Source organism: Pseudomonas sp. PDM16 (assembly GCF_014851865.1).
Lineage (GTDB): Bacteria > Pseudomonadota > Gammaproteobacteria > Pseudomonadales > Pseudomonadaceae > Aquipseudomonas.
In genome coordinates this window covers 1-111,236 of sequence record NZ_JACVAM010000005.1, presented here as the reverse complement: position 1 = coordinate 111,236, position 111,236 = coordinate 1, and the positions used below count along the sequence as shown (strand labels likewise).

Annotated in this window: 106 protein-coding genes, 1 other RNA gene and 3 pseudogenes (1 of these 110 running past the window's edge); 53 read left to right on the top strand and 57 right to left on the bottom strand. The window is 64.1% G+C overall.

Annotated features, from left to right (window positions below; translation table 11 throughout):
- Together IB234_RS17610 and IB234_RS17605 are read right to left on the bottom strand one after the other, a co-directional pair.
- Positions 1-207 carry the 5' portion of an ATP-binding protein gene (locus IB234_RS17610; protein WP_192320312.1) on the bottom strand. 1,428 nt of this gene lie to the left of the window's left edge, so only the first 207 of its 1,635 coding nucleotides appear in the window; its start codon is at positions 205-207; the stop codon falls past the left edge of the window.
- Positions 204-929 carry a response regulator gene (locus IB234_RS17605; RefSeq protein WP_192320310.1) on the bottom strand — a complete coding sequence of 242 codons (726 nt, stop codon included), beginning with the start codon at positions 927-929 and terminating at the stop codon, positions 204-206. Before IB234_RS17605 ends, IB234_RS17610 begins: the two co-directional genes overlap by 4 nt.
- Before the next feature lie 669 nt (positions 930-1,598).
- Between IB234_RS17605 and IB234_RS17600 the strand changes: the two genes are divergently transcribed.
- The 3 genes and pseudogenes from IB234_RS17600 (at position 1,599) to IB234_RS17590 (ending at position 8,642) form a co-directional block, all read left to right on the top strand.
- The gene (locus IB234_RS17600; protein ID WP_192320308.1) at positions 1,599-4,481 is read left to right on the top strand and encodes a ribonucleoside-diphosphate reductase subunit alpha; all 2,883 of its coding nucleotides are present in this window, start codon (positions 1,599-1,601) and stop codon (positions 4,479-4,481) included.
- Positions 4,482-4,856: 375 nt separating this feature from the next.
- A complete protein-coding gene (locus tag IB234_RS17595) occupies positions 4,857-6,101 on the top strand; it encodes a ribonucleotide-diphosphate reductase subunit beta (RefSeq protein ID WP_192321004.1) in 1,245 nt (414 codons plus the stop codon).
- A gap of 2,029 nt (positions 6,102-8,130) precedes the next feature.
- Positions 8,131-8,642, top strand: a pseudogene (locus IB234_RS17590) (REP-associated tyrosine transposase).
- A gap of 145 nt (positions 8,643-8,787) precedes the next feature.
- Here the strand turns inward: IB234_RS17590 and IB234_RS17585 are convergent.
- On the bottom strand, positions 8,788-8,979 hold the full coding sequence (locus IB234_RS17585; RefSeq protein ID WP_192320306.1) for a CsbD family protein: 192 nt from the start codon (positions 8,977-8,979) through the stop codon (positions 8,788-8,790).
- 298 nt (positions 8,980-9,277) lie between these two features.
- On the opposite strand from IB234_RS17585, the gene IB234_RS17580 reads away from it, so the two are divergent.
- From IB234_RS17580 to IB234_RS17550, 7 genes are all read left to right on the top strand, one after another.
- On the top strand, positions 9,278-9,586 hold the full coding sequence (locus IB234_RS17580; RefSeq protein WP_192320304.1) for a hypothetical protein: 309 nt from the start codon (positions 9,278-9,280) through the stop codon (positions 9,584-9,586).
- Between the two features lie 169 nt (positions 9,587-9,755).
- Positions 9,756-10,172: a hypothetical protein gene (locus IB234_RS17575; RefSeq protein ID WP_192320302.1), complete on the top strand. Its 417-nt coding sequence runs from the start codon at positions 9,756-9,758 to the stop codon at positions 10,170-10,172.
- A gap of 95 nt (positions 10,173-10,267) precedes the next feature.
- The gene (locus IB234_RS17570; RefSeq protein WP_192320300.1) at positions 10,268-10,789 is read left to right on the top strand and encodes a hypothetical protein; all 522 of its coding nucleotides are present in this window, start codon (positions 10,268-10,270) and stop codon (positions 10,787-10,789) included.
- A 113-nt stretch (positions 10,790-10,902) separates the two neighbouring features.
- Positions 10,903-11,598 (top strand): GNAT family N-acetyltransferase, encoded by a 696-nt coding sequence (locus IB234_RS17565; protein WP_192320298.1) that lies wholly within the window; start codon positions 10,903-10,905, stop codon positions 11,596-11,598.
- A gap of 63 nt (positions 11,599-11,661) precedes the next feature.
- The gene (locus IB234_RS17560; RefSeq protein WP_192320296.1) at positions 11,662-12,105 is read left to right on the top strand and encodes a hypothetical protein; all 444 of its coding nucleotides are present in this window, start codon (positions 11,662-11,664) and stop codon (positions 12,103-12,105) included.
- A gap of 481 nt (positions 12,106-12,586) precedes the next feature.
- On the top strand, positions 12,587-13,030 hold the full coding sequence (locus IB234_RS17555; RefSeq protein WP_192320294.1) for a DUF2846 domain-containing protein: 444 nt from the start codon (positions 12,587-12,589) through the stop codon (positions 13,028-13,030).
- 192 nt (positions 13,031-13,222) lie between these two features.
- Complete coding sequence (locus IB234_RS17550) at positions 13,223-15,235, top strand: peptidase U32 family protein (protein ID WP_192320291.1); 2,013 nt, start codon at positions 13,223-13,225, stop codon at positions 15,233-15,235.
- A gap of 71 nt (positions 15,236-15,306) precedes the next feature.
- Here the strand turns inward: IB234_RS17550 and IB234_RS17545 are convergent, their stop codons facing one another.
- Positions 15,307-15,795: a DUF2938 domain-containing protein gene (locus IB234_RS17545; RefSeq protein ID WP_192320289.1), complete on the bottom strand. Its 489-nt coding sequence runs from the start codon at positions 15,793-15,795 to the stop codon at positions 15,307-15,309.
- Between the two features lie 73 nt (positions 15,796-15,868).
- On the opposite strand from IB234_RS17545, the gene IB234_RS17540 reads away from it, so the two are divergent.
- Complete coding sequence (locus tag IB234_RS17540) at positions 15,869-16,288, top strand: helix-turn-helix domain-containing protein (RefSeq protein ID WP_192320286.1); 420 nt, start codon at positions 15,869-15,871, stop codon at positions 16,286-16,288.
- A gap of 179 nt (positions 16,289-16,467) precedes the next feature.
- On the opposite strand, the gene IB234_RS17535 is transcribed toward IB234_RS17540, so the two are convergent.
- Both IB234_RS17535 and IB234_RS17530 read right to left on the bottom strand, forming a co-directional pair.
- Entirely contained in the window at positions 16,468-17,250 is a 783-nt protein-coding gene (locus IB234_RS17535; RefSeq protein WP_192320284.1) for a MetQ/NlpA family ABC transporter substrate-binding protein, read from the bottom strand.
- A 164-nt stretch (positions 17,251-17,414) separates the two neighbouring features.
- Complete coding sequence (locus IB234_RS17530; protein ID WP_192320282.1) at positions 17,415-17,627, bottom strand: hypothetical protein; 213 nt, start codon at positions 17,625-17,627, stop codon at positions 17,415-17,417.
- A gap of 272 nt (positions 17,628-17,899) precedes the next feature.
- Here IB234_RS17530 and IB234_RS24455 point away from each other — a divergent pair.
- Positions 17,900-18,568: pseudogene (locus IB234_RS24455) on the top strand (methyl-accepting chemotaxis protein); the annotation flags it as partial.
- Positions 18,557-19,030 (top strand): CZB domain-containing protein, encoded by a 474-nt coding sequence (locus tag IB234_RS24450; RefSeq protein ID WP_412547929.1) that lies wholly within the window; start codon positions 18,557-18,559, stop codon positions 19,028-19,030. The pseudogene IB234_RS24455 and the gene IB234_RS24450, both read left to right, overlap by 12 nt.
- A gap of 10 nt (positions 19,031-19,040) precedes the next feature.
- Here the strand turns inward: IB234_RS24450 and IB234_RS17520 are convergent, their stop codons facing one another.
- Positions 19,041-19,331 carry a putative quinol monooxygenase gene (locus IB234_RS17520; protein ID WP_192320278.1) on the bottom strand — a complete coding sequence of 97 codons (291 nt, stop codon included), beginning with the start codon at positions 19,329-19,331 and terminating at the stop codon, positions 19,041-19,043.
- Positions 19,332-19,488: 157 nt separating this feature from the next.
- On the opposite strand from IB234_RS17520, the gene IB234_RS17515 reads away from it, so the two are divergent.
- The gene (locus IB234_RS17515) at positions 19,489-20,076 is read left to right on the top strand and encodes an NAD(P)H-dependent oxidoreductase (RefSeq protein WP_192320276.1); all 588 of its coding nucleotides are present in this window, start codon (positions 19,489-19,491) and stop codon (positions 20,074-20,076) included.
- 27 nt (positions 20,077-20,103) lie between these two features.
- On the opposite strand, the gene IB234_RS17510 is transcribed toward IB234_RS17515, so the two are convergent.
- Positions 20,104-20,955: a CAP domain-containing protein gene (locus IB234_RS17510; protein WP_192320274.1), complete on the bottom strand. Its 852-nt coding sequence runs from the start codon at positions 20,953-20,955 to the stop codon at positions 20,104-20,106.
- Between the two features lie 123 nt (positions 20,956-21,078).
- On the opposite strand from IB234_RS17510, the gene IB234_RS17505 reads away from it, so the two are divergent.
- Positions 21,079-21,936: a class I SAM-dependent methyltransferase gene (locus IB234_RS17505; protein ID WP_192320271.1), complete on the top strand. Its 858-nt coding sequence runs from the start codon at positions 21,079-21,081 to the stop codon at positions 21,934-21,936.
- 117 nt (positions 21,937-22,053) lie between these two features.
- On the opposite strand, the gene IB234_RS17500 is transcribed toward IB234_RS17505, so the two are convergent.
- From IB234_RS17500 to IB234_RS17490, 3 genes are all read right to left on the bottom strand, one after another.
- The gene (locus IB234_RS17500) at positions 22,054-22,515 is read right to left on the bottom strand and encodes a hypothetical protein (RefSeq protein ID WP_192320269.1); all 462 of its coding nucleotides are present in this window, start codon (positions 22,513-22,515) and stop codon (positions 22,054-22,056) included.
- 147 nt (positions 22,516-22,662) lie between these two features.
- A complete protein-coding gene (locus IB234_RS17495) occupies positions 22,663-23,847 on the bottom strand; it encodes an NnrS family protein (protein WP_192320267.1) in 1,185 nt (394 codons plus the stop codon).
- On the bottom strand, positions 23,834-24,091 hold the full coding sequence (locus IB234_RS17490) for a transmembrane sensor/regulator PpyR (protein ID WP_192320265.1): 258 nt from the start codon (positions 24,089-24,091) through the stop codon (positions 23,834-23,836). The genes IB234_RS17495 and IB234_RS17490 overlap by 14 nt, the downstream gene beginning before the upstream one ends.
- Positions 24,092-24,319: 228 nt before the next feature.
- On the opposite strand from IB234_RS17490, the gene IB234_RS17485 reads away from it, so the two are divergent.
- The 3 genes from IB234_RS17485 (at position 24,320) to IB234_RS17475 (ending at position 27,604) form a co-directional block, all read left to right on the top strand.
- Positions 24,320-24,907, top strand: coding sequence for a GNAT family N-acetyltransferase (locus IB234_RS17485; RefSeq protein ID WP_192320263.1), 588 nt, complete (start codon positions 24,320-24,322; stop codon positions 24,905-24,907).
- 367 nt (positions 24,908-25,274) lie between these two features.
- Positions 25,275-27,227: an AAA family ATPase gene (locus IB234_RS17480; RefSeq protein ID WP_192320261.1), complete on the top strand. Its 1,953-nt coding sequence runs from the start codon at positions 25,275-25,277 to the stop codon at positions 27,225-27,227.
- Positions 27,228-27,322: 95 nt separating this feature from the next.
- A complete protein-coding gene (locus IB234_RS17475; protein ID WP_192320259.1) occupies positions 27,323-27,604 on the top strand; it encodes a peptidylprolyl isomerase in 282 nt (93 codons plus the stop codon).
- A gap of 18 nt (positions 27,605-27,622) precedes the next feature.
- Here the strand turns inward: IB234_RS17475 and IB234_RS17470 are convergent, their stop codons facing one another.
- Positions 27,623-28,672 (bottom strand): DUF1176 domain-containing protein, encoded by a 1,050-nt coding sequence (locus IB234_RS17470; RefSeq protein ID WP_192320257.1) that lies wholly within the window; start codon positions 28,670-28,672, stop codon positions 27,623-27,625.
- A 120-nt stretch (positions 28,673-28,792) separates the two neighbouring features.
- On the opposite strand from IB234_RS17470, the gene IB234_RS17465 reads away from it, so the two are divergent.
- Positions 28,793-29,641, top strand: a complete 849-nt coding sequence (locus IB234_RS17465) for a class I SAM-dependent methyltransferase (protein ID WP_192320255.1) — start codon at positions 28,793-28,795, stop codon at positions 29,639-29,641.
- 3 nt (positions 29,642-29,644) lie between these two features.
- On the opposite strand, the gene IB234_RS17460 is transcribed toward IB234_RS17465, so the two are convergent.
- Positions 29,645-30,568, bottom strand: coding sequence for a LysR family transcriptional regulator (locus IB234_RS17460; protein WP_192320253.1), 924 nt, complete (start codon positions 30,566-30,568; stop codon positions 29,645-29,647).
- A gap of 131 nt (positions 30,569-30,699) precedes the next feature.
- On the opposite strand from IB234_RS17460, the gene IB234_RS17455 reads away from it, so the two are divergent.
- From IB234_RS17455 to IB234_RS17435, 5 genes are all read left to right on the top strand, one after another.
- Complete coding sequence (locus tag IB234_RS17455; RefSeq protein ID WP_192320250.1) at positions 30,700-31,449, top strand: 3-oxoacyl-ACP reductase family protein; 750 nt, start codon at positions 30,700-30,702, stop codon at positions 31,447-31,449.
- A 92-nt stretch (positions 31,450-31,541) separates the two neighbouring features.
- Complete coding sequence (locus IB234_RS17450) at positions 31,542-31,904, top strand: hypothetical protein (RefSeq protein ID WP_192320248.1); 363 nt, start codon at positions 31,542-31,544, stop codon at positions 31,902-31,904.
- Between the two features lie 82 nt (positions 31,905-31,986).
- Positions 31,987-32,688 carry a YebC/PmpR family DNA-binding transcriptional regulator gene (locus tag IB234_RS17445; protein ID WP_192320246.1) on the top strand — a complete coding sequence of 234 codons (702 nt, stop codon included), beginning with the start codon at positions 31,987-31,989 and terminating at the stop codon, positions 32,686-32,688.
- Positions 32,688-32,876: a hypothetical protein gene (locus IB234_RS17440; protein WP_192320243.1), complete on the top strand. Its 189-nt coding sequence runs from the start codon at positions 32,688-32,690 to the stop codon at positions 32,874-32,876. Before IB234_RS17445 ends, IB234_RS17440 begins: the two co-directional genes overlap by 1 nt.
- A gap of 129 nt (positions 32,877-33,005) precedes the next feature.
- Positions 33,006-33,545 carry a hypothetical protein gene (locus IB234_RS17435; RefSeq protein ID WP_192320241.1) on the top strand — a complete coding sequence of 180 codons (540 nt, stop codon included), beginning with the start codon at positions 33,006-33,008 and terminating at the stop codon, positions 33,543-33,545.
- Between the two features lie 34 nt (positions 33,546-33,579).
- On the opposite strand, the gene IB234_RS17430 is transcribed toward IB234_RS17435, so the two are convergent.
- Both IB234_RS17430 and IB234_RS17425 read right to left on the bottom strand, forming a co-directional pair.
- Positions 33,580-33,873, bottom strand: a complete 294-nt coding sequence (locus IB234_RS17430; protein WP_192320239.1) for a DUF1883 domain-containing protein — start codon at positions 33,871-33,873, stop codon at positions 33,580-33,582.
- Positions 33,874-33,914: 41 nt separating this feature from the next.
- The gene (locus tag IB234_RS17425; RefSeq protein ID WP_192320237.1) at positions 33,915-34,934 is read right to left on the bottom strand and encodes an AraC family transcriptional regulator; all 1,020 of its coding nucleotides are present in this window, start codon (positions 34,932-34,934) and stop codon (positions 33,915-33,917) included.
- A gap of 111 nt (positions 34,935-35,045) precedes the next feature.
- Between IB234_RS17425 and IB234_RS17420 the strand changes: the two genes are divergently transcribed.
- The 7 genes from IB234_RS17420 (at position 35,046) to IB234_RS17390 (ending at position 41,838) form a co-directional block, all read left to right on the top strand.
- Positions 35,046-36,785 (top strand): N-acyl-D-amino-acid deacylase family protein, encoded by a 1,740-nt coding sequence (locus IB234_RS17420; RefSeq protein WP_192320234.1) that lies wholly within the window; start codon positions 35,046-35,048, stop codon positions 36,783-36,785.
- 76 nt (positions 36,786-36,861) lie between these two features.
- Entirely contained in the window at positions 36,862-37,185 is a 324-nt protein-coding gene (locus IB234_RS17415; RefSeq protein ID WP_192320232.1) for a cupin domain-containing protein, read from the top strand.
- A 101-nt stretch (positions 37,186-37,286) separates the two neighbouring features.
- Positions 37,287-37,766, top strand: a complete 480-nt coding sequence (locus IB234_RS17410) for a DUF2846 domain-containing protein (RefSeq protein WP_192320230.1) — start codon at positions 37,287-37,289, stop codon at positions 37,764-37,766.
- Between the two features lie 16 nt (positions 37,767-37,782).
- Entirely contained in the window at positions 37,783-38,385 is a 603-nt protein-coding gene (locus tag IB234_RS17405) for a hypothetical protein (RefSeq protein WP_192320228.1), read from the top strand.
- Positions 38,386-38,511: 126 nt separating this feature from the next.
- Positions 38,512-39,549, top strand: a complete 1,038-nt coding sequence (locus IB234_RS17400) for an RNA methyltransferase (RefSeq protein WP_192320226.1) — start codon at positions 38,512-38,514, stop codon at positions 39,547-39,549.
- Positions 39,542-40,843, top strand: coding sequence for a leucine-rich repeat-containing protein kinase family protein (locus tag IB234_RS17395; protein WP_192320224.1), 1,302 nt, complete (start codon positions 39,542-39,544; stop codon positions 40,841-40,843). The genes IB234_RS17400 and IB234_RS17395 overlap by 8 nt, the downstream gene beginning before the upstream one ends.
- A 26-nt stretch (positions 40,844-40,869) precedes the next feature.
- Positions 40,870-41,838 carry an endonuclease/exonuclease/phosphatase family protein gene (locus IB234_RS17390; protein ID WP_192320222.1) on the top strand — a complete coding sequence of 323 codons (969 nt, stop codon included), beginning with the start codon at positions 40,870-40,872 and terminating at the stop codon, positions 41,836-41,838.
- A 211-nt stretch (positions 41,839-42,049) separates the two neighbouring features.
- On the opposite strand, the gene IB234_RS17385 is transcribed toward IB234_RS17390, so the two are convergent.
- From IB234_RS17385 to katE, 5 genes are all read right to left on the bottom strand, one after another.
- A complete protein-coding gene (locus IB234_RS17385; RefSeq protein WP_192320220.1) occupies positions 42,050-42,907 on the bottom strand; it encodes an SDR family oxidoreductase in 858 nt (285 codons plus the stop codon).
- A gap of 20 nt (positions 42,908-42,927) precedes the next feature.
- Positions 42,928-45,465, bottom strand: a complete 2,538-nt coding sequence (ligD, locus tag IB234_RS17380) for a DNA ligase D (protein ID WP_192320218.1) — start codon at positions 45,463-45,465, stop codon at positions 42,928-42,930.
- Positions 45,466-45,480: 15 nt separating this feature from the next.
- Positions 45,481-46,347, bottom strand: coding sequence for a Ku protein (locus IB234_RS17375; RefSeq protein WP_192320216.1), 867 nt, complete (start codon positions 46,345-46,347; stop codon positions 45,481-45,483).
- A 22-nt stretch (positions 46,348-46,369) separates the two neighbouring features.
- Positions 46,370-46,498: a PSPA7_2676 family Cys-rich small protein gene (locus IB234_RS24165; RefSeq protein WP_263864198.1), complete on the bottom strand. Its 129-nt coding sequence runs from the start codon at positions 46,496-46,498 to the stop codon at positions 46,370-46,372.
- A 138-nt stretch (positions 46,499-46,636) separates the two neighbouring features.
- Positions 46,637-48,772 carry a catalase HPII gene (katE, locus tag IB234_RS17370; RefSeq protein WP_192320214.1) on the bottom strand — a complete coding sequence of 712 codons (2,136 nt, stop codon included), beginning with the start codon at positions 48,770-48,772 and terminating at the stop codon, positions 46,637-46,639.
- A gap of 210 nt (positions 48,773-48,982) precedes the next feature.
- Here katE and IB234_RS17365 point away from each other — a divergent pair, with 210 nt between their 5' ends.
- Positions 48,983-50,149: a zinc-dependent alcohol dehydrogenase gene (locus tag IB234_RS17365; RefSeq protein WP_192320212.1), complete on the top strand. Its 1,167-nt coding sequence runs from the start codon at positions 48,983-48,985 to the stop codon at positions 50,147-50,149.
- Positions 50,150-50,156: 7 nt separating this feature from the next.
- On the opposite strand, the gene IB234_RS17360 is transcribed toward IB234_RS17365, so the two are convergent.
- Positions 50,157-50,381 carry a PLD nuclease N-terminal domain-containing protein gene (locus tag IB234_RS17360; RefSeq protein WP_192320210.1) on the bottom strand — a complete coding sequence of 75 codons (225 nt, stop codon included), beginning with the start codon at positions 50,379-50,381 and terminating at the stop codon, positions 50,157-50,159.
- 117 nt (positions 50,382-50,498) lie between these two features.
- Between IB234_RS17360 and IB234_RS17355 the strand changes: the two genes are divergently transcribed.
- Positions 50,499-51,839: an erythromycin esterase family protein gene (locus tag IB234_RS17355; protein ID WP_192320208.1), complete on the top strand. Its 1,341-nt coding sequence runs from the start codon at positions 50,499-50,501 to the stop codon at positions 51,837-51,839.
- Between the two features lies 1 nt (position 51,840).
- Complete coding sequence (locus IB234_RS17350) at positions 51,841-52,494, top strand: phosphoribosyltransferase (RefSeq protein WP_192320206.1); 654 nt, start codon at positions 51,841-51,843, stop codon at positions 52,492-52,494.
- Between the two features lie 61 nt (positions 52,495-52,555).
- Here the strand turns inward: IB234_RS17350 and IB234_RS17345 are convergent, their stop codons facing one another.
- Entirely contained in the window at positions 52,556-54,169 is a 1,614-nt protein-coding gene (locus IB234_RS17345) for an ATP-binding cassette domain-containing protein (protein WP_192320204.1), read from the bottom strand.
- A gap of 251 nt (positions 54,170-54,420) precedes the next feature.
- Here IB234_RS17345 and IB234_RS17340 point away from each other — a divergent pair, with 251 nt between their 5' ends.
- On the top strand, positions 54,421-54,564 hold the full coding sequence (locus IB234_RS17340) for a hypothetical protein (RefSeq protein WP_192320202.1): 144 nt from the start codon (positions 54,421-54,423) through the stop codon (positions 54,562-54,564).
- Positions 54,565-54,855: 291 nt separating this feature from the next.
- Here IB234_RS17340 and IB234_RS17335 read toward each other — a convergent pair whose 3' ends face one another.
- The 3 genes from IB234_RS17335 to IB234_RS17325 all read right to left on the bottom strand — a co-directional run bounded on the left by IB234_RS17335 (position 54,856) and on the right by IB234_RS17325 (position 57,663).
- On the bottom strand, positions 54,856-56,190 hold the full coding sequence (locus tag IB234_RS17335) for an OprD family porin (RefSeq protein ID WP_192321002.1): 1,335 nt from the start codon (positions 56,188-56,190) through the stop codon (positions 54,856-54,858).
- Between the two features lie 106 nt (positions 56,191-56,296).
- Positions 56,297-57,205 carry an EamA family transporter gene (locus IB234_RS17330; RefSeq protein WP_192320200.1) on the bottom strand — a complete coding sequence of 303 codons (909 nt, stop codon included), beginning with the start codon at positions 57,203-57,205 and terminating at the stop codon, positions 56,297-56,299.
- 56 nt (positions 57,206-57,261) lie between these two features.
- Complete coding sequence (locus tag IB234_RS17325; protein WP_192320197.1) at positions 57,262-57,663, bottom strand: NUDIX hydrolase; 402 nt, start codon at positions 57,661-57,663, stop codon at positions 57,262-57,264.
- 1,070 nt (positions 57,664-58,733) lie between these two features.
- Here IB234_RS17325 and IB234_RS17320 point away from each other — a divergent pair.
- The 3 genes from IB234_RS17320 (at position 58,734) to IB234_RS17310 (ending at position 61,179) form a co-directional block, all read left to right on the top strand.
- On the top strand, positions 58,734-59,030 hold the full coding sequence (locus IB234_RS17320; RefSeq protein ID WP_192320195.1) for a hypothetical protein: 297 nt from the start codon (positions 58,734-58,736) through the stop codon (positions 59,028-59,030).
- 149 nt (positions 59,031-59,179) lie between these two features.
- The gene (nhaA, locus tag IB234_RS17315; RefSeq protein ID WP_192320193.1) at positions 59,180-60,367 is read left to right on the top strand and encodes a Na+/H+ antiporter NhaA; all 1,188 of its coding nucleotides are present in this window, start codon (positions 59,180-59,182) and stop codon (positions 60,365-60,367) included.
- Between the two features lie 17 nt (positions 60,368-60,384).
- The gene (locus tag IB234_RS17310) at positions 60,385-61,179 is read left to right on the top strand and encodes an aminoglycoside adenylyltransferase family protein (RefSeq protein WP_192320191.1); all 795 of its coding nucleotides are present in this window, start codon (positions 60,385-60,387) and stop codon (positions 61,177-61,179) included.
- A gap of 4 nt (positions 61,180-61,183) precedes the next feature.
- Here the strand turns inward: IB234_RS17310 and IB234_RS17305 are convergent, their stop codons facing one another.
- Complete coding sequence (locus IB234_RS17305) at positions 61,184-63,388, bottom strand: ATP-binding protein (RefSeq protein ID WP_192320189.1); 2,205 nt, start codon at positions 63,386-63,388, stop codon at positions 61,184-61,186.
- Positions 63,389-63,700: 312 nt separating this feature from the next.
- Between IB234_RS17305 and IB234_RS17300 the strand changes: the two genes are divergently transcribed.
- On the top strand, positions 63,701-63,910 hold the full coding sequence (locus tag IB234_RS17300; protein ID WP_192320186.1) for a cold-shock protein: 210 nt from the start codon (positions 63,701-63,703) through the stop codon (positions 63,908-63,910).
- Positions 63,911-64,010: 100 nt separating this feature from the next.
- Positions 64,011-64,175, top strand: coding sequence for a hypothetical protein (locus tag IB234_RS17295; protein ID WP_192320184.1), 165 nt, complete (start codon positions 64,011-64,013; stop codon positions 64,173-64,175).
- A 58-nt stretch (positions 64,176-64,233) separates the two neighbouring features.
- On the opposite strand, the gene IB234_RS17290 is transcribed toward IB234_RS17295, so the two are convergent.
- Complete coding sequence (locus IB234_RS17290) at positions 64,234-65,268, bottom strand: GGDEF domain-containing protein (protein WP_192320182.1); 1,035 nt, start codon at positions 65,266-65,268, stop codon at positions 64,234-64,236.
- A gap of 181 nt (positions 65,269-65,449) precedes the next feature.
- Complete coding sequence (locus IB234_RS17285) at positions 65,450-66,505, bottom strand: DMT family transporter (protein ID WP_192321000.1); 1,056 nt, start codon at positions 66,503-66,505, stop codon at positions 65,450-65,452.
- Positions 66,506-66,607: 102 nt separating this feature from the next.
- Here IB234_RS17285 and IB234_RS17280 point away from each other — a divergent pair, with 102 nt between their 5' ends.
- The 5 genes from IB234_RS17280 to IB234_RS17260 all read left to right on the top strand — a co-directional run bounded on the left by IB234_RS17280 (position 66,608) and on the right by IB234_RS17260 (position 70,464).
- The gene (locus IB234_RS17280; RefSeq protein WP_192320180.1) at positions 66,608-67,492 is read left to right on the top strand and encodes a LysR family transcriptional regulator; all 885 of its coding nucleotides are present in this window, start codon (positions 66,608-66,610) and stop codon (positions 67,490-67,492) included.
- Positions 67,493-67,655: 163 nt separating this feature from the next.
- Complete coding sequence (locus IB234_RS17275; RefSeq protein ID WP_192320178.1) at positions 67,656-68,108, top strand: hypothetical protein; 453 nt, start codon at positions 67,656-67,658, stop codon at positions 68,106-68,108.
- A gap of 87 nt (positions 68,109-68,195) precedes the next feature.
- Complete coding sequence (gene htpX / locus IB234_RS17270) at positions 68,196-69,071, top strand: protease HtpX (RefSeq protein WP_192320176.1); 876 nt, start codon at positions 68,196-68,198, stop codon at positions 69,069-69,071.
- Between the two features lie 122 nt (positions 69,072-69,193).
- A complete protein-coding gene (locus IB234_RS17265; RefSeq protein WP_192320174.1) occupies positions 69,194-69,595 on the top strand; it encodes a transcriptional regulator in 402 nt (133 codons plus the stop codon).
- Positions 69,596-69,693: 98 nt separating this feature from the next.
- Complete coding sequence (locus IB234_RS17260; protein ID WP_192320171.1) at positions 69,694-70,464, top strand: DODA-type extradiol aromatic ring-opening family dioxygenase; 771 nt, start codon at positions 69,694-69,696, stop codon at positions 70,462-70,464.
- A gap of 26 nt (positions 70,465-70,490) precedes the next feature.
- Here the strand turns inward: IB234_RS17260 and IB234_RS17255 are convergent, their stop codons facing one another.
- Entirely contained in the window at positions 70,491-70,730 is a 240-nt protein-coding gene (locus tag IB234_RS17255; protein ID WP_192320169.1) for a sulfurtransferase TusA family protein, read from the bottom strand.
- 95 nt (positions 70,731-70,825) lie between these two features.
- Here IB234_RS17255 and IB234_RS17250 point away from each other — a divergent pair, with 95 nt between their 5' ends.
- A complete protein-coding gene (locus IB234_RS17250) occupies positions 70,826-72,262 on the top strand; it encodes a M48 family metalloprotease (RefSeq protein WP_192320166.1) in 1,437 nt (478 codons plus the stop codon).
- Between the two features lie 46 nt (positions 72,263-72,308).
- Here IB234_RS17250 and IB234_RS17245 read toward each other — a convergent pair whose 3' ends face one another.
- From IB234_RS17245 to IB234_RS17230, 4 genes are read right to left on the bottom strand one after another with little or no spacing between them, the layout of a single operon-like run.
- Positions 72,309-72,701 (bottom strand): DUF488 domain-containing protein, encoded by a 393-nt coding sequence (locus IB234_RS17245; protein ID WP_192320164.1) that lies wholly within the window; start codon positions 72,699-72,701, stop codon positions 72,309-72,311.
- Positions 72,698-72,997: a DUF5629 family protein gene (locus IB234_RS17240; protein ID WP_192320162.1), complete on the bottom strand. Its 300-nt coding sequence runs from the start codon at positions 72,995-72,997 to the stop codon at positions 72,698-72,700. The genes IB234_RS17245 and IB234_RS17240 overlap by 4 nt, the downstream gene beginning before the upstream one ends.
- Positions 72,994-73,641, bottom strand: coding sequence for a DUF480 domain-containing protein (locus IB234_RS17235; protein ID WP_192320160.1), 648 nt, complete (start codon positions 73,639-73,641; stop codon positions 72,994-72,996). The genes IB234_RS17240 and IB234_RS17235 overlap by 4 nt, the downstream gene beginning before the upstream one ends.
- 54 nt (positions 73,642-73,695) lie before the next feature.
- Positions 73,696-74,778, bottom strand: a complete 1,083-nt coding sequence (locus IB234_RS17230; RefSeq protein WP_192320157.1) for a diguanylate cyclase — start codon at positions 74,776-74,778, stop codon at positions 73,696-73,698.
- A 131-nt stretch (positions 74,779-74,909) separates the two neighbouring features.
- On the opposite strand from IB234_RS17230, the gene IB234_RS17225 reads away from it, so the two are divergent.
- Positions 74,910-75,584, top strand: a complete 675-nt coding sequence (locus tag IB234_RS17225; protein ID WP_192320155.1) for a COG3650 family protein — start codon at positions 74,910-74,912, stop codon at positions 75,582-75,584.
- A 111-nt stretch (positions 75,585-75,695) separates the two neighbouring features.
- Positions 75,696-76,703: a type I glyceraldehyde-3-phosphate dehydrogenase gene (gene gap, locus IB234_RS17220; RefSeq protein WP_192320153.1), complete on the top strand. Its 1,008-nt coding sequence runs from the start codon at positions 75,696-75,698 to the stop codon at positions 76,701-76,703.
- 15 nt (positions 76,704-76,718) lie between these two features.
- Here gap and IB234_RS17215 read toward each other — a convergent pair whose 3' ends face one another.
- The 11 genes from IB234_RS17215 to IB234_RS17165 all read right to left on the bottom strand — a co-directional run bounded on the left by IB234_RS17215 (position 76,719) and on the right by IB234_RS17165 (position 87,006).
- The gene (locus IB234_RS17215; RefSeq protein ID WP_192320151.1) at positions 76,719-77,231 is read right to left on the bottom strand and encodes a GNAT family N-acetyltransferase; all 513 of its coding nucleotides are present in this window, start codon (positions 77,229-77,231) and stop codon (positions 76,719-76,721) included.
- The gene (locus IB234_RS17210) at positions 77,228-78,319 is read right to left on the bottom strand and encodes a PLP-dependent cysteine synthase family protein (RefSeq protein WP_192320149.1); all 1,092 of its coding nucleotides are present in this window, start codon (positions 78,317-78,319) and stop codon (positions 77,228-77,230) included. Before IB234_RS17210 ends, IB234_RS17215 begins: the two co-directional genes overlap by 4 nt.
- 10 nt (positions 78,320-78,329) lie before the next feature.
- The gene (locus tag IB234_RS17205; protein ID WP_412547927.1) at positions 78,330-79,208 is read right to left on the bottom strand and encodes a DMT family transporter; all 879 of its coding nucleotides are present in this window, start codon (positions 79,206-79,208) and stop codon (positions 78,330-78,332) included.
- A gap of 112 nt (positions 79,209-79,320) precedes the next feature.
- The gene (locus IB234_RS17200) at positions 79,321-79,653 is read right to left on the bottom strand and encodes a Na+/H+ antiporter subunit G (RefSeq protein WP_192320145.1); all 333 of its coding nucleotides are present in this window, start codon (positions 79,651-79,653) and stop codon (positions 79,321-79,323) included.
- Entirely contained in the window at positions 79,650-79,919 is a 270-nt protein-coding gene (locus IB234_RS17195) for a K+/H+ antiporter subunit F (RefSeq protein WP_192320143.1), read from the bottom strand. The genes IB234_RS17200 and IB234_RS17195 overlap by 4 nt, the downstream gene beginning before the upstream one ends.
- Positions 79,904-80,401, bottom strand: a complete 498-nt coding sequence (locus tag IB234_RS17190; RefSeq protein ID WP_192320141.1) for a Na+/H+ antiporter subunit E — start codon at positions 80,399-80,401, stop codon at positions 79,904-79,906. Before IB234_RS17190 ends, IB234_RS17195 begins: the two co-directional genes overlap by 16 nt.
- Complete coding sequence (locus tag IB234_RS17185) at positions 80,398-81,885, bottom strand: monovalent cation/H+ antiporter subunit D (protein WP_192320138.1); 1,488 nt, start codon at positions 81,883-81,885, stop codon at positions 80,398-80,400. Before IB234_RS17185 ends, IB234_RS17190 begins: the two co-directional genes overlap by 4 nt.
- Positions 81,882-82,232, bottom strand: a complete 351-nt coding sequence (locus IB234_RS17180) for a Na+/H+ antiporter subunit C (protein WP_192320136.1) — start codon at positions 82,230-82,232, stop codon at positions 81,882-81,884. Before IB234_RS17180 ends, IB234_RS17185 begins: the two co-directional genes overlap by 4 nt.
- A complete protein-coding gene (locus IB234_RS17175; protein WP_192320134.1) occupies positions 82,232-85,033 on the bottom strand; it encodes a monovalent cation/H+ antiporter subunit A in 2,802 nt (933 codons plus the stop codon). The genes IB234_RS17180 and IB234_RS17175 overlap by 1 nt, the downstream gene beginning before the upstream one ends.
- 274 nt (positions 85,034-85,307) lie before the next feature.
- Positions 85,308-86,456, bottom strand: coding sequence for an acyl-CoA dehydrogenase family protein (locus IB234_RS17170; RefSeq protein ID WP_192320132.1), 1,149 nt, complete (start codon positions 86,454-86,456; stop codon positions 85,308-85,310).
- 58 nt (positions 86,457-86,514) lie between these two features.
- Positions 86,515-87,006, bottom strand: coding sequence for a DUF4157 domain-containing protein (locus tag IB234_RS17165; RefSeq protein WP_192320130.1), 492 nt, complete (start codon positions 87,004-87,006; stop codon positions 86,515-86,517).
- A 210-nt stretch (positions 87,007-87,216) separates the two neighbouring features.
- Here IB234_RS17165 and IB234_RS17160 point away from each other — a divergent pair, with 210 nt between their 5' ends.
- Complete coding sequence (locus IB234_RS17160) at positions 87,217-87,639, top strand: hypothetical protein (RefSeq protein ID WP_192320128.1); 423 nt, start codon at positions 87,217-87,219, stop codon at positions 87,637-87,639.
- Between the two features lie 10 nt (positions 87,640-87,649).
- Here the strand turns inward: IB234_RS17160 and IB234_RS17155 are convergent, their stop codons facing one another.
- From IB234_RS17155 to dnaX, 7 genes are all read right to left on the bottom strand, one after another.
- Positions 87,650-88,813 (bottom strand): PepSY-associated TM helix domain-containing protein, encoded by a 1,164-nt coding sequence (locus IB234_RS17155; protein ID WP_192320126.1) that lies wholly within the window; start codon positions 88,811-88,813, stop codon positions 87,650-87,652.
- A gap of 68 nt (positions 88,814-88,881) precedes the next feature.
- Positions 88,882-91,365, bottom strand: a complete 2,484-nt coding sequence (locus IB234_RS17150) for a TonB-dependent siderophore receptor (protein WP_192320124.1) — start codon at positions 91,363-91,365, stop codon at positions 88,882-88,884.
- Positions 91,366-91,475: 110 nt separating this feature from the next.
- Entirely contained in the window at positions 91,476-92,429 is a 954-nt protein-coding gene (locus IB234_RS17145; RefSeq protein WP_318652034.1) for a FecR domain-containing protein, read from the bottom strand.
- 3 nt (positions 92,430-92,432) lie between these two features.
- The gene (locus tag IB234_RS17140) at positions 92,433-92,945 is read right to left on the bottom strand and encodes a sigma-70 family RNA polymerase sigma factor (protein WP_192320121.1); all 513 of its coding nucleotides are present in this window, start codon (positions 92,943-92,945) and stop codon (positions 92,433-92,435) included.
- A 119-nt stretch (positions 92,946-93,064) separates the two neighbouring features.
- Entirely contained in the window at positions 93,065-93,664 is a 600-nt protein-coding gene (gene recR / locus IB234_RS17135; RefSeq protein ID WP_192320119.1) for a recombination mediator RecR, read from the bottom strand.
- Positions 93,665-93,834: 170 nt separating this feature from the next.
- Positions 93,835-94,161 carry a YbaB/EbfC family nucleoid-associated protein gene (locus IB234_RS17130; protein ID WP_074940389.1) on the bottom strand — a complete coding sequence of 109 codons (327 nt, stop codon included), beginning with the start codon at positions 94,159-94,161 and terminating at the stop codon, positions 93,835-93,837.
- Positions 94,162-94,185: 24 nt separating this feature from the next.
- The gene (gene dnaX, locus IB234_RS17125; protein ID WP_192320117.1) at positions 94,186-96,315 is read right to left on the bottom strand and encodes a DNA polymerase III subunit gamma/tau; all 2,130 of its coding nucleotides are present in this window, start codon (positions 96,313-96,315) and stop codon (positions 94,186-94,188) included.
- A 206-nt stretch (positions 96,316-96,521) separates the two neighbouring features.
- Between dnaX and imuA the strand changes: the two genes are divergently transcribed.
- From imuA to IB234_RS17110, 3 genes are read left to right on the top strand one after another with little or no spacing between them, the layout of a single operon-like run.
- The gene (gene imuA, locus IB234_RS17120) at positions 96,522-97,127 is read left to right on the top strand and encodes a translesion DNA synthesis-associated protein ImuA (protein WP_192320114.1); all 606 of its coding nucleotides are present in this window, start codon (positions 96,522-96,524) and stop codon (positions 97,125-97,127) included.
- 7 nt (positions 97,128-97,134) lie between these two features.
- Positions 97,135-98,541, top strand: coding sequence for a Y-family DNA polymerase (locus IB234_RS17115; protein WP_192320112.1), 1,407 nt, complete (start codon positions 97,135-97,137; stop codon positions 98,539-98,541).
- Positions 98,538-101,609: an error-prone DNA polymerase gene (locus IB234_RS17110; RefSeq protein ID WP_192320109.1), complete on the top strand. Its 3,072-nt coding sequence runs from the start codon at positions 98,538-98,540 to the stop codon at positions 101,607-101,609. Before IB234_RS17115 ends, IB234_RS17110 begins: the two co-directional genes overlap by 4 nt.
- Positions 101,610-101,670: 61 nt before the next feature.
- Here IB234_RS17110 and ffs read toward each other — a convergent pair.
- The 3 genes and pseudogenes from ffs to IB234_RS24440 all read right to left on the bottom strand — a co-directional run.
- Positions 101,671-101,767, bottom strand: an RNA gene (gene ffs, locus IB234_RS17105) — signal recognition particle sRNA small type.
- Between the two features lie 94 nt (positions 101,768-101,861).
- Positions 101,862-102,641 carry a methyl-accepting chemotaxis protein gene (locus IB234_RS24445; protein ID WP_412547928.1) on the bottom strand — a complete coding sequence of 260 codons (780 nt, stop codon included), beginning with the start codon at positions 102,639-102,641 and terminating at the stop codon, positions 101,862-101,864.
- Between the two features lie 78 nt (positions 102,642-102,719).
- Positions 102,720-103,496, bottom strand: a pseudogene (locus tag IB234_RS24440) (MCP four helix bundle domain-containing protein); the annotation flags it as partial.
- A gap of 128 nt (positions 103,497-103,624) precedes the next feature.
- Between IB234_RS24440 and IB234_RS17095 the strand changes: the two are divergent.
- The gene (locus IB234_RS17095) at positions 103,625-103,903 is read left to right on the top strand and encodes an HU family DNA-binding protein (protein WP_192320105.1); all 279 of its coding nucleotides are present in this window, start codon (positions 103,625-103,627) and stop codon (positions 103,901-103,903) included.
- Between the two features lie 36 nt (positions 103,904-103,939).
- On the opposite strand, the gene ligA is transcribed toward IB234_RS17095, so the two are convergent.
- From ligA to smc, 3 genes are all read right to left on the bottom strand, one after another.
- Positions 103,940-106,315, bottom strand: coding sequence for an NAD-dependent DNA ligase LigA (gene ligA / locus IB234_RS17090; protein WP_192320103.1), 2,376 nt, complete (start codon positions 106,313-106,315; stop codon positions 103,940-103,942).
- Between the two features lie 68 nt (positions 106,316-106,383).
- Positions 106,384-107,190: a cell division protein ZipA gene (gene zipA, locus IB234_RS17085; protein WP_192320101.1), complete on the bottom strand. Its 807-nt coding sequence runs from the start codon at positions 107,188-107,190 to the stop codon at positions 106,384-106,386.
- Positions 107,191-107,364: 174 nt separating this feature from the next.
- Positions 107,365-110,853 carry a chromosome segregation protein SMC gene (gene smc, locus IB234_RS17080; protein WP_192320099.1) on the bottom strand — a complete coding sequence of 1,163 codons (3,489 nt, stop codon included), beginning with the start codon at positions 110,851-110,853 and terminating at the stop codon, positions 107,365-107,367.
- Between the last annotated feature and the right edge of the window lie 383 nt (positions 110,854-111,236).

The following is a 111,236-nucleotide window of genomic DNA, read 5'->3' as shown; positions in this document are numbered from 1 at the left end:
CCAGGTAGTCAACGCCCGACGGCGATCCAGCGGTGCCATCGGCTGCAGGTTGTCCGCCATCAGGCGGAATGTGCCGCGTGCCAGTTGCTCGCGGTACAGGTCACTGCGCACCTCGTTGGTCAGCTGCAGGGCACCGACCCCAAGCAGTGCGACCAGCACCAGAGAGGCGATGATCCCGCCGTAGATGCGCAGGAAGATGGTGTTCATTGCAGGGCGCTGGCGGCCTCGGCGACGAACAGGTAGCCCTTGCTGCGCACGGTCTTGATCAACCGCGGATGCATGGGGTCGTCACCGATCTTCGGACGAATGCGCGAGATGCGTACATCGATGGAGCGATCCTGGCCGTCGTACTCGATGCCGCGCAGGGCGGTGAATATCTCTTCGCGGGAGAGAATGCGTCCGGCGTTGGCCGCCAGCAGCCAGAGCAGGTCGAACTCGGCACTGGTCAGCTCGATGCCCGCGTCGCGCAGCCAGGCCTCGCGCAGAGCACTGTCGATGACCAGCGGGCCGAACTCCAGGCGGCGCAGGTTCTCCACCGGCGGCACCTCCGCCCCCCCCTCGCTGCGTCTCAGCAAGGCGCGGATGCGCGCCAGCAACACGCGCGGGCGCACCGGCTTGCACACATAGTCGTCGGCGCCCATCTCCAGGCCGAGCACCTCGTCCATATCATCGGTACGGGCGGTGAGCATCAGGATCGGGCCGTTGTACTGGCCACGCACCTTGCGACAGATGGAAAGCCCATCCTCGCCCGGCAGCATCAGGTCGAGTACCACCAGGTCCGGCTGCTCCTTGAGGATGCGCGCCGCCGCTCGTGCACCATCGGACTCGATCGCCACCTGCAGACCATTGCCCTGCAGGTATTCCTGGGTCAGCTCCGCCAACCGCTGATCATCCTCGACGATCAGGATCTGCCAGGCTTCTTGCTCCACGAACTCTCTCCAGCGGATACGCCATAAGTGGCGGCATTGTAACAACCGAAACCGGTTAGCACAGCGCATGCCAGAAACACTACATATTGTGTTAGGGTCCGCAAGGTTTCAGGGCATTTCACATGCCGAAAAAACAGCCCGCCAGGGGCGACGAACGGTACAGCCCAGCGTTCGCGGGGCCTGCCGCCCGAACAGGCGAAACGACCCACAACTCACCCACAAGTTATCCACAGAAAGCTCACCCTCGCCTCCCTTGCAAAGCCCCCGATAGCGCATTATCTTGTATCCCCATCGCGCCTCGACCCAACATATAGTGGTCAGCCGAGGCCAGGGACACTAAGAAGAAAGAATGCAGAGGGGCTCGATTCGCGCGCTACCGTTAGCATTTCCGCTCAGTCGCCACCGCTGCGGCTGGTCAGCACGGACCGCGTAGAACACTCCCCCTGTATTCACTAAACGACCACGAAGTCGCGCAGCGTCGATCACTACAGATAGTGGTCATGCCAAACGCCTTCAATGGTGGTCCGCAGCCAGGACGGCATCCGAGTCAGCCTGTACTGCCGCAAGTTTCTCGATGTCTGGCCGGAATGCCGGGCGTCGCGACGTTTTATCAAGGGAATGAACACAAGACACCTTGCGTGTCCAAACCAATTAGAAGTGGAGAACCTCATGCACACCGACACAACTCGCGAGAACCCGCAGGCCGTGGCGCCGCAGGCAGCCGAATCCAGTCAGGATCTGGCCGCCACCGCCCCGGGCCAGCTGCGCGTGATCAAGCGCAACGGTACTGTCGTGCCCTACACCGACGACAAGATCACCGTGGCCATCACCAAGGCGTTCCTCGCAGTTGAAGGTGGCAATGCCGCCGCCTCGTCGCGTATCCATGAGACCGTCGCGCGCCTGACCGAGCAGGTCACCGCCACCTTCAAGCGCCGTATGCCGTCCGGCGGCACCATCCACATCGAAGAGATCCAGGACCAGGTCGAACTGTCCCTGATGCGCGCCGGCGAACAGAAAGTCGCCCGCGACTACGTGATCTACCGCGAAGCACAGGCCTCCAAGCGCAAGAGCGCCAGCGACGACGTCGCCCAGCCGCACCCGAGCATCCGCGTCACCAAGGCCGACGGCAGTGTGCAGCCGCTGGACATGGGCCGCCTGCAGACCATCATCCGCGAGGCCTGCGAAGGCCTGGCCGAGGTTAACGGCGCGCTGATCGAGTCCGAGACCCTGAAGAACCTGTACGACGGCGTGGCCGAGAAGGATGTCAACACCGCCCTGGTGATGACCGCCCGTACCCTGGTCGAGCGTGAGCCGAACTACTCCTACGTCACCGCCCGCCTGCTGATGGACAACATCCGCGCCGAGGCCCTGGGCTTCCTCGACATCGCCAGCAGCGCCACTCACCACGAGATGGCCGACCTCTACGCCAAGGCCCTGCCGGCTTACGTGGAAAAAGGCAGCGAGTTCGAGCTGATCGACGCCAAACTGAAAGAGTACGACCTGGAGAAACTGGGCCGCGCCATCAACCACGAGCGCGACCAGCAGTTCACCTACCTGGGCCTGCAGACCCTGTACGACCGCTACTTCATCCACAAGGACGGCATCCGCTTCGAACTGCCGCAGGTGTTCTTCATGCGCGTGGCCATGGGCCTGGCCATCGAAGAGCCGAAGAACCGTGAAGAACGCGCTATCGAGTTCTACAACCTGCTGTCCTCGTTCGATTACATGGCGTCGACCCCGACCCTGTTCAACGCCGGCACCCTGCGCCCGCAGCTGTCCTCCTGCTACCTGACCACCGTGCCGGACGACCTGTCGGGCATCTACGGCGCCATCCACGACAACGCCATGCTGTCGAAATTCGCCGGCGGCCTGGGCAACGACTGGACGCCGGTGCGCGCGCTGGGCTCCTACATCAAGGGCACCAACGGCAAATCCCAGGGCGTCGTACCCTTCCTCAAAGTGGTCAACGACACCGCCGTGGCCGTGAACCAGGGTGGCAAGCGCAAAGGCGCCGTCTGCGCCTACCTGGAAACCTGGCACCTGGACATCGAGGAATTCCTCGAACTGCGCAAGAACACCGGTGACGACCGCCGCCGTACCCACGACATGAACACCGCGAACTGGATTCCGGACCTGTTCATGAAGCGCGTGTTCGACGACGGCCAGTGGACCCTGTTCTCCCCGTCCGAAGTGCCGGACCTGCACGACCTGACCGGCAAGGCCTTCGAAGAGCGCTACGAGTACTACGAAGCCCTGACCCAGTACGGCAAGATCAAGGTCTTCAAGACCATCGCCGCCAAAGACCTGTGGCGCAAGATGCTGTCCATGCTGTTCGAAACCGGCCACCCGTGGCTGACCTTCAAGGACCCGTGCAACCTGCGCAGCCCGCAACAGCACGTGGGCGTGGTCCACAGCTCGAACCTGTGCACCGAGATCACCTTGAACACCAACAAGGACGAGATCGCAGTCTGCAACCTGGGCTCGATCAACATGGTCAACCACATCGTCGACGGCAAGCTGGACACCGAGAAACTCGGCCGCACCGTGAAGACCGCTGTGCGCATGCTCGATAACGTCATCGACATCAACTACTACTCGGTACCGCAGGCACGTAACTCCAACCTCAAGCACCGTCCGGTCGGCCTCGGCCTGATGGGCTTCCAGGACGCCCTGTACCTGCAGCACATCGCCTACGGCTCCGACGCGGCCATCGAGTTCGCCGACAAGTCCATGGAAGCGATCAGCTACTACGCGATCCAGGCTTCCTGTGACCTGGCCGACGAGCGCGGCAGCTACTCCACCTTCGACGGCTCCCTGTGGTCCAAAGGCATCCTGCCGCTGGACTCCCAGCAGATCCTGATCGAGGCCCGTGGCCAGAAGTACATCGACGTCGACCTGTCCGAATCGCTGGACTGGGCGCCGATCCGCGAGCGCGTGAAGAAAGGCATCCGTAACTCCAACATCATGGCCATCGCGCCGACCGCGACCATCTCCAACATCATTGGCGTGTCGCAGTCGATCGAACCGACCTACCAGAACCTGTACGTGAAATCGAACCTCTCCGGCGAATTCACAGTGATCAACCCCTACCTGGTACGCGACCTGAAGAACCGCGGCCTGTGGGACCCGGTCATGGTCAACGACCTGAAGTACTACGACGGCTCCGTACAGCAGATCGAGCGCATCCCGCAGGATCTGAAAGACCTGTACGCCACCGCGTTCGAAGTCGACACCAAGTGGATCGTCGATGCCGCCAGCCGTCGCCAGAAATGGATCGACCAGGCTCAGTCGCTGAACCTGTACATCGCCGGCGCCTCGGGCAAGAAGCTGGACGTGACCTACCGCATGGCCTGGTACCGTGGTCTGAAAACCACCTATTACCTCCGTGCCCTGGCCGCGACCAGCACCGAGAAGTCCACCATCAACACCGGCAAGCTCAACGCCGTGTCCAGTGGTGCGATCGACGAAGGCAACTTCGCCGCCCTGGCCGGTCCGGCTCCGGTACCGAAGGCTTGCGCCATCGACCAGCCTGACTGCGAAGCGTGCCAATAAGCGCACGAATCCGAGCGACGCCCGCGTTATTGCCCGGCAGGTCCGCCCCCATCACGTGCACTAGCACGCTCAGGGGCTCGGACCAGCCAGGCGCCTAGCGCTCACTCAGCTTCGCGCTTGCACCGAGTTGCCGAGGTAAAAGCCAAAAGCGACCCGGACCGTTTGTTTCCCCTCTCCCCTCGGGAGAGGGGCCAGGGGTGAGGGAAACCAGCCCCAAGAACATCTCCCCTCGCCCGCCCTGCGGACCTGGGCGCCACCAGTCGGGTGGCACGGCTCAAACCCTTGCGTGCAGATCGCAACGGAACATAATCAGAATTACTGGATACTCATACAGGCCGTACAGAACCCGGCCCGATGACCAAGCAGGAGACCACCATGCTCAGCTGGGACGAATTCGATAAGGAAGACGGCGCAGAAGCCGCCACCAAAGGCACCGCTCCGGTAGTAGGCGCCGCTATCGACAAACTGGACAACGATGCCGCCGGCTCCGTGGAAGACGCCCGCGCCGTCTCCGCCGACGACTCCGACGCCGTCGCTCGCGCCAAGAAGGCCCTGAACGACCTGGACATCCAGGAAGGCCTGGACGATCTGGAAGGCTCGGCCGCCCGCGTACAGGTCGGCGACAAGCAGATGATCAACGCCCGCGCCGACCTCAACCAGCTCGTACCCTTCAAGTACGACTGGGCCTGGCAGAAGTATCTGGATGGTTGCGCCAACCACTGGATGCCGCAGGAAGTGAACATGAACGCCGACATCGCTCTGTGGAAGAGCAAGGATGGCCTCAGCGAAGACGAGCGCCGCATCGTCAAGCGCAACCTCGGCTTCTTCTCCACCGCCGACAGCCTGGTTGCCAACAACCTAGTGCTGGCCGTGTACCGCCTGATCACCAACCCCGAGTGCCGCCAGTACATCCTGCGCCAGGCCTTCGAGGAAGCGATCCACACCCACGCCTACCAGTACTGCATCGAGTCGCTGGGCATGGATGAAGGCGAGATCTTCAACATGTACCACGAGATCCCGAGCGTGGCGAAGAAGGCCTCCTGGGGCCTCAAGTACACCCGCTCGATCTCCGATCCGAAGTTCGAAACCGGCACCCCGGAAACCGACCGCCAGTTCCTGCGCAACCTGATCGCCTACTACTGCGTTCTGGAAGGCATCTTCTTCTACTGCGGCTTCACCCAGATCCTCTCCATGGGCCGCCGCAACAAGATGACCGGCACCGCCGAGCAGTTCCAGTACATCCTGCGCGACGAATCCATGCACCTGAACTTCGGTATCGACGTGATCAACCAGATCAAGATCGAGAACCCGCATCTGTGGGACGCCCAGATGAAGGACGAAGCGACCCAGATGATCCTGCAGGGCACCCAGCTGGAGATCGAATACGCGCGTGACACCATGCCTCGCGGCGTACTGGGCATGAACGCGGCCATGATGGAGGACTACCTCAAGTTCATCGCCAACCGCCGCCTGACTCAGATCGGCCTGAAAGAGGAATATCCGGGTACCAACAACCCGTTCCCGTGGATGAGCGAGATCATGGACCTGAAGAAGGAGAAGAACTTCTTCGAGACTCGCGTGATCGAGTATCAGACTGGTGGTGCGTTGAGCTGGGACTGATTCCTGGGTCTAGACCGTTAGGACAGATTACAAGCGCTTTACCTGAGTACGGATGTTCGGGGTAGCGAGAGAAACTAAAAGCCCCGCCTAGTGCGGGGCTTTTTTATTAAGCGAAGATTATGAACCAACAAATACCAGAATTAATTAAACTTTCATTCAAAACCAAAGAAGCAATCATCCAGAAGATACATGAGCTCTCTGGAAAAATCGAAAAATCCTCTGCAAATTCTTTTCTTAATGAAATAAAAAATGTTGCGGACGACTATTCAAAGAGCTCCTACTCCACCACTGACAAACTAGGATTCGCAGAATCCATTTCAAAAATCGGAAAAGAGCTTTGCGTATACCTAGAAGAAACCAGCTTATAAAAAATCAACACTCAAGAAATATTTAGCAACTGCGAAAAAATACAAATAATTCTTATAAAAAATAGACATCGAAACCCCAGCCACAAAAGCAACAATTCGCTTAGTGAAATCAACGAAACTTCAGTTAGAAAAATACGAGAGTCAATTGCCTTAATCGAAGGCGAAATTGACAAAAATCGCTCAAACCAAAACCATCAAACATTAAAAATTTCAACTAAAATATCTGAGCTTGAAGAAACCATTAGCGATCTCGAAAAAAGAGCATCACTAGAAATACAAAAAATACAAAATATTTACAAAGAAACAGAGATTCAATTAGAAAACAAAAAGAGCGAAGTTAATGAATTAATAGGACATATATCAGGCGACGTAGTATCAGGCAGCTATGAAAGCAATGCCGCGGCTGAGAAAAAGACAGCTGACAGACTTAGGAACGCCTCTTTATTCTGCATGATCCTAATTGCCATTCTCATGGGGTATGCTTTTTGGGAAACCACTACCGCCTCGACTCTTGACTGGGCAAAATCAATGTCACGACTCGCACTAGCCCTAATCCTATCAGTACCGTCTGCATACCTAGCTAGAGAGTCTTCAAAACATAGGGAGCAACAATATAGCCACCTACAAACCTCGCTCGACCTAAAAGCAATAACACCTTTTATCGCATCCCTCCCCATCGACCAGCAAAATATTCTCAAGTCAGAAATAGCTAGTAGGGTTTTCGCCTCCAAACCCTCGTCGAAAATCACAGCAGACTCTTACCCAATAAATGCTCACGAATTATTTATGGCATTAATCCAAAAATTAAGCCCTCCTGAAAAATCTAAAGAGCAACCCTCCAATACCTCAAGCAAATAACCTCGACATCCGAAGCTATAGGAAATGGGTTCACTTACGAACCACTACACATATCAAATTCTCCCCTTTTCGCCCTTATGGCGAGTCACTTTCTCTTGCGTGCCCAAGAGAAAGTAACCAAAGAGAAGGGCACCCCGACATCCGGGTCTGACCTGCGGCCAGACTTCCCTCGCTCCGGCGCTGCTCCGGGGGCCGTCACGAAGGGGCGTCCCTGCCCCATCGTTCCTCGCTCGGCGTCCTGCCTCGCGCCCCCCCTGCGCAACACCTCCACTCGGCCTACTGACGGGGACTCCGGCTCCGAGTTGCCTAGTGGCTTTTTCTTGCGCTTCACGGGTTGATCGCCGCCACGCTTCGCGTTTTGTTCTGCCGAACTTTTAGGCAACTCCCCCGCCCCCTTCAGGAGGCCGAATGGAATCGTTGTGGAAGGGAGCGAGCCGCATGGATTTTGATCGTTCCCACGCTCCGCGTGGGAACACAGCCATCGACGCTCCAGCGTCCACCTGCAAGCAACTACGTGCCAGCAGACATGTCGCGACGCAGAGCGTCGCGGGCTTGCTACCACGCTGGAGCGTGGGAGCTATCGGGGATTAAAGGCCGCACGCTGCGCTGATCGTTCCCACGCTCCGCGTGGGAATGCAGCCCTCGACGCTCCAGCGTCCACCTTCCAGCAACCACGCGCAGGACCACATGGAGACGCAGAGCGTCGCAAGCTAGGCTCCCACGCGGAGCGTGGGGGCCATCGGGGATAGGAGGCAGCCTCTCTCCAACCCACACCCCAACCCGCCGATTCAAGGAAGAATCCAATGGGCCGCAGCCGCTACGTCATCACCGAACCTGAAAAGCCGCATTTCCTCACCTGTACCGTGCTGGAGTGGTTGCCGTTGTTCACCAGCCCCGCGCGGGTAGAAGTTCTGCTCGATTGCTGGCGCTATCAGCAGGCCAATCAAGGCCTGCGTCTCTACGGCTACGTCGTGCTGGAAAACCATCTGCACTTCGTTGCCCAGGCACCGGACTTGGGCAAATGCGTCAGCAGCTTCAAGTCATTCACAGCGCGCCGAATCATCGATCAGCTGCCAGAGCGAGGAGCAGAGCGCTTACTGCAGCGGCTGCGCTTCGCCAAGTGCGGACACAAGAACGACCGGGTGTATCAGCTTTGGCAGGAGGGTTCGCATGCGGAGCTGGTGTACAGCGCCGAGGTGATGCGGGAGGAGCTCGATTACATCCATCACAACCCGCTCAAACGCGGCTATATTCCAGTGCCAGAAACTATGCGGGGCAGACGGGATTGATTGAGGTGGACCGGTGGGATTCGTGACGCGGAGCGTCACGGGCTGTATTCCCACGCGGAGCGTGGGAACGATCACCATCACCAGATCACCAATCACCTGGCAGCCGACCACTTTCGCCGGCGCATAAAAAACCCGGCGCTGAGGGCCGGGTTTTATGTAACGGGGATGCTATCAGGCCTTGTCGATGCCTTTCTTGATCGCGTCCTTGACGTCACCCTTGAGTTGTTGGGCTTTGCCCTTTACCTGCTGAGCATCCCCTTCGCCCTCAAGACGGGGATTATCGGTAGCCTTACCGATACCCTCTTTGACTTTACCGATGGCTTCGTTGGCATTGCCTTTGATCTTGTCTGTCGTGCTGCTCATGTAACACCTCATTTTCAATGGCTTACGGAGAATGGAGCCCTGCCGGCCTCAATCGTTTCGTATTTTTTTAACTGCTCGCACGCTCCGCATGGGAAGAATGAATAGGGCCGGCAAGCGAGAGATCCCCTCTAGTGCGGGGTTGGCCTGGCTCCAGCAAGTAGTTCGGATATGCACGATGGACACGCTTTGTGGATTTCCACCCACGCAAGTCGCCTGTCACGATTTTGCGCGGGCGATCACCCGCACTGGCGAGCACATGCCCTACCCTGGCCCCAAACCACTTCGAAGCCACCCCACGATGAGCGACAGCAGCAACCTGATCCTCTTCCTCGTCACCCAGCTCGTGCTGCCATTCGGCCTGGGCTACCTGTATTGCCGGCGCAAGGGCATCCCCACCAACTCCTGGCAAGCCGGTGGCATCTACCTCGTCGCCCTGTTGGCCGCAATGCTTCTCTTCACTGGCCTGATAGGCCTGCCGACTCATGTGAAGAATGTCGGCTTCGTGACCAACCGCCCCATGGGCCTGACCTGTGGTGCCATCGGTATCGCGGTAGGCATCCTGATGGGGATGCTCGCCCGGCGCTTCGAGGGAGGGGCGGAGAAGTAGAGCCGGGATTCGTGAATTCATGCCATTCGGGCATCGACGGGGCAACGTGCCAGGCGGCTACCCAGCGGCCGTCACAGGTAGGCGGCGAGCCAGGTACTTGCCGAGCGCCGTGCAGCTCCTGTATTCAGGGCGCTGCCCGGACCGACGCGACCAATGAAAGGAGTCTCTCATGCGCCACCTCGCCCCTCTCCTCTGCGCCGCACTGCTGCTGACGCACAGCGCCGCTCTGCTGGCCGACGAGTTGATCGGTCCGGGAGAAATACCCAAGCACTATTTCGCCCTCTGGGCCGAGCAGAGCAAGTGCGAGGGGCAGAACGCGCCCTTCTACCCTGACGCCATGCTGATCGGCAGAAAGGCCATCGGCCTGGAAAAACTCGCCTGCCCGGTGAGTGAAGTGCTGGCCGACAACGGCAAGGACCGCTTCAAGGCCACGTTCAACTGCATCAGCATCGGCGAGAACAGGATGCACACCCAGCCCATCGAACTCCGCCTGGAAGACGACCAGCTCTATTTCTCCCTGGACGGCGGTGCCGAGCAAGGGCCCTACATCGATTGCCGCATCCCCACCATCGAATCCCGACACTAAGCCATCGAGCACAAACCCCCGCGGCATCTGCAGGCGGCGCCAACGTGAAGCCACCTGCCGCAGACCCACCGCAACAGACCGATAACGGAGCAGCCATGGATGCGCGTTTACTGCCGCAAACCGAATTCGACAGCGTGCATTTCTTCCGGGCCATCACACTCGCCATTCTGCTCGTGATCAGCGGGATGGCCGTGGCCGGAGTGGCCGACGGCGAGATCGGCCCGATCTCCGCACTACCCCTCGTGATACTGGTCCTGGCGATACGCTTCGCAATGGAATGGCGGCGCGTCACCCGGTGCATGCCGGCATTCATCCACGATGATGAGCTGGTTCTGTGCGGGGTTGGCAGCCACCGACGGATCGAGCTGTCCAAGGTCAGTTCGGTCCGCTCCAGGCACAGCATCTTCATGGTGCGACGGTATCGCTCCTGGTCGGAGCACGTGGCATTCCTGGAAGTCACCCTGAATGACGGCGAGCGCGTCCATACGCTGGCCGAAAGCGCCGTGCTCGAATGCCCTCCTGCCAAGCACGCGGTAAAAGCCATCGAAGCGGCTGTGCTCTCGGCCAAGATGAGGGATATCGCCAAGCGCCAGCAGGGTGCCAGTGACAACAGATAACCGGCGCACCGGTAGCACGTATCTGTGGCTACTTGTGAGGAGGTTCGAGCGGCCGGGCGGTACAATGGCCCATCTCGACTTTCAGCCGGCATGCCCCGGAGCACACCCTTTCGATGTTTACCCTCACCCACCTCGCAACCCCGCCGCCCGAGTCCCTGAAGAGCCAGGTCCTGCAGATGGTGGTCGACTACTTCAGCGACATCAGCCCCGCACCATTGGCGCCAAGCAATCCGCTCTACCAGCTGTACCAGTACGTCATCGGCTTCGAGGTGCATCTGTATCTGCAGGCCATGGGCAGCGAGCCCGGCAGCAGCGCCCGCTTGATCCTTGCCCTCGACAATGAAGACCCAGCGCAGGTACTGGGCTTCGCCCTCTATCTGCCCAGCCCCGACGATCCCGACGCCTGCACCCTGGCGTACCTGGCCGTGCGGGCCGGCCACCGCCGCCGGGGCATCGCCCGCGCCATGTTGCAGCAGATGCTGATACTGCACCCGCATGCCGCGCTGGCCTGCGTCGCCAGCCGGGTGCCAACCTTCGAGGCCATGGGCTTCCAGGTGCTGGCCGCACGCGGGCCGCAGGTGCTGATGAATACTCGCGGCACCGCCTCGGATGGCTGGATAGCGGTGCAGGACATAGAGCCGATCTTCCAGTCCAAGGAGGTCCGGCAGATCCACACCTACCTGGTCAAGCAACATGGCGAGAAGGCCATGCGCGACGCCGAGAAGCAGCGCGACCGTCTGCTCGACCAGTTGGGCCGACAGGCCGAGACGCTAGCCCAGCAGCGCTGCGCCGCAAACCGCCTGCATTGACGGCGCCAGCGGCCAGCCGTGGCACTAAACTCCTTTCGCCAAGACTGCCAAAGGAGTTTCACCATGCGCATGATCGTCGCGTCGACAATGCTTCTGCTGGCCCTCAGCGGCTGTACCAGCGGCGGAGGCACCTCCGGCGAGCACGTTCTGGTCAAGCTCACAGGCACTTCGAAGAACTCTGGAAGAATCGGCCAGGCGACACTCTCACCGCGTGGCGACGTGACCGATGTATCGGCCTTCGTCAGCGGCGTGCCTTTCGGCGTGACGCTGCCGGTGCGCCTGTATGCCTTCATCTATCCAGGCAGTTGCCAGCAACTGGGCCAGCAACCGGCCTACGAGCTCAACAGCACGGTGCTCACCGACCACAAGGGCATGGCCGATGGCTGGCGACTATCGCGCACCGCGCAGGTGCCGCTGGCCACACTGCGCTCCGCTCCTCACGCACTGGTGCTGCGCACTCCGCCCTCCGATGGAGGTCAGGACATCTTCTGCGGCGATCTACCCTGAGTCTTTCGCTCATTGATCAATACTTGGTGTCTCGGGCCTGCTCCCGCCCACGCTGCTTCACCTGCTTCTTGCCCTGACGGCACTCGGAATTGCTCTGCTGGTCGGCGGCTCTGCAATCCTGCTTGATCTGACGAGCATGGTGCCGATTCTCCTGACGCAGCTCGCGTGCGGCGCGGCGCTGCTGCCCCTGCGCCGTAGCCCACGAGAGGTCAGCCAGGAACAGGGCAAGTACAGCCGACTCCAGGCCCTGCCACAGAGAAGCTGCTGAGTGGCGCCCCGCACAGATCACCAGCCGACATGCTGATAACGACTGAATCGAGCCTTGTACATTCGCCGAAACACCAACAAAAGCCCGTAAAAATCATGGAAGCGTGGTGATCTCAGGCAAAAAGCTTGATTTATCAATCTGCCTCGTTAAGGTAGCCGACGCTGGCACAGTGATATCGCGCCAGTCATACCCAAACTCAGGAACGAGTAATTCATGTTCAAGAAATCAATGATGTGTGCAGCAGCGCTGAGTGTCGCCCTGCTGTCAGGTTGTGCATCTGTCCCGATGGAATCCAGCGAGAAAGATCAGGAGCTCAAGACGTTCCCCGCACCACCCCAGAATCAGGCCGGTCTTTATATCTTCCGAGACTCCGCCATGGGCCCGGCTCTCAAGAAGACAGTCAAGCTCAATGATCAGGTGATCGGCGAGACTGCGATCAATACTTACTTCTACCGTCCGATCGCGCCGGGTCAGCATGTGCTGGCTACGGAGTCGGAGTTCAGTGACAACACGCTGAACCTGAGCGCCGAGGCGGGCAAAAACTACTACGTACGCCAGTACATCAAGATCGGCGTCTTCGTCGGTGGTGCCAACCTGGAACAGGTACCCGAAGCCGAAGGGCAGAAGGCTGTCATCAGCACCAAGCTGGCCCGCTAAGCAGATCTGGCTGACCATGCCGGCCGCGATGCCGGCATGGTCATAACCCACCACAACGCATTACGTAATCGGCCTTGTCCGACACCAATTCCCGCCGCCAGGGGCAGCCGCCCGGCACCTAAAGGTGCCACCCTCACCCGCCCTCGCTACAATGCGCGCCTTGCCGTGCCACGCCTATAAAGAAGAAACACCATGTCCCTGCCCAAGAACCATCTGGAACTGCTCAGCCCTGCCCGCGACGTGGCCATCGCGCGGGAGGCCATCCTGCATGGAGCCGATGCCATCTATATCGGCGGGCCGAGCTTCGGCGCGCGGCACAACGCCTGCAACGAGGTGAGCGATATCGCCGAGCTGGTGAAGTTCGCCAGCCGCTACCACGCGCGGGTATTCACCACCCTCAATACCATCTTCCACGACGACGAGCTGGAGCAGGTCCGCACGCTGATCCACCAGCTCTACGACGCCGGCGTCGATGCGCTGATCGTGCAGGACATGGGCGTGATGGAGCTGGATATTCCGCCCATCGAGCTGCATGCCAGCACCCAGACCGATATCCGCACCCTGGACCGGGCCAAGTTCCTCGACCAGGCCGGCTTCTCCCAACTGGTACTGGCGCGCGAGCTGAACCTGCAGGAAATCCGCAGCATCGCCGATGCCACCGAGGCCTCCATCGAGTTCTTCATCCATGGCGCGCTGTGCGTGGCCTTCTCCGGCCAGTGCAACATCTCCCACGCGCAGACCGGGCGTAGCGCCAACCGCGGCGACTGCTCGCAGGCCTGCCGCCTGCCCTACACCCTGAAGGACGATCAGGGCCGCGTGGTGGCCTTCGAGAAGCACCTGCTGTCGATGAAGGACAACAACCAGAGCGCCAACCTGCGCGCGCTGGTCGAGGCCGGCGTGCGCTCGTTCAAGATCGAGGGACGCTACAAGGACATGGGCTACGTGAAGAACATCACCGCCCACTACCGCAAGGAACTCGACGCCATCCTCGAAGACCGCCCGGACCTGGCCCGCGCCTCCAGCGGCCGCACCGCGCACTTCTTCCTGCCCGATCCGGACAAGACCTTCCACCGCGGTAGCACCGACTACTTCGTCACCGACCGCAAGGTCGACATCGGCGCCTTCGACTCGCCGACCTTCACCGGCCTGGCCGTGGGTAACGTGGAGAAGGTCAACAAGCGCGACCTGATCGCCGTCACCCATGAGCCGCTGTCCAACGGCGACGGCCTCAACGTGCTGGTCAAGCGCGAGGTGGTGGGCTTCCGCGCCAACATCGCCGAGCTGAAAAACGAATTCGAGGAAGACGGCGAGAAGCGCTACCGCTACCGCGTCGAACCCAACGAGATGCCCGAGGGCCTGTTCCGCCTGCGTCCCAACCATCCGCTGTCGCGCAACCTGGATCACAACTGGCAGCAGGCGCTGCTCAAGACCAGCGCCGAGCGCCGTATCGGCGTGAACTGGAAGGCCGAACTGCGCGAAGAACAGCTCAAGCTGACCGCCACCAGCGAGGAAGGCATCGCCGTGGAGGCCGCCCTACCCGGCCCGTTCGGCGTGGCCAACAAGCCGGAACAGGCACTGGACGGCCTGCGCGACCTGCTGACCCAACTCGGCACCACCGAGTACCACGCGCTGGACGTAGCCCTGGATGCGCCGCAGGCGTTCTTCGTGCCCAACTCGCAGCTCAAGGCGCTGCGCCGCGAGGCCGTCGAGAAGCTGACCGAGGCCCGCGTCGCCGCTCACCCGCGCGGCAAGCGCAAAGCCGAGACCACCCCGCCGCCGGTGTACCCGGAGTCGCACCTGAGCTTCCTGGCCAACGTGTACAACCAGAAGGCCCGCGACTTCTACCACCGCCACGGCGTGCAGCTGATCGACGCGGCCTACGAGGCCCACGAGGAAGAAGGCGAGGTGCCCGTGATGATCACCAAGCACTGCCTGCGCTTCTCCTTCAACCTATGCCCCAAGCAGGCCAAGGGCGTCACCGGCGTGCGCACCAAGGTGCAGCCGATGCAGCTGATCCACGGCGACGAGGTGCTGACCCTGAAGTTCGACTGCAAGCCGTGCGAGATGCACATCATCGGCAAGATGAAGGGGCATATCCTCAACCAGCCGCAGCCGGGTAGCGCGGCCCACAGCAAGATGGTCGCCAGCATCAGCCCGGAAGACCTGCTGAAGACCATCCGCAACAAGCCCGGCTACAGCCACTAACGCGCCGCCGCCGTAGGGTGGATCACGCTCCATCGATCCACCAGGCGGAGTTCCAGGCTTTCCACATCCCGCTAGAACAGCACCAGCAGCAAGCCCACCAGGTAAAGGCCCAGGCCGAACACCAGATGGGTGAGCAGCGCCCGTGAGCGCACCTGCCAGGGCTTCGCCGTGCGCGAGGCAGCGATACCCATGCCGAACGCCGGCTGCATCAGCAGCAACGGAGCGACCACGGTAGCAGCGCCAAACGCCAGCGCCGGCCACAACATCGGCCGCTGCAGCCATCCCTCGCCCATCAACGCCAGAAACGCCACGGCGAACGCCAGCCCCGTCAGGTAGTGAAAGGCCCAGCCCAGTGGCCGCTCGCCACCCACCGGAGGCGCCTTGCCGATCGCCGCATGACGGAAGCGGCCCTGACGCATATGCCCCAACCAGCGCCCGACCAGCCCGTAGTCCAGCGCCGGCACACCGAACAGGTGCTTGCGCACCAGCGCCCACAGGTCCATCACCAAGGTTGCACCAGTTCCCAGAACGATTGCCTGCACGATCATCTCGACTGCCATACCTACCTCCCTCTAACCTGTCTGAAAGCCTTCGAAACAAGGCTGCCAGTTCAAGTCGACTTGAGGTCAAGCGATGAAAGAGATGGATATCGGCAAGGTCGCGCGCTGGTCCGGTCTGCCGACCTCGACCCTGCGCTACTACGAGGAGAAGGGGCTGATCCGCTCCATCGGCCGCAACGGCCTGAAGCGGGTATTCGGCGAGTCGGTGCTGCAACGCCTGTCGCTGATCGCCCTGGGTCGTACGGCAGGCTTCTCGCTAGACGATATCGCCGAGATGCTGGCCGCCGAGGGCGGCCCGACCATCGACCGGCAACAGCTGGAGCACAAGGCAGACCAGCTGGACCTGACCATCAGGCGCCTGTCGGCCATCCGCGACGGCCTGCGCCATGCGGCGGTCTGCTCCGCCGAGAATCACCTGGCCTGCCCCAAGTTCCAACGGTTGATGGGTCTAGCGGCCAGGCAAGCGGCGCGCAGCAGGCGCGGTGACGATTGAGTCGCCGGCCAATGACCATTCGCCTGTCGAGCGGAGTCGCCAGCACAAGCAGGGTATCTCGTTCACCTGCCGCATAAAAAAACGCCGCCCCGCGCGAGCGGACCGGCGTCAAGGAGGAAAGGCGATCAGCCTTCACCACCGTGGCTTTCGGGTGCTCCGGTGAAGGAGCAGGTATGTGTTCAGAATGCGGGAACCACTGCTCCCGAGTAACGCTTCTCGATGAAGGCCTTCACCTCGGGGCTGGTCAGCGCGGCGGACAACTTCCGGATGGCATCTGCGCTCTGGTTGTCGGGGCGGGACACCAGATAGTTCACGTAGGGCGAATCACTACCCTCGATGACCAATGCATCCTTCGCCGGATTCAGCTTGGCCTCCAGCGCATAGTTGGTATTGATCAGCGCCAGATCGACCTGATTGAGCACGCGCGGCAGGACGGCGGCTTCCAGTTCCTTGAACTGGAGCTTGTGCGGGTTCTCGGCGATGTCCTTGGGAGCGGCCAGCGCGCTGGATGGATCCTTCAGCTTCAACAGCCCCGCCTTCTGCAGCAGGAGCAGGGCCCGGCCGGCATTGCTGGCGTCGTTGGGGATGGCGACAGTCGCGCCATCCGGCAGATCTTTCAGTGATTTGTGTTTCAGCGAGTAGGCGCCGAAGGGCTCGACATGCACGCCCTTGACGATCACCAGATCAGTACCCCGATCCTTGTTGAAGGTATCCAGGTAGGGTTTGGTCTGGAAGTAGTTGGCGTCCAGCTGTTTCTGGCTTACCTGCAGGTTGGGCTGCACGTAGTCGGTGAAGACTTTGACATCCAGATCGATCCCTTCCTTGGCCAGCTGCGGCTTCACCAGCTCGAGGATTTCTGCATGAGGCACCGGCGTGGCAGCCACGGTCAGTTTCTCACCGGCATGAGCCAGGGTGGCAGAGAGGGCAGCCGCGAGGGCGGTCAACAACAGCGTCTTCTTCATGTCCATTCTTCTCGCTTGAGTCGCCAAGGCTGGATCTTCAGCCATCAGCAGATAGGTTGACCCGTGGGTACCGGGTAGCGAGACAGTACGGACTTTCTTTTATTCCATAAAAATATTATTTAATCATTTGTATATTTCTTTTTGAAATATATATCAAATCCGGATCAGGCGCGGCGCAACTCCTCGTCACTCATGAGTGCGCGTGCCGCGCGAAGGTCGGCTGCATCCTGATTGAGCAGATGGACCACATTGAGCAACTGCTGGCGTAACAGCTGGTCACCGGTACGCTCAGCGGCTCGCATCACGGCCAGGGCGGCATCTTCGTTATGGCCTGCCACCAGGTCCAGGGTCTTGCGGATCGATCGTGTCATGCGCATGGAGAACGGTTCCTGCCTGTAAACGAGCAGGCACCCTACTCCGCCCTCGTTGCCTTTTTGTTGCAGCCGCCCGATCCGGAGGAGAAACAATTTTTCCAATCGTTACGCACACCGCAAAGATCGCAAGATCGAGTCATAACGACAGCTTCAATGTCAATCAGACTCCATGTCATATTGACATCATCGGCCTGAAACACCCGCTCGAAGCGACAGAGATGCTGGCACGAAAACTGAAATGGTAGAGCGGACCTCAATGACCCCACGGTGATTCCATGCTCGTTGTCAGCGCCAGCCGCCACCGCACACTTCAAGCCGAACACAACGCCCTGTTTGATCGACTCGCCTTCAGCGAGCGAGACAACCTAAGGCTTCGCGAAGAGCTGAAGCAGCACCAACAGGACACCCGCCTGCAGACCGATCTGGCGTTCTACAAGGGGCTGGCAGAGAACCTGTTGAAGTTTGGCCACTCCATCGGCCACATCGGCGAATCGTTCGGCTACCTGAACGCGCGCCTGGACGAAAACAATCAACGGGCCCAGGACGTCGCCGGCGCGGCGATTCAGAACAAGCTCAAGTTCGGCCAGTTGCAGGAAGAGTCGCAGCGCATGGAGAACGGCCTGGCCAGTCTCAATCAGCGCATTTCGGAGCTGGTGGCCCGAGCCGCCGAGATCGACCGCATCGTCGGCCTGATCGGCAGCATCGCCAGCCAGACCAATCTGCTGGCCCTGAATGCGGCCATCGAAGCGGCACGCGCGGGGGAATCCGGTCGCGGCTTCGCCGTGGTGGCGGGAGAGATACGCGACCTGGCCGAGAAGACGGCCAGTGCCACCAAGGACATCGTCCGCGAGACGGCGGACATTCAGAACGTCATCCACGCCGCCCAGCAGGAGATCCAGGACCACGCGAGCAGCGCCAATCACTTCCACGCCATGACTACCGAGGCCAGTAGCGCGATGCTCAATGTGCACGGTCAGGCCCAGCGCATGCACCATGAGATCGGTCAGTCGTTCTTCCGCTCGGGCATCGAGTTGGCCAACCTTGCCGAGCTGTCGCTCAAGGCCTCGGTGTACGAGGCGATCCTTGAGCACGGCGGCGACGCCCGGCAGCTACCGAGCGAAGAGGAATGCCTGTTCGGCCGCTGGTACTACGGAGACGGCAACGATGCGCTGCGCGGCAATCGCGAGTTCCGCCTGATCGAACGGCCTCACCAGCAGGTCCACCAGTGCGGCGCCGAGGCCATAGAGGCCTTCGCCAGCCAACGCCTGGACATCGCCCTGCAGCGTCTCGCCACCATGGAAGACGCCAACATCGAGGTCATGCGCATCGTCAACAGGGTGCTCGCCGAACACGAGAAGGGGCTCGCGGCGCCGACTGCCCAGCGACCGATGCTGCGCGCTGTGTGAGCGCGCCAGCTCAGGCGCTGAGCATCTCGACCTCGCGAATCTCGAAGTCACGCCGTAGGTAATCCATGCGCCGGGCGTTGAACTCGAGCATGTGCGGCAGGCTGCTGTGTACCGCCAGATGCTCCTTCGAGGCCCATATCTCGAAGAAGATGAACAGAGTGGGATCCTGCACATCGCGCAGCATGTGGTACTGAATGCAGCCAGGCTCGGCTCGACTGGGTTCGACGTAGGCACGGAACAGCTGCTCGAAGGCCTCGGCCTGCTCGGGCCGGGTGTGGGCGTGAAGAATGAAACCGTACATGAACGCACTCCGGTGCTTGAGGATGAGTGCACACCCTAGCGCAACAGCAAGCACTACATTCATGACTAATGAGCAACAATCATTTGCCTGCGGACGACTGTTTCCGGAGAGAGCGCCTGCGTAATCTGCCGGCCATTCGATATCTCCGGAGGTTCCCATGAAAAACATCCTGCTCCTCAATGGTGGCAAGCAGTTCGCCCATTCCGACGGCCGCTACAACGCCACCCTGCATGACGCCGCAGTAGCCTTCCTCGACCGCGCCGGCTTCGACGTAAAGACCACCTTCATCGACGGTGGCTACGACGCCGAAGACGAAGTGCAGAAGATCCTCTGGGCCGACCTGGTGATCTACCAGATGCCCGGCTGGTGGATGGGCGCCCCCTGGACCGTCAAGAAGTACCTCGACGAAGTGTTCACCGCCGGCCACGGCAGCCTCTACGCCAATGACGGCCGCACCCGCTCCGACGCCTCGCAGAAGTACGGCAGCGGTGGCCTGATCCAGGGCAAGCAGTACATGCTTTCACTGACCTGGAACGCCCCGCAGCAGGCCTTCGACGACCCTACCGACTTCTTCGAGGCCAAGGGCGTGGACGCGGTGTATTTCCCCTTCCACAAGGCCAACCAGTTCCTCGGCATGAGTGCCCTGCCGACCTTCCTGTGCACCGACGTGATGAAGATGCCGGACATCGAGCGCGACGTCGCACGCTACGAGCAGCACCTGGCCGCGGTAGTGAAGGCACGCTGAGCACCGGGCCGGTAGCGAGTCGAAGGTTCAGGGCGAACCGAACAGCGCCGTCCAGTAGATGCCGGCGTCGCTCTTCGGATCGACGGCATAGGCCGCCCCTACTTCGCTGAATTCGGCGCTCATCAGGTTCGAGCAATGGCCAGGGCTGGCCAGCCAGCCTTCAACCACCTTGGTGGCCGTATCCAGGCCGGCGGCAATGTTTTCGCCGATGCGTTGGCCGCCATAGCCAGCCAGCTCCGCGCGGTCCCCGGGGGTGCGCCCGTCTCGATCACGATGATCGAAGAAATTACCATTGGCCATGGCCCGGCTATGAGACTCCGAAGTAGCGCCCAGCGTGGCATTCCAGGCCAACGGGGCTGCCGCAGGAACAGGCTTGCCACCACAGTTGCGCGCCTGGCTGCGAGCCAGGTTGATCTGCTCCAGCAGCTTGTGCCCTTCGGCCTGCCAGTCACCCAGGCGGCCGCCGAGCAGCGGCCTGGCCAGCACGATGCGCCAGTCGCGATCCTGGCGACTCACGCCGACATCGACGAACTGCGGGTCCAGCACCACCTTGCAGAAGCTCTCGCGCAGCGCCTGCATGGCCGACGCAGCATCACGGGGGCCGGACAGGGTGATCGCCTGCACATTGACCATGGGGTAGCCGGCGCGCGCCAGAGAATCCTGCAGATCGGCGCTGCCGGTAGCCGGCAACACCAGACGGATATCGGCCGTCAGCGGCGGCAGCTCCGGCGAGGCCTGCTCTGCACAGCGCTGCACCTGGTTGCGATAGCTGTTGATCTCCTGGATCAGCTGGGCCTCGTCGACCGCCAGGGCGCTCGTAGCGGCAGACACCCCGAGCGAAAGGACGGCGATACGCAGAACGGATGACATGACGCGCATGGAAATCTCCCTTGACCAGATGGTGCCCATGATGCGCGATTAAGCCGCCGACATGAAATGCCGAGCTTGTCCGGCTGTTGCAGCGACGTTACCGTCGGCCTCCCCAGAGCAAGGAACGCCACCATGAACGACTCGCTCGACCTCAACCAGGCCAACTGGAACGACCGTGCCGGCCTGCACGCTGCCTCGCCGGATTACCAGGTAGACACCTTCATTGCCGATCCGAATCACCTTTCTGCCGTGGTGCGCTTCGACCTGCCGCGTCTGGGTGACATTACCGGCCTGCGCGCCGTACACCTGCAATGCCACATCGGCACAGATACCCTGTCCCTCGCTCGGCTCGGCGCCCACATGAGCGGCCTGGACTTCTCCGTGGCCTCGCTGGAGCAGGCGCGCCTGCTGGCGGAGCGCTGCGGAACGCCGATCGACTACGTAGAGGCCCCGGTGTACGAGGCCGCCGAAGTGCTGGAGCCAGGCGGTTTCGACCTGATCTACACCGGTATCGGTGCGCTGTGCTGGCTACCCCGCATCGACGACTGGGCACGCAACGTCGCCGCGCTGCTCAAGCCTGGCGGCCGCCTTTTCCTGCGCGAAGGGCATCCGATGCTGTGGGCGCTCGACGAGGATTGCCGGGATCAACTCGTGATCCGCCACCCCTATTTCGAGCGCCAGGAGCCGTTGGTGTGGGAGGAGGAAACCACCTACGTGCAGAGCGATGGCACGCTGACTGCGAAGGTGAGCCACGAATGGAACCACGGGCTTGGCGAGATCGTCTCTGCCCTGCTGCGTCATGGCCTGGAGATTCGCGGACTGGAGGAGCACGACAGCGTCCCTTGGGAAGCACTGCCCGGGCAGATGGAGCTGGGCACGGATGGCGAGTGGCGACTGCTGCGCGACCGCTGGCGCCTGCCTCTCAGCTACACCCTTCAAGCGATCAGAGCCTGTTCACAGCCTTCTGAATCAGAGCCAGTCAACGCCTAGGCGCCCCTTCAGAAAACGGCCGCGAAATCGGAGCGTATATGCAGCAAAGGGATGTGCTGCGCCCCGGACTCCTTCACCCTGTATGGCCAACTGGAAAATCGTGAGCAGGTTAGCTTCTCAGACGTAGATGCTGATACCGCCTTTCTCCTGCAACCAGTCGCGGTAGGTAGTCAGCGAGTCGGTGGTCTTGTCGCCGTTGGCGCCGACGAATGCCTTGCTGTCGCCCAGGCCGGCGTCGATCAGCTTGTTCACCTGCACCAGCAGCTTGGCCGCGTCTTCACGGTCCAGAGCGGAGACGTCGGGCAGCTCGATCTGACTGCTGCTGCCACCCCCCAGGTTCGGGTTGAGGGAGACGCGATCGCTGGCCAGCGGGCTGGTGGTGTTGCCACCGGTCAGGGCGCGCAGCAGACCTCCTTCGCTGCGGGCGACCATCTGCCTGGCCAGGCTGCGCAGTTCGGCGATGGGGTCCTTGACGGTCTCGGCCGGCTTCTCCTGCGAGTTGGACGAGGTGGTGGTGCCGTTCTTGCTGGCACTGGCCAGGTAGGTGGCCAGCGGCGAGGTGTTGCTGATGGTAGTCATGGCGGTTCCCTGCTGAAGTGCGTTGCCCCCGTTCGTTAGCAGGATGCGGGCCATGAGAGCGAAAGTCCCGTGGCTACTGGCTCCGCGCCTCTCGCCTGGCCAACAGGACAGGTAAGGCCTTGCCGCATCGGGCAAAGCCTTGCCGCCTCAACCGGGGTGACCGTCCACCCGGGCGGTCCAGTACATCGATGCGTAGTGTCGCAGGAAGATCGCGAAGGCCAGGCACCAGCTGGCCGCCGCCAGCCACAGCCCGTAGACGCTGAAACCCGCCAGCAGCACCCGCGACAGAGCCGCCACGTGCAGCAGGGCGAAGGCCCAGGAGATTGCTGCCGGTGGAGTCAGCGGCCGGCCGGTATGGCCGAGGCTGACGCGGGCCAGCATGGCCAGGATCAATCCACCCATGCCACCGACCGCCAGCGCATGGCTGGCCAGGCTCGGCTGTTGCAGCAGCCCCAGGTGCCACAGCGCCATGCCTACCGCCGCCACTGCCATCCAGCCGTATGCCAGGTGCAGCGACCACAGCAGCGGCACACGCCAGATACCAGGGTGGTACCACAGCCACAGGCGCAGCCCGTGCAATCCGGCCACCAGCAGGAACAGCGGCGCCAGCAGCGGATGCGGGTGCAGACCAACGCCGGAGGCGAAGACCACGGCGATAGCCAACGAACCACCAAGCAGGCTCCACATCAGCCACGGCTTGTTCGGTGCCTGACTGGCCAGACCCAATCCCCGCTGGGTGAAGAACGGGATCACCCGGCCGCCGATAACCCCCATCAGCGCCGCCACCAGCCACAGCGCTGCCAGGATGCCACGACGCTGCATGGCGTCGTCCCCCAGCGCCACGCCGCACAGGGTCAGCACCTGGCAGAAACCAAGCAGCGCCAGTACCACGACGATGGGGGCGTTGTGCTTCTGCCGCGCCTTGAGGATCAACCTGCCAAAGGCCAGCACCAGCGCCACGACGAAGGCCAGCTCGACCACCGCGAGCACCGGCATGGGCACCGGCGCGAACCACACCAGGCGCCCCAGCGCCCAGACGACGAACAGGGCGATCAGCGGGCGCCCTGATAGGCTGGGCAAGCTGGTCCAGGTCTGTACCGCGGTCAGCAGGAAGCCGGCGATGATCGCCAGGCCGAAACCGAACAGCATCTCGTGGCGGTGCCAGGCCAACAGACCGGCTTGCGGCTGCAGGCTGGCATGCCCGCTCAGGGCGGCGCCCCACAAGGCCACCGCGATCAGGGCGAACAGCGCCCCCCCGAGGAAGAACGGCCGAAAGCCAAGGCGCCAGAACGGCGCGATGGCCAAGGCAGCTTTTCTATCAAGCAATTGCACAGTTAGCCTCCCAGCCTTCCTTCTTCATGTAGTGCTGCGCCAGCAGGCGCATCACATAACCGATCTTCAGCATGGTCGGGCCGATGATCAGCCCGGAGTGAGCCAGTACCAGCACGGGGATGCTCAGTACATTCTCCAGGCCGTAGCCGGCGCCGATGCCTGCCAACAGAACCGCCAAGCCGGCGATCAGCAGTTGGGTGGATACCCGCAGAACATTTTTCGGGCAGCTGAGGAACTCGATCATGGCGGTGTCTCCCTTGAGAGTAGGGCGAAAGGCCCCTTTGCTCTTTCTCTATCAGGACTCGTGCCATAAATTTAATCTTTAATTTTCAATATCTTATAACCATATAGTCATATTGACACAAACCAAATAAGAGTCATAAAGACACCTAAAAGTCGAAATGACTACATTGGTACAACGCTTCATCTACTGGCAACATGGGTGCAAAGGACAGCTGCCAAAGGACAGGAAATGCCAACCCTCCCCATACTCACCACCCCTCGACTGATACTGCGCCCGCTGGAACTGGACGACGCCCCGGCCATCCAGGCACTGTTTCCGCAATGGGAGATCGTCCGCTACCTGGCTGACCGGGTGCCCTGGCCGTATCCCGAGGATGGCGCCTTGAGCTTCATGCGCGATGTTTCCCTGCCAGCCATGCAGCAGGAGCGCGAGTGGCACTGGAGCATTCGACCACAGAGCCAGCCGCAAACCTTGATCGGCGTCATCAGCCTGAGCGACGAGGTCGACAACAACCGCGGCTTCTGGCTGGATCCGAACTGGCAACGCCAGGGCTTGATGCAGGAGGCCTGTGAAGCGGCCACAGCCTACTGGTTCGAGGTACTGCAACGCCCTGTGCTGCGCGCGCCGAAGGCATTGCCCAACCTGGCCTCGCGGCGCATCTCCGAGCGCAGCGGCATGCGCCTGGTGGAGATCGTCGAGAAGAACTACGTTTCCGGCCGCTTCCCCTCCGAACTCTGGGAAATCACTCGTGAGGCATGGCAGCGACGTAACGCCGAGGGGAACCTGGGCGAACTGGCGCAGACCAACGACAGGTAGTCACCCGCTGGAGGCCTCTCCATGGCCTATGACCCCACCCCTGCGGAACCGACGGCAGAGCCCGAGACCACCCACGAGGAGCTGCCCGATGAAGTCCGGGAGAACCTCGAGGAAGTAGTTCCCCTGCCCGCCCCGATACCCGAGCCAGGCCCGTTGTAGAGCCGTTGCGCTTAGTCGTCTGCCGCTTCGCTAGATCGACCGGCGGTATGGCCGCTCGTCCCTGATCGCTTAACCCGTCATGCTCGACGCCGATAATCCGCTCGCGTGCCGAATCGCTGCCCTGCGCAGCGGCCCCTCGCGAGCGGAGCCTCGTTGCCGCCTGGATTGCCCCTTCGTGGGCGCTGTATGACCGCACTCCGGGATCGCCATGACCAAGTCGTTTTTCTATCGCCACCGCCATCTGTTCGGCGCATCAATCCTGTGCATCGCACTGCTCGTCGCCGCCCTGTTTGCCTATCGCGAGGCACAGGCACCCGCGCTGCCGCCAAGCGACGATGCAGCCGCCGCCATGCTGGCCGAACTACATCAGTCCACGGCGCCCTGGACCGTTCATCGCCGCGATCTCTCGACCCTGGTCGGCGACATGCGCAATGGCCGCATCGCCAGCGCCGCGCTGAGTGACGAGGCGGTCTACGTCACCACTCAGGACGATCAGCGCTACTGGTTGGCCGACCAGTCCGGCCGCATTGGCGAGATGATCCTGCGCGACTACGGTCGCGGCGCCGTGCTGTTCCCGGTCAGCCTGTTCGATACCGATGGCGAGGCGCCCTGGTACAGCGAGCTGCAGCGCCAATGGCTGCTGTTGAGCCTGCTGCTGATCGGCGCTGGCCTGCTCGTCTGGAAGATGCGCCCGCACCAGGCGTTGAAGCACAACACCGGCATCCGCTTCGCCGATGTGGTCGGCGCCAGCGAAGCCAAGCTGGCGCTACAGGATGTCACCACCTACCTGCGCAACCCAGCCGCGTTCGCCGCCCTCGGCGCACGGCCACCCAAGGGCGTACTGCTGACCGGCGAGCCCGGCACCGGCAAGACGCAGCTGGCCAAGGCCCTGGCCGGCGAGTGCGGCGCGCACTTCATCCAGGTCACCGGCAGCGACTTCTCGTCGATGTACTTCGGCGTCGGTATCCACAAGGTCAAGACACTGTTCCGCACTGCGCGCAAACACGCACCCTGCATCGTCTTCATCGATGAGATCGACGGCATAGGCCGGCGTGGCGAGCAGAGCCGTTCGAGCGACGCCGAAGCCAACCGCATCATCAACCAGTTCCTCACCGAGATGGACGGCTTTGCCGCCGACAGCGGCGTGCTGGTACTGGCCGCCACCAACTTCCCCAACTCGCTGGACCCGGCGCTGCTGCGCGAGGGTCGCTTCGACCGCAACATCGCCGTCGGCCTGCCGGGGCTGGCTGAGCGCGAGCAGCTGTTCCGCCTGTATGCCGGCAAGATCAAGGCCGCCGATGATCTCGACCACACCCAGCTGGCGCGTAACAGCGTCGGCCTGACACCCGCCGCCATCGCCTACATCGTCAACCACGCCGCCCTGCTGGCCGCCCGCGAAAACAGCACGCAGGTGACCATGCGCCACTGCGTGGATGCACTGGAAACCTGCCGCATCGGCGAACAGCCGAGCGGCACCAGCGCCCTCTCCGAGGCTGAGCGCACACGCATCGCCGTGCACGAGGCCGGCCATGCCATCGTCGCCGCGGCACTGGGATGCGGGCGGGTGGAGAAGGTCACCATCCTGCCCCGCGGCCAAGCCCTGGGGGTGACCCTGGTAACGCCGATCGAAGACAAGCGCCTGCACCTGGAGTCCGAACTTCGTGCACGCATCCAGATGCTGCTGGCCGGTCGCGGGGCTGAGCGCCTGCACTTCGCCGAAGTATCGTCCGGTGCCGGCCAGGACCTGCACGAGGCCAGCAAACTGGCACTGTCCATGGTCGCCACCCTGGGCATGGCGCCGAGTGGCTCGCTGCTGAGCCTGCAGGCGGTACGCGATGCCCATCTGGAGAGCGACCCGCGCGAGGCACTGAACGAGGCTGACCAACTGCTGCAGGAACTCGACCGCGAGTGTCTGGCCCTGCTGCAACGCCTGCGCCCGGCTCTGCAGAGCATCACTCAGCGCCTGCTGGACGAGGAAACCGTAGCTGGCGAGGAGGTGGTGAAGGCAGTACGCCGGCTGCTCGGCGAGCGCATGGGCGAAGCCGCGCCGGCTCGCACCTGTCACCTGGAACGCGTGGCGGCCAGTCCGTCGAACGGTCTCGACCCGTACTTCGACCTAGCCGTGGACGAGCTGCCCGAAACCGGCCCGGGCATGGCCTGAAACGCTCTGGTGCATGGCACCGTCCGGCATCGGGCGTGCTATGCACCAGTCGATTGCGGTAGGCTCTGCTCCTCTTCAACTGGAGGTAATTCCCCATGGCCCGCGCCACTGCTCGTCACATCCTGGTTTCCAGCGAAGCCAAGTGCAATGAACTGAAAACCGCCATCCTGGGCGGTGCCGACTTCGCCGTGCTGGCCAAGGAAAACTCCACCTGCCCGTCCAGCCGTGACGGCGGCAACCTGGGCACCTTCGGCCCGGGCCAGATGGTTCGCGAGTTCGACCAGGTGGTATTCAGCGCCCCGGTCGGTGAAGTCCAGGGGCCGGTGAAGACCCAGTTCGGCTACCACCTGCTGGAAGTCACCGACCGTCAGGACTGATGTGTCTCGGCGGGGGCATCAGTCCCCCGCCACTCTCCACAGCGCTGGCCACTCACCGGGGTCGCCGGACGCACAGCGCGACATGAGCCGATAGGCCTGCACACGGAAGCGCTCACCGTCGAAACGCCAACTGCCTGACTCGCCACAGTCACCCACACCTCGCGCCTTCACCCGATACTCCAGCACGCCCGTCGATAGGTCGTAATGCACCCATCCCGCCGGCTCGCTGCCGTTCAGCGGAAGCGGATCGAGGCGCAAGTCCACTTCCTCATAAGGAGGCTGACGCAGCACCCGATACAGCGCGAACTCGCAGTTGTAGGCGGCACACCAGCTGCGTACCAGCACCAGCGCCTCGCGCTCGTTCAGGGCGAAGGCTTCGCCCACAGGCGCCTGATCCATCTCCTCTTCCTGAGCCGGATCACGGGCAGCCAGCATCACGGCCTGACGGATACGTTCTGCCTCTTCCGGTGCCAGCGGCGCAGCTCCCGGATAGGCTGGCAGCACTGGCAGACCGGGGGCTGGCGGTACTTCGGTATCCGACCGATCACCCGGACGATAAAGGGCACCCCGGGTCTCCAGCCGCCCCTGCACCGAGTCCATCAACAACAGCACGGCAGATAGCCCGGCGAGCGACACTTCCGCCTCCGGATCATCCACCAGCAACATGCTCAAACGGTCGGCATTGCGTAACTCGGCCAACAAGGCATGCACCGCTTTACCCTCGGCCCGGAGAATCAGCGCGCTGTCGTCAGGCACCTTGCGCAAGGAACCGGTCAGGAGCTCGGGCAATGGGCGCCCATCCAGCAGCAACGGAAAGGACGGTGGCTGCCCGGCGTAGATCAGGCGCAGCGACAGCAGCCCTTCCGGTCCTGCTGCACGCTCGAGCAACAGGCGCAACGAGCTGTAATCGCTGCTCTCGCGAGCGCTGAGCGCCTGGCAGCCGCGCTGGTTATCGCAGGCCACCACCCAATCCTTGATCTCGCGATACAGCGGCACCGCCTCCGGCGCGGCCTGAGCGGCTCCGAGAGCCAGCAGCCAGACGGCAAGCACTCTGAACGGGGCGAACATGTGGGCTCCTTGTCCATGACCCGGTGTCTGGCAGCTTGCCACAAGCCCGCTGAAATCAGGTTGATCGTTCCGGCAGATCATCGGTCGCACATTAGAAGTACGCGCCTCGGAGGAACCGCCATGACCCGCCGCTTACTACCCTGCCTACCCACGCTGCTGCTTGCCCTGTGCACCCCACTTCACGCGGCCGATGAGCCCCTCGACAGCACCGGCCAGATCAAGGACGACCAATACAACAAGGTACTCGCCGGTGAATGGCGCTCGTCCGAGCACCGCCTGCGCGATCCCGGCCGCCGACCGGTCGAGACACTGCGCTTCTTCGACCTGTCGCCAACCCAGACGGTGCTGGAGATCAGCCCCGGCGATGGCTGGTACAGCGAGATCCTCGCCCCGCTGCTGCGTGGCCAAGGCCAGTACATCGTCGCTTTCGGCGGCACCGACGATGCCAAGCAGAAGGCTGCGGCGGCGGAACTACGCAGCCGCTTCGAGAAAGATCCGGCACGCTATGACGCCATGCGCGTCATCGACTTCGAGGGCAAGGCTCCCAAATTAGGCGATGCGGAATCGGTGGATCTGGTGGTCAGCTTCGACGATATCCACGACTGGCAGGCGAGCGGCAGCGAAGCCGCCATGTTCAGCGCCGCCTACAAGGTTCTCAAGCCCGGCGGCAAGCTGGGCGTGACCGCCTTCCGCGCGGCCAAGGACGCCACCCTGGATCAGGTGAAAGACACCGGTTACCTGCCCACCGACCACGTGATCGGCAAGGCCAAGGACGCCGGCTTCGTGCTCGCCACCCTCGAGGAAATGCATGCCAACCCGCAGGACACCCACGACCACCCTAACGGCGTCTGGAGCCTGCCGCCCTACCTGAGTGGTGGCAGCGCCGAGGACAAGCGCCAGTACGAGAAGATCGGCGAGCCAGACCGTATGACCCTGGTCTTCGTCAAACCGAGCGGTCCTCGGCCCTAGACTTCAGCGAGCCGAAAACTGCCGATCCAGCCCCAGGGCGCGAAACTGCTCGACCATGAAGTCGATGAACACGCGGGTCTTTTGCGGCAGCAGTTTCTGCGCGGCAAAGTGGATGGAGATGATGCCGGTGTCCACGTACCAGTCCGGCAATACCCGCTGTAACGTGCCGGCCTGCAGGTGCGGCAGCGCGTGCGGCATGGCCACCAGGCAGATACCGAGGTGCATGAGTGCCGCCTGGCAAGCCGCTTCCGGGTCGCCCATGACGAGCCGAGGACGCAGGTCGATGGCAGCCTGCTGGCCTTCGCGATTACGCAGCAACATGGAGCGAATGCGACCAGTCTGCACAGCACGGATGAGGATGCCATCGTGCCCGGTCAATTCACCCGGCTCGCGGGGCGCTCCGTGTTCGGCCAGGTAGGCTGGAGACGCCAGTAGCACCCGGTGCGCCGGCGCCAGTTCGCGCGCCACAACCCCGGGCGCCTGCTCGAAACCACCCCCGATAGCAGCGTCGAAGCCTTCGGCAATCAGGTCCACGGGACGATTGTCGAAATGAAAGTCCGGCTGCACGCCGGGATAACGGGCGAGAAACTCCGGGAGCAACGGCATCACGTAATAGCGGCCAAAGGCATTACCCATGCTCACCTTCAGCACCCCGACAGGCTGGCCCTGGCGATCGGCCAGGTTGGCCATGGCCGCTTTCAGATCGTTCAAACCGCCGACCGACTCCAGCAGGAAGCGCTCACCAGCTTCGGTCAGGGTCAGGCTGCGCGTACTACGCTGGAACAGCCGTACGCCCAGGTGCGCCTCCAGGCTGGCCACATTCTTGCCCACCGCCGCCGGTGTCAAGCCCAAACGCCGCGCGGCCTCGGCGAAGCTTCCCGCCTCTGCGCTACGGACAAAACAGTCGATGCAATTGAGGGTATCCATGCCTCAACTATAAACCGTTACGATCTAAAGAAACCACGAATTAACGGCTAATCATGGATGAATAACCGGCAGATACTCAGCTCCGTCACGCAACAAACCTACCTAATCACTTACCCCTTTCGGAGATGACCATGACCACTTCCCTTTCCCTGAGCAACAAAGTCGCTTTCATCCAAGGCGGTTCGCGCGGCATCGGTGCTGCCATCGTCAAACGCCTGTCCCGTGACGGAGCCGCCGTGGCCTTCACCTACAGCCAGTCCGCCGCCAGCGCCAATGCGCTGGTCGCCGAAGTCGAAGCGGCCGGTGGCCGCGCCCTGGCAATTCGTGCCGACAGCGCCAGCGAGCAGGAAATCCGCGGCGCCATCGGCGAAGCGGTGCGCGTCTTCGGCCGCCTCGACATCCTGGTCAACAATGCCGGTGTGCTGGCCATCGCGCCGATCGAGGAGTTCAGCATCGACGACCTCGACCGCACCCTGGCGATCAACGTGCGCAGCGTGGTGATCGCCAGCCAGGAAGCCGCCCGGCACATGGGAGACGGCGGACGCATCATCAGCATCGGCAGCACCAACGCCGACCGCATGCCCTTCGCGGGCGGCGCCGTGTATGCCATGAGCAAGTCCGCCCTGGTGGGCCTGACCAAGGGCCTGGCGCGTGACCTCGGCCCGCGCGGCATCACCGTCAACAACGTGCAGCCCGGCCCGGTGGATACCGACATGAACCCGGACAACACCGACTTCGCCACCTCGCTGAAACCGATGATGGCCGTCGGGCGCTATGGCCAGGTCGAGGAAATCGCCAGCTTCGTCGCCTACCTGGCCGGCCCGGAAGCGGGCTACATCACCGGCGCCAACCTGCTGATCGACGGTGGCTTCGCCGCCTGACCCACAACCCCGTGCCGGCTCTGCCGTGCACGGGGTTTTCTTTGTGCGGCCATCCGGGGGACACTGCACACTCGCCTTGTCAGGACACCCGCATGGACCGCGCCACCGTAATCCCCCGCTCGCCCCTCAAGATCATTCTTTCCCTGCTCGCCCTGCTGATCGCCGCGCCGCTGGCTTACGGACTGTGGCAGTCGCTGCCCGGCTTCGGCCAACTGTTCGGCGGCTTCGCCAACGACATCCCCTGGCTCAGCCACTGGGTTGTGGATCACCCGCAGCAGATCTGGCTGTTCCTGCGCGTCGCCCTGGTCGCGAACCTGATAGGGCTCTGCATCTGGCTGTTCATCCGGGCACGCTGGGCCGCGATACTGCTGAGCTTCGCCACCGCCTTCACCTGGCTTGCACTGCTTGGTTTGCTGGTCGTGCTGTACCTGCCCGTCTTCACCATCGCCGTCTGAAAGCAGACCCGTTAGAATCGGCCCCCTCAATTCGCCCCGCACTTGCGGGGCTCCGTCAGACGCAACTCGCGAGAACTCCGTCATGGGCGCACAGTGGAAAGCCAAACCTAAAGAAGCCGCAGCCAACGCCAGGGGCAAGATCTTCGGCCGCCTGGTCAAGGAGATCATGGTCGCCGCACGCAACGGCGCCGATCCTGACCTGAACCCCAAGCTGCGCGTCGCCGTGCACCAGGCCAAGAAAGCCTCGATGCCTAAGGACACCCTGGAGCGCGCCATCAAGAAAGGCGCCGGCCTGTTGGGCGAGACCGTCAACTTCGAGCGCCTCACCTACGAAGGCTTCGCCCCGCACCAGGTGCCGGTGATCATCGAATGCCTGACCGACAACGTGAACCGCACCGTGGCGGAAATCCGCGTGTTGTTCCGCAAAGGCCAGATGGGCGCCTCCGGCTCGGTGAGCTGGGACTTCAACCATGTCGGCATGATCGAAGCCTCCACCGACAGCGGCGCCGACCCGGAACTGGCCGCCATCGAAGCCGGTGCACAGGACTTCGAGCCGGCCGATGAAGGCGACACCCTGTTCATCACCGAAATGACCGACCTCGACGCCGTGTGCAAAGCCCTGCCGGAGCATGGTTTCACCGTCAACGCGGCGAAGATCGGCTACATGCCGAAGAACCCGGTGACCAGCCTGACTCCCGAGCAGTTGGAAGAAGTCGAGGCCTTCCTCGAGGCCATCGACGGCCACGACGACGTGCAGAACGTCTACGTCGGCCTCGGCGGCTGATGGACCGAGCCACCTACCACCAGCAGCATGCCGCACGCGCCGAGGCAGAAGCCCGGCGCCTGCTGGAGCAGCGGCCCGCACTCGGCGCACGCTGGCTGGACTGGGTGGCTGCCGAGCTATACCACCTCACCCCACCCGAATACGCGGCCATGGTGCGTCGCGAGCTACAGCGTCTGAACGACATCTGAGATCGACTCTCGCCTTTTCGAGACATGCTCGAAAGAATTGCGATGCAGCCACAGCGAAAGCATGCCGGAGAGAACCTATCGACGGACTTTTTCGCTACCCTCGCGCTTTCACGGACGAGGAGCGGCTTCATGCGTTGTCATCTTGCGGTATCGAACCCGATCAAAGACCAGGCACTGACCGCCATGCGGTTCGGCAGGTCCGGCCGTAGTGCCGGCATCGGAGCCCGGATGGCAACGATGCTGCTGGCGACCCTGCTGCCCATCAACAGCTTCGCCGACTGCGCTGAAGACAGTGCGCTGGCAGTAGCCTTCATGGACAGTTATCTGAAGATGATCAGGACTACGGACAAGGCCGTCGAGGCATGGCTGAGGTCCCAGCCGCTCGCCGCTCCAGTTCTCATCGATGCCTACATTGCCGAGCGCGACCAGGGCTTGGCGATGGACCCCGAACTTGGCTGGGGCATGGATCTCATCCTCGACGCCCAGGACTCACCCGATGACGGTTTCCTGCCCTATCGCTGCGAATCCGAGCCTGGCCTGCTGCAGATTCAGGGCAAGGACTGGCCGGAGTTCAAGCTCGCCCTACGCCTGATCGATACCAGCGAGGGGCGCAAGATTGCTGGAGTTGGCCGGGTGAACCTGTCCGAAAACGAGCGTGCCGGTCGCTAATTCGATCGGCAGCCGATGTGAGGCCGGTCGCCGATCAGGCGCCGGAGTGGCGCAGGAACTTGATCGTGTATTCCATCTGCGGCTTGCGCGTCAGGCTGGCTGCACGGCGGGTGACGGTGTCCAGCGTGACGTTCCAAAAGCCATCGCTGGGCACCTTGATGCGCGCCGGGAAGCGATCGAAGGCGCCGCCGTGGTAGGTATGACGGCCACCGTTCTTGAAGCTGCGGAAGTTCGCATCGCTCATCAGGCGAATGTTGCAGGGCTGTGAGCAGTGGATGACGACCGTATCGCCCTCGCTGAGGTGCTCGCGCTGGTGAATGAACTTCATCGGTGTCTCCGCAAAAGAGCGAAAGATAGCACGTCGCCCCCTCAGCCCGCCGCTCCGCCGCGATGAAGCCTGCGCCAGGCCGACGGCGACTCGCCGAAATGATTGCGGAAGGCCTTGGAGAATGCCGCCTGCTCGGTGTAGCCGAGCACGTCGGCAAGCAGGGTCAGCGGCATGGACGAGGCCTGCACGTGCCAGCCGGCCGTATCCATCTTTACCTGATGCACCAGTTGCCTGAAGGTCAGTCCCTGAGCCTGCAGCCTCCGCTGCAGGGTGCGCGCCTGTAGCCCGAGCAGCTCGGCGATGTGCCCCAGCGAGTGCTCGCGCAGGCCGATGGTCTGCACCACCAGGCTACGCACCTGTAGCTCAAGATCGTCCTGCAAGCCGTCGAGCAGCGCCCGCAGGTAGTCGTCGAGCCATACTGATCGGTCATTCGAGATGCTCAGCACAGGGCGTGTGAGGATTTCTGCGTCGTACACCAGGCAATCCGTTTCCTGATCGAAGCGCACCTCGCAGCCCAGGTGCTGGCGATAGGCCGACAGCGGCGCGACCGGGCTATGACTGAACTCGATGCGCAGCGGACGCAGGTCGGTTCCGCCCATGGCACGCACCAGGCGTGCGCAATCAGCAATGGCCATTTCCCGGTACTGCTGGGCACCCTCCTCGGCGAAGAAATGCTCGATGCGCTGCACCTTCACTCGCCCCTCGAGCGCCAGCAGGCGCCAGTGCTCGGCCTTGTTGTGCAGCGCCAGATAGCGCTGTACGGCAAGAAAAGCCGTATGCAGGTCAGGTTCGCGCACCAGCAGGCGGCCCAGTAGCCCGAGCATCTCCACACCATGATGATGCGCCAGGCGCAGGCCGAGATCGGGACAGTGCAGCTGGTCCGCCCCCTCGGCCAACAGGCGAACCAACTGCTCGATGCGAATCAGACAATCACCGTCTTCCAGCTCGGCCCGACTCAGACCGACACCCGCCAGCAACGCATCCAGGTCACCACCAAGACGCATCACTTCGGTCGGCAAGCCGGTCAGCGCCGCACTGCGGACTTCGTAGCGAATGGTCATGCAATTCTCCGATCAGGTGGTCAGAAAATGCCGTGATTGTCGTGTCATGACAAGTTTGTAAGCCGTACTCGGCCTAGTCTCACCTCAGAACAACAATAAAGAGAGTGACTCATGGCCCAGTACGACCTGATCCTCCAGGGCGGCCGCTACTTCGACGGCAGCCCCTCGCCCTCCACCATCCGCAGCCTGGCGATCAAGGATGGTCGCGTCGCCCTGGTCAGCACCGAGCCGCTCGACGAGAGCCTGGCCGAGCGGGTGATCGACGCCCGCGACAAGTGGATCACCCCGGGCTTTCTCGATACCCACACCCATTACGACGCCGAGCTGATCGTCGCGCCCAGTCTGTCCGAGTCCGTGCGCCACGGCGTAACCACCGTGCTGGTCGGCAGCTGCTCGCTGAGCATGGTGTGCAGCGAGGCCGAAGACGCCTCGGACATCTTCACACGGGTCGAGACAGTGCCACGCGAGAAGGTCCTGCCCATCCTGACCGAGCACAAGACCTGGAGCAGTCCGAGCCAATGGCGCGCGTTCATCGACCGCCATCCACTGGGGCCGAACCTGATCAGCTTCCTTGGCCACAGTGACCTGCGCGTGGCGACCATGGGCCTGCACCGCGCCACCGACCGTCAGGTGCGCCCGAGCGAGGAGGAAATGCAGCACATGGAGAATGTGCTCGAAGAAGCGCTGGACTGCGGTTTCCTCGGCCTCTCCACCATGTGCCTGAAGTGGGACAAGATCGACGGTGACCGCGAGTGGTCGAAGAGCCTGCCCAGCACCTACGCACGCTGGGGCGAAGTGCGCCGTCTCAATCGTCTGCTGCGCAAGCGCGGCCGCGTACACCAGGGCGCGCCCAACGCCGCCAATCCGCTGCAGATCACCCAGTACATCGGCGAGGCCATCGGTCTGCTGCGCAAGCCGCTGAAGACCACACTGATCTCCCTGCTCGACCTCAAGGGCAACAGCAGCCTGGCCCTGCTCGCCCGACTCTCCGCCTGGGTCACAAACCGTCTCGGCGGCGACTTCCGCTGGCAGTTGCTACCTACACCTTTTGCCATCTACGCCGACGGCATGGATATCGTGCTGTTCGAGGAGTTCGGCGCTGGCGAAATGGCCCTCGACGTCAAGGATCACCTCGAACGCAACCTGCTGCTGCAGAACGAGCAGTACCGTCGCACCTTCCGCAAATACTACGCCGACAAGTTGTCACCCCGCGTGTGGCAGCGCGACTTCGGCGACGCTGTGATCCTCGGCTGCCCCGACGCCTCGCTGGTCGGGCGCAACTTCGCCGACCTGGCCAATGAGCGCGGGCTGCACGTGGTCGACCTATTCCTCGACATGGTGGTGCAGCATGGCCGCCAGCTGCGCTGGTTCACCGTGATCGGCAACCACCGCAAGGACCGGCTGCGCGAGATGGTGCGTAGCCCCAATACCCTGATCACCTTCTCCGACGCCGGCGCCCACATCCGCAACATGGCCTTCTACAACTTGCCTCTGCGCATGCTCAGGCTGGTGCAGGAGAGCCACGATGAGGGTGCGCCGGTGATGAGCCTGGAGCGTGCCGTACACCGGCTCACCGGAGAACAGGCGGAGTGGCTGGGCATCGAGGCCGGCTACATCCGCGAGGGTGACCGCGCCGACATCGTACTGCTCGACCCCGCAGGCCTGCGCCAGAACCTCGAACGAGAGACCTGGGACGAGATGCAGGGTTTCGGCATCCCACGCATGGTCTGCCGCAACCCCGGCTGCGTCAGCCATGTGCTGATCAACGGCAGGCTGGCGGTGGACGATGAGCAGGTGGTGCCGGAACTGGGCCGGCAGCCCGGTTTTGGCCGTTTCCTTCCGGCGCGCTGAAACTGTGTATGGGTACATGGGCAAGCGTGCTGACGATCTGGCACGCTGAGCCCCCACCCGTACAAGGAATGACGCGATGACACTGCCGATACTGACCCGCCTGTTACCCCCACCGACCTCGGCAGAAAGAGAAGAGCGATTCGTGCCCCTGCTGCAGACCGAGCGACTGCAGTTGGAGCAGATCGTCTCCCACGGCCAGGCCAGCCCGGAAGGTTTCTGGTACGACCAGCCACGGCCGGAGTGGGTAGTCCTGCTGCGCGGCACGGCGCGACTGCAGTTCGACGAAGGCGACCAGGCGCTGGTGGCCGGCGATGCGGTACTGATCCCCGCCCACTGCCTCCATCGAGTGGCCGAATGCTCGCAGGACGCCGTCTGGCTGGCCCTCCACTTCCAGGCCTGAGCCGAAAGCGCCGCACGCCCGGCTAATTTCCTCGTACCCGCCGCTGGGCTTCCGGCTCGCTGCTACGCTGCTGTGAGCCAACACGCCCAGAAGGAGCGCCCATGCGCCGACTGCCGTCCCTGATCACTGCCCTGCTCGTGCTCACCGGCTGCGCCGGTCCCGGCTACTTCGAAGCGGTACCGCCCAGCAGCCCGGACCAGGCCGTGGTCTATCTGTACCGCCCCGAGGCGGACAACCCTGGCCGCCAGCCCCTGCGCTTCTCCTATCCGGATGTGCTGATCGACGAGCAGAGCGTTGGCACCCTTCAGTTCAACTCCCACCGCCGCGTCGAACTGCCGCCGGGGCGCCACAGCATTCGCATCACCGGCCTGACCCGCCAGGCCAAGTGGGAACCACGCGATATCAAGCAGAACTTCAGCGTCGCCCCCGGCGAGATCAAGTACCTCAAGCTCGACGTGCGCTTCAACCTGAGCGAGATGACCCTGGGCACTCCAGGCCCCAGCTACCTGATCCACCTTCGGCCAATGCGTCCGGATGACGCCATCTACGAGATCCGCAACACCGAACCGCAGACCCCATGAAGCAAGGAGCGACCCCATGAGCACAAGCCATCTTCTCTACCTCTCCCTGGCCTCCAGCCTGCTGCTCGGCTGCCAGAGCAACGCGGACAATGAACTGGCTACGGACTACAGCCGCACCGCTGCCTATGCCGAAGGCGTCCCGGGAGGGGTCGTGCAGGAGACCGAGGAGCTGGATGCCAGCGTCAGTGCGGTCGACACCACCAAGCGCACCTTTACCCTCAGAGACAACCTGGGTAACAGCCGCACCCTCCATGCCCCCGAGCAGATGCAGAACTTCGAGCAACTGAAGGTGGGAGACAAGGTCCGGGCCGTGGTCACCCAGGAGCGCATCGTCTATCTGCGTCAACCTGGAGAACCGGCGGAGGACGGGGCCGCTGGCATGCTCGCCACCGCGCCGCTGGGCGACAAGCCGGGCGTACTGGCGGCTGACACCGTGGAGGTCACGGCACTGGTCAAGGGTATGGACACCGTCCTGCGCACGGCCACCCTGCAGTTGCCCGATGGCAGCGAGCGCACCATCAAGGTCCGCCCGGATGTGGACATGAAGACCGAGTACCTTGGCCGTCAGGTGGTACTGCGCGTCACTACCGCCGTCGCCATCAGCGTCGTGCCGCAGTGACCTGACGTACCGCAGACTGCCCCCACTTCGACGGCCTGCGGCGCCGGCACCCAAAAAAACATGCCGCGCCAACCCAGGCGACCACCTCTACGCGCTACCACCACCCGGTGGTAGCATGCGCGCCCCATGCGAATCTCCGACATCCACCAGCGCCTCGCCGACCTCGGCGCCCTGCCCGCCCATAGCGGCCGGGTGATACGCGCCTGGCTGCAGGGCAAGCCGCTGAACACCGGCATCAAGCGCCAACACACCGAGCACTTCCTGCCGCTGTCCGTGCGCAACGGTCTGCCGCAGCTGAGCGAGGAACTGGAAGGCCTGGCCCGGGTCCGCTCCGAGCACCCGGCCGCCGACGGCTCGGTTCGCCTGCTGGTGGAACTGGGCGACGGCCAGATGGTGGAAAGCGTGCTATTACCGCGCGACGGCCTGTGCGTATCAACCCAGGTCGGTTGCGCCGTCGGCTGCGTGTTCTGCATGACCGGCAAGAGCGGTCTGCTGCGTCAGGTCAGCAGCGCCGAAATCGCCGCCCAGGTGGCCCTGGCGCGCCGCTACCGGCCGGTGAAGAAAGTGGTATTCATGGGCATGGGCGAACCGGCGCACAACCTCGACAACGTGCTGGAGGCCATCGACCTGCTCGGCACCGACGGCGGCATCGGCCACAAGAATCTGGTGTTTTCCACCGTCGGCGACCCACGGGTGTTCGAGCGCCTGCCACAGCAGCGGGTCAAGCCGGCCCTGGCCCTGTCGCTGCACAGCACCGACGCCGCCCTGCGCGAGCGCCTGCTGCCCAAGGCGCCGAAGATCACCCCCGAGGAGCTGATGACCCTGGGCGAAGCCTACGCCCGCCAGGTCGGCTACCCGATCCAGTACCAGTGGACCCTGCTCAAGGGCATCAACGACAGCCAGGATGAGATGGACGCCATCCTGCGCCTGTTCAAGGGCCGCTACGCCGTGCTCAACCTGATCCCCTACAACAGCCTGGAAATGGACGAGTACCAGCGCCCGGACGGCCAGCGCATCGTGCAGATGGTGCGCTACCTGCACAGCCGCGGCGTACTGACCAAGGTGCGCAACAGCGCCGGGCAAGACATCGATGGCGGCTGCGGCCAACTGCGCGCCCGCGCGGTGGACGTGGTCAACACCAGCCGGCTGCGCCCTCATGCATAGCCTCGAACAGCTGCGCCGCGGCGAGCTGACCGGCATCACTCGCCTGGACCTGGCCGCCGACCTCACGGAGTTTCCCCGCGAGATCTTCGCCCTGGCCGACAGCCTGGAAGTGCTCAACCTCAGTGGCAACCACCTGACCGACCTGCCTCACGACCTGTCGCGACTGCACAAGCTCAAGGTGCTGTTCTGCTCGGACAACCCCTTCGAGACCCTGCCGGAAGTGCTCGGCGACTGCCCGCAGCTGGAGATGGTCGGGTTCAAGGCCAACCACCTCCAGCACGTGCCGGCCGCCGCGCTGCCGCAACAGCTGCGCTGGCTGATCCTCACCGACAACCGCATCGCAGCGCTGCCCAACGAACTGGGTGAGCGCCCGCGGCTGCAGAAACTGATGCTGGCCGGCAACCGCCTGAGCGCGCTGCCGGAAAGCATGGCGCAACTGCACCGCCTGGAACTGCTGCGCATCGCCGCCAACCGCCTCGACTCCCTGCCCGACTGGCTGCTGCGTCTACCGCGCCTGACCTGGCTGGCCTTCGCCGGCAACCCGGGCAGCGATGCCAGTGAAGCCGAGGCGCTGGCACACCACCCGCTGCCAGCCATCGCGCGCAACCAGATCGAGCTGGGCGAAATTCTCGGCCAGGGCGCCTCGGGCATCATCCACCGCGCCGACTGGCAGCAACCCGGCCAGCCCACCCGCGCCATGGCCGCCAAGCTGTTCAAGGGCGAGCTGACCAGCGACGGCCTGCCCCACAGCGAAATGGCCGCCTGCCTGGCCGCCGGCGAGCAGGACAACCTGATCCATGTCGCCGGCCCGCTGGCCGAGCAGCCTGGCGAGCCGACCGGCCTGCTGCTGGAGCTGGTCGGCCCGCAGTATCGCAACCTGGCCGGCCCGCCCTCACTGGCCAGCTGCACCCGCGACATCTACACCGAGGGCCGCCGCTTCAACGCAGACGAAGCCCTGCACATCGCCCGCGGCGCCGCCGCAGCGATGGCACACCTGCACGAACGCGGCATCCTGCATGGCGACCTGTACGCCCACAACCTGCTGGTGAACCAGGCCGGCCATTGTCTGCTCGGCGACTTCGGCGCCGCCTCCTTCTTCGCCCCTCGCAGCACCACCGGCCGCGCGCTGCAACGCATCGAGGCGCGTGCCTTCGGCTGCCTGCTGGAAGAACTGCTGCAACGCTGCGATTCGAGCGAGCTGGAACCTCTGTGGCAACTGCAGCGCCGCTGCGTATCGTCGATCCTCGACGAGCGCCCATACTTCGCCGAAATCCTCGACCGACTCTCCCGCTGAACTTGCCGGCCCGGGACACAGCGGCCATGCTCCGTGCTCAGCCCACCGCCGGCTCCCGCCCACCCATGCAGCCACTTCGCTACGACCTCTGGTTCCTCTCCCTCGCCTGCCTGCTCGGCCTGCTCCTGCCTTGGCTGCAGCCGCTGGCCGGCACCGCGGGCACACTGACCTGGCTGCTCGACCTGGCCAGCCACTGGCAATGGCTGTTCGTCACCGGCTTGGTGCTGACCACCCTTGGCGGTGCCTGGCGTGAGCGGCGCTGGCTGCTGGCGCTGCTGGCCTTGCCACTGCCCTGGCTGAGCGCCACGCCCGTGCTGCCGTCAGGCAGCGGGGAAGGTCCGAAGCTGCGCGTGGCCAGCGCCAACCTGCACCTGGAAAACTCCAACCTGGAGCCGCTGGCCGCCTGGCTGGAGCAGACACGACCGGATCTGGTGGTGCTGCTGGAAGTCTCGCCGCGCTACGCCCGGGAACTGGAAAAGCTGCCCGGCTATCCGCATCGGCTGGTCCACGCCGAAAACTCGCCCTTCGGCATCGCCCTGCTCTCCCGCCTGCCACTGGAACAGGGCCACAAGGGCCGCGACGACCAGGGCATCGTGCACCTGCAGGCACAGCTGGACTTCGCCGGCTGCGCCCTGAACATGACCGCCCTTCACCCCATGCCACCGCTGCTGCCGGAAGACCAGGAACGCCGCGATCGGTTGCTGAAACAACTGATCCAGGCCAGCGGCGCCGGCCCCGCCCTGCTCGCCGGCGACCTCAACGCCAGCCCCTGGTCGAGCGCCTTCACCGACCTCGACACCCTCGGCTGGCGGCGCGCCAGCGGCCTCGGCCCGACATGGCCAAGCGCGGGACTGGGCCTGATCGGCATCCCCATCGACCACGTGCTGGCCTCCGCCCACTGGCGCCTGCTCAGCAGCGAGCGCGGGCCCAACCTGGGTTCCGACCACCTGCCGATACTGGCGCGGGTCGAACTGGTCGACGGAGCCTGCCGCTAACGCTCGGCTAAAGAGCGACCTCATGGCCGAGCGAGAAACATCCGTCAGGCGAAGTGCATACTCAGGACGGTTGCAGAACTCGCGGATGGGCAACGGTCCTTGCGAGCTGTCGATAAACGCCGGATTCCCTTCCTGTTCATCCTGTCGGAAGCCACCATCCCACATCCCGGCATCGGATTGCTCAACCGCCCGTGAGCTCTACAACGGCAGACTAGCCGTTGACCACGTACCCACCGTTCACGTGCAGCACCTGCCCGCTGACGTAGGACGAGTCGTTGCTGGCCAGGTAGACGAAGGCCGGCGCTACCTCGGATGGCTGGCCGGGACGCTGCATAGGCGTCTCCGCGCCGAAGGTGGCGACCTTGTCCTCCGGGAAGGTAGACGGGATCAGCGGCGTCCAGATCGGCCCCGGGGCCACCGCATTGACACGAATGCCACGCTTGACCAGGTTCAGCGCCAGCGAGCGGGTGAAGGTGGTGATGGCGCCCTTGGTGGATGAATAGTCCAGCAGCATCGGGTTGCCCTTGTAGGCCGTGATCGAGGTGGTGTTGACGATGGTCGCCCCCTTTTTCAGATGCGGCAGCGCGGCCTTGGTCAGCTGGAACATGCCGAAGATGTTGGTGCGGAAGGTCTGCTGCCACTGATCCTCGCTGATGTCCTCCAGCCCCTCCTGCGGCTGCTGTTCGCCGGCGTTGTTGATCAGGATGTCGATGTGCCCCCACTTGCCGACGGCTGCGTCGACCACCTGCTTGCAGAAGCCCGCATCGGCCACATCGCCGGCCAGCGGCAGCACCTGGCGGCCACGTTTCTCGATTTCGGCCTGGGTGTGACGGGCATCTTCCTCGCGGTCGAGGTAGAGCAGCACGATGTCGCAGCCCTCTGCGGCGAAGTGCACGGCCACTGCCCGACCGATGCCACTGTCAGCACCGCTGACGATGGCGACCTTGCCTTCCAGCTTGCCGGCAGCGCGGTAGTGGTCATCGATGTAGATAGGCTGCGGACGCATCTGACCTTCGCTGCCGTGGGGAATGTCCTGGTGCTGCGGTGGCAGAGTCTGCTTCTCGCTCATCTGGGGTTCCTCCAAATCGTTCAAGGGGGTGTGGCGCCGAGCCGCTCCCACATGGCGCGGGTCAGGCGTTGGCGATTGGCGTAGCCGTGCCAGGGGTCCTGCTGCAGCTGGTCCAGGCGCTGGGGCAGGTTGTCGATGGTCCACTGCTGGGCGCTGCGCAGATCGTCCAGCTCGTCACGGGCAATCGGTACCGACACCGGTAAGCCGGGACGCGCACGCAGCGAATACGCGGCCACCGTGCTGGCACCACGGCCGTTGCGCAGATAGTCGATGAAGATCTTGCCGACCCGGTTCTTCGGCCCCGAAGTAGCAGTGAAGCGCTCCGACAGCTGGCGGGTCATGAACTGGGCCACGGCCTTGGCGAAGGCCTTGACCTCATCCCAGCCGGCGCGCCGGGACAGCGGCACGATGATATGGATGCCCTTGCCACCGCTGGTCTTGAGGTACGCGTCCAGGCCCAGTTCGTCGAGCACGGTCAAGGTCAGGCGGGTCGCTTCCAGCATGCTGCGCCAGGGCAGCGCCGGGTCCGGGTCGAGGTCCAGGACGAAATGGTCAGGCGTCTCGATGCGGTCACTGGTGGCACCCCAGGTGTGCAGTTCGATGCAGCCCATCTGCGCGGCGCCCACCAGCGCCGGCAGGCTGTCGATTTCCATCAGCCGGGCGTGGCCGGGGTCCAATCTGGGGTCCAGGTGCTTGATATGGGGAATGGCCAGGCGCTCGGCATGCTTCTGGAAGAAATGCTCGCCACCAACGCCCTCCGGCGCCCGCACCAACGATACCGGACGATTGTCCAGGTACGGCAACACCCAGTCGGCGATGCGCTCGTAGAACTGCGCCAGCTGCAGCTTGGTGGTGCCGCTGTCCGGATCGATCACCCGCTGCGGATTGCTGATCGGCACGCCGGCCACCACCGGTTTGCCGGCTGACTTTCCGGCTGCGCCGCTCGCGATCTTCCTGGTCTTCGGCTCGGCCGGCGCGCTCGGCCGCTCGCGCACGATCTGCGCCGCCGGCTTGTCGCTACGCAAGGCGATGAAGCTGGCCTGGCGCACGATGCCCTCGCGTGTCCACTCGGCAAACTCCACCTCGCCCACCAGTTGCGGCTCGACCCAGCTGACGCCACGCGCCTGGGCCGCGGTCAGCTTCTTGGCCAGCGGCGAGTCGCTGCACGCCAACTGCTGCAGGCGTTGGTGCAGCATCTTGAGCGACGATTCGCCGAAGCCGGTGCCGACCCGCCCGGCATAACGCAGCCCATCTTCGTCGTTGACCGCCAGCAGCAGCGCCCCGAAGCCACTGCGGCTGCCCTGCGGCCGGGTGTGGCCAACGATGACGAACTCCTGGCGCAGACGGCACTTGAGCTTGATCCAGTCCGGGCTACGCCGCGATACATAGCTGCTGCCGGCACGCTTACCGATCACCCCTTCCAGGGACATGGAGCAGGCGCTCTCAAGGATGTCCTGATGGTGGGCGGTAAACGCCGCGGAGAAGCGCAACGGGCTGTTGCGCGGGTTGCCCAGCAACAGTTTGAGCCGAGCCCGGCGTTTCTCCAGCGGAATCTGGCGCAGGTCCTCGCCGTTGATGAAGGGCGCATCGAACAGGTAGTAGATGAGGTCGTGACTGCGGCCAATCTCGAAGGCGCTCTGCAACTGCTGGAAGTCCGGTAGGCCCTGCTCGTTGAGCGCCACCACTTCGCCGTCCAGCCAGCTGTTATGCAGGCCTAGCTTGGCCAGGGCCTTGGCCTGCAGTGGCAGGCGCTCGGTCCAGTCATGACCGTTGCGGGTGAACAGACGCACCTCACCCTCGCGGATGCGGGCGAGGATGCGGTAGCCGTCGAACTTCACCTCGTACAGCCAGTCACCCTCCGGCGGCCGGTCGATCAGCGTGGCCAGCTGTGGCGCCAACGTATCGGGAAACGGAGCCGCTGCAGGTTCGCTCGCCGCTGGTTTGGTTGACGACTTAGCCGACACCTTGCGCTTGCCGGCCTTGCTCGGCCCGCCCACCAGCGCACCGCTGATCACGCTCTGCGGCTGGTCCTCTACGATGTCGTAGTCGTCGCTCGAACGCGCCTGCTCGTCGCGCTCCTTGATCAGCAGCCACTGTTCCTTGTCGCCGCTGCCACGCAGGCGGGTACGCACCAGGGTCCAGTCGCCAGCCAGCTTCTCGCCGACCAGGCCAAACTTGAGCTTGCCCGCCGCGTAGTCGGCGACCGGGTCACCGTGCGGCTGCCAGATGCCATGGTCCCAGACGATCACGTCGCCGGCGCCGTAGTTGCCCTCGGGAATGCTGCCCTCGAAGCCGGCGTAGTCCAACGGGTGATCCTCCACATGCACGGCCAGGCGCTTGTGCTGCGGGTCCAGGCTCGGTCCCTTGGGCACCGCCCAGCTTTTCAGCGTGCCATCCAGCTCCAGACGGAAGTCGTAGTGCAGATGGCGGGCATCGTGCTTCTGCACCACGAAGCGCAGCGCGCCGGCCTTGCCCGCCCGTTTGCGCGGTTGTTCGCGGGGCTCGCTGGTCTGCTCGAAATTGCGTTTGCGGTTGTACTCGCTGTGGGCCCTGACCATGGTCGTTGTCCTGGCTTACTGGCGTGCGGTCTTGGCAGGTTTGCGCGTGGTCGTGCCTTTGCTTGCCGCCTTGGGCTTCGCCTTGCTCGTGGGCTTGCCACCGAGGCTGCGCTTGAGCAGCTCGGTGAGGTCGATGACATCGGCACTGCGCCGCGCCTCCTCTCCCTCGACGCGCTCCACGTCCTCGATCTTGCCGGCCTTGGCCTTGCGCTCCACCAGTTCCATGATGCGGTCCTGGAAGCTGTCCACGTACTCATCCGGCTGCCAGTCGGCACTCATGTCCTTGATCAGGCGCTTGGCCATGTCCAGCTCGCTCTTGACCAGCTTGGGCTTGGTCACCGCCGGGCCCAGTTCCAGCGTTTCCAGGCCGCGCACCTCGCCGGGCCAGCGCAGCATCACCAGTACCAGGGCGTCCTCCAGCGGCATCAGCGCTGCCAGGTGCTGGCGGGTATGCAGCACCACATGGGCCAGGGCCACCTTGTCGGTGCTTTTCAGCGCCTCGCGCAGCAGCGCGTAGACCTTCTCGCCGCGGCGGTCGGGAGCCAGGTAGTAAGGGGTATCGATGTGCTGCAACGGAATCTGCGGGCTGTCGACGAAGGCGAAGATATCGATGGTCTGGGTCGACTCCGGGTGTGCTGCACGGATTTCCTCCTCGCTGAGCACCACGTAGCGGCCCTTCTCATAGGCAACGCCCTTGACGATGTTCTCCTTGGTCACCTCCTTGCCGGTGACCTTGTTCACTCGCTTGTAGCCGACCGGCTCCATGCTGCGCTTGTCCAGCCAGTCGAAGTTCACGCCCTGGGAAGCAGTGGCCGATGCCAGGGCAACCGGGATATGCACCAGCCCGAAGCTGATGGCTCCTTTCCAGATGGCCCTAGGCATGATGCTCGGCTCCGTGCATAACTCAGGTCTCCGGCAGGTAACGGAAGCTGCCGCAGCGACTGCAGCATTGGCACAGCAGGGTCTCCTTGCCGATAAGAGTGGCCACGCCACCGGCCCAGGTACAACCAACGATCAAGCATCGAATAGTCATATTTGCCTCCTCGGCCGGGATGGCCGCAGCACCTGTTCAATCAGTCGACCTTCGCCCCGTGAAGAAGGTTTTACTCAAACGCCGACCGGCAGATCGCGTGACAGTGCGCCGCGCCGTACGACGCGGGCGAACACGTCATCAGGCCGGAATGGCCTTGGCTTTCGGCTCCCGTGCCCACACCCGGTGCTGAGCCATCGCCTTGACCAGCTTGGTGCACAGGCCCGACGCCTTGTCGGCCGTCAGCAGTCCCTCGTCCGCCTCCAGGCGCAGCAGCTTGGCGAGGTCACCCGACTCGCCGCACAGGGCAATGGCCTTCAGGTGCTTGTAGGCCTCCAGCAGGTAGTGCAGCGCGGCGCCATTGCCCTCCAGCGCCTTGGCTGCCTGTGCACCGCCTGGCACGAATACGGCGTCCAGGGCAATCGAGGGCAGGCCGTCGAAGGTGTCGTCCGGCAGCAGGGTGTTGCCGTCGCTGGTCTTGACTGCCGCCGAGGTCGGGCCGATCAGCTTGGTGGTCGCGCCCTCGCCAGTGAGTACACCGATGATGTGGCTGATGTCGTCGGCATTGGCACCTTCGGCCAGCAGGATCGCCACCTTGCGCGAGCGGATGTTGCCCGACAGCAGGTTGGCCTGGCTCAGCGCCGGCGACGCCTGCAACGAGCTCTGCGCAGGTGCAGCGGTGCCGGCGCTCGGTGTCGGCAGGCCAAGATTCTCCGCCACCCGAGAGGCCAGCGTCAGGTCGATATTGGCGAGGATCTGGTTGAGCTCGCGTTCGCGGATCTCGCGACTCTCCACCTTGCCTAGCTCGAAGCTGTAGGCGGCGATCATGTGCTCCTGCTCATGCGCCGCCATGCTGTTCCAGAACAGCCGCGCCTGGGAGAAGTGATCAGCGAAGGAGTCAGCGCGCTTGCGCAACTTCACCCCGCTCATCGGTTCCGGGTACGAGGCAAAGCCACCACCGCTGGCCGCCTCCGGCGTCTCCTTGGGCCAACCTCCGTCGATGGAGTTGGGCTCGTAGGCTGCCCTGCCCTTGTTGATGGTCTGCCGATGCGGCGCATCGCGGTTGTTGTTATGGAACGGGCATAGCGGCCGGTTGATCGGCAGCTCGTTGAAGTTAGGCCCGCCCAGGCGCAACAGCTGGGTGTCGGTGTAGGAGAACAGCCGACCCTGCAGCAGCGGGTCGTTGCTGAAGTCGATGCCCGGCACCACATGGCCAATATGGAAGGCCGCCTGCTCGGTCTCGGCGAAGAAGTTGTCCGGGTTGCGGTTGAGCACCATCTTGCCGACAAGCCGCACCGGCACCAGCTCCTCGGGCACCAGCTTGGTCGGGTCGAGTAGGTCGAAGTCGAACGTGTGCTCGTCCTCCTCGGGAATCACCTGCAGGCCCAGCTCCCATTCCGGATAGTCGCCGCTCTCGATGTCCTCCCACAGCTGCCGGCGGTTGAAGTCCGGGTCCTTGCCGGCCAACTTCTGCGCCTCATCCCACACCAGCGAGTAGGTGCCGGACACCGGTCGCCAGTGAAACTTGACGAATACGCTGCGGCCCTCGGCATTGATCAGGCGGAAGGTGTGCACGCCAAAACCCTGCATGGCCCGGTAGGCCACCGGGATGCCGCGATCGGACATGGCCCACTGCACCATGTGCGCGGACTCCGGCTGCAGCGAGACGAAGTCCCAGAAGGTGTCATGGGCCGATTGGCCGGTAGGGATTTCATTGTGCGGCTCCGGCTTCACCGCGTGGACGAAGTCGGGGAACTTGATCGCGTCCTGGATGAAGAACACCGGCATGTTGTTGCCGACAAGGTCGAAGTTGCCCTCGTCGGTATAGAACTTGGTGGCGAAGCCACGCACGTCGCGCACCGTGTCCGCCGAGCCGCGCGGGCCCTGCACGGTGGAGAAGCGCACGAACACCGGGGTCTTCTTCTCGGGATGGTTGAGGAAGTCAGCCTTGGTGATCTTGCTCAACGACTCGTAGACCTGGAAGTAGCCGTGGGCTGCCGAGCCACGGGCATGCACTACCCGCTCGGGAATGCGCTCGTGGTCGAAGTGGGTGATTTTCTCGCGCATCAGGAAGTCTTCCAGCAGCGAGGGGCCCCGCTCGCCGGCCTTCAGCGTGTTCTGGTTGTCCGCCACCTTGACCCCGGTGTTGGAAGTCAGGGCCTCGCCGCTGGCGTCTTCGCGCCAGGTATCGAGCTGCTCCAGCTTGGCGTTGCTGTTGCCGCGGTCGGTGGTATCGGTGCCTGCCGCCTGGCTAGGGCTCTTCTTGTTGGCTGACATGGTTTTTCTCCTCATGGCTGATGTGGCTACCTAGTTCTGAGGAAGGTGTCCCGCGGAGGTTCTAGGGATATTTTCTGCCGCTGCGCTGCAGCGAAACCGGGCTGAAAGGCCCATGCGAAGCGGCTTGTTCACCGCCCGTCCAGCTCTGTGAACTCCCTCGTCAGTAGCTTCCTCGATAGAGGGAATTGCCCATCAGACGAGGATCACTGCATGCGAGCGCTCACCTACCACGGCAGCCACGATGTGCGCGTCGATACCGTTGCCGATCCGGTCATGCTGGCCGACGACGACATCATTCTGCGGGTGACCGCCACGGCCATCTGCGGCTCGGACCTGCACCTGTATCGCGGCAAGATCCCTCAGGTGAAGGGCGGCGACATCTTCGGCCATGAGTTCATGGGCGAGGTGGTGGACGCCGGCCGTGACGTGACGCGAGTGAGCAAGGGTGATCGGGTGGTAGTGCCATTCGTGATCGCCTGTGGCACCTGTTTCTTCTGCACCATGAACCTGCACGCCGCCTGCGAGACCACCAACCCCGGCCGTGGCGCCATCCTCAACAAGAAACAGATTCCCTCCGGCGCCGCGCTGTTCGGCTACAGCCACCTCTACGGCGGCGTGCCGGGCGGTCAGGCGGAGTACGTGCGGGTGCCCAAGGCCAATGTCGGGCCGATGAAGGTACCGGGCACGCTACAGGACGAGCAGGTGCTGTTTCTCACCGACATCCTGCCTACCGGCTACCAGGCCGCCATCAACGCCGGCATCCGGTCGGGCAGCAGCGTGGCCATCTACGGGGCGGGCCCGGTGGGGTTGATGTCAGCTGCGTGCGCGCGACTGCTGGGTGCCGAGCAGATCTTCATGGTCGATGAGTCGCCTTATCGCCTGGAATTCGCCCGCCAGACCTACGGCATCATCCCGATCAACTTCGACCTGGTGGGCGATCCCGCCGAAGCCATCATCGAGCAAACCGCCGGCCATCGCGGCGTAGATGCGGCCATCGATGCGGTGGGCTTCGAAGCCAAGGGCAGCACCACTGAAACCATCCTCACCACGCTCAAGCTGGAAGCCAGCAGCGGCAAGGCTCTGCGTCAGTGCATCGCCGCCGTGCGCCGAGGCGGCACGGTGAGCGTACCGGGGGTCTACGCCGGTTTCATTCACGGCTTCCTGTTCGGCGATGCCTTCGACAAGGGCCTCACCTTCAAGATGGGCCAGACCCACGTGCAGTCCTTGTTGCCCAAGCTGCTGACCCACGTGGAACGCGGTGAGCTGAAACCGGATGTGATCATCAGCCACCGCCTGCCGCTGGAGCAGGCGGCGGAAGGCTACAAGCTGTTCGACAAGCAGGAAGACGACTGCCGCAAGGTGGTGCTGCGGCCGTGAGCGCGCCTCACTTGCTGTGCTCTAGCGACGAGGGTGGGTTGGCCATGCCACGCGGGCCGAAAATGCCCCACAGCACCAGACCGAGCAGCGGGAACAACGCAATGCCCAGTGACCACAGGGCCTTGGCCTCTACGCCCTTGTCGCTGCGGTACACGCTGACGATGGCCCAGAGGTCGAGCAGGATGATGATGACGCCGAGGGCGATGAACAACAGGGTGAGTTCGCCGGCCATGAGGTGTTCCTCCACAGGGTTGTTTCTGTTGTGGCCGCATCTCCGGCTGGCGGTTCAGGCGAAATCGCCGCAAACAGCCGGCATCCGCTCCCCACGAATAACTGAGAGGTACGCCCCATGCCCTCCGCGGCCCGGCACCAGACCCAACGTTCGGATCACAGACTGATCCAACTGCTGCGCCATAGCGCCGAGCCTCTGCCGGATTTCGACGCCGAGGAGTTCGGCGTGCCCTTCTCCCGCTACGCAGACGCCCGCGTTGTACTGATCGGCGAGGCCAGCCATGGCACGTCTGAGTTCTACCGGGCACGAGCCGCCATCACCCGCCGCCTGATCGAACAGCACGGCTTCAACATCGTCGCCATCGAGGGCGACTGGCCGGATGCGGCGCGTATCGACCGGCATGTGCGCCATCACCTGGGAGAGAGCGGTGAAGAGGCGGTCTTCGCCCGCTTTCCCAGTTGGATGTGGCGTAACCACGAGACGCTGGAGTTCGTGCGCTGGCTGCACCAGCACAACGCCACTCTGATGGCGAACGAGCGCGTGGAGTTTCGCGGTCTGGACATCTACAGCCTGCGCGCCTCGATGGAGGCCGTGCTGGGCTATCTGGATAGCCGCGATCCGCAACGGGCGACAGCCGCTCGCCAGCGCTATGCCTGCCTGACGCCCTGGCAGAACGAACCCGCCGAATACGGCCAGCGCGTCGAGTGGGCTGGACAGGACTCCTGCGAGGCAGCGGTGGTCGAACAGCTCGGCGAGCTGCTGTGGGCGCGCCTGGAGAGTCTGGAGCGCGACGAAGGCCTGTTCGACGCGGCGCAGAATGCCCGCGTGGTGCGCGCCGCCGAACAGTACTACCGGCTGATGTACCGCGCCTCGGCATCATCATGGAACCTGCGCGACAACCACATGTTCGACACCCTCAAGCAGGTGCTGAAGCATCGAGGTCGGGGGGCTAAGGCCGTGGTGTGGGCGCACAACTCGCATGTCGGCGATGCCGCTGCCACCGCCATGGGCTGGCAGGGCGAATTCAACCTGGGCCAGCTGTGTCGCATCGGCTGGGGGCAGGATGCCGTGCTCATCGGCATGGGGACTGACCGTGGCGAAGTGGCCGCCGCCCACGACTGGGGCGGACCGCTGCAGATCAAGCAAGTAGCGCCCTCGCGTCCGGACAGCTGGGAGCAGCGCTTTCTCCGTGCCGGCCTGCCTGCGGCCCTGACCGACTGGCGGGGCGCCGGCAAGGCCACCCTGCGCCATACCCTTACCGAGCCACTGCTGCAGCGTGCCATTGGCGTGATCTACCGGCCCCAGACCGAGCGCCACAGTCACTACTACGAAGCGGTGCTGGGCGAGCAGTTCGACGCCTACCTGTGGTTCGAACAGACCACCGCCGTCACCCCGTTGCCCACCCCAGAAGATGGCGGGCCGAGTCACGAGGCGGACACCTACCCGTTCGGAGTCTGAGATGAACCATGCCCCCGCCTTCAGGGATCGCCATCACGCCGGCCAGGCGCTGGCAGCTGTGCTGGGGGAGCGCTCGTGGCAGCATCCCGTGGTGCTCGCCCTGCCCCGCGGCGGCGTACCCATCGGCCACGAGATTGCCAGGGCGTTGAGCGCGCCGCTGGATATCCTGCTGGTGCGCAAGATCGGCGCACCGGGCCATGAGGAATACGCCCTCGGCGCCGTGGTGGACAGCGACGAGCCGCAATGGGTGGTGGACGAGGACATGCTGCGTCTGTTCAACCCTTCGCCCGATTGGTTCGCCGGGCAGATGGCCGAACAGTTGCGCGAGATCGAACGGCGTCGCGCCCTCTATCATGGTTCTCGGCCGACGGTGCCATTGGAGCGGCGGGACCTGATCGTCGTCGACGATGGCCTGGCCAGCGGCAGTTCCGCCTACGTCGCACTCAAGGCGCTGCGCCATCGCAAGCCACGAAGCATCGTACTGGCAGTACCGGTGGGCCCGTTGGAGACGGTAGAGAAACTTCGTCCCGAGGTGGATGAGCTGTTCTGCCTGGAGATGCTGGAGCCATTCCGCGCGGTCGGCCTGCACTATGAAGACTTCCAGGTCACCGACCTGGAGGTGATGGAGCTGCTGGCAGCGGGGGCAGACCCATGACCACGCCCCACTCGCGCAGCGACCCCTGGCAACTCATCAGCTCATGCACAGGCTGAAGAGGCTACCAGGCCCGCAGATTCCATTCTCCCTCGCTCGCCTCGAGACGATGAGTCAAGCCCAGCCGGCCTAGGAAAATCTCATCGTGAGAGGCCACCACAAGCGCTCCCCCAAAGCCTCGCAGCATGTCCTCCAGCGCCTGCATCGACGGCAGGTCCAGGTGATTGCTCGGCTCATCGAGCAGGAGGAACTCGGTCGGCGAATCGGCGTAGAGGAGGCAGGCCAGCGCCGCCTTCATTCGCTCGCCGCCGCTGAGCGATGCGCTGGGCAGCAGGATGCGCTGCGCGTCCAGGCCGAGCTGTGCCAGCCGCATGCGCAGAACACCCTCGTCTAGCCGCCGATTGGCGGCACGCAGCTGTTCCAGCGCGGATCGCTCTGCTTGCAGGTTGATCAGTTGCTGATCGAGATAGACACCTTCCACGAGCAGGCGGCAACTCCCCGCTGCAGGAGGAATCAGGCCGGCGAGCAGCTTCAGCAGCGTGGATTTGCCGCAGCCATTCACGCCGACGACGCCCACGCGTTGGTCCCCGGTGAGGCGCAGGTCGAAGCGACGATTCGCCATTGCCACGAAAGGTAGCGTCACGGCCTCCAGCTCGGCGACCAGGCGCCGGGACGGCTGAAGCGCCGATGCGTGATGAAGAACGATCGGTGCCTCGGCCTCGATTTGCCTTGCGGCTTCGCGCACGCTCTGGACAAGCTGCTCACGCGCTGCCGTCTGTTGATTCTGCAACTTGCCGGCCGAGCTCTCGCTTCGCTCCTTCTGGCGGCCCAGCAGGATCTTCGCCTGATTCGCCTCGCGACCATGGCGGTCGCCACGAGCCTGCCGCTGCTGTTGCCGCTCGCGTTGCTCTTGCATGGCCCGCTCCTGCCGCCTGCGCTCCAGTCGGCTGTGCTCCAGCTGCCGGATCGCGGCCTGCTGCTGTTGCTCCTTGCCTTGTACATACACAGAGTAGCCACCACCGTGGCTATGAAGCCCCAGCGATGACAACTCCACGGTGCGATCCATCGTCTCCAGCCGCTCTCGGTCGTGGCTGATCACCACCAGCCCACCGGCCCAATATCGCAGCTGCTCGATCAGAGCTCGACGGCCGGGACGGTCGAGATGATTGCTGGGCTCATCCAGGATCAGGAAGTCGGCGTTGGCCATCATGGCGCCACTCAGCGCGACACGCATGGCCTCACCGCCACTCAAACGACTCACCGGAGTCGTGATATCGAGATGGCTCAGACCACTGGAGGCGAGTGCCTGCTGAAGCTGCTGGCGGATACTCCAGCGCTCGCCCACTGCTTCGAAGTCAACCGGCGAGATACTCCCCGCCTCGATGCGCTCCAGCGCTTCCAGCACGCCCCGGACACCCGCGAGATCGGCCACGCGGCTGCCCGGAGCATGCGATACCTGCTGCCGCAGGTAGTACACCTCCCCGGAGCACACACAGCGACCGGACGACGGCGCGAGCAGGCCCGCCATGATTCGGGCCAGCAGGGTCTTGCCGATGCCATTGCGGCCGACAAGGCCCGTGGGACGGCTGTCGAACTGTTCATCGAGATTTGAAAACAGCGTTCTGCCGTCCGGCAGCACGCAGGAAACGCCTTCCAGCGTCAGAAAGGGATTCGTCATGCGTCAATTCCATGGATGCCAAGAACTCCCCCTGCTCGCGAGGGGAGAAGGAGACTGGCCGTCTTGCGGACGGCGGCATCAATGACGCATCGGACGAATACCTCGAGGAATGAAATCGGGCTCCGATTCTAGGGGAGACCCTGGAAGTCGTCGAGCCGGGCATCGTCACCGAGCTTCGCTCCCCGCTCATTCACGGGTAAATTGCCAGGATGACGATTTCGACCACTCTGCCAAATAGGGAAGACCGAATCATGAGCAAGAAGCGGAACACCCCCTACTTCTCCAAACAGGGCAACACGGAAGGCTTCAATTACCTGTCCTTCCAGTTCAAGGCATCTGTCGGTCTGGCGATCCTACTGCTGATCGTCTTGCTGCTCGGTAACCTCTTAGGGTGAATTGCTGATGCATGAGGCACTGCCAATAAACTGACCAGCGTCTCACCAGTCATGCAGGCATGTGTCATGGACCTCGTAGCTGGGCCCGCCATCACCATTTGCCTATCACGCCATGCACGAGGCTCGCTCCATGGCAGTCGTGTGGCTCATCACGACCTTGACCTCTGCCTGGTACATCGATGTGAACCCACCCTTTGCCCAGCCCCTGCACGTCGCCAGCACCGGAGCGATGGTGCTGGCCGTCAGCAGGTACGGACCGGCCTAGGGCATGACGGCTCTATCGAACGCCGACTAAAACCCTCCACCGAGCGGATACTCCACCGCCAGGCGAACCTGATCGGTATCGAGCTCAGCCTGAGCGGCGTTGCCACGATGGCTGTTGTGCCTCAGGGAAAAAGCCAGGCCATTGGCCGTACCGCCCTGCACCACGTAACGTGCCTCCAGGTCGCGCTCCCAGTGCCGACCATCCTTGCCGTAACCCAGGTAGGCGTAGCCGCCATTCGGGTCCATGTGGCTGCCATCGATCTCGTCACCGCGCAGATAGGCCGCGCTGAGCGTCAGACCCGGCAGGCCGAAGGAGACTAGCGCCAGATCGTAGCGCAGTTGCCAGGAGCGCTCGTTAGGGGCGTTGAAGTCAGAAAGCTGGACCGCGTTGCCAAGCCAGATGGCACCGCGTGTGATGTAGTCGAACGGTGTATCGCCATCCACCCGTTGGTAGCCCAGGCTGAAGGTATGGGCACCGAGCGCATAGCTCGATACCAGGCTCCAGGTGGTGTTGTCGATACGGCCGGATAGCGCTTCGCCGGTATCGGTGGTGCGATAGAGATTGAAGTTGAAGGCGAGGCTGCTGTCGCTCCCCAGCGCGTGGCTGTATACCCCTCCGAGATAATGCTGGCGCCAGGTGTCTTCGTAGTGCGAGCTGTAGAGGCTGGCCGTCAGACCTTCGAGGCCGCTGTAGGCGGCACCGACGAGATCGACGCTGTCTCCCTGGCTGCCATTCGAATAATTCACCACGAAGCCCTGATCATGGCTGCTTGCGTTACGATCGGTGCTCTCCGTGAAGTGCCCGGCGATCAGCGCCAGGTCCTCGAACTCACGACTCTGCAGGAAGAAGCCGGTGGCCGTCTCCGGCAGCAGGCGGCTGTCGGACGAGCTGAACACCGGCGTCTTCACCCGCTGTTCGCCATAGGCCAGCGTGGTGGACGAGGCCCGCAGCTTGAGCGCGGCGCCGCCACGGGCCATGCCGTCCTTGACCCGGTTTTCGTTGTCCACGCCCAGCAAACGCGCCTTGCCGGCGCGCCCGCCACCGCTGTCGAGCTTGAGCCCTTGATACAGATGGGCATCCACGCCCATGCCTACCGCGCCCAGGGTGAACCCCGACTGCAGGCTACCTATCAGACCGTAGGCCCACTCCTCTGCGTAGCCGTTGCGCTCTGCTCTGGGCTTCAGGGCATTGCGTGCGCCATTGCTGCGGGCACCGTGCCGGTACTCGCGGTTGTCATAGACGGAGCGATTGAGCAGGCTCCAGCTGCCGTCTTCGATGAAGCCTCGGGCCTGCTCCTGGCCGGCAGCAGACAACGCAAGGGGCCACACGACCAAGGGTAGAGCGATACAGGTACGACGAATCACACGAAATTTCCGAAACGGGTAGTTAATACAGCTGCTAACCAGCGGCCGCCAGCCTGGCTCAGCGTGCCCGCAGGCAAGGTGCCGGCAGACTTCGCGCCATGCGCTAGCCGGCGCGCTTGTATGCCAGCAGGACGATACCCGCTACCACGATGCCTCCACCGACCAGCTGCAGCAGATTGAGCTGCTGGCCGAGAATCAGCCAGCCGAGCAGCAACCCGGCGACCGGCTCGGCGTTCATCACGGGTGCGTTGCGAGCAATATCCAGGCGGGGCATGCAGATGAACAGTGTGGAGAAGGCCGAGCCGTAGAGCAGCACCAGCACCGCCAAGGCCAACCAGCCAGCCGTCGAAGCCGGCAGAGAAAGGCCGCCAGGCATGGCGCTGGTCGCGCTGACCGCCGCCGTACAGGTGAACACCAGGGCCATGGTCAGCATGCTGCGCACGGCACCGTCCATCCGCGCCAACCGGTGCTCGGAGACCCACACGGCGACGGCGAAAAACGCCGCTCCGCTGACACTGAACAGCACGCCTTCGAGCCAGCGCTCGCTAATCCGCCCCTGACCACCGACGATGCCCGGTACATCCAGGGCCAGCAGCAGGCCGATCAGGATACCGCCCATAAGCAGAGCCGCGCGCCGGGTGGGCGCCGGACCACCCAGCGCCCAGGTCAGGACCGCGAGGAATACCGGCGACAGATTGATCAACAGCAGCGCCAGCCCCACTGGAATCCGCGCCACCGCGGAGTAGATGCAGAAGCTCTGCGCACCGATCAGCAATCCGACCAGCAACTGCCAGCGCAGCACGCCTGCGCCCAGGCGTGCAAACTGACGCCGCCAGAGCACCAGGGCAGCGAGCGCAAGCATTGTCACACCGGAGCGGCAGAGGATCGCCAGCAGCAGCCCGGCGCCATCATCGAAGGCAATGCGCGCGGCGATATGGTTGCCGGCGAAGGCGCAGGCCAGGCTGGCCAGCAGCAGAACAGAAACGTGCCGGGGAAAATGGCTGGTGGGCATGAGGGGACCTGCAGAGGCAAACGCCCTATTCTGAACGCCCGAGCCCCGTCACGTAACTAGCGATTGGTCGACGCCGTGCCTATATCGCTCACAGAGCAATACAGCTTCAGCAGTTTCAGGCTGGGACGCTTGACCGGAGACAGGTCGACATCCTCGGGGGCGAACCATCGGCAATCGGCGATCTCGTTCAGCGGTCGAGCATCCAGCGCCGCGGGCACGGACAGGCGGAAGACATGGTGGGCGCGCGAGTCGAACTGATGCAGAGCCAGGTACTCCAGTGCCTCGGAGGCCAGCCCGGTTTCCTCGCACAACTCGCGCAGCGCGGCCTCCACCGGCCCCTCGTTGGCCTCGATCTTGCCGCCGGGCAGCGTCCACTTCGCCTCGGCCTTGCGCACCAGCAGCACCCTGCCAGCTTGCTGGCAAATAACTGTCGCGCGTGCTTTTGCCAGTCTGGCCATGTCGTTCCCCATTTGCTCCCACCGATGTAAAGGCCACCGCGAAGCAGAAAAAGTTCGAGCTCAATGTCGGCCAGACGCATGTCGCTCTCCCTGAACCCATACGCCGCCATCGCAGTCATCGAGTAATGATGAAAGCTTGAGCGCCACACTCGATGGCTACGAGATACCACACACTGCACCTCATCACCGCGACCTGCACTTCGCCCGATCGACACCGTGTCGTGGTGAATCCAGCGCCGGCTGGCATAACTCGACCCGGATGGCGACGACGCTTAGTGTCCGGCTTGGCCGCGCCGCGAGCATATCCGGGAAAGCGACATGTCCCTGCGCTTCGCTTCCCACCATGCCAAATGGAGACACCTGCGCTTTGCCGATGGCAGGGTGAGCCTTGACGAAGCACGTCTAGTCGGCAGGCTGTGGCAACTCACCATGTAATCACTACCGGGTATGGAGATGGCCCTGGCGACCACGAAGCGGCAGGACAGGTCTGTGCCATTGCAGCCGAAGTCTGTGGGTGCCAACTCCGTGAGGCCCCTATTCGCGCATGGCACTGGGCCACGTCGAATGACCCTCAACTCCCTGGGGACAGGCGAGAGCGCAGCACCTAGACAATGAGACACGGACAGGCAAGCGTACTGTCATCAGGCCTATCGCTCACCGCTCCTGCCAGATGCCTCCAGCAGCACCGAGCCGATGCGCTGGCACCGCATACCGTACCTGAGGAAATCCTATTCCTATGAGCGGACGGAGCCCATCTTCAGCAAATCAACAGAGGGATCCGGCTGGCGGCGAATCGCCGGTGGGTCACCTAGACCGCCCAACCCGGCCGACATTTCCTTGCCCGATGCTAGTCGACCGGTGGGCAGCGATGGGCAGTATAGGTCTCCCCAGCCGGCCGGCTGAGTGACGAGTCGCCGCACGTGGGCGGACACAGGTCGGACGAAGGGACTCCTGGCCAACCGGACTACCCGAATCCACAGTGCTCCGTTCTATATCAGGCAGTGGGCACCAACACCTTCGCCGACCGGGTGCCATACCGTTCGGCGGATCAGCCGTCAGCGAGGCCTGTCATGAACAGATCACACATCTCCACCACCGCCCTCAGCACCCTCATTGCGCTCGCCCTGCCCTTAACCGTGCAGGCTGAGCACCACCTCGACGGAGAACACGCCACGGACAAGGTCGAATCACGAAAGCATGCCGACACACCGCTTCCACAGGGCCAAGGCAAGGCCTCTGACGACCATCCGGTGGAGACCCTCGATGGCGATCCGGTACCGGAAGGGGAACGGGGCGACTCGAAGGACCAGCAAGCCCCTGGCGGTCCGCATGGCGACGGCAGAACCGATCCCGGAATGCTGGAATGACCGTGCCACTAGCCGATGAGCGCGGCGGCCACGACTCCCCTTGAGCCGCCGGCAACGGTAGAATGCCCGCCGGGTGTTCACCGCGCTGGTGCGGAAGGACAGGTTAAATCCTTGCGCAGGTCGGGCCGCCGCGCGGAGCACCTGTGTCCGTGAGTTCGAATCCCACCCCTCAATCCGCCCGCCCTTCCTCCTCGGCAACCACCTTCATCATCCGCTTCTTCGCCGCCGAATCGGCCGGCGGCATCGTGCTGATGATCGCCGCACTGGTCGCATTGATCGTTGCCAACTCGCCACTGGCGGACAGCTATTTCGCCGCCCTGCACATCAAGGCACTCGGCCTCTCGCTGGAACACTGGATCAACGATGGCCTGATGGCCGTGTTCTTCCTGCTGGTCGGCCTGGAGATCAAGCGCGAGATGCTCGCCGGCCAGCTCGCCACCTGGGGCGAACGCGCCCTGCCCGGCCTTGCCGCACTGGGCGGCATGCTGGTGCCAGCCCTGGTCTACCTGGCCTTCAACCTGAACAACCCGGACACCGTCGCCGGTTGGGCGATCCCCTCGGCAACCGACATCGCCTTCGCCTTGGGCGTGCTGTCGCTGCTGGGCAAGCGCGTACCGTTGTCACTGAAGATCTTCCTGTCGGCCCTGGCCATCCTCGACGACCTCGGCGCGGTGCTGATCATCGCCCTGTTCTACAGCAGCGGCCTGTCGCTGGGCATGCTGCTCGCCTCCGCCGCCGCGGTCGCCGTGCTCGTCATCCTCAACCGCCTCGGCGTACGCCGGTTGCTGCCCTATCTGGCAGTCGGCGGGCTGCTGTGGTTCTGCATGCTCCACTCGGGCATCCACGCCACACTGGCCGGGGTAATCCTGGCGCTGTGCATTCCCCTGGGCGACAGCGAGGACGAGGCCCGCTCGCCGTTGCTGTACCTGGAGAGCAAGCTGCACCCCTGGGTGGCCTTCGCCATCGTACCGATCTTCGGCTTCGCCAACGCCGGTGTCTCGCTGGCCGGAATCAGCGCCGACAACCTGCTCGATCCCATCCCGCTTGGCGTGGCCCTGGGCCTGCTGGTCGGCAAGCAGGTCGGCGTGTTCAGCGCGGCAGCACTGGCCATCCGCAGCGGGCTCGCTCCGCTGCCGGCTAATGCCACCTGGCTGCAGCTCTATGGTGTGGCGATCCTCTGCGGTATCGGCTTCACCATGAGCCTGTTCATCGGCACGCTGGCGTTCGCCGGCAGCGAGCATCTGATCAGCGAAGTGAAGGTCGGCGTACTGGTCGGCTCGATCTGCTCAGCCCTGCTCGGTGCGGCCGTGCTGAGCAGCGTCGCCCGCACTCGTTGAGAACACGGACCATCGCCATGGCAGAGACAGCACCTCCCGCCGCGATCGCCATGCAGGTCGAACAGGCCGTCGGAGTGCTGGAGTGTCATCTCGGCGACTCGCTGCTGGCCGTTCACCTGTTCGGCTCGGCGGTCGCTGGCGGGCTCAAGCCGCCCAGCGACATCGATCTGCTGGTGATCGTCGACCAGCCACCGAGCGACGCCGTCCGCTGCGCACTGATGACCGAGCTGCTGTCCGTCTCTGCCTGGCCCGCGACGGATGTGCTACGCCCACTGGAGGTGACGGTGCTGGCGCGAGAGGCCGTCCGGCCCTGGCGCTATCCCGCGCGGCGCGAGCTGCAGTTCGGCGAATGGCTACGCGAGGACATCGAGGCCGGGCGCCTGGAGCCAGCCATGCTGGATCACGACCTGGCGATCCTGCTGACCAAGGCACGCCGACACAGCCTGCGCCTGCGTGGCCTGCCGCTCGACGAGCTGCTCGCCCCCATTCCCGCCACAGACCTGGCCAACGCCCTGCACGACACGACCTTGCAGTGGAACGAGCCGGCAGACTGGCTGGGCGATGAGCGCAACGTGGTGCTGGCGCTGGCGCGTATCTGGCTGACGCTGGCCACCGGCGAAATCGCGCCCAAGGATGTTGCTGCTGACTGGGCGCTGGTACGACTGCCGGCAACGCACCATGCCGTGCTGGAAAACGCGCGCGCCTCCTACCTGGGCACAGCCCTGGACGAGCTGGCCGGCCAGCCCGAGGCGCTCGCTGCCTTCGTGCGCCATGTCCGGGCGGAGATCGAACGCCTGCGCGGGTTCGTCTAGCGGTTCAGCCTCGGGCCGTGCGCTCTGCCTTCACGCCGAGCGCGTTGTTCAGCGCATGGGAGACCTGGTCCACCGAATACGGCTTGGGCAGGAACTCAAAGCCGTGATGCCCGCCCTCGGCCAGGGCATGGCTGTAGCCGGAGGTGAGGATTACCGGCAGGTCCGCTCGCCGGCGGCGCAGCTCATTGGCCAGGGCGATGCCGCCCATGCCCGGCATGACCACGTCGGAGAACACCGCGTCGAACGCCTCTGCCTGCGGCCCCACCTGGGTCAGCGCCTCCTCGGCGGTGGTGACCCAGGTGGTCTGGTAGCCCAGATCCGCCAGGATCTGGGCCGCGAAACCGCCGACTTCCGGATTGTCCTCGACCACCAGGATGCGACGCTGGGCGCCATCGTCGGGCAGCTCGACACTGTCGCCCTCATCCGCCTGCGCTTGTTCGGGCTCCACCTGTGGCAGGTAGAGGGTAAAGGTGGTGCCCTCGCCCGGTCGGCTCACCACCTGCACATCGCCGCCCGACTGCTTGGCAAAGCCAAATACCTGGGACAGCCCAAGCCCCGTGCCCTGCCCGGTGGCCTTGGTGGTGAAGAAGGGTTCGAAGATACGCTCCAGCAACTCCGGGGCAATGCCGGCACCGGTATCGGTGACCGAGATCGCGGCGAACGGCCCTGCCTGCGCGAGATGGCCGCGAATGGACGGCATCGGCTGGTTGGCCGCCAACCGCAGGAACAAGGTGCCCTCGCCGCCCATGGCGTCGCGGCCATTGATCGCCAGGTTGACGAAGGCAGCCTCCAGCTGACCCAGGTCGGCGCGGATGTAGCACGGAACCTCCGGCAATTGCAGTTCGACACGGACGCAGGAGCCAGTTGCCGTATCCAGCATGTCGGCGAGCGCCTCCAGCCGTTGTGCCGCCTCGAACACCTCTGGATTGAGTGCCTGGCGCCGGGCAAACGCGAGCAGCTGGCCGGTCAGCTTGGCACCCCGGTCAACGGTATCCGCCACCGTCTTGAGGTAGTGACTGCGGCGATCCTCGGCCAGCCCCGGACGCTGCAACAGGTGCACGGAGGAGCGGATGATCGTCAGCAGGTTGTTGAAGTCATGGGCCACGCCGCCGGTAAGCTGGCCAATAGCTTCGAGCTTCTGCGACTGGCGCAGCGCCGCCTCGATCTCCGCCAGTTGCGCGGTGCGCTCCTCGACGCGCTCCTCCAGCGTCGCATTGAGGGTGGCGAGTGCAGCCATCGCCGCATGTACCTCGGCATCGGCACGAATCCGCTCGATGTGCGCCCAGCAGCGCTCGGTCACTTCGCTGATCAGCGCCAGCTCATAGACCGACCAGTTCCGCGGTTCCTTGTCGTGAATCGCCATCAGCGCGGTCAACCGGCCTTCCCTGACCAGCGGCATGCAGATGGTGGCGGTGATGCCCAGGGACTGGAACGTCGCAGCCTCTTCCGGCGCCAGCTCCTCCAGGTTGTTGTTGATCACCAACGGCTTGCCGACGCTCAGGCTGTCCACCGCCAGCCGGCCAAAGTCGGTCAGGCTGTAGTGGCCCAGCAGGTGCGACGAGCCGGGCGCGACCCAGTCGCCACGGATGGTGAAGCCATCCTCGTCCGCGTCCATGTCCGCATAAGCACAGCTGGACAGCTTCAGGTGATGGCCGAGCATGCGGGTGGTGGTGGCCATGATCATGTCGGAACTGGTGGCGCTCGCCGCCGCTCGCCCCAGCGCATCGAGAAAATGCAGGCGCTTGTTGGTGACCACGGTGGCAGTGGTCTCGGTGACGGTGTCCAGGATGCCGACCACCTGGCCGGTGTGGTCACGGATCGGGCTGTAGCAGAAGGTGAAATACGCCGGCGCCAGGCCGCCATCGCGCTCGATGAGCAGAGGGAAGTCTTCGATGAAGGTCGCCTGGCCAGCCAGGGCCTTGTCCGCGATGTGGCTGATCTCGCTCCAGGCTTCCTTCCACACCTCGCTGAACGGCCGGCCCAGTGCCGCCGGCTTGTCGCCGAGGATCACCTGGAAGGCCTCGTTGTGCAGGGTGATCAGCTCGCGTCCCCAGATCACCGCCTGGGGGAAGTGCGAGCCCAGGCACAGGGCCACTGTCGTCTTGAGCACATCGGGCCATTGCTCGATGGGCCCCAGTGGAGTGGCCGCCCAGTCGTAGCCGCGGATGCGGTCGGCCATCGAGGCGCCGCCCTTGAGCCAATCCGCCATCTGTCTTCGTCCTTATCCAGTGGTCCGTTGAGGCCGTCGTTCCTTGTACCGCTCACGACCGCAACATGGAAGCGAGGAGTGCCAAACGGCCTACAGGCGTCTGGCTGGCACCTTGCAGAAATGCGCACTGGTGCAGAAAAGTCGCTCGAACTATCCGGCCTCGCTTGCGCTCTTTACCTCTGCAAGCACTGACTGCTCGGTCAAGCGGTACCGGCGATGTTCGATCCTTCGATTCCATCTCCACGTCTCAGCTTCACTCGCACCGGTGTGCACGGGCCCTGCCCGACCCCAACTATCCTGGAGAATGAAATCATGGCTGATCGCCAGAGCGGTATCGTCAAATGGTTCAACCCCGACAAGGGCTTCGGCTTCATCACGCCGGACCAAGGCCCGGATCTGTTCGTGCATTTCCGTCAGATCGAATCGGACGGCTATCGCACGCTCAACGAAGGCCAGCGGGTGTCCTTCCTGGTCGCAGCCGGCCAGAAAGGCCCGATGGCGGAACGCGTTCAGCTGTCCTGATAGGGCCGCACCAGAGCCCGCTGCGGCGGGTTCTATTTTCCTTGATTGATCGAGTGGGTCCGGTGCGGAGATGAACCAGACCCTGTGGAGGAGTTACCGCATGAGCAAGATTCGCGAAGCAGATGACAGCCGGCACACCGGCACGAACCATTTTCAGCGCGAGCCCATGACACCGGATGCGCGCCTGCTGATGCGCTTCTGCGGCCGGCTACAACCCGAAGAGCAGGCCTTCATTCGGTCGGCGATGAAGGCTAGAGCAGGCTGACGATCCAAGCCTCCGGACAGACGAGCACCAGCCGCCCTGGGCACGAGCGCCAACTGGATTAGTGGCGCCGCTGTTTTCGCTGTTGCTTGATCCGGTACATCTCGCGATCCGCCAGGCGAACGGCCTCGTCGCGATCCGTCTCCTCGGGCATCACTGCTACCACGCCGACACTGGCGCCACCGTACTGCAGGTCGCTAACGGATTCGCCGAGGGCATAGAGACCTTCCGTCGCCTTGGTGAGACGATCCTGCAACAGGCTGCTCGCCATTTGCATTTCGCTCGGGAGGTCCTGGTCCGCCGAGGGCGTTCCCAGTGCCAGCACCACGAACTCGTCACCACCAGTGCGCCCGATGATGTCGCTGGCGCGCAGGCAGTCCTTAAGGCGAGAGGAAATCGCCTTGAGGAACTCGTCACCCGCCTGATGACCATAGGTGTCGTTGATGACTTTGAAACCATCCAGGTCGACGGCGCCAATCAGCACATACTTGTTCTCGCGCCGGGCCAATGCGAACAGGCGGGGAAGCTCACTCATGATTGCGCGCCGGTTGTACAGCTCCGTCAGGGAATCCGTCAGCGCAAGCTTCACCAGCTCGGTCGAAGCCCGCTGCAGACGCTCCACCAGGATTTCCCGCTCCAGCGAATAACTCAGCAGGCCTGAGAGCAGCAGCAGGATGGGCTCCACGTCCGGCGCTCGGGTAACCTGCGAGGAGCTGGCCGCGCAGACCGTACCGAGCACCTTGCCATCCTGCGCGCGAATCGGAGCGCTCAGGTAGGTACGAATACCGAGCGCCTTCGCCGCCTCGGAGTCACCCCAGCACTCGGAAACGTCATCGGAGTACATCCGGTTCTCGTCGAGGGCACGCTTGCACAGCGTGTCTTCCCAGGGCACCACCAGCCCTTCGGGTATGGCCATCTCGCCAATGTTGCGAGCGAACTCGACACGCTGGACTCCCTGATCGATATCGATGGTCGTCAGGTAGGTCGACTCCATGCCCGTTACCTTGCCCAGCAGATCCAGCAGGGGGCGAGTGAGCTGTTCGACCGTTTGAGCTTTGGGAACTGTCTCAGATAAAAGCGCGAGTATCTGGTCCATACGAAGTCCCGATGACAGAGGGCTTGCCTGCGATTGTCATCAATTGCCGCCCCGCTGAATAGGCCGCCGCCGCCCAAAGTCGTAACTCAGGGCCATTCGTGGAATGGCTTTCACAATGCCCGAGAGCGCCTTGATGGATGGAAATCGGGGCCTCTTTTACAACGACAGCCGTTCATCCCCCTTAGCGGCCATCACGAGGGGCATTCGCATCGGGTGATTGTCGCGTGCCGGATCGATCGAGCATCGGCCCGAGCAGACGCTCTCCCAGCAGGGAAAATCTGGATCTGCGGTCACGACTATCAGCGCCAACCGCGGCCTTTCCAGACGAGGGTTTCAGACGTGAAACACCGAACATCACCAGCCCCAGGCCGGCAAGCTGGTACAGCGAGAGCGATTCGCTCAGTACCAGCCAGGAAATGAAGATGGTGAGCACCGGGCCCAGATTGCCCACCGCTGCGGTCTGCGTCGCCCCAAGGCGCTGAATGGCGAGAGCCATCCAATAGATGGGCAGCACCGTTGAGCACAACGCCATTGCCGCGGCAAATGCCCAGATCGAACCCGGCAAGGTTGCCAGTTGCCCGACATCGGCGGTAACACCGTAATGCATCAGTACCATCAGCGACGACGCACCACCTGCCAGCCCCGCAAGGCGCATGGACCCCAGGCGTTTGAGCATCACTCCTGCGCCGAAGTAATACATGGCATAGGTGACCGCACTGGCAAAAACCCAGGCAGCCCCCTGAATGACATTCGCGCTGGCACCGAGCGAGCTCACGTCATGAACGAAAGCGATACCGAGGCCGGCATAGCAGATGCCCATGGCCAACAAGGTGCGCGGGCTCGGTCGCTCGCGCAAAACCGCCGCCTGCAGCAACAGGACAAGCGTCGGATAGGTAAACAGAATCAGTCGTTCGAGCCCGGCACTGATGTATTCCAGCCCATAAAAATCGAACAGGCTGGACAGGTAGTAACCCAGCAGCCCGAGCAGCAGGATGCGAACGACATCCATTGCACTCAGCGGAGCACTATCCTCCCCACGGCTCAACCAGATCAGCCAGCAGAACAACGGCAGTGCCAGCGCCATGCGCAGGGCGAGCAAGGTGACCGCATCCACAGGGCCTGCAGCGTAAGACAACTTGACGAAGATGGCCTTCAGACTGAATCCGGCTGCCGCCAACACGGCGTACAGGCGGCCATCCTCCAGCAAGCGCTGGTAAGGGAAACGCAGGAGTTTCATCGCAATCCAGAAACGAAGAATCGAAGAGGCCTTATTCTGTATATAACGCCGCGTCGCTAGAATCGCTTTTTCACGAAGAGAGCGTTCGCTTTTGGATAAGTCATGCATTTTGACCTGATCGACCTTCGCCTCCTGTCGGCCATCGCCGCCACGGGCAGCCTGAGCAAGGCGGCCGCCACCTTTCCTGTGGCGGTTTCGGCGGCAAGCACGCGATTGCGCCTGTTCGAACAGCGCTGCGGGCTGACACTCTTCACCCGCAAGGCCGATGGGATGGTGCTCACGCCTGTCGGCCGACTGATCCTCGAACGCTCACGCAAGGTGATCAACGAGGCGGATGGACTGAAAGACGCCATCAACGAACTCGCCGGCCAGCGGCGCATCAGTCTCAACCTGTCTGCCACTACCGTTGCCAACAGCACCTTCCTGCCCGCCACGCTCGGTCCTTTCCTGGCCGACTATCCGGAAGTGGACCTGCAACTGGTGGAACAGAAGAGCATCGAGGTACTGCGTGCCGTCAGGAGCGGTGAATGCGAAATCGGCGTGTATGACGGCAACCTGCCCACCGAGGGGCTGCTGTCCCTGCCCTTTCGCGATGACAAGCTGGTAATGCTGACGCCACAGGGGCATCCACTGGCGGAACGCCAGATGATCGAACTGCGCGATGCACTCGACCACCCCTTCGTCTGCCTGCCCGCCGAGCGGGCCATGCAGCGCTTCGTCGAGGAAATGGCTACCCGACAGGCCATGCCGTTGAGAGTGCGAGTACGCGCGCCCAGCTTCGATGCCATCGCGCAACTGGTCGCACAGCGGGTCGGCATCGCCCTCCTGCCAGAGGCAGCCGCAGCACGATTCGCGCTCGAGCTCCCCGTCAGCATCGTCACGCTCAAGGATGCCTGGGCCACCCGTGAGTTGCGCATTTGCATCCAGAGCTGGGAGTCCCTGTCATCCCACGCCCGGCAGCTCGTGGCCTTTCTGGCCGGCCATTAGGCCGCTGATTTTCTGCAATAGCCGACGTTACTGGATGCCATCTATTGCATCGACAAGGCGTAATCGGCAGCATCCATCGCCCATGCAACCTGTATTTCCATCGCGCCATGACCAGAACATCGACGGCGAGCGTGCTGAATAATTGTTATTGAAGGTTTCCTAATTGGATCTGCAGATCGACGAGTTCTACAAGGATGCCGCTGCCGGCATGCTGATGCTCTATCAGGCCTTTCCGCGCAAGATGGCGCTCTATGTGGAAGACCTGATCGGCCGCGAGGAGCCTGACGAGTTCGGCCTTCCCAGCACACGTCACCAGTCCTGCCTGAGTGCCCTGCTCTGGCTGGCGGAGGAAGGCTACATCCGCTTCGACTCCACCATTGCCTACGACGCGCTGGATCAGGCGGTGCTCACCGAGAAGGGTTTCATGCGTCTGTCGCGCGGCATTCCCCATGCCCTGCCCGACGGTGAAAGCCAGACCGCAAGCGTAAGACGGGTCCGCGGCACCCTCGCCTGGCAGCTGCGTGAAGCCCTCGGCCAACAGAACAGTGAGAAGGTCGCACGCCTGACTCGCCTGGTGTTCGAAAGCACGCTGAATCCCGTGAACGACATAGTTTGAAATAGAGCCTCGGTTGAAGGTGATGCGGACCAACCTTATATAGCTCGCATACTTAGAACGTCTTCGCCTGAGGAGAAGCTTCCTACCATGATGCGTATCGTATTGTTCCTGGCCACCAACCTGGCGGTGCTGCTGATCGCCAGCGTCACCTTGAAACTGCTCGGGGTGGACCGCTTCACCGGCCAGAACTACGGCAGCCTGTTAGCTTTCTGTGCCGTGTTCGGCTTCGTCGGCTCCTTCATCTCGCTGTTCCTGTCCAAGTGGATGGCCAAGATGAGCACCGGCACCGAAATCATCACCCAGCCGCGCACGCGCCATGAGCAGTGGCTGCTACAGACCGTTGAAGAGCTGTCCCGCGACGCGGGTATCAAGATGCCCGAGGTCGGCATCTTCCCCGCCTACGAATCCAACGCCTTCGCCACCGGCTGGAACAAGAACGATGCCCTGGTGGCCGTCAGCCAGGGCCTGCTGGAGCGCTTCTCGCCTGACGAGGTGAAGGCGGTTCTGGCCCACGAGATCGGCCACGTAGCCAATGGCGACATGGTCACCCTGGCAATGATCCAGGGCGTGGTGAACACCTTCGTGATGTTCTTCGCGCGCATCTTCGGCAACTTCGTCGACCGCGTGATTCTGAAGAACGAAGGCGAAGGTCATGGCTTCGGCTACATAGCCGCGACCATCTTCGCCGAGCTGGTCCTGGGCATCCTGGCCAGCATCATCGTCATGTGGTTCTCCCGTCGCCGCGAGTTCAAGGCCGACGACGCCGGCGCCCGCCTGGCTGGCACCGGTGCGATGATTGCCGCCCTGGAGCGCTTGCGTGCAGAGCAGGGTGTGCCGGTGCAGATGCCCAGCAGCATGACCGCCTTCGCCATCAATGGGGGCCTGAAGAACGGTCTGGCCGGTCTGCTGATGACGCACCCGCCGCTGGAAGACCGCATCGAGGCCCTGCGCCAGCGCGGCTGATTAGGCACCTGGCGAAAAGGCGATCCTCGGATCGCCTTTTTTATTGCCCGCGAAAAACCTCGAACCTTGCTCCTTCAGGACTAGTCGGAATCTGTAAGCCTAATTCTTACGGGAGAATGACCATGGCTGTTTATGACTGGGACCTGATCGAACGCCTGCTGCATGAAGCACAGAATTCCGCCGGCCAGCCGTTCGCACCGCGCCGCTATGCCGAGGAGCTGGCCAGCGAACTGGAACAGGCAGGCGAGAAGGTCGAGGACCTCGATCACTTCCGCGCCGAGGCGGCCCGCTATGAGTCGCTGCTATTCGAGAACCAGTTCATCGCCTCACGCCCCGAGGAAGAAGGCGGCAACGGCGAGAACTTCGTCCTCACCCCGCGCGGCGCACAGCTGTTAAGCATGCTCGACAGCAGTATTCCGGGCGGGGAGCACCCTCGTGAAGTGCTCGATGGTGCTGGCGAAGCTGCACTCACTCCAGAGATCTTCGACGGGCTCGCCCCCAAGGCGAATCTCGAAACCGAGTGAACACAACGGGCCACTCGATCAATATGACCTGAAAGTTATATTGGATATCGATAGATTGGCCCGCCACCATGGCGGTATCGCCCTTCGAGGATCCGCCGATGCTGCCCGCTCTGTTCATTTCCCATGGATCGCCCATGCTCGCGCTCGAGCCCGGCGCCAGCGGTCCTGCCCTGGCCGGTCTCGCAGCGGAATTGCCCAGACCGAAAGCAGTTCTAGTGGTTTCTGCCCACTGGGAAAGCCCCGAGTTGCTGATCGGCAGCTCGGAGCAGCTGGCTACCTGGCATGATTTCGGCGGATTTCCCGCACCACTCTACGCTCTCAGCTATCCAGCACCCGGCTCGCCGAAGGTCGCACGTGAGGTGCAGCGCCTGCTGGCGGAAGCCAACCTGCCCAGCCGCCTGGACCCGCAACGCCCCCTGGATCATGGAGCCTGGGTACCGCTGTCACTGATGTACCCACAGGCTGACATCCCGGTGTTGCAGCTTTCGCTGCCCAGCCATGCCGGCCCTGACCTGCAGATACGGGTCGGTGAGGCGCTCCGCTCCTTGCGCAAACAAGGCGTGTTGCTGATCGGTTCGGGCAGCATCACTCACAATCTCGGCGAGCTGAACTGGCGCGCCGGTCCCGAAGCGGTCGAATCCTGGGCCCGTGAGTTTCGCGACTGGGTGGTTGCGAAGCTGCAGACTGGCGACCATTCGGCGCTAGTCGACTACCGCACCCTGGCCCCCCACGCCAAGCGCAGTCACCCCAGCGACGAGCACCTGCTGCCGTTGCACTTCGTCATGGGCGCAGGGGGTACGGGCTTTCGGATAGTGCACAGCGGATTCACCTATGGTGCGCTGGGCATGGACATCTACAGATTCGATTGAGCGGAATCTCGTTGTCGCTGAATCGGTCAGGCTTTCCTCAGCCAGTAGCTGAACACGCCGGCACTTTCCTCTTCACGTACCAGCTCGTGGCCGGCCAGCGTGGCGAATGAGCGAAAGTCGCGCTGCGACCCAGCGTCGGTGGCAACCACCTTGAGCAGTGCACCGCTCGGCAAGCGATTGAGCTCCAGCTTCGCTTTCAGCAGTGGCAGCGGGCAGTTGAGGCCGCGGGCGTCCACTTCGGCATCGCAGGTGAGAATATCGGTCATGATCAGCCTCCTTGAGGGTCGGCAAGAATACCGCAACCCTGGCCAGTAGAGCGGCCGGCCGGCTACAGTAGAGCTTTCGATCATGAGCCCAGTGCATGAACCTTCTGCGCCCTTCCCTGCTCGCTCTCGCCTGCCTCTGTGCCGCCCTGCCGATCGGCGCCAGCGACCTGCCCGCACTGGGCGACGCAAGCTCCTCCATCGTCTCGCCAGAACAGGAGCACCGCCTTGGCCGCGCCTGGCTCAGCGTTCTGCGCGGCCAGGTCGATCAGCTGTCCGACCCGCAGATCAAGGACTATGTCGAGACCAGTGTCTACCGGCTGGCGGAAACCAGTCAGCTGGAGGATCGACGCCTGGAGTTCGTCCTGCTCAACAGCCCGCAGATCAACGCCTTCGCGGCACCGGGCGGCATCGTCGGCGTCAATGGCGGTCTGCTGCTACATGCACAAACCGAAGCCGAATATGCCTCGGTCATGGCCCACGAACTGGCGCACCTTTCACAACGACACTTCGCACGCGGCCTGGAAGCCCAGCAGCGCATGCAGGTGCCCATGATGGCCGCGCTGCTGGCAGGTATCGTCGCCGCGGCAGCGGGCGCCGGCGATGCAGGCATGGCGGCCATCATGTCGACCCAGGCTGCGGCCATTCAGGAGCAGAGGCGCTTCTCCCGGCAGAACGAACAGGAGGCGGACCGCATCGGCTTGCTCAACCTGGAGAAGGCCGGCTACGACCCGCGCGCCATGCCCAGCATGTTCGAACGCCTGATGCGCCAGTACCGCTACGACTCGAAACCACCGGAGTTCCTGCTGACCCACCCGGTCACCGAATCCCGTATCGCCGATACCCGCAACCGCGCCGAGCAGTACCCGAGCAAGGGTGTCGAAGACAGCCTGCGCTACCAACTGATGCGCGCTCGCGTACAGCTCATCTTCGAGGAAACACCGGGTATTGCCGCCAAACGTTTCAGGGCGATGCTCGACAGCAACCCGAAGCTGGACGCCGCCCGCTATGGCCTGGCCATCGCCCAGACCAAGGGAGGGCGCCTTGGAGAGGCGCGCCAGGAGCTGGACGAGCTACTGAAAGGCGAACCCGACGACCTCACCTACAATCTGGCCATGATCGACCTGGACGAGGCCGCCAATCGCCTCGCAGACGCTCGCCAACGGATCGATCGCATGCGTGTGATCTTCCCGGACAGCTACCCGCTCGAGCAGGCCCGCATCGATCTGATGCTCAAGCAGAACCAGACCAAGGAAGCCGAGGTGGCGCTCGACGAACTGCTCAAGCGCCGCGGTAATGATCCGGATATCTGGTATCAGGTCGCTGAAGTACGCGGGCTCAACCGCCACATCGTCGGGCTCCACCAGGCGCGTGCCGAATTCTTCGCCCTCGTGGGTGACTACGACCAGGCGCTGCAGCAGCTCGATCTGGCCAAGCGGCGCGCCAGCAGCAACTTCCCCCTGGCATCCCGGATCGACGCGCGCCAGCAGGAGTTGACCGAAGAGAAGCGCGCACTCGACAAGATGATGCGCTGACGTCAGGTCCTATGCCGGAGGACGGGGCGCTTTCGCGCCCGATGTGCTACAGATCGGCGTAACACACCGGCGAGCTGGATGGGCCACGCCGTTCAAGCTCGTCCTCGAGGAACTCGGCCAGTACCCATGCGTTGTTGAAGCGTTCCTCGCGGGCGGCGAACAGCAGGGTCAAGGTGCCTCGCTCCGCCGCCGCCAGCAGGCCCTGCCAATGCTCCGGGTGGGCAGCCAGCTCGCCGCGATAGAGCAGGCGAAACTCATCGAACAGCGCCGGGTCATGGCAGAAGCTCTTGCGCAGTGCCTCAGACGGCGCCACCTCCTTGAGCCAGGCACTCAGGCCGAGACTCTCTTTCTTGCAACCACGCGGCCACAGGCGGTCGACCAGCACTCGCTCGCCATCATCGGCAGCGACCGGCTCGTAGATTCGCTTGCAGCGAATCACGGCTCGCCTTCTCCCTCGTCGCTCTCATCGTTACTGGCACTGATGGCACCCAGGCAGATCAGCTCGTGCTCACCCTCAGCGCTTCGAACTCGCCAGCCGCCCGCCCCGCCTGTAGCCACGGCCGCTGCCACTGCCGTAGCGCTGAAGTTCCAGACGCGCCGGGTGCGCCCATCCATGCACTCGACGCTGAGTTGCAGTTGTTCACCCTGCGCCTGCTCCTCCAGTCCGAACTGCCAGGCATGCAGGCCGTCGACCAGCAGCATGTCGGCGCCTCGCAGATCGTCGAGCAGGCTCATGCGCGTTCCTCAAGGCGTGCCAGGCGCTCTTCCAGGGCGCTGATACGAGCCTCCAGCTCGGCGATGCGAGCATCGTCGCTACCACCGCGGACCGGAGCATCGCTCTGACGGGCAGCCAGCAGGGCCTCCAGATCGCCTGCCTCGCCCAGCAGGTGCATGTAGCGGTCCTCTCGCTGGCCGCTCTGACGCGGAAGCAGGCTGGCCTGCTCGCGTCCGATCAGGCGCTCCAGCTGGTGCTGCACCTCGGCGGCATCCTCGAACTGGTACAGGCGGTTGCTGCGTGTGAGCAGCTCATTGATGGTCTGCGGCCCGCGCAGGAACAACAGTCCGACCAGCGCCTGCTGTGGCTTGACCAGTTCCAGGGCCTTGTCCACCCGATGCTCCCAGCGATCGGCCCGTCCGCCCATCACCAGGCGGGTCAAGCCGCGCCCTTCCAGCGCACGCAGCGCCTGGCCAACCTGGCCCTCGGTGAGGTTCATCAGCGGCTCGCGGCTGGTCTTCTGGTTGCACGCCAGGACCAGCGAGTTGAGGGTCAGCGGATAGGTTTCCGGTGTGGTGGCCTGCTTCTCGATCAGGCAGCCGAGGATGCGTACCTCGGTGGCGTTGAGCGGCTCGAAGCCTTCGGTGGCGCTGGACATGGGCATTCCCGTGCGGATGAAAAGGCCAATAGCCTGCCACGGCTGGCGCTCGCTGGGAACTCAGGCTCCCGGCGGTGTCCGCTCCTCGTCACCGACGACCTCAGCCTCGCTGGCCATCACCACCTGGTCGCGCCCCCGGCTCTTGGCCTGATAGAGCGCCTGATCGGCAGCGTTGAGCCACTGGCTGGCATCCAGCTGGAACGGGCTGTAGCCGGCCAGGCCGATGCTCAGGGTGATGCGTAGACCGGGTGCCAGGGGGCTGCGGATCTCGGCCAGCTCCTGGCGCAGGCGCTCCATCACCTCGCCCGCCAGCACCAGCGGCGTATTGGGCAGGATCACGCAGAACTCGTCGCCACCGTAACGGCCAGCCATGTCTTCCTGGCGCAGGCCCAGCACCAGCCTCTCGCTGAGCAGACGCAGCACGCTATCGCCGACCAGATGGCCGTGGTGATCGTTTATCTGCTTGAAATGATCCACGTCGATCAACGCCACGGTGCCACGCTGCTGGCCGTTCCTGCACTTGATGAACTCACTCTGCAGCAGGTCCTGCCAGTAGCCATGATTGAACAGTCGAGTCAGGCTGTCGGTGCGGCTGGCGGCGCGCAGGGCTTGCTTGTGCTGGGCCAGCTTGATGCTCAGCCGGTAGCTGACCCAGCCTAGCGCCAGCGGGTAGAGAATCAGCATCGGCAGGCACGCATACAGTTGCGGCATGCTGGTGTCGGGTTGGAAGGCCGGGCCGAACAGTAGGAACGCCAGCCCGCTACCAATGAACATGGCCAGGCAGCCCCTAAGGAAGAAGCGCCCTCCACCTGCCGCTATGTTGTTCATCGCCATCATCGCCAGGATGGTCACGGTCGGCAGCGCATTGAACTGCATGGATGCCGCCCAGAAGCCGCCGAATACCGAGTCGATCAGCAGATTGCGCTGCTCGGCCTTGTAAGGCGAGGAAGAGAGGCGTGCCAGTTGATAAGCCAAATGCGGCCAGAGAAAACCATTGAACACCAGCAACGCCCATAGCCAGGGAGCGGGCCGCAGCGGCCAGAGCGCTGCAGCAACACAGAAGAAACCGATCCCGAGGCCGATGCTCCGTGGCAGGTAGATCCGTTTGGCAAACGACAGACCGGAGCCGGTGCTTCTATCCATGGTCACACTCACGGCGAACGTGTCTTGAGAATGGCTGCATGGTCAAGACTATACAAGCTCGCAGCACGTTTCAGCGCTTGAGCTGGCGCGCCGGGCTGGGTAAGTTGGCCGCACTCGCAAGGAGAGCCTTCATGACCCGTGCCCGCTCGCTGCTGTTTGCCGTGCTGCCGCTGTTCGCCGGCTGCCAGCTGTTCGAAGTCTACAATCCCGCCCCGCCCCCTATCCCCGCTCAGCGCCTGCAGGGGCAGCTTAGCCTGGAGCAGGATCGCCTGATCCTCACGCCCTGTGGCGAGCTCCGCCGCATCGCCCTGGTCAAGGAGGGCAGCGAGGACACCCTGCGTGATGCCCGCAATCTACTGGACGATGGCGGCGAGAGCCTGTTCGTCGATCTGCGCGGCCGCCCCCAGGGGAGCAAGCGGGCCGATCTGGATGGCGAGCTGCATCTGGAGCAGGTCTACCGCCTGCAGAACGAGGGGCCCGACTGCGAAGACCCAGGCTTCGACCGCCTGCTGCTGCGTGCCAGCGGCCACGAGCCGGACTGGAGCCTGGGCGTGAGCGAGCCTGGCCTCGTACTGCTGCGTCCGGGGCAACCACCCTTGGCGGTTCCCTATCTCGAAGAACAGCTACCAGGCGGCAGTTCGAGCCTCAGCAGCGAGGCCAACGGCCAGCGCCTGGAGCTATGGCTGACGCCACAACATTGCGTCGACGACATGAGCGGCACCATCCAGCATCTCGGAGCAGAGCTGCGGCTGAACGACGAGGTTCTGCGCGGCTGCGCGTCCTTCGGCGGCGCGCGCAGTCGCTAAGCCATATAGCGCTGCGGCAGCTATGGTCTCCGGACTCCGGCCGCGCCTCGCTTTCGCGGGGTGGCCGGTCCACCTATTCTGAACGTGGACCCCAGACAGCCGGAGGCTGCCATGCTGCGCATTGCCCTGAACGGATACGGGCGCATCGGTCGCGCCCTGCTGCGTGCCTTGTTCGAGCGCGGACTGCAAAGCCAGTTGCGGATTGAGGCGATCAATGAGATCGGCGATTTCGGCACCCTCGCTCACTTGACCCGCTTCGACTCCACTTTCGGCCGCTTCGTCGGCCAGGTAGAGCTGCACGACGACACCCTGCAGGTGGATGGCCAGCCGATCCGCCTGATCAGCCAGAAAGACTTCACCCAACTGCCATGGGGGCAACTCGCGGTGGATGTGGTGGTGGACTGCACCGGCAAGTCGAAGAAACGTGCCCTGGCCGAACAGCACCTGGCTGCCGGCGCGCCACGGGTATTGCTTTCGCACCCGCTGGACAGCGCCGACCTGACGGTGGTCTACGGCGTCAACCACCACCTGTTGGGCAACCAGCAGATCGTCTCGAATGCCTCCTGCACCACCAACTGCCTGGCGCCACTGGCTCAGGTGCTGCACACCGCAGTGGGCATCAAGCAGGGCCTGATGACCACGGTGCATGCCTACACCAACGACCAGAACCTGCTCGACAAGACCCACAACGACCTGTATCGCGCCCGTGCCGCCCCCCAGTCGATGATTCCCACCAGCACTGGAGCGGCCAAGACCATCGGCCTGGTGATCCCCGAGCTGGACGGCCGCCTCGATGGTATGGCGGTGCGCGTACCGACCGCCAACGTGTCGCTGCTCGACCTGACCTTCACCAGCGAGCACCCAACCAGCCGCGAAGCGATCAACGACACCCTGCAGAAGGCCGCGCGCCAGCTGCCGCTGGGAGTGATGGAGTGCAACGACCTGCCGCTGGTGTCTTCGGACTTCAACGGCTACCCGGTGTCCTGCGTGGTCGATCTCAACCACACCCGGGTGCAGGGCGACAACCTGGTCAAGGTACTGGCCTGGTACGACAACGAATGGGCCTTCGCCAACCGTCTGCTGGATGTGCTGCTGGAGTGGATAAAGCCGCAGGCGTAGTCGCCTGACAACGGCCTAGGTGCGCAGGTAGCAGAGCGTGGTACGGCGGGTACCGGCGCTACGCCTCTCGGGATCGGGGAAGGTCGCCACCTCGACGAAACCGGCCTTGCGCATCATCCCCGCCGAGCCGGCGTTCTCCTCGTGGCGCTCGATGTAGATGTCGTGGATACCCAGCTCGCGCAGCCCCTGCACCGCCTCCCTGAGCAGACGACTGCCCAGACCGCGACCGCCGAGCTCTCGGTGCACCACCGCTTCGCCAACGTAGCCCTGAGGTACATCGCGGCGCTCCGTCGCCTGGTAGCGCTCGAAGTTACTGCTGGCCAGGAAGGTGACGAAGCCGGCCAGCTCGCCGCCATCGCCTTCCGCCAGCCTGGCCCGCACCGCCCCCTCGGCAATGCCCTGCAGGTGCGCCAGCACGGCGTCCTGCGGCAGGTAATTCCAGGGGTTGGGGCCGTGCTCGAAGATGAAGGCGGCCATGGCCGGGATGTCCTCGCCCCGCGCCGGCCGGCTGGAAAAACGCCCGCTCATATGCCGCTCCGCGGCAGGTCGGGCAGCTCGGCGCCCCGTTCGGCGCAGGCCGCCACAGCCTCGATCAGCGGCGCCAGGTCATAATCCTGCTCGGCCAGCCAGGTGTTGCAGTAATAGCTGGTGGCATAGCGCTCGCCGCCGTCGCAGAGGATGGCGACCACCGAGCCACGCTGGCCGGTCTCGGCCATCTGCCGCGCCGCCAGCAGCGCGCCGATCAGGTTGGTGCCGCTGCTGGCGCCGACCCGCCGGTTCAGGCGCCGCGCCAGATAGTGCATGGCGGCCAGCGACAGCGCATCTGGCACCTTGCACATGGCATCCAGCACCTGCGGCATGAACGACGGCTCGACCCGCGGCCGGCCGATGCCCTCGATGCGCGAGCCGCAATCCAGGGTCAGGCTGCGGTCGCCGCTGACATAGCTGTCGTAGAACACCGAGCGCTCTGCGTCGGCACACAGCACTCGAGTGGCGTACTGGCGGTAGCGCACGTAGCGGCCCAGGGTAGCCAGCGTGCCGCCAGTGCCGGGGCTGGACACCAGCCAGGCCGGCTCGGGGAACTGCTCGTGGCGCATCTGCTGGAAAATCGATTCGGCGATGTTGTTGTTCGCCCGCCAGTCGGTGGCACGCTCGGCGTAGGTGAACTGGTCCATGAAGTGGCCGCCACTCTCGCGGGCCAGACGCACGGACTCGGCGTGAATCTGTGTGGGGTCGTCGACCAGGTGGGTCTGGCCGCCATAGAAGGTGATCTGCGCCAGCTTCTCCTTGGCCGTGGAGGCAGGCACCACGGCGATGAAGGGCAACCCCAACAGGCGTGCGAAGTAGGCCTCGGAGATGGCGGTGGAACCGCTGGAGGCCTCGATCACCGGCGCGCCGGGCTTGAGCCAGCCGTTGCACAGGGCGTAGAGGAACAGCGAGCGGGCCAGGCGATGCTTGAGACTGCCGGTGGGATGGCTGGACTCGTCCTTGAAGTACAGCTCGACGCCGGGCATGCCCGGCAGCGCCAGAGGAATCAGGTGGGTATCGGCGCTGCGCTGGAAGTCCGCCTCGATGATGTGCACCGCCTCGCGGGTCCACTGCCGGATATCGCTCATGACGTGTTCCTCAGTCCAGGATGCCGGCAGGTGCCGGCGTTGTGCTGCGCCACTGGCTCAGCACGACGCCGACGAACACCAAGGCGGTCGCGGCGTATTGCGCGGGAATCAGACGCTCTCCCAGCAGCAGAGCGGCGAAGATCAGGGTGAATACCGGCAGCAGGTTGGTAAAGCCGGAGGCCTGACTGGCCGGAAGGCGGCTGACCCCGAAGTTGTACAGGCCATAGGCGCCGACCGTGACCACCACGCCGAGGTAGACCACCGAGCCGACGCCGAGCAGGCCGAACTGGCTTGGTAGCGGCTCGGTGACCAACGCCAGCGGCAGGAAGAACAGCGAGCCGATGAACGCCTGCATGGCAGTGAGGACGAAGGGCGAGTAGCGCTCGCAGAGGAACTTCAGCAGCAGCGTGTAGCAGGTCGCACAGAGGATGGCGACGAACTCGTAGAAGTTGCCCAGCAACGGCGCTGACGCATGGGCATCGGCCTCGCCGACCAGACTCAGCCAGATGGCGCCACACATGGCCAGCAGGAAGCCGACCCAGGTGCTGGCGGCAATTCGCTCACGGAGAAAGACGAAGGCGCCCGTGGCCACCAGCAGCGGTAGCAGCGCAGTGATCATGCCGGCCTGGGTGGCACTGGTGTGCTGCAGCGCCAGGGCCTCGAAGATGAAGTACAGGCAGGGCTCGCAGGCCGCCAGTGCAAGCAGATAGCGCCAGTCGCCGGGGCGGTAGTCGAGGCGGCCGCGCCAGCGCCAGGCCAGCAGGAACACCAGGCTGCCGAGGGCCATGCGGCCGAAGATCACCCACATCGGCGGCAACTCGGAGAAGGCGAACTTGAGGGCGATGAAGGAACTGCCCCACAGGGCCATGGCCAGCACCAGGCAAGCCATCGCGAAGAACCGTCCCTGCCGGACCATCACCACCACCTCGACGAGAAAAACTCAGTGTAGGTGGCAGGCTACCGCTGCGGACAGGCACAGCAGCACGGGAAAACTGTGTCGCTTACTGTTCCCAGGGCTTGCCACGGGTCTTCGGCTCCAGCGGCAACTGCTGCAACACTGCCGCCTTGGCCAGCATGTAGGCGCTGACTGGGGCACTGATGAACAGGAACAGGCTGATCAGCAGCTCGTGCAGGCTCAGCCCCTTCTCCCCGGCGCTGAAGAAGATCAACGAAGCGACGATCATGCCGCCGACACCCAGGGTGGTGGCTTTGGTCGGACCATGCAGACGGGTGAAGAAGTCAGGCAGGCGGTGCATGCCGATGGCACCGATGAGGACGAAGCCACTGCCAAGAAGGAGCAGCGCGCAGACGAGGATTTCCACCCAGAAGTTCATTCGATGATGTCTCCACGCAGCATGTACTTGGCCACCGCCACGGTACTGACGAAGCCGAGCACGGCGATCAGCAGGGCGATCTCGAAGAACAGCTCGGTGTTCTTCCAGATGCCGTAGAGCACGACCATTGCGATGGCGTTGATATACAGGGTATCCAGCGCCAGCACCCGGTCCGGCAGGCTCGGCCCGCGCACCAGGCGCGCCGCAGCCAGCAGCAGCGCCAGGGCGAGCATGACCAGGCTGATCGGGATCACGAATCCGAGCATGGGAATATCTCCTTCAGCGGCGCCTCGTAGCGTTGCTTGATCTCGTCGATCAGCGCCTGCGGGTCTGCTACGTCGAGGCCGTGGACCAGCAGGGTGTGACGATCGAGGCTGAGGTCGGCAGCCAGCGAGCCGGGTGTCAGCGACACCACGCTGACCAGCACGCTGATGGCCAGCTCGTTGTCCAGGTCGATGGGAACCTCGACGAAGGCCGGGCGCAGTTTGTCGACGCGCCCCAGGGTCAGCCGCGCCACCTGGAAGTTGGCGATCAGGATGTCGCCCATCACCATGAACAGGAAACGCAGCAGCTTGAGCGGCTTCCAGCCATGCGGATGTTCGATCAGCAGGCGATTGCAGCCCAGCGGGATGGCCACGGCCAACACGCCCCCCAGCAGCCAGTGACCGAACGCGAATGAGTCCACCAGCAGCAGCCAGATGAACAGCAGCAGCAGGCTCTGCGCGGGATGCGGCAACAAACGACTCATGGCCGGATCTCCTGGATGATCGAACGGTAGCTCGCCACATCATGCAGCTGGGCAGCCGTCGCGCTGGTGTACTCCAGTACCGGGGCGGCCAGGACCACCAGCAGCAGCGCACAGGCCAACAGCAGAATGGTCGCGGCGACCCGACCGTAATCCAGCTCGGCGCTGTCCAGGCTGCTGGTGCCAACGCGCCAGAACAGCATGCTGCCGGCACGGCTCATGGCGATCAGAGCCGCGAAGCCGCCAAACAGCAGCACTGTCCACAGAATTACCGAGGGTGAGGCACGCAAGAGCAGGAGTTTGCCGAGGAAGCCGGACAACGGCGGCAGACCGACCACCGCCACCGCGCCGAAGAAGAACAAAGTAGCGAGCAGCGCGGGATGCTCCAGCGCCGGGCCAGGCACCAGCGTGGCACCTCGGCTGCCACGCTGGCGAGCGATGAGGTCGGCGAGCAGGAACAGGCCGCCCGCCACCCAGGTGCTGTGCAGCAGGTAATAGAGCGCCGCCGCATGGGCCTCGGGCGTACCGATGGCCACCGCCGCCAGCAGGGTGCCGGCAGACACCACAACCAGGTAGGCCAGCAGCCCCTGCAGGTTGCGAGCCGCCAGGGCGCCGATCGCACCGAGCACCACGGTGGCCAGCGCCATCGGCCAGAGCCAGGCCTGGGCCAGGTTGGCCAGCTCACCGGCCTCATCACCGAAAATCAGGGTGCAGACCCGCAGGATGGCGTAGATGCCGACCTTGGTCATGATCGCGAACAGCGCCGCCACCGGCGCACTAGCCGAGGCGTAGGCGCGCGGCAGCCAGAAGTACAGCGGCAGCAACGCGGCCTTGAGCGAGAACACCAGCAACAGCAGCAGACCGGCCGCCGCCAGCAGCGGTACGCGGTCACCCGTGGTAGCGGCGGCCCGCGCCGACAGGTCGGCCATGTTCAGCGTGCCGCTGATGCCGTAGATCAGGCCGAGGGCAATGAGGAACAGCGCCGAACCGGTCAAGTTGAGGATCACGTAATGCAACCCCGCCCTCACCCGCTCGGCACTGCGGCCGTAGAGCAACAGCGCGTAGGAGGCGATCAGCAGGATCTCGAAGAACACGAACAGGTTGAACAGGTCGCCCGTGAGGAACGAGCCATTGATACCCAGCAACTGGAACTGCAGCAACGCATGGAAACGCGGGCCACGGCGGTCGTCGCCGCGCAGCGCATAGAGCACCACAGCGCTGCCGAGCACGGCAGCGGTCAGCAGCAACAAGGCATTGAGGCGATCGAGCATCAGCACGATGCCGAACGGCGGACGCCAGTCGCCCAGGGCATAGACGCCCAGCCGACCACCGTCGGCCTGCTGCACGAGCAGCAATGCAACCGGCACCAGGGCCAGGGTGGCGAACAATGACAGCGTGCGCTTCAGCCGCTCGTGGGACGGCAGCACCAGCAGCAGGGCACCGACCAGCAGCGGCACCAGAATCGGCAGGATGATCAGGTGGTTCAACGCGCCTGCTCCTCGTCGTCTTTTACCGCATCCGGGCGGCCATCGACATGGTCGCTACCCAGATTGGCCACGCCGCGCAGGGCCAAAACCACAACGAATGCGGTCATGGCGAAGCCGATGACAATGGCGGTCAGCACCAGCGCCTGCGGCAGTGGATCGGCTGGCGTACCACCCTGCCCCAGCACCGCCACATCACCGGTCAACCGGCCCATGGCGAAGAGGAACAGGTTGACCGCGTAGGACAACAGGGTCAGGCCCAGGACCACGGCGAAAGTGCGGGCACGCAGCAGCAGGTAAATGCCGCTGGCGGAAAGCAGGCCGAGCGTCACGGCGAATAGCGCTTCCATCAGTGAATCTCCTTGCTCGCGGGCGGCGACAGGGCGAGCTTGCCGATATTGACCAGCACCATCTGCGTGGCTCCGATCACCGTCAGGTAGACGCCGAGGTCGAACAGGATGGCGGTGGCCAGCTCGAATTCACCCACCAACGGCAGCTCGAAATGACCGAACGCGGAGGTCAGGAAGGGACGGTCGAAGATCAGACTGCCCAAGCCGGTGAGGCCGGCGATCAACACGCCGGCACCGGCCATGCGCTGGTAGTTGAGCGGCATGCGCTGCTCCATCCAGGCCACGCCGTTGGCGATGTATTGCAGCGCCAGGGCCACGGCAGTGATCAGCCCGGCGATGAAGCCGCCGCCTGGCAGGTTGTGGCCACGCAGGAAGATGAAGGCCGAGATCAGCAACGCCAGGGGCAACAGCAGGCGCGACAGGGTCATCAGGATCAGCGGGTTCTTCGCCCAGGCCCAGCGCCGCCCTTGTGGGTCGCAGGTGGGGTTGATCATGCGCAGCCCATCGAGCATGGCGATGATGCCCACCGCGGCGATGGCCAGCACGGTGATCTCGCCCAGGGTATCGAAGCCACGGAAGTCCACCAGGATCACGTTGACTACGTTGGTGCCACCGCCACCGCTGATGCTGTTGGCCAGGAAGAACTCGGCAATGCTGGTGTCGTAGCCACGGGTCAGCACGCCATAGGCGAGAATGCCGATCATGGCGCCACCGGCGCCGGCCAGACAGAAGTCACGCAGCACACGCAGACTGGTGCTCTCCGGCGGAGAGACCGACGGCAGATAGTACAGAGCCAGCATCAACAGGATGATGGTCGCCACCTCTACCACCAGTTGGGTCAGGGCCAGGTCCGGCGCGGAGAAGCGGGCAAAGGCCAGCGCCACCAGCAAGCCGCCGACGCCGAGGATCAGCAGCGAAATCAGGCGCTGGCGATGGAAGATGGCCGTGAGGACACCGCTGGCGGCCAGTACCAGCATGCCCAAGGCGGTGATGCCATCGAGCGGGGTGAGCGGGCGTTCGCCGACCAGCTGCGGCATGGGCGCCAACGTCACTGTCGTCAGTACCAGCGCGCTGAGCAGCAGCAAAGCCAGGTAACGCTGCAGAGACCCGTTCTCCAGGCGCTCGGTCACCCACCCAGCCCCAAGCACCAGGCGCTCCACGCCCTGTTCGAACATCTCCTTGGCATCCAGCTCTGGCAGCCCCTCGTACCAGCGCAGCATCGGCTTGTGCGCGACGTAGATCAGGGTGCCTCCGACCAGCGCCACGCAGCTCATCATCAACGGCAGGTTGAAGCCGTGCCAGATTGCCAGGCTGTACTCGGGCAGCGCGCCGCCCAGGCTTGCCTGCGCCGCCACCGCCAGCACCGGGGCCACGGTGTATGCCGGCAGCATACCGACCACGATGCAGAGGAACACCAGGACCTCCACCGGCAGCTTCATGTAGCGCGGCGGCTCGTGCGGTGGGAACTTGGGCAGGTTCACCGGCTCGCCGTTGAAGAACACGCTGTGGATGAAGCGCAGCGAGTAGGCCACCGAGAACACCCCGGCGACGGTCGCTGCCAGCGGGATCAGCCAGTTGAAGAAGCTGCCCAGCAACGCATGCTGCACGGCTTCACCGAAGAACATCTCCTTGCTCAGGAATCCGTTGAGCAGCGGTACGCCTGCCATCGACGACGACGCCACCATGGCCAGCACGGCGGTATGCGGCATGTACTTCCACATGCCGTTTATGCGCCGCAGGTCGCGGCTGCCGGTCTCGTGATCGATGATGCCGGCAGCCATGAACAGAGAAGCCTTGAAGATGGCATGGTTGATGATATGGAACACCGCCGCGACGTTCGACAGCTGTGAGTCCATACCCAGCAGCAGGACGATCAAGCCCAGGTGGCTGATGGTCGAATAGGCCAACACGCCTTTGAGGTCGTTCTGGAACAGCGCCATGAACGCACCGAACAGCAGGGTCGTCAGCCCCGTGAGCGCAACCAGCTGGAACCACAGATCGGAGCCCGCCATGGCCGGGTACAGGCGCGCCAGCAGGAAGACGCCCGCCTTGACCATGGTCGCCGAGTGCAGGTACGCAGACACTGGCGTCGGCGCCGACATCGCATGGGGCAGCCAGAAGTGGAACGGGAACTGCGCGGATTTAGTGAAGGCACCCAGCAGCACCAGCACCAGCGCCACGGGATACAAGGCGTGGGCATGAATGACCTCGGCCGAGGCTAGCACCACGCTCAACTCGAAACTGCCGACCATATGACCGATCAGCAGGATGCCGGCCAGCAGCGCCAGGCCTCCGCCACCCGTCACCGCCAGGGCCATGCGCGCGCCCTTGCGGGCGTCGCTACGCTTGCCCCAGAAGCCGATCAGCAGGAAAGACGACAGGCTCGTCAGCTCCCAGAAGGTCAGCATCAGCAGCAGGTTTTCCGACAGCACCACGCCGAGCATGGCGCCCATGAAGAGCAGCAGGTAGGCGAAGAAGCGGCCGATAGGCTCGCGCTCGGACAGGTAATAGCGCGCGTAGAGAATCACCAGCAGGCCGATGCCGAGGATCATCAAGGCAAAGAGGAAGGACAGGCCGTCCAGCCGCAGCGACAGATTGAAGCCCAGCTGCGGCAGCCAGGGCTGCGACACCACCAGCAGCTCGCCGGCGAGCAGGCGTGGAGCTAGCCAGAGCAGAAGCCCCAGGCCCAGCAGAGGCGCGACGGCTGTCGCCAGGCTGCACGCCAGCCGGCCATGGCGCTCGAAAAGGACAGGAAGGAAGATGCCGAGAAACGGCAATCCGACGATGAGCAATAGCTCCATGAATCTCCCCTGTCCCGAGCCCCTATTCCTGGCGGGACGGGGCGAATTGAATCTCTCCTCGCGCGGCGTGGCCTCTATCAGCGAAGGTTTCGCCGCGATTATCCATAACTATCAGACCCAAGCCATAGATAAATTATTACATTCTGCATATAAGGACCGGCCTTGGCCGAGAATAGACCAAGCCTCCGGACGCCTTAGACCGGCGCGAGATGCGTTAAGGCATAGGAGAGCGAAGGCGCCGGCCAGGTTCCGAAAGGCTACTGGTATCGGATGGTCAGAGTCCCATCTGCTTGCTGATGATCTCGTTCATGATCTCCCGCGAGCCGCCGCCGATGGAGAGGATGCGGTTGTCGCGGTACAAACGCTCAACCAGCGATTCGCGCATGTAGCCCATACCGCCGAGGATCTGCACGGCGTCGTAGGTGATGCGGTCGGCCACATCGGTGGCAAAGTTCTTGGCCATGGAGATTTCCTTGATCACGCTCTTGCCAGCAGCCATCTTGGCGGCCTGGCGATAGGTGAACTCACGGGAGACTTCCAGCTGGGTGGCCATCTCGGCCAGGCGGTGCTTGAGCACCTGGAACTTGCCGATCGGCTTGCCGAAGGCTTCGCGCTCGCGGGCCCAGGCCATGGCCTCCTCCAGCGCCATCTGCGAGGTCATGTTGGCCATCAGCGCCAGGCTCAGGCGCTCGCTCTGGAAGTTGGCCATGATGCAGGCGAAGCCCATGTTCTCGGCGCCGATCAGGTTCTCCACCGGCACTTTGCAGTCGTCGAAGAACAGCTCGGCGGTGTCCGAGGCACGCCAGCCCATCTTCTTCAGCGAGCGGCCGACGGTGAAGCCGGGCGTGCCCTTCTCGATCAGCAGCAGGCTGACGCCGCCGAAGCCCTCGCCACCGGTGCGCACGGCCACGGTGTAGTAGTCCGCCCGCACGCCGCTGGTGATGAAGGTCTTGCTGCCGGTCACGCGGTAGAAATCGCCGTCGCGCACCGCCCGGGTCTTGAGGTTGGCTACGTCGGAGCCGCCGGAAGGCTCGGTCACGGCCAGGGCCATGATCTTCTCGCCGGCCAGCACCTCGGGCACCACGCGTTCGCGCAGGGCCGGCTTGGCCCACTTGAGCACCGGCGGCAGGCCGATATCCAGCGAACCGAGGCCCGCGACCAGGCCACCGGAGCCGGAACGCATCAGTTCCTCGCTGGCCACCACCTTGGCGAACAGGTCACCCTCGTGGCTGCCGCCGTACTGCTCCGGATAGCCGATACCCAGAATGCCGGCATCACCGGCCTTGCGGTATAGCTCGCGAGGAAACTCCTCCGCCTCCTCCCAGCCCGCCACGTGCGGCAGTACCTCGCGCTCGATGAAGCGACGCACCGAATCGCGGATCAGCTGATGGGACGGGTCGAAGTACTCCTGGAAAGCTGACATGCGGGTGACTCCTTTTTATTTTTCACCACCCTAACCGAGCGCTTGCTTGGTTTTCAAGTCATGGCTTAGGCGCGATCAGCGCCCGCATTACCTGGATCTGCATGTCGTAGGCCGGCTTCTCCACGGACTCGAAGTCACGGGTATAACGCTGAGCGAAGCCCGTGGAGCCCCATTCGCGATACTGCCTGGCATGCCAGAGCTCGTGAGCCCACAGCCCAACATCACGCTCAGCGGCTTCCTGGCTGCGGAACACTACGACATCGACCAGGGTGACGGCCTTGATATCCGGGTTCTGCAGCATGGCACTGGCTACATCCAGCTCGTCGAGTGCGCCGACGCGGAAACGAACCGTATCGAGCAGGTCACTGTCGTAGTAGGACGAGAGTCGCGCGCGGATCTCCAGCGGCATCAGCTGAGTACCGGCCATCAGGGCGGTATCGCGAGACTGCAGAATCCAGCGTTCGAGCGTCATCGAGGCGGTGCCGAGTACTTGCTCGCGAACTCGCTCGGCATCGGGTACGCAGATGCACGTGGTGAAGCATATTTCCATCTGCCCCACCGGGCAGGCGGCAGAAACAACGGCCGGCGCTCCCAGGACGAGGAGTGACGCGGCGAAGCGAGCGGACACAGAGATCACGAATTTTCCTGGGAGTGTTTCGGGGGGACGGTGGGGCGGCCATCTTGGCAGCGGATGGCCGTTGACGCTATGACCGGCGAGGGGAGCCGGAATATCCCGGACATGCTGCCAAGGGAGAGAAACATGCGTGCTATCTGGATCGCTCTGGTCGCCAGCCTCCTGGCCGGCTGCGTGACCCGACAGGACTATCAGCCCCAGGCCATTTCCGAACGCGAAGCCTATGCGGTGATCACCGAGGTGGCGACGCAGCAACCCGCCACTCGAGACTCCAACGCCACCTATCTCGACAGTCACTTCCTGGGCTTTCGCACCGAACAAGACGAGGCGGCCGGCACGCCGCAGGACATTCGCGAGCGTATCTACTTCAACTCGCTCGACACCATCGAGCTGCGCCGCAGTGGCCTTGGCTACCTGGTGCGATTGAATGGCCCGGACGGAGGGGCATTGCGTGCATTCCGTGTCGCCGACCGGCAGCAGGCCGAGCGCTTCGTCGATGCGCTGACCTACTACCACGACAACGCCCCAGCTTTCACTGGTCTCAAGTGACCACGGCAGCCTAGACCCTGCGCCCGGCAAACCGCCGGGCGCGCTGCTTGCGCCACCAGATGACCATACCGGTAACGCTAAGCACAGCGATGGCGAGCCCCAGCACGGCAATCAGCACCCGCCCGGGGAGGCCGAGGATGCGCCCGCCATGAATGGGCAGTTGCAGCTGGTAGAAGCGCTCGCCCAGGCTGCCAACACCGGGAATCTCGCGACCGATCACGCTGCCGTCCTGACCATGCACGAACACCCAGGCATTGCCGTCGTCGCTGGCGTGGTCACCGAAACCGGCACCGAAGAAGTTGTATTCGAAGCTGTAGTACAGCTCGGTGATCGGCGCGTGCAGGCCGAGGCGATCACCCTCCTCCCGCGCCTGCCGATAGGCCTGGCGATAGTCCAGCTTCAACTCGCCCAGCTCTTCCTTGGGTAACCGGCCTCGCTCCTCATAGGTGCTCAGCGGCACCTCGGAGAACAAGGACACCACCGGCTTGAACACCTCCGCCGGCAGGTTCATCGCCACACTGCTCACCGCCACCGGCGTCAGCAATAGCCACAGCCACAGGCCGCCAGCGCGGTGCACATCGTGGTTGAGGCGCTGGCGCTTGATCTTCCAGGCCTTGCCCCACTTGCGCCAGAACGGCCGGCCGCGCGGCAGGGTCAGCCACAGCGAGACCAGGCAATCGAGGGTCCAGAGAATGGCAACGATGCCCATCAGCCAGAGGCCCCAGCGGTCAGGCAGGCTGAGGTTGTAGTGGAACTCCAGAATAAAGGGAACGAAGTTCTCCCGTGAGAAGCAGCAGGCGCCCCACTCCCGCTCGCCCAGCACCTTGCCGCTCGCCGGGTCGAGATAGAACACTCGCGGCTCGATTGGATAGGGCTGGCCGCTGGCCGGATCGGTGCGCGGCACGGTGGCCAGCAGCGCCGAGTGGCCGGGCTCGTCCGGCTGCTCCAGATACCACACCAGGCGCTGCGGATACTCGGCCTCCAGCTGCTCGATCAGACTCGGCCCGTCCATGCGCGCCGTGGCAGCGTGATCGGTCTGGTAGAACTGTGGGTTGAGCCACTCGTCCAGCTCGTGATGGAAGGCCAGCACGCTGCCGGTGAGGCCGGCCAGGGCAAGGAATACCGCAGTGGCCAGGCCCAGGTAGCGGTGCAGCAGGACCAGAAGGTTGCGCATGATGTTTTTCCGTCTCGCAAACAGCAGAAGGCCGCCGCCCCTCACGAGGCGGCGGCCGCTTCAGCGCATCAGAACTTCTGGGTAACGGTCGCCACCACGGTGCGCTCCTCGCCCAGGTAACAGGCGGTTGCCGAGTAACAGGAGGCCACGTAGTACTCGTTGGTGAGGTTGTTGGCATTGATCCGTACCGAAGTGCCCTGCAGGCCGACATTGGCGAGGTCGTAGCTGACCGCGGCGTCGAACAGGGTGTAGGACGGCACCTGGAAGTCATTCAGGTCGCTGCCCTCGCTCTCACCCACGTAGCGGGCACCGGCGCCGATAGTCAGACCGGCCAGCAGACCCTCCTTGAAGCCGTAGTCGGCCCACAGGCTGGCCATCTGCTCGGGAGTCTGGTACGGCGTGTTGCCCTTGGCATCCACCACAGCGGTGTAGCTGGAGTCGGCGAAGATGAAGTACGACTTGCTGTACTCCACATCGTTGTAGGTGTAGCTGCCCATCAGCTGCAGGTTGTCGGTGACCTGCACGCGGGCCTCCAGCTCCACACCCTTCGAATCGATACCGCCGACACCCTTGTACTCGTAGCTGTCGGTGAAACTGTTCTCCTTGGCGAACAGGTTCTCCATCTCGATGGTGAAGAAGGAGATGGTGTACAGATCGTCGGTACCTGGCGGCTGGAACTTCAGGCCGGCTTCCCACTGCTCGCCGGTGGTGGGCTTGAGGATCTGCGCACCATCGGAGTAGTTGGAGGTCGGGTTGAACGAGGTGGAATAGCTCAGGTACGGCGACAGGCCATTGTCGAAGGCGTAGAGCACGCCGAGATGACCGCTGAGCTTGTCGCCGGTATTGGCGTCCTTGGTGCCCTGGCGATAGTCGTCGATGGATACGTCGTACCAGTCCTGGCGCAGGCCGGCACTGATGTTACAGCCCCCCAGCTCGATCAGATCCTGGATGTACAGACCCGCCTGCTTCTGACGGCGCAGCGCCTCGCTGACCGTCGCCAGGCCGGACAGGTCGTTGGCCGGATAACGCGGATCGAACACGTCCAGCGGGCTCACCGAGGTGTAGTCGCGATCGTAGCGAACCTTGTTCTTCGAGTACTGGTAGTCCAGGCCGGTGACGACCGTGTGCAGCGCCGCGCCGGTGGCGAATTCAGCCTGCAGCATGTTGTCGACAATCCAGGCGTGCAGCTTCTCCTCGCCACCGCTGAAGCCACGAACCAGCTCGTTGCTGGTATCACTCAGGTAGCCGTTGCCCCATACCTGGCTATTCTCGCTGCTGGCATCCAGATAACGCAGGTTCTGCCGCGCACTCCAGGTGTCGTTGAAGCGATGCTCCAGCTCGTAACCCAGCATCTGCTGGGTACGGGTGAACTCCTCGATACTCGGATCGCCCTCGAAGAAGCTGCCGGAGATGCGCTCGCCATTGCGCGTGTGCAGGGTGCCCGAGGCCGGCGCGCTGCCGTGATAGCCACCGTTCGGGTCGTGCTGCAGGTAGGCGTAGAGATTGAGCAGGGTGTCGTCGCTTAGGTTCAACGCCAGGCTAGGCATCAGGGCATAGCGGGTTTCTTCGACGTGATCGGCCTGCACATCGGAGTCCTTGGCCAGGCCGACCAGGCGGTAGGCAACGCCGTCGCTGAGCGGGCCGGTGACGTCGAAGGCGGTCTGCTTGTAGTCGTGGCTGCCGTAGGAAACATCGATGCGACCGGCCTGCTCGAACTCGGGACGTTTGGTGGTCAGCGCCGCCAGGCCGCCCGGGTTGCTGCGACCGTAGAGCACCGAGGACGGACCCTTGAGCACATCGATACGTTCGAGGAAGTACGGATCGATCTGCAGGCTGGTGAACGAGCCGGGGTCACCCATGGACTTCAAGCCGTCGATGATGATGTTGTCCACCGAGCCGTCGTTGATCCCACGCATGGCCAGGTAGTCGTAGCGATGGGTGTTGCCGTAGGGATTGGTGAGCACACCGGCGGTGTAGCGCGTGGCCTCGGCGACGGTGCGCGAGCCCTGCTCCTCGATCTGCGCAGCGGTGACCACGGATACGCTCTGCGAGGTCTTCACCAGTTCCTTGCTGGTCTTGGTCGCCACGCTGCTGTGGGTGGCGTTGTAGCCGTCCATGCTGCCCAGTGCGTTGCCCAGGGCGAAGCCGTCGATCATGGTGACCGGCAGCGCCATGCTGCCCACCTCGCCCGTGGCGATGAGCGAATAGCTACCGCTGGCAGCGCGTACCACCCTCAGGCCACTGCCCTGCAGCAGCTTGGCCAGCCCCTCGTCCACCGAATACTGACCCTGCAGGCCACGGGTCTGCTTGCCGGCGGTGAGCTGGCCGTCCACCGCGAGAAGAATCTGTGCCTCGCTGGCGAACTGGCTCAGACCGGTGGACAGCGGGCCGGCCGGGATGGTGTAGCTGCGCAGACTCTGTTCGGTTTCTGCGGCATGGGCCAGGCCCACCAGGGCCGGTTGCAGGGCAACCAGCGGCATGGCCAGCACGGCGGCGCGAATGGCTCGGCGCAGGATCTGCGGAGCCGGACGGTGGGTATGAATGGTACGCATGGAAGTCCCCTGAGTCTGCTGAAATGGCGGGGCGAAATCGCCCTTCTGCCCCTAGAGCCAGACGAGACGCGAAAAGGGGAACCGCAAATGAAAAATATTTTCGCCTGCACTCAAACCGCAGCAGCCTCACGCGGTTCGATGCTGATCCACCAGGGCAGGCGGCGCACCACGCGGACTGGCAGACTGGCTTCCAGGGCAGCGTAGATACGCTCCGGCTCCGCCAACGGGAAGGCGCCGACCAGGCGCAGGCTGGCCACCTGCGGATCGCAACCCAGGTGACCGTGCTGGTAGCGCGACAGCTCGGCGACGAATTCGCCCAGCGATATGTCGTCGGCCTGCAGGATACCCTGGGTCCAGGCCTGTTGGGCCTGGCGCAGTCGCTCGGGGCGATCGACCCACCGACTGTCGAAATAGGCCTGCTGCCCGGCTACCACCTCCTGCCGCCGAGCACCGAGGATATCCAGCGAACCGGAATAAGCCGACACCAAGAAGCCGCTGTCCCGCTGCCGTACGCCGAAGCGGCCACTCTGCACACGCACTCGCCCCTGCTCGGTCTCCAGCCACAACGGCCGGGAGTCGGCAGCCACCTCGACCAACACCTCGCCGCGGTACAACGCCAGGCGTCGCAGCGTCGGGGCAAAGTCCACATCCAGTGCGCTATCGGTGTTCAGCCACAGGCGGCTGCCATCGGCCAGCTGGCTACCGCGTACCTCGCCCACCGCCGTACGCTGATTGGCCTGCCACTGCTGCCAGGGTAGCGAGCGCCCACCCAGCGCCAGCGCGCTGCCACCGGCGATGACCGACAGCACCTTGAGCGCCTGACGCCGGTCGACGCCGCGCGCCTGCAGCGCCGAACGCGCGGCCTGGCGCTGCGGCAGGCGCTCGAACTGGCCACTGATCAGCTCAACCCGTTGCCAGGCCTGGCGATGCTGCGGCTGGGCATCCAGCCAATGCTGCCAGGCGAGGCGGTCCTGCTCGCTGACACGCTCGTCACGCAACCGGGCGAACCAGTCTGCGGCCTGCTGCAGTACGGCAAAGTCGATCTGCGCAATGGAACGGGTCACGGCTCAGTCCTGCGCCAGGGTCAGGCAATGCAGCATGGCCTGGGCCATGTACTTCTTCACCATGCGCTCGGACACGCCGAGCCTCAGGGCGATCTGCGCATAGGTCAGCCCATCGAGCTGGGCCATGAGGAAGGCGTCGCGCACCTTGCCGGGCAGGCGGCGCAGCATGGCGTCGACCTGCAGCAGGGTCGCCATGATCAGCTCGCGCTCCTCCGGTGAAGGCGCGTACTGCTCCGGCTGCAGAGCCAGGGACTCCAGGTAGGCACGTTCGATGGCCAGGCGCCGCCAGTGGTTGACCAGCAGCGAGTGGGCAATAGTCGACAGGTAGGCGCGCGGGTCACGCAACGGGCTGAGGTCGCGCTCCTTGCTCAGTAGGCGCAGAAAGGTGTCCTGGGCCAGATCGGCAGCGTTCTGCGCACAGCCCATGCGCTGGCGTAGCCAACCATGCAACCACCCGTGGTGGTCTTGGTAGAGCTGCTGTAGGGCTTGCTGCTGGGAGGTCGCACTGACCGCCATGGAAAACATCCACCATTGGGCGCCGGAAGAGCGCGAATGGTAATGCTTCTCAAGTTTGTATTGCCAGCACCGAGATGGATTTTTCCATCGGCGCGCTGTCCGGAGGTGACACCGACCAATCAGCCGTTGATCGGCCTGCGTCCAGCCAGGGCATGGGCCAAGGTGCCGCCATCCACCAGTTCCAGCTCGCCACCCAGCGGTACACCATGGGCGATGCGCGACAGGACGATACCCTTGCCGTTGAGCATCTGCGCGATGTAATGGGCAGTGGCCTCGCCCTCCACCGTCGGATTGGTGGCGAGGATCACTTCGCCGTACTGGCTGGTACCGATATGTGCCAGCAGTTCGGGAATGCCGATGGCCTCCGGCCCCAGGCCGTCCAGCGGGGAGAGATGGCCCTTGAGCACGAAGTAACGCCCGCGATAACCGGTCTGCTCCACCGCGAACACGTCCAGCGGCCCCTCCACCACGCACAGCAACGCATCGTCCCGTCGCGGGTCGCTGCACTGCGGACACAGCTCGTCTTCGCTCAGGGTGCGGCAACGCGTGCAGTGCCCTACTCCCTCCATCGCCGCCGCCAGCGCCTGCGACAGACGCATGCCACCACTGCGATCGCGCTCCAGCAGCTGCAGCGCCATGCGTTGCGCGGTCTTCTGCCCGACGCCGGGGAGAAGGCGCAGCGAATCGATCAGTTGGCGAATCAGCGGGCTGAAGCTCATGCAGGGCTACCGTGAAAAAGCGCTTGAACAGCCCACTCGGGGCAAGGGGTGATCAGGCGACGTGCAGGGCAAGGCGCGAGAAGGCGTGGGCACTGGAGTTTACTGCGCGTAAATGAGGATGCCCGCGCCTTCGAGCAACGCAGCCATGTGCGTTGACTGGACGCCCCGGTTTAGAAGGGCATTTTGAAGCCGGGGGGGAGCTGCATGCCAGCGGTCATGCCGGACATCTTGTCCTGGCTGTTCTGCTCGACCTTGCGCACGGCATCGTTCACCGCGGCGGCAATCAGGTCTTCCAGTACTTCCTTGTCCTCCTGCATCAGGCTGTCGTCCAGGGTGATGCGCTTGACGTCGTGGCGACCGGTCATCACCACGCTCACCAGGCCGGCGCCGGACTGGCCGGTGACTTCGGCGTTGGCCAGCTCTTCCTGCATCTTCTGCATCTTTTCCTGCATCTGCTGCGCCTGTTTCATCAGGCCTGCCATGCCGCCTTTCATCATGGTGATGTTCCTCTGCTATGCGACTCAGGGAGTCAGGGGTTCGATGGAGTCGGCGCGGATCGACGCGCCAAACTGTTGAATCATCTGCTGCACGATCGGATCGTCATGGATCGACTGCTCTGCCTGGCGCTGGCGCTCCGCACGCTTGCGCGAGGCGGCCTGGGCCGGGGTTTCCTGCTCGGGGCGAATCAGCTCGATACGCAGCTTCAGGTCGCGCCCCAGGTGCTGGTTCAGTGCCTCATTCAGGCGGCGCTGCTGGGTGGCATTGAACAGCGCGCTGTGCGCCGGGTCCAGGTGCAGCAGCCAGTCGTCGCCGTTGGCCTCGATCAGGGTGCAGTTGGCGCCGATGCTGCCGGTCATGCCGGACAGACCCAGGCGCGGGAACAGGTCCAGCCACTCGGCAGCCAGCCCGGTGGCCGGCTGCGAAGCCGGCAGCGGCTCGGGCTCCGCCGGAGCAGCGGCAGGCGCGTCGAAGTCGTAATCGAGACTGTCGGCATCAGGCTCGTAGTAGTCGTAGTCGCCAGGTGGCGGCTCCTCGTCATCGTCCGCCTCGGCACTGACGACCGGCGCACTCGCAGCTGCATCGACCACCTGCGCCGCCGACTCGCCCAGCGGCACTGCAACCGGTGTATCGGCTGGGCCTTCGACGATAGCGGCCTGAGGCGCGACCGGCGCCTGTACCGGTGCAACCGGCAGGCTCTCCTCGAGCGGAGCTGGCGCGCCAGTTTCCCAAGGCACATCGACGGCCGCGACAGGTTCGGCGAGCGCCACCGCCAACTCGGCCGGCGGAGGTGCGATCACCGGTGCAGGTGCAGGTACGGGCGCTGGGACAGCAGCCACTGGAGCCGGAGCCGGAGCCGGAGCCGGAGCCGGAGCCGGAGCCGGAGCCGCGACAGGCTCGGGGGCAGGCACAGGCTGCGCAACAACCGGAGCAACCGGAGCAACCGGAGCAACGATAGCGGCCGGCGCGGCAACGGGGGCTGCGCCGGCCACTGGGGTCTTGTCGGAATCAGCTGTGGCCTTGCTGATCCCCAGATTCTTTAGTGGCGACCTGGGCGCACCGTCGGCATCCGCTGGGCGGAACGCCAGCATGCGCAGCAGCACCATCTCGAAACCACCACGCGGGTCCGGCGCCAGCGGCAAATCGCGGCGGCCGATCAGGCCCATCTGGTAGTAGAACTGCACGTCTTCGGCCGGTAGCGCCTGGGCCAGCGCCAGCACCTTGTCGCGGTCGCCCTGGCCATTGTCCACGGCCTCCGGCAGCGCCTGGGCGATGGCCACGCGGTGCAGCACGTTGAGCATCTCGGCGAGCACGCCGCTCCAGTCCGGGCCCTGCTCGGCCAGATGGCGCACCGCTTCGAGCAGCGCACGGGCATCTCCTTCCAGCAGTGCATGCAGCACGCCGTAGACCTGACCGTGATCGAGGGTGCCGAGCATCGAACGCACGTCGGTCGCCAGGACCTTGCCCTCGCCGAAGGCAATGGCCTGGTCGGTGAGGCTCATGGCGTCGCGCATCGAGCCATCGGCGGCACGGCCGAGCAGCCACAGGGCGTCTTCCTCGAATGGAATGCTCTCGGCGGTCAGTACGTGGGTCAGGTGCTCGACCACCCGCTCCGGCGGCATGTTCTTCAGCGAGAACTGCAGGCAGCGCGAGAGGATGGTGACCGGCAGCTTCTGCGGGTCGGTGGTGGCGAGCAGGAACTTGACGTGGGGTGGCGGCTCTTCGAGGGTCTTGAGCAGCGCGTTGAACGAGTGCGTGGAGAGCATGTGCACTTCGTCGATCAGGTAGACCTTGTAGCGCCCGCGGCTCGGTGCGTACTGCACGTTCTCCAGCAGCTCGCGGGTGTCCTCGACCTTGGTGCGGCTCGCGGCGTCCACCTCGATCAGGTCGACGAAGCGGCCCTCGTCGATCTCCCGGCATACCGAGCAGGTGCCACAAGGCGTGGAGCTGATGCCGGTTTCGCAGTTCAGGCACTTGGCGATGATCCGCGCGATGGTGGTCTTGCCCACGCCGCGGGTACCGGTGAACAGGTAGGCATGGTGCAGACGCTGACTGTCCAGGGCGTTGATCAGAGCCTTGAGCACATGGGTCTGCCCGACCATCTCGCGGAAGCTGCGCGGGCGCCATTTGCGTGCAAGAACCTGATAACTCATGAAAAACCGTCGCAGCTGGGATAGCGGAAGTGGCTAATCCTAGCGGAGCACCGGGCAAATTGCATCCGCCATGCCACTCCAGGACTCTCGCCTTCGTCGGACGGAGCTTGCAGACACACGCGCCATCAAATACTGTTTTTATATACAGTATTATGGCTATTTTTAGTTATGCCCATCCCCTTCCTATACCCGGTTCGAGGCCGCCCATGAGCTCACTGGCCATCGATCTGGATCGTCTGCTCGATGATCGCCGCATCTGGAAAGGACGGCCTCATGGGCAACCCATCACCCAGCAGCCCAGCGGCCATGCGGAACTGGACGCGGCCCTGCCCAGTGGCGGCTGGCCGGAAGCAGCACTCAGCGAAATCCTCCTGCCGCTGCCCGGCCTGGGGGAGCTGACCCTGCTGTGGCCAACCCTGGTTCGGCTCAGCCAAGCAGGTGAACGCTTAATGCTCATCGCGCCCCCCTTCCTACCCTACGCTCCCGCCTGGCAGGCGGCTGGCATCGACCTGCAACGCCTGGAGATCGTACGCGCCAGCGAGGACGATGCCCTCTGGGCTGCCGAGCAATGCCTGCGTTCCGGCACCTGCGGCGCCGTACTGTGCTGGCCACGCCAGGCCAGTGATCGGGCACTGCGCCGCCTGCAGGTGGCCGCAGAGGCCGGCCAGACCCTGGGGTTCGCCTATCGCCCAGCCAGCGCCGCTGCCAACTCCTCGCCCGCCGCCCTGCGTCTGCTGCTGGAGGGACCTGCACGGGTGCGGGTGCTCAAGTGCCGCGGCGGCGTGGCTCCCACTCGCGCCATTGCGCTCTGAGCTTCAGATGCGCTGGGTCTGCATTCTTCTGCCACAGTTGGCGCTGGACCATGCACTGCGCCAGCGCGACGATCCGCTGGCACCCCTGGCCCTGCTCTCCGGCCCGGCCAATCGCCGTGTGCTGCAGACACTCAATCCCGCTGCTCGCGATCTCGGCCTGCGTCCTGGCATGACGCTGAGTGCCGCACAGCTGCTGAGCAGAGACTTCATCACAGCCGATTACGACCTGGCCGCCGTGGAGCGCTGCCAGCAGTTCCTCGCCGCCTGGGCCTATCGTTTCAGCTCCCAGGTCAGCCTGCGCTACCCGCGCGCGCTCTTGTTGGAAGTGCACACCAGCCTGGCCCTGCTCGGTCCCTGGTCCCGCCTGGAGCAACGTCTGCGCATGGAGCTGAATACCCTGGGCTATCGCCATCGCATCGTTCTGGCCCCCAACCCGGCCGCCGCCCGCGCCTTGGCCAATGCTAGCGACGGCTTGGCGATCGATGACCGGGAACTACCACAGGCCATCGCCCGCCTGCAGGTCAATCGCGCGAGCCTGCCAGATGAGATGTCCACGGCCTTGATACGCATGGGCCTGCGCCAGATAGGCCAGGTCCTGCAGGTACCGCGCGAAAGCCTGGCCAGGCGCTTTCCACCACGGTTACTGGAACAACTGGACCAATTGCTCGGCCATCGCCCTCTGGGGCTGGAGTTCTACCTGCCTCCCGACGAGTTCATTACCCGAATCGAGCTGAACTTCGAGGTGAAATCACACCAGGCCCTGCTCTTCCCACTCCGGCGCATGCTGGGTGACCTGGCAGCCTATCTGGCAGGTCGCGACGGTGGCGTGCAACGCTTCAGCCTGTTTCTGGAACACCGCAGCGGCATGGCGACCGAACTCAAGGTCGGCCTGCTTTCTGCTGAGCGAGACGTAAACCTGCTCTTCGAACTGACCCGAGCACGCCTCGAACAACTGCAATTGCCCGCTCCGGTATTGGCTCTGACCCTGACGGCCCGAGACCTGCCGGGCTTCGTCCCCGAATGCCACGAACTGTTCGATCCCCGCCCGCAGCAGAACCAGAGCTGGGAACAGTTGCGCGAACGCCTGCGTGCACGCCTCGGCGATGGGGCACTGCATGGCATCAATGCCCATGCCGACCCGCGCCCCGAGATGGCCTGGCGTCCCCTACCCGGCAGAGCCCCGCCCCTCACGGGCCTGCCACGCCCGGGCTGGCTGCTGCCTGAGCCGCAGCCGTTGCGCGAACCGCTGGCACGCATACTCGCCGGCCCGGAGCGCATCGAGTCTGGCTGGTGGGACGGGGGAGATCTGCGCCGCGACTATTTCCTGGTGGAGACGCGTAACGGCCAGCGGGCCTGGGTGTTCCGGCACACCGCCAAGGATGAACCCTTCCAGTTGCACGGGTGGTTCGCATGAGCGGCTATGCCGAGCTGCATTGTCTGTCCAATTTCAGCTTCCAGCGCGGTGCATCCAGCGCCCTGGAGTTGTTCGAGCGCGCCAAGCGCCTGGGCTATCACGCTCTGGCGATCACCGATGAATGCAGCCTGGCCGGCATCGTCCGCGCCTGGCAGGCGGCCAAGGCCAGCAGTCTGGCACTGATCGTCGGTAGCGAGGTACGCCTCGAGGCCGGCCCCAAGCTGGTCCTGCTGGCCAGCAACCTCGCCGGCTATCAGAGGCTCAGCCAGCTGATCACCCACGCCCGCCGCCGCGCAGGAAAGGGCCGCTACCGCCTGCTGCACGAGGATCTGCTGGACCCGCTCGACGGCCTGATGGCCATCTGGCTGCCCGATGGCCCGCACGACGACGGCAGCTGGCTCAGTGAGCGTTTCGCACATCGCCTGTGGCTGGGCGTGGAGCTACACCGCGGCCCGGATGATGCCGCCCGGCTGGCCGGCCTGCTGGCGCTGGCCGAGCGAACCGGCACTCCCGCGGTGGCCTGCGGTGACGTGCACATGCACGCCCGTGGCCGTCGCGCCCTGCAGGACTGCATGACAGCCATCCGCCACCACCTGCCGGTGGCCGAGGCCGGGCAGCATCTGTTCACCAATGGCGAACGCCACCTGCGCCGCCTGGACGAGCTGCAGGAGTTGTATCCACCAGCTCTACTGGAGGAGAGCCTGCGCATCGCCGAGCAATGCGATTTCAACCTAGACCAGCTGAAGTACGAGTATCCCCACGAGGTCGTTCCGCCCGGCCAGACGGCTACCACCTGGCTGCGCCATCTGGTCGAGGAAGGATCCCGCAAGCGCTGGCCGGACGGCGTGGCGCAGAAGGTCCGTGACCAGCTGGAAAAGGAGCTGACGCTGATCGCCGAACTGAAGTACGAGAGCTATTTCCTCACCGTGCAAGACATCGTCGCCTTCGCCCGTAGCCAGCACATCCTCTGCCAGGGCCGCGGCTCGGCGGCCAACTCGGCGGTGTGTTTCACCCTCGGCATCACCGAGCTCGACCCGACACATACCAACCTGCTGTTCGAGCGTTTTCTCTCCCGCGAACGCAACGAGCCGCCAGATATCGATGTCGACTTCGAGCACGAGCGCCGCGAAGAAGTCATCCAGTACGTATTCCGCCGATATGGCCGCGATCGCGCAGCACTCACCGCGGTGGTCAACAGCTACCACGCCGCCGGCGCCATCCGCGAAGTGGCCAAGACCCTCGGCCTGCCTGCCGAACAACAGGGTGCCCTGGCCGACTGCTGCGGGCGCTGGACCGACCGCCTGCCCCCGGACGAGCGTCTGGCCGAGGCCGGCTTCGACCCGCAGAGTCCGCAGCTGCGCCGCATCCTGGCGCTGACCGGGCAACTGGTCGGCTTTCCCCGGCATCTATCGCAGCACCCCGGCGGCTTCGTCATCTCCGATCGCCCTTTGAGCGAACTGGTGCCGGTGGAGAACACCGCCATGGCCGAGCGCACGGTCATCCAGTGGGACAAGGACGACCTGGACGAGGTCGGCCTGCTCAAGGTCGATGTGCTGGCGCTGGGTATGCTCAGCGCCCTGCGCCGCTGCTTCGACCTGATCTCGCGCTACCGCGGCACGCAACCCTGGACCCTGGCGAGCTTGCCAACCAACGACGGCCCCACCTACGACATGATCGGCCGCGCCGACACCATCGGCGTGTTCCAGATCGAGTCGCGGGCACAGATGGCCATGCTGCCGCGCCTGAAGCCACGGAGTTATTACGACCTGGTGATTGAGGTGGCCATCGTTCGCCCGGGGCCGATCCAGGGCGACATGGTCCATCCCTACCTGCGTCGCCGAAATGGCGAAGAGGAGGTCAGCTACCCCAGCGAAGCACTCAAACCCGTATTCGAACGCACTCTGGGCATCCCCCTGTTCCAGGAGCAGGTGATGGAGCTGGCGGTGGTCGCCGCCGGCTATACCCCCGGCGAGGCGGATGACCTGCGCCGCTGCATGGCCGCCTGGAAGCGCCGTGGCGGCCTGGAACCACATCGGCAGAAGCTCACCCAGGGCATGCTGGAGCGCGGCTATACCGCCGAGTTCGCCGCGCGCATCTTCGAGCAGATCAAGGGCTTCGGCGACTACGGTTTCCCCGAATCCCACGCCGCCAGCTTCGCCCTGCTCACCTACGCCAGCAGCTGGCTGAAGTGCCACGAGCCGGCGGCCTTCGTCTGCGCCCTGATCAACAGCTGGCCGATGGGCTTCTACAGCCCCGACCAGCTGCTGCAGGACGCCCGTCGCCATGGCGTCGAGATACGAGCGTTGGATGTGCGGCACAGCACCTGGGACTGCAGCCTGGAGTCGACCACTGGCGAGCAGCCAGCCATCCGTCTGGGCCTGCGCCTGATACGCGGACTGCGCGAGGTGGATGTACAGCGCCTGGAGGACACGCGCCGGGAACGCCCCTTCACCGATGCTGCCAATCTCTGCCTGCGTGCCCAGCTGGACTCGCGCTGCCGCGCACTGCTCGCCGATGCCGGTGCACTGCACGGTCTGGCGGGCAACCGCCACCAGGCGCGCTGGGCAGTAGCTGGCGTGGAACAACAGGCGCCGCTGTTCGCCACGCTACCAGTGAGTGTCGATGCAGAGATCGAGCTACCGGTGCCAAGCGTGGGTGAAGACGTGCTCTGCGACTACGCCACCAGCGGCACCACCCTCGGCCCGCACCCCCTGAGCCTGCTGCGCGAGACGCTGCGGGCCCGGCGCTGCCGCAGCTCCGCGGACTTGCTATTGGTAACCAACGGCCGACTGGTGAAGATCGCCGGGGTGGTCACCGGCCGCCAGCGCCCGCAGACCGCCAGCGGCATCACCTTCGTCACCCTCGAGGATGAACACGGCATGGTCAACGTGGTGGTCCGCCACGAGCTGGCAGAGCGCCAGCGCCGGGTACTGGTCGGAACCAAGCTGATGCAGGTGGACGGTCATCTGGAAGAAAAGAGTGGCGTGCGCCACGTGATCGCCGGACGCCTGCACGACCTAACCCCCCTGCTCGACGGACTGGACGTGCGCAGCCGGGATTTCCGCTAGGCACAACGAAGCGCGGCAAGAGGCCGTTGAGGAAATGATTCGAGGGAGAGACTGGAGGCGGCCCCACCAGCCACACCCCGGCACACGATGTTCCCGCTGTGGCTGCTTCCTTCCGGACCTGACCAGGTTAACGGGTAATCGTTGCGGGGGGACCGATGGGACCACCATAACGAAGCCCGTCAGGAGACGGGCCGCGCCATTGTACTGGCTGAACGCAAAGTTACAAGCACTTCAAGTACTTAGCCCAGCGGCTCAGACCCTGAAGCGCCCGACCAGCTGCGCCAGCCCGTGGGATAGCTCGGACAACCGGGCGCTGGCCTGGGTACTCTGCTCGGACGTCTGCGCCGCTTCATTGGAGAGATCGCGGATATCGCTGATGTTGCGGGCGATCTCCTCGGTCACACTGCTCTGCTCCTCGCAGGCGGTGGCGATCTGCGCGGCCATGTCGTTGATTCGCGCCACCGAATCACCTGTCGCCGACAGCGCACCATCGACACCGGCCGCACGCTCCACGCTGTCGCGAGCCTTGGCGCTACCGGAATGCATGGCCTTGACCGCATTCTGCACGCCAGACTGCAGGCGCTCGATCATCTCCTGGATGTCCTTGGTCGAATCCTGGGTACGTGCCGCCAGAGCGCGTACCTCGTCGGCCACCACAGCGAAGCCGCGGCCCTGCTCTCCAGCCCGTGCAGCCTCGATGGCCGCGTTGAGCGCCAGAAGATTGGTCTGCTCGGCAATACCCTTGATCACCGCCAGCACGGCACCGATGTTGGCTGTCTCCTGCTCTAGGGTCTGGATCGTATCGGACGCGCTCTCGACCTCATGGGCCAGTTGGCGGATGGCATGGATGGTAGCCCCCACCACCTCCGCACCCTCGCGAGACTGCACCTCGGCACTGCGCGCAGCATCGGCGGCGTTCTGCGCATTGCGCGCCACCTCATGCACCGCGGCGCTCATCTCGGTAGCGGCGGTACTGACCTGATCGACCGCCGCGTGCTCACTGCTGATCAGCCGGTCGTTGGCGGCCGCCATGCCGGCCAGGGTCTGCGCCGAGTCGGCGACTTCGCCGGTTACCCTGCCGACCTCGCGGATCAGCGGCTGTAACTTGTCGAGGAAGCGGTTGAAAGCATCGCTGAGCTTGCCCAGCTCATCGCGCGACTGCACCTCCAGGCGCACTCGAAGGTCGCCATCGCCCTCGGCAATCTGCTCGATACGGTTGAGCAGATTGTGCAGCGGACGCGTGACCAGGGCAGGAAACCCCAGAACCAGCACGACACAGAGCAGCAGGCCGATGACGATTACCATACCCTGCTGCCAACTGCGTCTGTCGCCCAACTCGATAGCGGCTGCGCCCTCGGAATTGGCTGCGCCATCCTCCAGCTCACCGAGCTGGTCGATAGGGGCGCGCATCGCCTCGAAGTGTGCCTCGCTGTCCCCATAGCTCAGTATCGAAGCCGCAGTCGGATCACTGGACGAAAGCTCGACCACCCGGCCGGATGTCGCCTTCCACTGCGCGAAACCTCGGTCGAAATCGGCAACCAACCTGGTGGCCTCCGGTCCTGGCTGCATATCTGCATACTTGTGCACCCGGTCGTAGGCCTGCTGCAGGTTCTCCGCATGGGACGCCTTGAGTGCATCGGCATATTGCCCTGCCGCCTCATCGAGCAGACTGCGCTCGGCAACGAAGGCCTGATACAGGTCCCGGTCGGCATTGAGCAGCAGACTGATGGCGGGCAGATAGCGATTGGTCAGACGGGTACTGGAGTCGGCCACCTGACCGATGCCCTGCATGCCGAGTCCGCCCATCACGAGCAGCAACAGGGCGAGCAGGAGAATCGGCAGGGCAATTTTCCAGCGAAAACCGAGGTCGGCAAACAGACGCAGCATGATCGGCTCCGAGACAGGCAGTGATGTTATGCCTCCAGCATAGCCGCCCTCATTCTTCACCGCTTTGTGGTAGCGTGCCCGCCGTAAAGCCCGCCCAAGGGCCTTCCCCACCCTGCATGGAGTGCCTCATGGCCATTACCAAAGATCAGTTGATATCCGACCTCGCCGAATCCACCGACCTGCAGAAGACGGATGTACGAGCGCTCCTGGAGCAGTTGGGCGACATCGTGGCCGACGCTTTGGAAAATGACGGCGAGATCAGCCTTCCCGGTATCGGCAAACTCAAGGTGACCGAGCGCCCGGCCCGTACCGGCCGCAATCCGGCCACCGGCAAGCCGATCCAGATCGCCGCCAAGAAGGCTATAAAACTGGTACCAGCCAAGGCTCTGGTCGACGGCCTGAACTGAAAGACATAGGGGCCGCCTCGGCCCCAACCCCAGAGGTCAGGGAGCCATCCCGTGCTCCACGAGCAAGGCGATGAATGCCTCTTCATCCATCACACGAACCCCAAGCTCGGTGGCCTTGACCAGCTTGGAGCCCGCCCCCGGACCCGCCACCACGCAGGCAGTCTTGGCCGACACCGAACCGGCCACCTTGGCGCCCAGGCTCTCCAGTTTTTCCTTGCCAGCATCGCGGCTCAGCGCCTCTAGCGTGCCGGTCAACACCCAGGTCTGCCCGGCCAGCGGCAGGCCTTCGACCACTTTCTTCTCGCTCTGCCAGTGCATGCCGAAGTCACGCAATTGCGCCTCGATCCGTGTGGCACGCTCGGCGTTGCCCGGTACGTCAAAGAAGTCGCGCAGGGACTTGGCGGCCTTCTCGTTGAGACGCTCCACCTGGCGCAGATCCAGCCAGTCGGCCTTGATCACGCCCTCCAGAGAGCCGAATTTCGCCGCCAACTTCTCCGCACCGGTGGCGGCGATGAAGGGGATGTTGAGCTTGTCGATGAATCCCGGCAGCGTGGCGCAGGCAGAGAACTCGGGGCTGAGATCGCCTTCCTCCTGCAGCTCGACACCCCGCGCCAACAGGTCATCAATGACCTTGAGGTTGTGCGCGTCGCCGAAGAAATTGTGGATCTCGAACGCCACCTCCAGGCCCACATCCGGTAGATAGGTCAACACCTCTGGCAGCGCTTGGCGGATGCGAGCCAGCGAGCCAAGGGCACGGGCCAGCAGCTTGGCGGTTTCCTCGCCCACATCCGGGATGCCCAGGGCATAGATAAAGCGCGCCAGCGTCGGCTTGGCACTGGCCTTGATCGCCGCCAGCAGGTTGCGGGTCGACAGGTCGGCGAAGCCCTCCAGCACCACCACCTGCTCGTAGGTCAGGGTAAACAGGTCGGCCGGCGAGGCCACCAGGCCGGTGTCCACCAGTTGCTCGACGATCTTGTCGCCCAGGCCCTCGATATCCAGCGCACGGCGCGAGGCGAAGTGAATGATCGCCTGCTTGAGCTGGGCACCGCAGGCCAGGCGACCGACGCAGCGGTAGACCGAGCCTTCGCTGGTGGTTTCCTTGCCTTTGGCGCGCTTGACCAGCTGGGTACGCTCGACCGCGGAGCCACACACCGGGCACTGCTCCGGCACATGCACCGGGCGAGCATCGGCGGGACGACGCTCGGTGACCACCTGCATCACCTGTGGAATCACGTCGCCAGCGCGGCGAATGATCACCGTGTCGCCGATCATCAGGCCCAGGCGAGCGACCTCGTCCATATTGTGCAACGTGGCATTGGCCACAATGACGCCGGCCACCTTGACCGGCTTGAGGCGCGCCACCGGAGTGACGGCGCCGGTGCGGCCGACCTGGAACTCCACATCCAGCAGCTCGGTGAGTTCTTCCTGGGCAGGGAACTTGTGGGCCAGCGCCCAATGCGGGGTGCGCGCGCGGAAGCCCAGCTGCTGCTGGTCCTCGATGTTGTTGACCTTGAACACCACGCCGTCGATGTCATAGGCCAGGTCCATACGCCGCTCGCCGATGTCACGGTAATAATCCAGGCAGGCCTCCACGCCCTTGGCCAGTTTCAGCTCGCGACTAATCGGGACACCCCAGGCCTTGAGTTGCTGCAGCATGCCGACCTGGGTGGCCGGCAGTTCACCGCTGACCTGGCCAACGCCGTAGCAGCAGAACTCCAGCGGACGGCTGGCGGTGATGCGTGGGTCCAGCTGGCGCAGGCTGCCGGCCGCGGCGTTGCGTGGGTTGGCGAAAGTCTTGCCGCCGCTCTCGGCCTGACGCGCATTGAGCTCGTCGAAGCCGGCCTTGGGCATGTAGACCTCGCCACGCACTTCCAGTACCGCCGGCCAGCCCGAGCCCTGCAGCTTGAGCGGCACGTTGCGAATGGTGCGCACGTTGGCGCTGATGTCTTCGCCCGTGCTGCCATCGCCACGGGTGGCACCGCGCACAAGCTGGCCGTCGCGGTACAGCAGGCTGACCGCCAGGCCATCGAGCTTGGGCTCGCAGCTGTATTCCACCTCGGCACCGCCGCCGAACAGGTCTCCGGTATGGGCTCCGCCCGAAATGCCGAGGCCGCTCTGCACACTGCGGTCGAAGGCCCGCAGATCCTCTTCCTCGAAGGCGTTGCCCAGGCTGAGCATGGGTACTTCGTGGCGCACCTCGCCGAAGGCGCTCAGCGCCTCGCCGCCCACGCGCTGGGTCGGCGATTCCGGCGTCACCAGTTCGGGATGCTCCGCCTCCAACGCCTGCAGTTCGCGGAACAGGCGGTCGTACTCGGCGTCCGGCACACTCGGCTCGTCCAGCACGTAGTAGCGGTAGTTGTGCTCATCCAGCTCGGCACGGAGCTCGGTAATGCGTTGGGCGGCGTCGGTCATGGTGCGTGTGTCCTTGAAAACGCCAAGAGCAGCCTAGGCTGCTCTTGGGATTGCATGCGGTGGAGCGATCAGCGTTTGCCGGCGAGCTGCCTCTTGCGCTCGAACTCGACGATGCGCTGGCGGTAGTGCTCGATGGTCTGTGCGGTCATCACACTGCGCTGGTCGTCCTTCAGCTCGCCGTTCAACTCATGAGCCAGCTTCCGGGCGGCGGCGATCATCACGTCGAACGCCTGCTTCGGATGGCGCGGGCCCGGCAGTCCGAGGAAGAAGCTCACCGCCGGGGTGTAGAACAGCTCGAAATCGTCCAGGTCGAAGGTACCCGGCTTGACGCCATTGGCCATGGAGAACAGCACCTCGCCGTTGCCGGCCATGCTCTCGTGGCGATGGAAGATGTCCATCTCGCCGAAGCGAAGGCCACTCTCCAGAATATTCTGCAGAAGTGCCGGGCCTTTGAAGCCTTCGGCGTCGCGCGAGATCACATTGATCACCAGCACCTCTTCTACCGGCTGCTGATCGAGCGGCCTGGCAGAGGGCTTGTCGTCTTCTTCGACTGGAGTCAGAAGGGTCGGCACCGGCTCGTCTGCATCGAGATTGAGGTCGCCCTGATGAGGCTCCAGGTTGCGTCGGCGATTGATATCGCTGGCGCTCATGGAGGGCATGTCTTCTTCGTTGAATTCGGGTTCGCGCTTGCGATCGATGACTCGTGCAGGGCCAAGCAGATCGGGATCAGTGCCATCGTCAGGCAGATTGCTGAAGCTGTGGTCCAGCTTGAATTTCAGCTTGCCACTGCCGCCCCGCATCCTTCGCCAGCCATCAAATAGGATACCGACGATGACGATGACTCCCACGACGATCAGCCAATAGCGCAGCTCCATGTAACTCCCAAGCCCCTGAACGATGAAAAAACATAATGAAAATAAGGGCTTCCTGCCCTTTTGGAACGCGAACAACTGTATGTTTCTACAGGATTTTTCGCGTGTAACAAAAGTGTGTGTAAGCTAGCACGACGAATGGTAAATGTGCACCGCTGCAAGGCATTTCCTGAAGTTTCACGCCTCGACCAGGTTCATCGCCTCTTCAACATCCACCGCCACCAGGCGCGAGCAACCCGGCTCGTGCATGGTCACCCCCATCAGCTGATCGGCCATCTCCATGGCGATCTTGTTGTGGGTGATGTAGATGAACTGCACCGTCTCCGACATCTCCTTGACCAACCGCGCGTAGCGACCGACGTTGGCGTCGTCGAGCGGTGCGTCCACTTCATCGAGCATGCAGAACGGCGCCGGGTTCAACTTGAAGATGGCGAACACCAGCGCCAGGGCGGTCAGCGCCTTCTCTCCACCGGACAGCAGGTGGATGGTGCTGTTCTTCTTGCCCGGCGGGCGCGCCATGATCGCCACGCCGGTATCCAGCAAGTCTTCGCCGGTCAGCTCCAGGTAGGCGTGACCTCCGCCGAACACCTTGGGGAACAGCGCCTGCAGGCCGGCGTTGATCTGGTCAAAGGTGTCTTTGAAGCGATTGCGGGTTTCCTTGTCGATCTTGCGGATGACGTTTTCCAGGGTATCCAGCGCCTCCACCAGGTCAGCGTTCTGCGCGTCCAGGTAGCGCTTGCGCTCGGACTGCTGCTGGTATTCGTCGATGGCCGCCAGGTTGATCGCGCCGAGACGGCCGATACGCGCCGCCAGCTGCTCCAGTTGCTGTTCCCAGGCAGCCTCACTGGCTTCGCTCGGCAGAGTGGCGAGCACGCCGTGCAGGTCGTAGCCCTCTTCCAGCAACTGGTCCTGCAGGGCCTTGCGCCGCACGTTCAGGCCTTGCCAGTCCATGCGCTGCTGTTCCAGCTGGCCACGCAGCAGTTGCGCCTGCTGCTCGGCCTGGCTGCGGCGCTTCTCGGCGTCGCGTAGCTCGCGGTCAGCATCTTCCAGGGCCAGGCGGGCGAGCTTGAGCTCGTCCTCCACGCCCATGCGCTTGTCCAGCAGCTCCTCGAGTTTCATGCGCAGCTCTTCCAGCGGCGCGGCGCCCTCCTCCAGATTGAGGTTGAGCTGCTCGCGACGCTCGATGGCGCGCTCGAATTGCAGTTCCAGGCGCTCCAGGGCCTGGCGCGTTGACTCGTGCTGGGCCTTGATCGAACCCAGGCGTACAGCCAGCTGATGGGCGTGATCCTTGTGCTGGCGCGCTTCCTGGCGCACCCGGTCGAGGCGCTCGCGCAGCTGGTCACGGCTAGCCAGCAGCTGCTCGCGCTGCTCGGTGTCGACAGCCATGGCGTCCAGCGCGTCCTGCAGCACCAGGCGTGACTCGCCCAGGCTTTCCTGCTCCAGCTCGCGCTGCTCGGCAGCCTCGCCCTGCTCTTCCTCCAGACGGCGACGGCGCAGGGCCAACTGCTCGGCCTTGGCCTGGCCGGCAGACAGCCTGGCCTTCAGCTCGCCCTGGCGGCGCGCCTCGTCCTGTACCAAGCGGCGCTGCTGCTCGCGGCTCTCTTCCTGCTGGCGCTGACCGGCCTGCAGCTGCTGCAGGCGCTCGTCCAGATCGGCCAGGGACGCTTCGCGCTCGTCACGCTCGGCCTGTAGCCGCTCCAGCTCCTGGCCGCGCGCCAGCACGCCGCTCTCAGCCTCGCTGGCACGCCGCACACGCAGGAACTGTCGGCCGACCCAATAGCCATCGCGACTGATCAGCGACTCGCCATCGCCCAGCTGTAGGCGCTGGGCCAGAGCCTGATCCAGGCTCTCCACCGGGCGCACCTTGCCCAGCCAGGGCGCCAGGTCGATATTCGCCTCGACCTTGTCCAGCAGGCTGCCGGTGATGCGCGCGCCACCGGCCTGCGGATTGATCAAACGCAGCTCGCCCTGATCGAAGCCGTTCAGGTTCAAGCCATTGAAATCGTCCAGCAGCACGGCCTGCAGATCGGCGCCCAGCACCGTCTCCACGGCCAGCTCCCAGCCGCTCTCCACGCGCAGACCTTCGGCCAGGCGCGGGCGGCTACTCAGCTGCTGCTCACGCAGCCATTCAGCGGCGCCTTTGCCGGGGTTCAGCGCAGCCTGCTGCAGCGCCTCCAGCGAAGCGATACGGCCGTTCAGTCGCTGCAGTTCGCCCTGGGCCTGCTGCTGGGCCTGGGTAGCCTGCTGCAGCTCGCCACGCAGCTGCTCGAGACGCTCGGCCTGGCCTTCTTCGGCAGCATGCAGTTCGTCCAGCTGCATCTCGCTGGCGGCCAGTTGCTCGGCCAGCTCGAGGATCGCGGCATCTTCCGGATCGGCGGCCAGTTGGGCCAACTCGTCATTCAGGCGGCGCTGGCGCTCGACCAAACGCTCCAGGCTCTGTTCCAGCTGGGCGATACGCGCCTGCTGCACTTCGGCCTGGCGGCGCGGCTCGGCGCTGCGCTGGTTGAAGCTCTCCCACTGTTCCTGCCAGCCGTGCATGGCGCCTTCGGCCTCTTCCAGGGCCGCGGCGGACTCTTCGGCGGCGGCGCTGGTGAGTTCCTGCTCCGGCTCGAGCATGGCCAGCTCTTCGCCCAGGGAGGCCAGCAGGGTGCGGTCATGGCCCAGGTGCGATTCGGTTTCCAGGCGCGCGCGCTCGGCCTCGTTGAGGTCGTCCTGCAGCTGGCGCAGGCGCTGCTGGCCATGCTGGATGCTCTGCTCGACCCGGGCGATATCGCCGCCCACCGAATAGAAGCGCGCCTGCACCTGGTTGAAGCGCTCGGACAGCTCGTGGTGCCCGTCGCGCAGGCGCTCGATGCTGGCGTCGGCGCTGCGCTGCTCGGCCACCAGGGCCTCGTAGGCCACTTCCTGGTCGCCGATCACCTGCTCGCGGCTGCCTACCTGCAGATTCAAGGCCTGCCACTTCAAGGCCGACAGCTGGGCCTTGAGCTGGCGCTCCTCGGCCTTGTATTCCTGGTACTTCTCGGCGGCCTGGGCCTGCCGATGCAGACGTTCAAGCTGGCGCTCCAACTCTTCACGCAAGTCGGTCAGGCGTGCCAGGTTTTCCTGGGTGCGGCGAATGCGGCTCTCGGTCTCGCGGCGGCGCTCCTTGTACTTGGAGATGCCGGCGGCTTCCTCGATAAAGTTGCGCAGGTCTTCCGGCTTGGCCTCGATCAGCTTGGAGATCATGCCCTGCTCAATGATCGAGTAGCTGCGCGGACCCAGGCCGGTGCCGAGGAAGATGTCGGTGATGTCGCGCCGGCGGCATTTCACGCCGTTGAGGAAATAGGTGTTCTGCGAGTCGCGGGTCACCCGGCGGCGGATGGAAATCTCGGCGAAGGCGGCGTACTCGCCGGCCAGGCTGCCGTCCGAGTTATCGAAGATCAGCTCGATGGAGGCCTGGGTCACCGGTTTGCGCGTATTGGAGCCGTTGAAGATGACGTCAGTCATCGACTCGCCGCGCAGGTTCTTCGCCGAACTCTCGCCCATCACCCAGCGCACGGCGTCGATAATGTTGGACTTACCACAGCCGTTGGGCCCCACCACCGCCGCCATATTGCTGGGGAAGCTCACAGTGGTCGGATCGACAAAGGACTTGAAGCCCGCCAGCTTGATGCACTTAAGCCGCATATCAGGTTGTTCCTCAACCTCTAGTTCAAGCCGCAAATGCAGCGGGCCCTTCGAGGCAGGCATCATAGCGATGCGAGTCTGAATTGCCTAGAAATGGAGAACTGGGAGTGCGAGGAGCGCCCGCTGCTCCATTCACCCATGAAAAAGCCACCGCAGATGGTGGCCTTTATGCGCGCTACGTGGGATGGACCCGCTCTACTCCGCCAGCTGTCTCAGGACTTCCCTAGGCATACGTCGCTTCTGATTTTCTCGCACCCAAAAGCCAAACCCCCACCCGATTGCTCGGATGGGGGTTTGGGGATAGGAGCTTGACGATGACCTACTCTCACATGGGGAAACCCCACACTACCATCGGCGATGCGTCGTTTCACTACTGAGTTCGG

What these genes read in the sequence shown, in the direction of transcription:
- recR (WP_192320119.1), bottom strand. Translation starts at nt 93,664, where the DNA reads ATGAGCTTCAGCCCGCTGATTCGCCAACTGATCGATTCGCTGCGCCTT.
- IB234_RS17550 (WP_192320291.1), top strand. Translation starts at nt 13,223, where the DNA reads ATGTCCCTGCCCAAGAACCATCTGGAACTGCTCAGCCCTGCCCGCGAC.
- katE (WP_192320214.1), bottom strand. Translation starts at nt 48,772, where the DNA reads ATGTCAGCCAACAAGAAGAGCCCTAGCCAGGCGGCAGGCACCGATACC.
- IB234_RS17585 (WP_192320306.1), bottom strand. Translation starts at nt 8,979, where the DNA reads ATGAGCAGCACGACAGACAAGATCAAAGGCAATGCCAACGAAGCCATC.
- IB234_RS17510 (WP_192320274.1), bottom strand. Translation starts at nt 20,955, where the DNA reads ATGCGCGTCATGTCATCCGTTCTGCGTATCGCCGTCCTTTCGCTCGGG.
- IB234_RS17345 (WP_192320204.1), bottom strand. Translation starts at nt 54,169, where the DNA reads ATGACGAATCCCTTTCTGACGCTGGAAGGCGTTTCCTGCGTGCTGCCG.
- IB234_RS17225 (WP_192320155.1), top strand. Translation starts at nt 74,910, where the DNA reads ATGACCCGTGCCCGCTCGCTGCTGTTTGCCGTGCTGCCGCTGTTCGCC.
- IB234_RS17375 (WP_192320216.1), bottom strand. Translation starts at nt 46,347, where the DNA reads ATGCCTAGGGCCATCTGGAAAGGAGCCATCAGCTTCGGGCTGGTGCAT.
- IB234_RS17160 (WP_192320128.1), top strand. Translation starts at nt 87,217, where the DNA reads ATGCGTGCTATCTGGATCGCTCTGGTCGCCAGCCTCCTGGCCGGCTGC.
- IB234_RS17260 (WP_192320171.1), top strand. Translation starts at nt 69,694, where the DNA reads ATGCTGCCCGCTCTGTTCATTTCCCATGGATCGCCCATGCTCGCGCTC.
- IB234_RS17325 (WP_192320197.1), bottom strand. Translation starts at nt 57,663, where the DNA reads ATGGCCAGACTGGCAAAAGCACGCGCGACAGTTATTTGCCAGCAAGCT.
- IB234_RS17560 (WP_192320296.1), top strand. Translation starts at nt 11,662, where the DNA reads ATGCGCATGATCGTCGCGTCGACAATGCTTCTGCTGGCCCTCAGCGGC.
- IB234_RS17415 (WP_192320232.1), top strand. Translation starts at nt 36,862, where the DNA reads ATGACACTGCCGATACTGACCCGCCTGTTACCCCCACCGACCTCGGCA.
- IB234_RS17175 (WP_192320134.1), bottom strand. Translation starts at nt 85,033, where the DNA reads ATGGAGCTATTGCTCATCGTCGGATTGCCGTTTCTCGGCATCTTCCTT.
- IB234_RS17155 (WP_192320126.1), bottom strand. Translation starts at nt 88,813, where the DNA reads ATGCGCAACCTTCTGGTCCTGCTGCACCGCTACCTGGGCCTGGCCACT.
- IB234_RS17425 (WP_192320237.1), bottom strand. Translation starts at nt 34,934, where the DNA reads ATGACCATTCGCTACGAAGTCCGCAGTGCGGCGCTGACCGGCTTGCCG.
- IB234_RS17575 (WP_192320302.1), top strand. Translation starts at nt 9,756, where the DNA reads ATGCGCCACCTCGCCCCTCTCCTCTGCGCCGCACTGCTGCTGACGCAC.
- IB234_RS17520 (WP_192320278.1), bottom strand. Translation starts at nt 19,331, where the DNA reads ATGTACGGTTTCATTCTTCACGCCCACACCCGGCCCGAGCAGGCCGAG.
- IB234_RS24450 (WP_412547929.1), top strand. Translation starts at nt 18,557, where the DNA reads ATGACTACCGAGGCCAGTAGCGCGATGCTCAATGTGCACGGTCAGGCC.
- IB234_RS17330 (WP_192320200.1), bottom strand. Translation starts at nt 57,205, where the DNA reads ATGCCCACCAGCCATTTTCCCCGGCACGTTTCTGTTCTGCTGCTGGCC.
- ligA (WP_192320103.1), bottom strand. Translation starts at nt 106,315, where the DNA reads ATGACCGACGCCGCCCAACGCATTACCGAGCTCCGTGCCGAGCTGGAT.
- IB234_RS17470 (WP_192320257.1), bottom strand. Translation starts at nt 28,672, where the DNA reads ATGTTCGCCCCGTTCAGAGTGCTTGCCGTCTGGCTGCTGGCTCTCGGA.
- IB234_RS17600 (WP_192320308.1), top strand. Translation starts at nt 1,599, where the DNA reads ATGCACACCGACACAACTCGCGAGAACCCGCAGGCCGTGGCGCCGCAG.
- IB234_RS17340 (WP_192320202.1), top strand. Translation starts at nt 54,421, where the DNA reads ATGAGCAAGAAGCGGAACACCCCCTACTTCTCCAAACAGGGCAACACG.
- IB234_RS17465 (WP_192320255.1), top strand. Translation starts at nt 28,793, where the DNA reads ATGACCCGCCGCTTACTACCCTGCCTACCCACGCTGCTGCTTGCCCTG.
- IB234_RS17300 (WP_192320186.1), top strand. Translation starts at nt 63,701, where the DNA reads ATGGCTGATCGCCAGAGCGGTATCGTCAAATGGTTCAACCCCGACAAG.
- IB234_RS17320 (WP_192320195.1), top strand. Translation starts at nt 58,734, where the DNA reads ATGAACAGATCACACATCTCCACCACCGCCCTCAGCACCCTCATTGCG.
- IB234_RS17240 (WP_192320162.1), bottom strand. Translation starts at nt 72,997, where the DNA reads ATGAGCCTGCTCGACGATCTGCGAGGCGCCGACATGCTGCTGGTCGAC.
- IB234_RS17305 (WP_192320189.1), bottom strand. Translation starts at nt 63,388, where the DNA reads ATGGCGGATTGGCTCAAGGGCGGCGCCTCGATGGCCGACCGCATCCGC.
- IB234_RS17565 (WP_192320298.1), top strand. Translation starts at nt 10,903, where the DNA reads ATGTTTACCCTCACCCACCTCGCAACCCCGCCGCCCGAGTCCCTGAAG.
- IB234_RS17440 (WP_192320243.1), top strand. Translation starts at nt 32,688, where the DNA reads ATGGACCGAGCCACCTACCACCAGCAGCATGCCGCACGCGCCGAGGCA.
- IB234_RS17180 (WP_192320136.1), bottom strand. Translation starts at nt 82,232, where the DNA reads ATGGAAGCGCTATTCGCCGTGACGCTCGGCCTGCTTTCCGCCAGCGGC.
- IB234_RS17165 (WP_192320130.1), bottom strand. Translation starts at nt 87,006, where the DNA reads ATGGAAATATGCTTCACCACGTGCATCTGCGTACCCGATGCCGAGCGA.
- IB234_RS17490 (WP_192320265.1), bottom strand. Translation starts at nt 24,091, where the DNA reads ATGATCGAGTTCCTCAGCTGCCCGAAAAATGTTCTGCGGGTATCCACC.
- IB234_RS17455 (WP_192320250.1), top strand. Translation starts at nt 30,700, where the DNA reads ATGACCACTTCCCTTTCCCTGAGCAACAAAGTCGCTTTCATCCAAGGC.
- IB234_RS17285 (WP_192321000.1), bottom strand. Translation starts at nt 66,505, where the DNA reads ATGAAACTCCTGCGTTTCCCTTACCAGCGCTTGCTGGAGGATGGCCGC.
- IB234_RS24445 (WP_412547928.1), bottom strand. Translation starts at nt 102,641, where the DNA reads ATGGCGGCCGCCAACGACCGGCTGATCAGCAGTGAGCACGCGGCGGTC.
- IB234_RS17215 (WP_192320151.1), bottom strand. Translation starts at nt 77,231, where the DNA reads ATGAGCGGGCGTTTTTCCAGCCGGCCGGCGCGGGGCGAGGACATCCCG.
- IB234_RS17580 (WP_192320304.1), top strand. Translation starts at nt 9,278, where the DNA reads ATGAGCGACAGCAGCAACCTGATCCTCTTCCTCGTCACCCAGCTCGTG.
- IB234_RS17235 (WP_192320160.1), bottom strand. Translation starts at nt 73,641, where the DNA reads ATGCCCATGTCCAGCGCCACCGAAGGCTTCGAGCCGCTCAACGCCACC.
- IB234_RS17295 (WP_192320184.1), top strand. Translation starts at nt 64,011, where the DNA reads ATGAGCAAGATTCGCGAAGCAGATGACAGCCGGCACACCGGCACGAAC.
- IB234_RS17385 (WP_192320220.1), bottom strand. Translation starts at nt 42,907, where the DNA reads ATGAGCGAGAAGCAGACTCTGCCACCGCAGCACCAGGACATTCCCCAC.
- IB234_RS17545 (WP_192320289.1), bottom strand. Translation starts at nt 15,795, where the DNA reads ATGGCAGTCGAGATGATCGTGCAGGCAATCGTTCTGGGAACTGGTGCA.
- htpX (WP_192320176.1), top strand. Translation starts at nt 68,196, where the DNA reads ATGATGCGTATCGTATTGTTCCTGGCCACCAACCTGGCGGTGCTGCTG.
- IB234_RS17420 (WP_192320234.1), top strand. Translation starts at nt 35,046, where the DNA reads ATGGCCCAGTACGACCTGATCCTCCAGGGCGGCCGCTACTTCGACGGC.
- IB234_RS17365 (WP_192320212.1), top strand. Translation starts at nt 48,983, where the DNA reads ATGCGAGCGCTCACCTACCACGGCAGCCACGATGTGCGCGTCGATACC.
- IB234_RS17230 (WP_192320157.1), bottom strand. Translation starts at nt 74,778, where the DNA reads ATGGATAGAAGCACCGGCTCCGGTCTGTCGTTTGCCAAACGGATCTAC.
- IB234_RS17450 (WP_192320248.1), top strand. Translation starts at nt 31,542, where the DNA reads ATGGACCGCGCCACCGTAATCCCCCGCTCGCCCCTCAAGATCATTCTT.
- IB234_RS17430 (WP_192320239.1), bottom strand. Translation starts at nt 33,873, where the DNA reads ATGAAGTTCATTCACCAGCGCGAGCACCTCAGCGAGGGCGATACGGTC.
- IB234_RS17255 (WP_192320169.1), bottom strand. Translation starts at nt 70,730, where the DNA reads ATGACCGATATTCTCACCTGCGATGCCGAAGTGGACGCCCGCGGCCTC.
- IB234_RS17480 (WP_192320261.1), top strand. Translation starts at nt 25,275, where the DNA reads ATGACCAAGTCGTTTTTCTATCGCCACCGCCATCTGTTCGGCGCATCA.
- IB234_RS17540 (WP_192320286.1), top strand. Translation starts at nt 15,869, where the DNA reads ATGAAAGAGATGGATATCGGCAAGGTCGCGCGCTGGTCCGGTCTGCCG.
- IB234_RS17410 (WP_192320230.1), top strand. Translation starts at nt 37,287, where the DNA reads ATGCGCCGACTGCCGTCCCTGATCACTGCCCTGCTCGTGCTCACCGGC.
- IB234_RS17170 (WP_192320132.1), bottom strand. Translation starts at nt 86,456, where the DNA reads ATGTCAGCTTTCCAGGAGTACTTCGACCCGTCCCATCAGCTGATCCGC.
- IB234_RS17140 (WP_192320121.1), bottom strand. Translation starts at nt 92,945, where the DNA reads ATGGCGGTCAGTGCGACCTCCCAGCAGCAAGCCCTACAGCAGCTCTAC.
- IB234_RS17390 (WP_192320222.1), top strand. Translation starts at nt 40,870, where the DNA reads ATGCTCCGTGCTCAGCCCACCGCCGGCTCCCGCCCACCCATGCAGCCA.
- IB234_RS17355 (WP_192320208.1), top strand. Translation starts at nt 50,499, where the DNA reads ATGCCCTCCGCGGCCCGGCACCAGACCCAACGTTCGGATCACAGACTG.
- IB234_RS17475 (WP_192320259.1), top strand. Translation starts at nt 27,323, where the DNA reads ATGGCCCGCGCCACTGCTCGTCACATCCTGGTTTCCAGCGAAGCCAAG.
- IB234_RS17350 (WP_192320206.1), top strand. Translation starts at nt 51,841, where the DNA reads ATGAACCATGCCCCCGCCTTCAGGGATCGCCATCACGCCGGCCAGGCG.
- IB234_RS17405 (WP_192320228.1), top strand. Translation starts at nt 37,783, where the DNA reads ATGAGCACAAGCCATCTTCTCTACCTCTCCCTGGCCTCCAGCCTGCTG.
- IB234_RS17515 (WP_192320276.1), top strand. Translation starts at nt 19,489, where the DNA reads ATGAAAAACATCCTGCTCCTCAATGGTGGCAAGCAGTTCGCCCATTCC.
- IB234_RS17435 (WP_192320241.1), top strand. Translation starts at nt 33,006, where the DNA reads ATGCGTTGTCATCTTGCGGTATCGAACCCGATCAAAGACCAGGCACTG.
- smc (WP_192320099.1), bottom strand. Translation starts at nt 110,853, where the DNA reads ATGCGGCTTAAGTGCATCAAGCTGGCGGGCTTCAAGTCCTTTGTCGAT.
- IB234_RS17280 (WP_192320180.1), top strand. Translation starts at nt 66,608, where the DNA reads ATGCATTTTGACCTGATCGACCTTCGCCTCCTGTCGGCCATCGCCGCC.
- IB234_RS17530 (WP_192320282.1), bottom strand. Translation starts at nt 17,627, where the DNA reads ATGCGCATGACACGATCGATCCGCAAGACCCTGGACCTGGTGGCAGGC.
- IB234_RS17250 (WP_192320166.1), top strand. Translation starts at nt 70,826, where the DNA reads ATGAACCTTCTGCGCCCTTCCCTGCTCGCTCTCGCCTGCCTCTGTGCC.
- IB234_RS17115 (WP_192320112.1), top strand. Translation starts at nt 97,135, where the DNA reads ATGCGCTGGGTCTGCATTCTTCTGCCACAGTTGGCGCTGGACCATGCA.
- IB234_RS24165 (WP_263864198.1), bottom strand. Translation starts at nt 46,498, where the DNA reads ATGACTATTCGATGCTTGATCGTTGGTTGTACCTGGGCCGGTGGCGTG.
- IB234_RS17595 (WP_192321004.1), top strand. Translation starts at nt 4,857, where the DNA reads ATGCTCAGCTGGGACGAATTCGATAAGGAAGACGGCGCAGAAGCCGCC.
- IB234_RS17500 (WP_192320269.1), bottom strand. Translation starts at nt 22,515, where the DNA reads ATGACTACCATCAGCAACACCTCGCCGCTGGCCACCTACCTGGCCAGT.
- IB234_RS17095 (WP_192320105.1), top strand. Translation starts at nt 103,625, where the DNA reads ATGGCCATTACCAAAGATCAGTTGATATCCGACCTCGCCGAATCCACC.
- IB234_RS17265 (WP_192320174.1), top strand. Translation starts at nt 69,194, where the DNA reads ATGGCTGTTTATGACTGGGACCTGATCGAACGCCTGCTGCATGAAGCA.
- IB234_RS17210 (WP_192320149.1), bottom strand. Translation starts at nt 78,319, where the DNA reads ATGAGCGATATCCGGCAGTGGACCCGCGAGGCGGTGCACATCATCGAG.
- IB234_RS17505 (WP_192320271.1), top strand. Translation starts at nt 21,079, where the DNA reads ATGAACGACTCGCTCGACCTCAACCAGGCCAACTGGAACGACCGTGCC.
- IB234_RS17290 (WP_192320182.1), bottom strand. Translation starts at nt 65,268, where the DNA reads ATGGACCAGATACTCGCGCTTTTATCTGAGACAGTTCCCAAAGCTCAA.
- IB234_RS17445 (WP_192320246.1), top strand. Translation starts at nt 31,987, where the DNA reads ATGGGCGCACAGTGGAAAGCCAAACCTAAAGAAGCCGCAGCCAACGCC.
- IB234_RS17395 (WP_192320224.1), top strand. Translation starts at nt 39,542, where the DNA reads ATGCATAGCCTCGAACAGCTGCGCCGCGGCGAGCTGACCGGCATCACT.
- IB234_RS17460 (WP_192320253.1), bottom strand. Translation starts at nt 30,568, where the DNA reads ATGGATACCCTCAATTGCATCGACTGTTTTGTCCGTAGCGCAGAGGCG.
- IB234_RS17535 (WP_192320284.1), bottom strand. Translation starts at nt 17,250, where the DNA reads ATGAAGAAGACGCTGTTGTTGACCGCCCTCGCGGCTGCCCTCTCTGCC.
- IB234_RS17360 (WP_192320210.1), bottom strand. Translation starts at nt 50,381, where the DNA reads ATGGCCGGCGAACTCACCCTGTTGTTCATCGCCCTCGGCGTCATCATC.
- IB234_RS17205 (WP_412547927.1), bottom strand. Translation starts at nt 79,208, where the DNA reads ATGGCTTGCCTGGTGCTGGCCATGGCCCTGTGGGGCAGTTCCTTCATC.
- IB234_RS17485 (WP_192320263.1), top strand. Translation starts at nt 24,320, where the DNA reads ATGCCAACCCTCCCCATACTCACCACCCCTCGACTGATACTGCGCCCG.
- IB234_RS17130 (WP_074940389.1), bottom strand. Translation starts at nt 94,161, where the DNA reads ATGATGAAAGGCGGCATGGCAGGCCTGATGAAACAGGCGCAGCAGATG.
- imuA (WP_192320114.1), top strand. Translation starts at nt 96,522, where the DNA reads ATGAGCTCACTGGCCATCGATCTGGATCGTCTGCTCGATGATCGCCGC.
- dnaX (WP_192320117.1), bottom strand. Translation starts at nt 96,315, where the DNA reads ATGAGTTATCAGGTTCTTGCACGCAAATGGCGCCCGCGCAGCTTCCGC.
- ligD (WP_192320218.1), bottom strand. Translation starts at nt 45,465, where the DNA reads ATGGTCAGGGCCCACAGCGAGTACAACCGCAAACGCAATTTCGAGCAG.
- zipA (WP_192320101.1), bottom strand. Translation starts at nt 107,190, where the DNA reads ATGGAGCTGCGCTATTGGCTGATCGTCGTGGGAGTCATCGTCATCGTC.
- IB234_RS17150 (WP_192320124.1), bottom strand. Translation starts at nt 91,365, where the DNA reads ATGCGTACCATTCATACCCACCGTCCGGCTCCGCAGATCCTGCGCCGA.
- IB234_RS17195 (WP_192320143.1), bottom strand. Translation starts at nt 79,919, where the DNA reads ATGCTCGGATTCGTGATCCCGATCAGCCTGGTCATGCTCGCCCTGGCG.
- IB234_RS17310 (WP_192320191.1), top strand. Translation starts at nt 60,385, where the DNA reads ATGGCAGAGACAGCACCTCCCGCCGCGATCGCCATGCAGGTCGAACAG.
- IB234_RS17190 (WP_192320141.1), bottom strand. Translation starts at nt 80,401, where the DNA reads ATGAGTCGTTTGTTGCCGCATCCCGCGCAGAGCCTGCTGCTGCTGTTC.
- IB234_RS17200 (WP_192320145.1), bottom strand. Translation starts at nt 79,653, where the DNA reads ATGAACTTCTGGGTGGAAATCCTCGTCTGCGCGCTGCTCCTTCTTGGC.
- gap (WP_192320153.1), top strand. Translation starts at nt 75,696, where the DNA reads ATGCTGCGCATTGCCCTGAACGGATACGGGCGCATCGGTCGCGCCCTG.
- IB234_RS17555 (WP_192320294.1), top strand. Translation starts at nt 12,587, where the DNA reads ATGTTCAAGAAATCAATGATGTGTGCAGCAGCGCTGAGTGTCGCCCTG.
- IB234_RS17570 (WP_192320300.1), top strand. Translation starts at nt 10,268, where the DNA reads ATGGATGCGCGTTTACTGCCGCAAACCGAATTCGACAGCGTGCATTTC.
- IB234_RS17400 (WP_192320226.1), top strand. Translation starts at nt 38,512, where the DNA reads ATGCGAATCTCCGACATCCACCAGCGCCTCGCCGACCTCGGCGCCCTG.
- IB234_RS17110 (WP_192320109.1), top strand. Translation starts at nt 98,538, where the DNA reads ATGAGCGGCTATGCCGAGCTGCATTGTCTGTCCAATTTCAGCTTCCAG.